The following is a 112491-nucleotide window of genomic DNA, read 5'->3' as shown; positions in this document are numbered from 1 at the left end:
CGCTGAGCCCGATGCGAGTGGTGGAAAGCCTCGCGGGCAACGTCCCGCCGGACGGCCTGATCGGCGTCATGTCGTCGGGGCAGGGCAGCATCGCCGACAACGAGACGGGCCAGCGCGAGGTCTACCGCGGCAGCAAGGCGGCGCTGAACCAGTTGCTGCGCAGCTTCGCGGCGCGGCAGGCCGGCACGCCGCGCGCCCTGCTGGCGATGGCACCCGGCTGGGTGCGCACCGAGCTGGGCGGGCCCGAGGGCCGGCTGACGATCGAGCAGAGCGTGCCGAGCCTGGTCGAAGTGATGCTCGCGAAGCGTGGGCGGCCCGGGCTCGAGTACCTGGACTACCGGGGGCGCACGGTGGCGTGGTGAGGCGGGTGCGCCGCGCTAGGGTTGCGCGCTGCCTTCGTTGAGCCTGCGACGTCCCAGCGGCGTGATGGCGAAGATCACCGCGGGGCGGCCATCCGGCCGTTCCGGACTCGGCAACTGCGCCTTGATCATCCCGGCGGCCTCCAGGACGATGGCGCTGCGGACGTCCTTCTCGTCGGCGATGACCAGCGGGAACGAGGCGTCTTCGATGCGGCGAAGAAGCTCCATGGGCATTTTCAGGTCTCCAAGGCTGTGACACAGACCGAATGCACGAAAAGTGACTCGAGCGTCGCGAAACAGACTTTACGTCTGGATGGCATTCATGCCGTGACTTTTGTCACATGGTGGCGCAATAATACGGGTTCACCATTAATACGCAGGTATCAACAAATGTCGGTTTTTACCTGCTGCCAATGCAGTGTGACCCACCTGAACCGGATCCAGCGCAGTACCTGGATGCGTTTCTTTCCCTGGTTGCGCGCCTACCAGTGCAGCCGCTGCGGCAAGGTTCAGCTGCTGTCGAAGCGGGCGGTCGACGAAGCGCTGGCGGCGCATACCTCGAGGGTTGCGCGCCATTCGGGGGGACGCCCCGTCGATCGAAAATCCCAGGGCCTTGGCGATGCGTCGAAGCGCAGTCCCGACATGAGTTGACGCGCCGGCAGGCGCCAAGGAAAAGCCCCCAAAGAACCCCTCAAAGAAAAAGCCCGCTTGTCCAATGGACAGCGGGCTTTGCTTTGTGTGGTGGCTCTTCACGGACTCGAACCGCGGACCTGTGGATTATGATTCCATCGCTCTAACCGACTGAGCTAAAGAGCCGAGCCTGCGATTATAGCCCAGGCTTTTCGCACAGTTCAACCACCGCGCGAAGCTTGTGCGCCCGGCAGCTTGCCGAGCTCCTCGGACACCAGCCGCACCACCAGCTTGTCGAGCGTCTGCACCGAATAGTTGCCCACGTCGTGCACGGTCTGCGTGCCCGGGCCGCTCGCGGGATCGGCGGCGTTCCGGTAGGTCAGGAACACGAAGCGCCCGCCGGTGTATTGCGCGATCTGGCGCTGGATGTATTCGCCCTGCCTGTCGAGGCCCGAGGCGCCCACGCTCAGCACCTTGATGCCCTTGCCGAGCGCGGCCACCATGCTGTCGTCGTACTGCGGGCCGGGGTAGTCCAGGTGCGGCGGCGCATCGGCCAGCAGTATCACGAGCCGCGTGGTGTCGTCGCCGCGCCAGCTCATGCGCTGCACGGTTTCGTGCAGGGCTTCGTTCATCGCCTCGGGATAGTCGCCGCCGCCCGCGGCCTGCAGCGCGTCGAGCACGCCCTGGAAGGCATCGAGGTCGTTGGTGAAGTCGTGCCGGCGCACCACGAACTCGTCGTGGATGTCTCGGTAGGCGACGAGGCCGAAGCAGGTGTCGGGCCGGCTCGGCAGGCGCGCGACCTGGTCGGCGATGTCGCGCAGCGTGCTGCGCAGGCGGGCGATCTCGTCGCCCATCGAGCCGGTGGCGTCGATCAGGAACACCAGGTCGAGCTGCGCGCGCGCGGGACGGGCGCCGGGGCGCTCGAGCACCACGTCGACCGCGTTCTTCTGGCCGCGGCGCAGGAACGAGCTCGCCTGGCGGCCGTTCTTGCGCACGGTCACTTCGTAGACCGCGCTCGGCTCGGCATCGAAGGCCCTGGGATGCAGCCAGGCGCGTCCGCCCGCATCGGTGCGGGCCCACATCGCGGCGCCGTTCGCGGCCTGCACGGCGACCTCGGCATCGGGCACCACGTTGCCCTGCGCATCGCGCACCTGCAGCAGGTAGCGCTCGCCGACGTCGCGCTCGCGGTGCGCGACCCGGGTGCGCTGGCGGAAGGCCAGGTACTCGCCGAAGTCGGCGTTGTCGTCGACCATGCCAGCCGTGACGGGCTCGTTCGCGGGGCGTGGGGCGACGGCGATCGGGGCCGGGGCGGGCGGCGGCGGGGCTTCCATGGTCGACGGGCTTGCCAGCCCGGCGCTGGTGTCGGCCATGGGCGCCGCCCTGGACGCGAGGGCTTCCATGGCGGGCGCGGACCGCAGCGCCGGCTTGGCGACAGCTCCCACGACGGGCCGGTGCTGCGCGATCCGGCCGGTGCCCGGCGTCTCGCTGGTCTGGATCGGCCGCGCGCAATGCTTCGCCGATGGCGCCTCGAAGTTCGGCATCGCCGGTTCGATGCGGCGCGCCGGGGTCGCCGCTTCGGTCGCCGGCACGGCCGGGGCCGGCCAGCGCGCGGCGGTGGCGCCGTCGTCGCGGCGGATGGGCGCTTCGGTGGCGCCACAGGCGCCCAGGAACAGCGACGCGCACAACAGCGCGACGAGGGGGCGGCGAAGGCGAGAGGCTCGGATCGGGATCATGAAAGCGGCTCCGTGGAGTGATCGGTGCAGGCTGTTACGGCCCGCCGCCGCCAGCGGGGTTAAGCCGTTGCATCTTTTTTCGGGCCGCGCCAACCCCGCGCCGCGCAGCCATGCGTACAAGTCGAGGTGAGAATCCACCGATGTCCGCGCTGCCCCGCGCCCGTTCCGCCACTGCCAGCCCGGCCGCGTCCGATGCGACCGGCCGCGACGCCATGCCCGACGATCAGCTGATGCTGGCCTACGCGCGCGGCGACGCCGCCGCCTTCGACGTGCTCTATGCGCGCCACGAGGGCGGTCTGTTCCGCTTCGTGCGGCGGCTGCTGGGCGCGCGGCTCGCGTCGCAGGCCGACGAGGTGTTCCAGGACACCTGGGTGCGGATCATCACGGCGCGCGAGAGCTTCTCGCCGCAGGGCGCGGCCTGGCGCACCTGGGCCTTCACGATCGCGCACAACCTCGCGATGGATCGGCTGCGCGTGAGCGGGCGCGAAGTCGCGCTCGACGGCCACGCGGGCGAGGACGACGAGGCCATTCCGGCGCTCGAGCGCGGCGTGCACGGTGCTTCGGACGACGTGGCCACCCATCCCTCGGCCGAGGAGCTCGCGTTCTGGCGCGCCGCGGGCCGGCGCCTGCTGGCCTGCCTCGACGAGCTGCCCGCCGAGCAGCGCGCGGCCTTCCTGCTGCACCACGAGGACGGCCTGACGGTGGAGGCGCTGTCCGCCAGCCTGCAGATCGGGTTCGAGACGGTGCGCAGCCGGCTGCGCTACGGGCTGCAGAAGCTGCGTGGCTGCATGGAACGCTACCTCGCGGTGCTGGAGGGCGCGCGATGAGCACGGGATTCGACGACGACGAGCTGCGCGACGCGCGCCTGCGCCGCGCGCTCGAGCATGCGCCGGACGCCGGGGCGCTGCCCGATCCGCGCACGCGCGAGGCGATCCGCAAGATGGCGCACAACCTCGCGGCAGCGACGCCGCCGGCCGCCGCGCCCACGGCACAGCCCTGGTGGCGGCGGCTCTTCGGCGGCGGCGGCCCGCGCGGTCGCATGCCATGGAACGCGGCCTTCGCGACCTTGCTGGTGGTCGGCTTCGTCACCGTGCTGTGGCGGCAGGAGCCGGTGCCCGATGCGCGGCTCGATGGCGAGGCGCGCGTGGGTGGCGCGGCGGCGGAAGCGCCGCCGGCGCCCCCTCCCGCGTCCGCCGCGCCCGCCGAGCCTGCCGCTTCCGTCGCCGCCCCAAGCCCGGCGCCCGAGGCACCGACCGCCGACGCGGTGCGCAAGCAGGCCGAATCGGCCGTGGCGCCTCGGCGTGCGCCGACGCCCTTGCCCGAGAAGCGGCGCGCACCGGACGAGCCGGCGGCCAAGCCGCGCGAACCGGCCGCCGAGACCGCTCCGCTGGCGGCCGAGTCGTTCCGCAAGAGCGAGAGCGAACGCGCCGCCGTCCGTCGCGATGCCGATGACGCGGCCGGCGCCCTCGCGCGGCCCGCGCCTCCGCCGCCCCTGGCGTACGCACCGGCGCCGCAGGCCGAACTCGCTGCGCCTTCGGCGGCGCCGCGAGCACGCCTGGCGGCCGCGCCGAACGCCGCGTCGAGCGCCACGCCTTTTGCCGTGCTGGAGCGCTGGACCACCTGGTCCACGACGGACGACCCCGCCGGCGGCCACGCCCGCGATGCCATCGAGGCCTTCCCCGCGCTGCTGGGCGCGGTCGCGCGTTCGGCCACCGCGCCCGATGCGCCGCTGGCCGCGCCGGTCGAGACGCGCATCGCGCTCCATCGCGGCCGCAGCCTGGTCGCGGTGCTCGAGATCGCGGGCGACCAGGTGCGCTGGTCGCCGCAGCCCGGCGGCGCGGCCTTCGTCGGCACGCCGCCCGCGCAGGCGCTCGCCTCGCTGCGCGCCGCGCTCGAGCGCGCACGCGAAATGCCTTCGACGCCGCGGCGTTGAAGGCGTCGGGTTTCGGGGCAAAAAAAAGCGGGCCGTCCGGCCCGCCCGCCCTCAGGCGTTCTTGAAGTCCGGCTGGCGCTTGGTCAGGAAGGCGTCCATGCCTTCCTTCTGGTCCTGCGTCGCGAACAGCGCATGGAACAGCCGGCGCTCGAACATCACGCCGTCGCTCAGGCCGCTCTCGAAGGCGCGGTTGACCGACTCCTTGGCCGCGATCACCGAGATCTGCGAGAAGCCGCAGATCACCAGCGCGGCGCCCAGCGCCTCGTCGGCCAGCTTCTCGAACGGCACCACGCGGCTCACGAGGCCCGAGCGCTCGGCTTCGGCGGCGTCCATCATGCGGGCGGTCAGCACCATGTCCATGGCCTTGCTCTTGCCCACCGCGCGCGGCAGGCGCTGCGTGCCGCCGGCGCCGGGGATCACGCCGATCTTGATCTCGGGCTGGCCGAACTTGGCGTTGTCGGCCGCGATGATGAAGTCGCACATCATCGCGAGCTCGCAGCCGCCGCCGAGCGCGAAGCCGGCCACGGCGCCGATCACCGGCTTGCGGATCGAGCGGATGGTCTCCCAGTTGCGCGTGATGTAGTCGCCCTTGTAGGTGTCGATGAAGCTGTACTTGGCCATCGCCGCGATGTCGGCGCCGGCCGCGAAGGCGCGCTCGCTGCCGGTGAGGATGATGCAGCCGATGGCGTCGTCGGCGTCGAAGGCCTTCAGGGCCTGGCCCAGCTCGGTCATCAGCGCGTCGTTGAGCGCGTTGAGCGCCTTCGGGCGGTTGAGGGTGATGATGCCGACCTTGCCAGCTTCGGTCCGCACTTCGATGTTCTCGTAGCTCATGGTGTCTCCGGGGAAGGGAAGAAAAACGCGCTTCACTATACCCACCGTGCCGTGCGCCACCGTGGCACAGGGCTGCTGGCCGGTGCCTTCGCCCTTCCTGCTGCATGGCTTTGTTGAGAATTGTTCTCAACTAGAATCCGCGGCCATGGAGTTCCCGATGCAAGAACATGCCGTGTTGCTGCGGGCCTATGCCCGCGTGCAGGAGCGCTGCTCGCAGCTGCTGGCCGAGCAGGCCGCGCTGGTGGAGCGGCTGGAGGCGCAGATCGTGCGCCTGCGTGGCGCGCTGGTGGCGCGCGATTCGGCGATGGCGATGGTGCGCGAGGAGCTGGCCGCGCTCGCGGCCGTCGGCGCGGCCCTGCCCAAGCGGCTGCATGCGCTGCTCGCACCGGGCGCCGCGCGCCGCCTGGCCGTTCCGGTGCAGGCACCGGTGCCCGCCGACCTGCGCGAGAAGTCCGTGCTCTGCGTGGGCGGCGACGAGCGCACGCCGTCTCTCGCGCGCCAGCTGGTCGAGATCGCGGGCGGCCGCTTCCTGCACCTCGAAGGCGCGGACGGCACCGACGATCCCGCGTTCGAGGCCAGCCTGCGCGCGGCCGACCTCGTCATCTGCCAGACCGGCTGCCTGAGCCACGATGCCTGCTGGCGCGTGCAGGACCATTGCCGCCGCACCGGCAAGCCCTGCGTGATGGTGGGCGAGCCGCAGCCCATCCATTTCGTGCGCCGCGAGACGGCCGAGGAGGCCGCGGCCGAACGGGCCTTGCCCGCGGGCTAAGCCTTCGTCGCCGCGATCGCCACCGGCGCCAGCCACTTCGAGACCCGGCCCGTGTCCTGCGCGAGCAGGCGCCAGGTCGTGACCCCCGTGGGCAGCACCAGCGGCAGCTTCACCAGCTTGCGGTCGCGCGCGACCAGCGCGGTGCAGCGCTTGCCCGCGCCGAGGTAGAGCGCGAGATCGTCGAGCCGGCCGATGCGCCAGCCCTGCGCGCTCTTGCGTCCCGCGGCCGGCAGCTCGATGCCGATCCATTCGTCGCCGGCCGCGAAGCCGGCCTTCTCGGCCGCGCCGCCGCGCAGCACCACCTTGACCTGCACGCTGCCGCCGCTTTCCGCCACGCGCAGGCCCAGCGTCTGCGCGGGCTGCGAGGGGTCGTCGAGCGTGGCCACGCCGTGCAGGCGCAGCAGCTCGGACAGCGGCAGCTCGGCGGTCGAGTGCACCCACGCCGCGAGCTCGGCCGCGTACGAGCGGCCGCCCGCGGCCTCGAGCGCGGCCGCGATATCGGCTTCGCTCACCGGCCCGCCGCCGCTCGCGCTCCACAGGTGGCGCATCGCGTCGTCGAGCGAGCCGCGGCCCTCGGCGCGCAGCTTGAGGTCGAGGCACAGCGCGACCAGCGCGCCCTTGGTGTAGTAGCTGACGGTGCCGTTGGGCGTCTGCTCGTCCTGGCGGTAGTACTTGACCCAGGCGTCGAAGCTCGCGTCGGCCACCGACTGCACCTGGCGCCCCGGCGTCTGCTGCACCTGGTTGATGGTCTTGTTGACCAGCCGCAGGTAGGCCGCGTCGTCGATCAGTCCGGCGCGGCGCAGCAGCAGGTCGTCGTAGTAGCTGGTGAAGCCCTCGAAGAACCACAGCAGCTTCGTGTAGTTCTCGCGGCCGTAGTCGTAGCGCGCGAACTCGGCGGGCCGCAGCCGCTTCACGTTCCAGGTGTGGAAGTACTCGTGGCTGATCAGGCCCAGCAGCGTGACGTAGCCGTCTGCGGCCTTCTTCATGCCGAGCTGCGGCAGGTCGCGGCGGTTGCAGATCAGCGCCGTCGAATGGCGGTGCTCGAGGCCGCCGTAGCCGTCGTCGACCGCGTTGAGCATGAACACATAGCGGTCGATCGGCGGCTTCGCTCCGCCGCGCTTGCCGACCTTGTCGCCGTGCCAGAAGCGCATCTCGGCTTCGCAGATGGCCTTCGTATCGGCCAGCAGCCGCTCGCCGTCGAACGAGGCCGCGGCGCCCGCGACCACGAAGCGGTGCGGCACGCCGCCGGCCTCGAACTCGCCGCTCCAGAAGGCGCCGAGCTCGACCGGGCTGTCGGCCAGCTCGTCGTAGTCGGCCGCGAGGTAGCGGCCGAAGCCGTGGCGGTCGGTCTTCAGCGGCGGCAGCGCGGTGGCGCAGGACCAGGGCGCGGCGCCCTCGGGCAGCGCCGAGGCGGCGGGTGCGACGATCTCGAGCGCATGCGGCGCATCGGTCTGGCCCTCGACCCGCAGGCACAGGCTGGTGCCGTTGAAGAAGCCGCGCTCGGCATCGAGCCAGGCGGTGCGCACCGAGTTGTCGTAGGCGCAGACCTTGTAGCGCAGCACCAGCGGCTGGCCGGCCGCGCATTCGACGCGCCAGCTGCACTTGTCGAGCTGCGTCAGCACCGGTGCCTTGCGCCGGCCCTGCGAGGCCTGCAGCCCCTGCAGGTTCTTGGCGAACTCGCGCACGAGGTAGCTGCCCGGGATCCACACCGGCAAGGTCAGCTGCTGCTCGGCCGCGGGGCGATCGATGGTGAGCGTGACCTCGAACAGGCGCGCATGCAGGTCGGCGCATTCCACGCGGTAGTGCACGCCGGGCGCGGCCACGGCCGCGGGCGCCGCGGCCGCGCGCCGCGAGGGGGACTTCGTCGCCATCAGCTGGCGGAGGCGGCGAGTTGCTTCTCGACCTGCTCGGCGGGCACGGCGCCCGGGGTGCGGGTGCCGTTGCTGTAGATCAGGGTCGGCGTGCCGGTGATGTTGTAGCGGCGGCCGAACTCGACGTTGCGCTGCAGCGCGGTCACGTCGCAGCTGCCGGGGGCGGTGGCCGGCCGGGTGCCCGATTCCATCCAGTCGCTCCAGGCCTTGCCCTTGTCCTTGCTGCACCAGATGTCGCGCGACTTGACGGTCGAATCGGGACCCAGCACCGGATAGAGGAACAGGTAGACGGTGACGTTGTCGACCGACTTCATGTCCTTCTCGAAGCGCTTGCAGTAGCCGCAGTTCGGATCCTCGAAGACCGCGAGCTTGCGCTTGCCGTTGCCGCGCACGATCTTGATCGCGTCCTTCACGGGCAGCTTGTCGAAGGCCACCTCCGACAGCTTCGCCACGCGTTCCTCGGTGAGGTTGCGGCGCGCGTTCACGTCGATCATGTTGCCCTCGAGCAGGTAGTTGCCCTGCTCGTCGGTGTAGTAGATCTGCGCGCCGTTGACGCGCACTTCGTAGAGGCCGGGCATCGGCGTCTTGGTGATTTCCTCGATGGCCGGGAACTGCGGGATGCGTTCCTTGAGGTTCTTGCGGATCTCGGCTTCGCCGGCATGGGCGCCGAAGGCCGCGAGGATCGCGAGCGACGCGAAGGCGGCGGGAAGCAGGTGGCGTGCGAGTGTCTTCATGGGTTCGAGGGAGTCGTTGTTCGGATCGTGCGGCGTCAGGCTTTCAGGCCCATGGCCTGCCGCGTGACCCAGTGCTTGACCAGGCGCGTGCGGTCGAAACCGCGCATGCCCCAGTTGCGCAGCGCGGGCAGCGGGCCCAGGCCGTGCGAGAAGAGTTGCTGCAGCCCGTCGGTGGCCAGGCTCATCTGCAGCACCTCGGTGCGGCGCGCGCGTTCGTAGCGGCGCAGCAGGCGCGGATCGCCCACGCTGCGCCAGTAGTCGCGCTCCTTGATGACGGCGGCCAGCGCGGCCGCGTCGGCCAGGCCGAGGTTCAGGCCCTGGCCCGCGAGCGGATGCACGGTGTGGGCCGCGTCGCCGGCCAATGCCCAGGTGCGCGGCGGCTGGCCGCTGGTTTGCGCCGCAGTCTGTGCGGAGGCAGGCAGGGTGCCGGTCCAGCGGTCGGCGATGGCGCGAGCCAGCGGCCAGGCGGCGCGCTCGCTCGCCAGCCGCAGCGCGCCGAAGGCCTGGTGGCTGGCCTCGGTCACGGCGGCATTGAATTCTTCGGCCGATTGCGCGAGCAGCGCCGGCGCGCGCAGCTGGTCGACCGACCACACCAGCGCCAGCCGGCGGCCGTGCACGCCGTCGAGCGGCAGCAGCGCGAACACCTCGCCCTTGTCGTTGAACCACTGGCGCGCCGTGCCCTCGTGCGACTGCTCGGCCTCGAGCCGTGCCGCGATCGCATGCTGCGGATAGCGCGTGACCGCGTAGCTCACGCCGAGCGCTTCGCGCGTGGCGCTGGTCTTGCCTTCGCAGACCACGGTGAGCGGCGCGGTGACCGGTTCGCTCACCACCTCGATCTGGGGCTGGAAGCGCACCGCGTCGGCCAGCTGCTTCTCGAGCGCCGGCACGTCGACGATCCAGGCCAGCGCCTCGACCTTCTGGCGCGCGGCGCTGAACTGCACGCGGCCACCCTCGTCGCCGTCGACCACCATCTCGCGCACCGGCGTGGCGCTGATGCCCTCGGGCCAGGCGCGCAGCGAGGCCAGCAGCTCGCGCGAGGCGGCGTTGAGCGCATAGGCGCGGACGTCTTCCCGCTCGGCGGCGGCGGGCGGCGCCACCAGCGCCACGCGCACGCGTTCGCGCGCGAGCAGCAGGGCCAGCGTGCGGCCGACGATGCCGGCGCCGCGGATACAGACTTCGGGGGGGAGGGCCATCGCGGCATTGTAGGAGGAGGCTCCCGCGGCCGACCCCGTGGGGAAACCGGCCATTGGGGGTATGCCCGGAGCGAGGACAATCGAGCCCCCATCCGAGGAGCCCCCGTGACAGATTTCGATCTCCAGGCCACCATCGCGCGCCTGTTCGTGTACCCCGTCAAGTCCTGCGCCGGCGTCGAGCTGCCCGAAGCGCTGCTGACCGAGACCGGCCTCGAGTTCGACCGGGCCTGGATGGTGGTCGACGAAGAGGGCGAGTTCGTCACGCAGCGGCAGCTGCCGCGCATGGCGCTGATCAAGCCGCAGATGAAGCACACCGAGGTGGTGCTGCGCGCGCCCGGCATGCTGGCGCTGCACCTGGCCTTCGACCGGGTCGAGCAGCCGATGCGGGTGCGGGTCTGGAAGGACGAGGTCGATGCCTACGACATGGGCGATATCGCGGCCCAGTGGTTCAGCGACTTCCTCTCCGAGCCCGGCAAGCCGCGGAAGCTGCGGCTGGTGCGCTTCGATCCCGAGGTCAAGCGGCTGTCGAGCCTCAAGTGGACCGGCGGCATCGAGGCCCAGACCCAGTTCGCCGACGGCTATGCGCTGCTGGTGGCCAGCGAGGGCTCGCTGGCCGAGCTCAACGAGCGGCTGGCGCGCGACGGCCATGGCCCGGTGGGCATCGAGCGCTTCCGGCCCAACATCGTGCTGGCCGGCATCGAGTCGCACGATGAGGACCGCGTCGAGATGCTGCACGTGGCCAGCGGCGCCGACGGTTCGGCGGACGGCGCGCAGCTGCAGCTGGTCAAGCCCTGCTCCCGCTGCCCCATTCCCGACATCGACCCGGCCACCGCGCTCAGCAGCCCCGAGGTCAACGACACGCTGCGCACCTACCGCGCCGACCCGCGCGTCGACGGCGCCATCACCTTCGGCATGAACTGCATCGTGATCCAGGGCGTGGAGCAGATGCTCAAGGTCGGGCAGCCGGTGGGAGCGAACTACAAGTTCGAATGAACGGCTAGAAGGTCACGCCCGCGCACAGGATGATGTTCGCGTAGGGCGTGCATTCGCCCGTGCGTACGACTGCCTTGGCACGCGCGCTCAGGCGTTTCAGCTCCTCGTGCGACACCGTCTCGGGCACGACCGCGAGCTGCCCCGCGCACCATTCGGGCAGTTCGCCCGTGGCGCGGCCCTCGACCGCCTCGCGCGCGAGCAGCGCGCGCTCGACCTGCAGTTCGCTCAGCACCGCCTTCAGCACCTCGGCCACGCGCGGCACGCCGGGCGTGAGCGCGAGGTCGATGCGGCGCGGGCCGTCGGGAATGGGCAGGCCGGCATCGCCGATCACGAGCATGTCGCCATGGCCCATGGTGGCGATGACCTGGGACAGTTCGGAGTGCAGCAGGGCGGTACGTTTCACAGCGGAATCCAGTCGGGAGGCAGGGGGCTGCGCAGCACGGCCTCGCGCTGCGGGATGGAAGGCTGGGCGCCGGGCTGCTGGATGCACAGCGCGGCGGCGCGGATGCCCAGGCGCACGGCCTCGTCGAAGGACTGGCCCTCGCCGAGCGCGGTGGCGAGCGCGCCGAGGAAGGTGTCGCCGGCGGCCGTGGTGTCGACCGCCTGCACCACCAGCGCCGGATGGTGGCGCGCGCCGTCGGCATCGACCGCCACCGCGCCGCGCGCGCCGAGCGTGACCACCACGCGCGCGATGCCGCGCGCGCGCATCGCCTGCCCGGCGGCCGCGGCCTCCTGCGGGCTGTCGGCGCCCAGGCCGCTGAGCGTGCGCGCCTCGATCTCGTTGACCACCAGCGTGTCGATCTTCGGCCACAGGGGCTCGGCGATGGCCTGCACCGGCGAGGGATTGAGCAGCACCTTGCAGCCGGCCTCGTGCGCCACCGCGATCGCGCGCTCGACCTGCGCCATCGGGGTCTCGAACTGGGTCACGAGGAAGGCCGCGCCCGCGAGCCGGGTGCGCAGGTCCGCCGCGTCGAGGTCGACGCCGGCATTCGCGCCCGCGATCATCACGATGCGGTTCTGGCCGCTGTCCTCGACCATGATCAGCGCGGTGCCCGTGGGTTCGGCGGCATCGGTGCGCAGGGCCTCGGTGTCGATGCCGTCGCGTTCGAGCGCCTGGCGCAGCGCGCGGCCGTGGTCGTCGTCGCCCACGCAGCCGATCATGCGCACCTGCGCGCCCTCGCGCGCGCAGCTCACGGCCTGGTTGGCGCCCTTGCCGCCGGGGATGGTGGCGAAGGAGCGGCCCAGCAGGGTCTCGCCCGCGGCGGGCGCATGCGGCACGCGCAGCACCAGGTCCATGTTGAGGCTGCCGAGCACCACGATGCGCGGTGCCGCGGGGCGGGAGGAAGACGTCGGGCTCACGGGGTGCGGGACTTTCGGGTGTCGGCGGAAGAGGGGACGGATACCGGTACAGCCGCGGGCGCTCCGGAATAGCGCGCGGTCGAGGCGCGCACGTGCAGCTCGGGCTGCAGCACCACCTTGCGCGCATCGCGGCGGCGGCCGCCCACGCGCTCGAGCAGCATGTCGACCGCCAGCGCGCCGATGCGCTCCTTGGGCTGGGCCACGGTGGTGAGCGGCGGGCTGGTGTAGGCCGAGAGTTCGATGTCGTCGAAGCCGACGATCGAGAGCTCGTCGGGCACCCGCACGCCGCTCTCGTGCGCAGCGCGCAGCGCGCCGATCGCCATCAGGTCGTTGCAGACGAAGACCGCCGAGGGAATGTCGTTGGTGCCGGCGCGCAGGATGGCGTGCATCGCCTCGTAGCCGCCCTGGCTGGTGAAGCCGCCGCGCCACAGCAGCGCGTCGGCGTCGCCGGTGCCGTGGCCGCTCTCGGCCAGCGCCATGCGCCAGCCCGCGATGCGTTGCTCGCTCGGCGACACGCCCTGCGGCCCGCCGATGCAGGCGATGCGGCGGTGGCCCAGCGACAGCAGATGGCGCACCGCGAGCAGGCCGCCCTGCATGTGGGCGGTCTCGACCAGGTCGCAGTGCGGGTCGGCGATCTCGCGGTCGAGCAGCACGGTCGGCACCTTGAGGCCGTTGAGCTGCCGGGCCAGCGTGTCGTCGTCGCCGGTCGACACCACGATCAGCCCGTCGATGCGACGCTCGGCCAGCACCTGCAGGTACACGCTCTGGCGGTGCGGCTCGTCGTCGGTGTTGCACAGCACCAGCGTGTAGCCGGCGCCGAAGCAGCGGTCCTCGATGATGCGCACGATCTCGGCGAAGTAGGGGTTCGAGCTGTTCGGGATCAGCATCCCGAGCGTCGAGGTGGTGTTGCTCTTGAGGCTGCGCGCCATCGCGTTGGGCACGTAGCCGAGTTCGCGGATCGCGAGCTCGACGCGCTCGCGGCCCTTGGCGCTGACGTGGCGCGTGTCGTTGACCACGTGCGAGACGGTGGTGACCGACACGCCCGCGCGCAGTGCGACGTCCTTGATGGTGGCCATGGCCTGGGTGTTCCTGTTGCGGGGTGCTGCTTCGTGGGGAGGGGAGCGTCAGGCCAGCCGGCGGTCGGCGCGGCGCTGGCGCAGGGTGTCGATGATCACCGCAACCACGATCACCGCGCCGGTGATGATGCGCTTGCTCGGCTCGCTGGCGCCGACCTGCGCCAGGCCGGCCTCGAGCACCGCGATGATCAGCACGCCGAAGAAGGTGTTGACCACCGAGCCGCGCCCGCCCATCAGGCTGGTGCCACCGATCACCACCGCGGCGATCACCTGCAGCTCGATGCCCACGCCCGAGTTCGGGTCGGCCGCCTCGAGGCGCGCCGACTGCATCAGCCCCGCCAGGCCGGCCAGCAGGCCGGTGACCGCGAACACCACGATGCGGATCGGCCGCGGGTCGATGCCCGCGAGGCGCATGGCCTCCTCGTTGGTGCCGATGCCCACCACGTAGCGGCCGAACACGGTGCGCGACAGCACCAGCTGGCCCACGATCACCAGCACCACCGCGAGCACGAAGGCCGCCGAGATGCCGCCGATCCATGGCGCCGCCAGGCCCGAGATGGCGTCGCCCACGTACTGGGTGCGCGAGTCGGTCACCAGGTAGGCGCCGCCGCGCACGGCCTCGAGCATGCCGAGCGAGACGATGAAGCTCGGCAGCCGCCAGGCCACCGACACCGCGCCGGTGATCGCGCCGCAGATCAGGCCGGTGGCCAGGCCCAGCAGCGCGGCCAGCGGCACCGGCAGGTGCCATTGCAGGATGGCGGCGGCGGCCACCGCCGCGCTGAGCGCCAGCACCGAGCCCACCGAGAGGTCGATGCCCGCGATGATCAGCACGAAGGTCATGCCCACGGCCATCACGGCCAGCGCGGGGATCTCGTTGGCGATGGTGACGAAGGTCTCCACCGTGAGGAAGTACTCGCTGAGGCTGCCGAACAGCGCGATCATGCCGAGCAGCACCACGGCCAGGCCGATGTAGGTGCCGAGCTGGCCCTTGAGGGAGCCGGCGCCGGCGGCGGGGGGAGCGGAAGCGGTGGTGGTCGTCATGGGGCGAAGGAGGATGAGGCTCAGGCAGCGGCGAGAGAGGGAGCGGTGTGGGTTGCGGGCGCGGCGCGGCCGGTGTCGCCGAAGGCCGCGGCCAGGATCGACTGCTGGTCCCAGGCGCCGCGCTCGAACACCGCCACCAGGCGGCCGGCGTGCATCACGCCGATGCGGTCGCACATGGCCATGAGTTCGCGCAGGTCGCTCGACACCATCAGCAGCGCCTTGCCGGCCTCGGCCATGCGGTCGAGCTCGGCATAGAGGTCGGCGCGCGCGCCCACGTCGACGCCGCGCGTCGGCTCGTCGAGCAGCAGCACCCTGCATTCGCGGTGCAGCCAGCGCGCGAACACCACCTTCTGCTGGTTGCCGCCGCTGAGCGTGGCCACGCTCTGCTCCTCGCTGCGCGAGCGGATGCGCAGCGTCTGCACCAGCCGGCGCGCGATGCCGCGCTCGGCGGCCGCGCGCAGCCAGCCCAGGCGCGAGACCGCGCCGAGGTCGCTGAGCGTGGCGTTGACGCGGATCGATTGCGTCATCAGCAGGCCCTGCGACTTGCGGTCTTCGGTGACCAGGCCGATGCCGGCACGGATCGCCTGCATCGGCGAGCGCCAGCGGCCCGCGGCCGGTTGCTGCGCGCCGGGCCAGTGGAGTTCGATCGTGCCGCGCTCGGCCTTGTCGGCGCCGAACAGCAGCCGCACGAGCTCGGTGCGGCCCGAGCCCACGAGCCCGGCGATGCCCATCACCTCGCCCGCGCGCAGCTGCAGGTCGACATCGCGCACCGCGCTGCCGCGGCCGATGCCGTGCGCGCTCAGCATCGGCGCGCCGGCCACGCGGCGCGGGCGGCCGTCGTGCTCGTGCACCGCGCGGCCGACCATGCGCTCGACCAGTTCGGATTCGCGCACGCCGGCCATCGGCCGCACGTCGACCAGCCGGCCGTCGCGCAGCACCGCCACGCGGTCGGCGATGCGCTGCAGCTCCTCGAGCCGGTGCGAGACGTAGACGATGCCCACGCCGCGCGCCTTCAGCAGCGCGATCTGCTCGAACAGATGCTCGGTCTCGCGCGGCGTCAACATCGCGGTCGGCTCGTCGAGGATCAGCACGCGGGTGTCGTCGAGCAGGTTGCGCGCGATCTCCACCATCTGCTGCTGGCCGATGCCCAGGCGCGAGACCGGCACGGCCGGATCGATGTGCGAGAGGCCGATCTTGGCCAGTTGCAGCCGCGCGGCCGCGTGCAGCTCGGCGCGCTGCAGCCAGCCCATGCGCTGCGGCAGCCGGTCGAGCAGCAGGTTCTCGGCCACCGTGAGCGTGGGCACCAGCCCGAGTTCCTGCATCACCATGCGCACGCCGTGCGCCTCGGCGTCGCGGCGCGAGCCCGGCTGGAACGGCGCGCCGCCCAGCAGCATCGTGCCGCGCGTCGGCGTGACGAGGCCGCAGACGATCTTGGAGAGGGTGCTCTTGCCGGCACCGTTCTCTCCGGTCAGCGCGAGCACCTCGCCGGCCTCCAGCGTGAGGGTCACGCCGTCGAGCACCGGCGCGGCGTAGTCCTTGCCGATGTCGTGGAGCGCGAAGAGCGGCGTGGCGGGGGTTGCGGACATGGGCGCCGGCAAGGGTGGTTTCTCGAGATGTGTGACAGCGGTGATGGAGGCGTGGTGCTTACTTCTTCGAGTCCTTGGTCACCAGCACCACGTCGGTCTTGATCTCGGCCGGCATGTCGGCCTGGCTCTTCTTGTCGGCGATGGCCTTCAGCGCGGTCTCGATGCCGAACACGGCCTGCTTGTCGGCGAACTGGTCGGCCGTGGCGAGCACGCGGCCGTCGGCCAGCATCGGCTTGATGGCGCCGATGTTGTCGTAGCCCACCACCTGCACCTTGCCGGTCTTGCCCGCGGCCTTCACCGCCGCCACCGCGCCCAGCGCCATGCTGTCGTTGCCGGCCAGCAGGGCCTTGAGGTCGGGGTTCTCGCGCATCATGCCGGCGGCCACCGTGTTGCCCTTGTCGATTTCCCACTGGCCCGACTGCACGCCGGTCACGGTCATGCCGGCGGCCTTCATCGCGTCCTGGTAGCCGAGCGTGCGTTGCTGCGCATTGAAGGTGGTCGACACGCCTTCGATGATCCCGACCTTGTCGCCCGACTTCAGGCTCTTGGCCAGGTAGTCGCCCACCAGCTTGGCACCGGCGCGGTTGTCGGGGCCGACGAAGGGCACCTGGATGTTCTTCTCCTTCAGCGCGGCCGCGTCGAGGCGGTTGTCGATGTTGACCACCAGGATGCCCTTGTCGATGGCGGCCTTGACCACCGGCACCAGCGCCTTCGAATCGGCCGGCGCGATCACCAGCGCATTGACCTTCTGCGCCACCATCTGCTCGACCATCTTGATCTGCGCGGCGGTGTCGGTCTCGTCCTTGATGCCGTTGGTCACCAGCGTGTACTTGCCCGAATTCGCCTTCTGGTGCGCCTTGGCCCCGTCTTCCATGGTGCGGAAGAACTCGTTGGCCAGCGACTTCATCACCAGCGCGACCTTGGGCTTGTCCTGCGCGAGCGCCGGCGAGGCGGCGAAGGTGCCCAGCAGGGCGAGGGCGGCGGCGGTCTGCACGGTGCGGCGGGTGAACTTCATGGTGCGTGTCTCCTGAGGTGTGTTGGAACGAACGATGACCGATCTGGCGGCCCGGCGCCGATGGTACTGGACGAAAACGTTTGCGCAAACGTTTGCTTATGGGGTTTTCATCGGGTTTTACCCTGACCCGCCGGCCCTGTTTAGCCGCCTGCCCGAACCGCCGGGCGGGGCGCCTCGCCTAAAATCGCCGGTTCACCTGAGGACCCCCCATGAGCTTGAAGTGCGGCATCGTCGGCCTGCCCAACGTCGGTAAATCCACCCTTTTCAATGCGCTGACCAAGGCCGGCATCGCAGCGGAAAACTATCCCTTCTGCACCATCGAGCCCAACGTGGGCATCGTCGAGGTGCCCGATCCGCGGCTCGCCCAGCTCGCCGACATCGTCAAGCCCGAGCGCGTGGTGCCCGCGATCGTCGAGTTCGTGGACATCGCGGGCCTCGTGGCCGGCGCCAGCACGGGCGAAGGCCTGGGCAACAAGTTCCTGGCCCACATCCGCGAGACCGACGCCACGGTGAACGTGGTGCGCTGCTTCGACGACGACAACGTGGTGCACGTGGCCGGCAAGGTCGACCCGATCTCCGACATCGAGGTGATCCAGACCGAGCTGTGCCTGGCCGACCTGTCGACGGTCGAGAAGGCGCTGCAGCGCCACACCAAGGTGGCCCGCTCGGGCGACAAGGACGCGCAGAAGCTGGTCGGCCTGCTCGAGCGCTGCCAGGCCGCGCTCAACGAGAACAAGCCCGTGCGCGCGCTCGAGTTCACCAAGGAAGAGCTGCCGCTGGTCAAGAGCTTCACGCTGATCACCGCCAAGCCCGCGATGTTCGTGGGCAACGTGGCGGAGGACGGCTTCGAGAACAACCCCTACCTCGACCGCCTGCGCGAGTACGCCGCCAGGCAGAACGCGCCCGTGGTGGCGATCTGCGCCAAGATCGAGGCCGACCTGTCCGAGATGGACGACGAGGACAAGAAGATGTTCCTGGCCGAGATCGGCCAGGACGAGCCGGGCCTCAACCGCCTGATCCGCGCCGCCTTCAAGCTGCTGGGCCTGCAGACCTACTTCACCGCCGGCGTGAAGGAAGTGCGCGCCTGGACCATCCACGTCGGCGACACCGGCCCGCAGGCGGCCGGCGTGATCCACACCGATTTCGAGAAGGGCTACATCCGCGCCCAGACCATCGGCTTCGACGACTACATCGCCTTCAAGGGTGAGCAGGGCGCGAAGGACGCGGGCAAGATGCGCTCGGAAGGCAAGGAATACGTCGTCAAGGATGGCGACGTGATGAACTTCCTCTTCAGTTCCTGAGAAGAAGCCGCAGCAGCGGCAGCTTCGGCATCGGGGCCGGCCGGCCCCGGTGCCCGCGGGCCGGGATGCCGGGCCGCCGCGTCGCGGGTCCGACCCCGTCGATGCCTCTCCCGCTTCGCGCCTGCCAGCGCATCGGGCCGATTCCCTTCTTGTTGCAAAACCGGTTCGACCGGCGAGCGTGATTTGTTTCTCGGAAATTTGGATGTCTCCGAATTGATCGGGAAATCATGAAATTCCGCTTGTGTATTATTCCGGGCGATTTTTCGTCTTGCCGGATGGATTTCCTTTGAAATCCGTCGATTTCTGATTGAAATCGAAATCAAATTATCCAATTGTTTTTAAATTGGATTGATTTGAAATTCGCGGGGCTCCAGCCAGCGTGGCTGCGAGATTTCCCGCCTGGCAAGCCGGTCGAACAAGCATCCGGGAATAAAAAAGGGGGAATTCAATGAATCGAATCGCCGTGCGGTGGCTGGCCGCATGTCTCATGGCCGCGGGTTTTCAAATGGCCGCCGCGGCGCCGGCGGCGTCGGATGCGGTGTCCGACGAATTGCTCGGCGTCGCGGCCGAAGTGCTTCGGAAAACCGACACCGACCGGGTGAGCGAACTCTGGGATTCGGGCTCCAACGTGCTGAAGGCCCGCATGAACAAGACCGCCTTCATGCAGGCCACGAGAAAGGCGCGGCAGTCGATGGGACCGGTGGCCAGCCGCGACTGGTCGAGCGTGACGCGTCTCAAGTACCGCAAGGACAACGAGGACGGCTTTCCCGCGGGTCTCTATGCCAATGTCGTGTTCTCCACCGAGCTGGACAGCGGCAGGAAGGCCTCCGAAAGAATCAGCTTCGCGATGGAGAACAACCACTGGATCTTCACGGGGTATGCGATCGCGCGCGAGGCGCCGGACATGTACACGATGCCGGCCAAGCCCGCGATCCGGCCATCGCAGCCACCAGTGCCCACCGTACCTTCGGCGCCTTCCATGCCTTCGGCGCCAAGTGCCGCCGTTGCCGAGGTCGAATCCGCCGTGCGCGGCTGGGCCTCGGCCTGGTCGGCCCAGGACATGGATCGCTACCTGGCGGCCTATGCGCCGGAGTTCACGCCGGCCCGCGGCCAGAGCCGCGGCAAATGGGAAGAAGAGCGCCGTGTCCGCATCACCGGCAAGTCGAGCATCGGCGTCACCCTCGAAGACCTGGTGATCAGCATCAACGACCGGACCGCGACGGCCCGGTTCCGGCAGAACTACCGCGCGGACAAGCTCAAGGAAGTGAGCCGCAAGGTGCTGGAGCTGCAACGCTCGGGCAACCAGTGGCTGATCCGCAAGGAAAGCACCGGCGGCTGACATCGGCGCGCACGGCCATGGCCTCGAACTTCAACGACGAGCTCTTCGCCCGGGTCGTGCTTGCCTCGATCCAGGCGAGCGAACGGATCATGCGCAGGGACGGCGTGCTCCCGCCACTGGGCATCGCGTTCCTCGGCGAGGCCGTCGACGGCCAGGTGGTCAATCCGCTCGAAGAGGAGGGGGCGCAAGATCTCGATGGCGAGCGGCTGCGGGAGCGCGTGCATCGGCGTCTTTGCGCCATCGCCGGCCGGCGCGACGATGTCGTCGCCGTCTCGACCCTCCTGTACCGGCGGGACCGGGGATGGGTCCATGTCCAGGTCGAGTTTCCCGGCGCGATGCTGCAGCCGCTGGCCTTTCCCGTGGCGAGGGTGAATGGCGTGTGGACCGTCTCGGACAGCTGGGAGCCGTTCCCTCACCGCATCGCGGCGTCCGTCCTTGCGCGCTGATCTCAGCGCGCCGCCTGCTGCTTGCCCCACACCACTGTGTTGTCCACCGCGTAGGCCGCGCACACCACCTTGCGTTGCGTGCAGCCCTTGAGATGCTCGGTCAGCGCGGCCGAGCTGGTGGCGGTGCCGAAGCGGCTGTCGCTGGTGATCAGGAAGGCGCGCGGCCGCGCCTGCAGCAGGAACTGGCGGTAGGCGACGCGGATCTGCCGCGGATCGGCGCCGACCACCGGCAGCGCGGCTTCGTCGGCGATGTCGGCATGGCCCGAGGGCACGGGCTCGCCGTTCGACTGCAGCACCACGCCCACGGTCTTGAGCAGCTCGCGCCAGGTCTCGCGCTCGGCCATCACGCGCTGCGGCAGTTCCATCACCCATTGCGCCGGATAGGCGAAGCCCAGGTTCGAGCCGCCGGGCGAGACGCGGTCGGTGACGCCGATCAGCCGGCCGTCGGTGTCGAAGAGGCCGCCGCCGCTCGAGCCCGAGGACACGGGCGCCGAGGTCTGGACGATCGGCAACTGCCCCGGCGCGCGCGGCCGCAGCGCCGAGATCAGGCCCTCGCTGAGCGTGCGCTCGAGGCCGTGCGGGCTGCCGATGGCGAACACGCGCTGGCCCACGCGCAGGCTGTCGGCCGGCGCGATCTCGACGGCATGCAATTGCAACGGCGTTTCGGTCATCAGCACGCAGAGGTCGCGCGTCGCATCGGGGTCGCGCAGGATGCTGCCGATCTTGATCGTGGTCTGTCCCTGCATCACGGTCACGGCCGCGGCACCGTCCACCACGTGGCAGGCGGTGGCCAGCGCGGTGGGCGTGACCGCCACGGCACTGCCCACGGTCACCTGGTTGTCGCCGCGGTCGCCCTTGACGGTCCAGACCGCGGGCGAGGCATGCTGGTAGAGCGCCTCGGGATCGAGCGCGGCCTGCGCCGGGCGGTGGGCAACGGCGGCCGCCGCGAAGAGCAGCGCGAACATCGCGCCGCGCCAGCCCCCGTGCATGCGGCGCGGCGGGGGAGGCGTGGTGGTCGGTGTCATGCGGCCAGTGTAGGAAGCGGCTTCGAGCGCGCCTGTAGGCGACCGCGCTGACAGGGCTGCGCTTTGCCGCGCGTCACGCTAGACTGCCGCGCCCCGTCGCCCTCGCTTCATTCCAACCCTCGCCATGCTCACCGTCCACCACCTCAACAACTCGCGTTCGCAGCGCGTGCTCTGGCTGCTCGAAGAACTGGGCCTGCCCTACGAGATCGTCCACTACCAGCGCGATCCGAACACCATGTTGGCGCCCGCTTCGCTGCGCGCGGTGCATCCGCTGGGCAAGTCGCCGGTGGTGACGACCGACGAAGGGCTCGTGCTCGCCGAGTCGGGCGCGATCATCGAGACCGTGATCGAGCGCTACGGCCAGGGCCGCCTCGCGCCCGCGCCGCTCACGCCCGAGGCGCTGCGCTACCGCTACTGGCTGCACTTCGCCGAGGGCACGGCGATGTCGCCGCTCTTGCTCAAGCTGGTGTTCGACCGCATCGAGAGCAGCAAGATGCCCTTCTTCGCCAAGCCGGTGGCCAAGGCCATCGCCGCCAAGGCCAAGTCGGCATTCATCCTGCCGAACATCGCGAGCCATCTCAACTACATGGAAGCCGAGCTCGGCAAGAGCGAATGGTTCGCGGGCGATGCGTTCAGCGGCGCCGACATCCAGATGAGCTTCGTGGTCGAGGCCGCGCATGCGCGCGGCGGGCTCGATGCGAAGCGGCCGAAGCTCATGGACTGGCTCTCGCGCATCCATGCGCGTCCCGCCTACCAGCAGGCGCTGGAGCGCGGCGGCCCGTACGAACTGCTCAACTGAGTTCCTCGTTCAGGACGGAAAGGCGTAGAGCAGCGCCACCGTCATGGTGACGTAGCGCAGGAACTTGCCGATCGCCATGTAGGCCAGGCAGGGCCAGAACGGCAGCCGCAGCCAGCCCGCGACCGCGCACAGCGGATCGCCGACCAGCGGCAGCCAGCTCAGCAGGCAGGCCTTCGGGCCGAGCCGCTCGAGCCAGCCGAGCACGCGCACGTGGTGCTTCGAGTGCGAGTACTTGTCGGCCACCTTGTGCGCGCCGTAGCCCATCCACCAGTCGACCGCGCCGCCGAGCGTGTTGCCCACGGTCGCGACCGCGATCGCGGGCCAGAACAGCTCGGGGTTGAGCTTGAGCAGGCCGAACAGCACGGGTTCCGAGCCCACGGGCAGCAGCGTCGCCGAGATGAAGGCGGCGATGAACAGCGTGGAGAGGCCGTATTGCGGCAGCGCGAGAAGCGCGAGGAGTGCGTCGAGCCAGGCTTGCATAAGGTCGGCGCAGTATAGGCAGCGCGTTCGCGAGGCCGGGTCGGAAAAGGCGCCGCCGCGCATGGGATTTCCACCCGTGTTTACACCCGTACCAGCGGCGCGAATCGGCGCAAATCGTTTCAGTCACTGAAATGGCAGGTGGCTACAATCGTGCCTCATTTTTCAGCAGCCGACGCGCACAGCCTTCCTCCGTCATGACCTTGCAGATCGGCAACCACACGCTGGAGAACCGCCTGTTCGTCGCGCCCATGGCCGGCGTGACGGACCGGCCCTTCCGCATGCTGTGCCGCGCGCTCGGCGCGGGCTACGCGGTCAGCGAGATGGTGACCTCGCGCAAGGACCTCTGGAATTCGCTCAAGACCTCGCGCCGCGCCAACCACGACGGCGAGCCGGGCCCCATCGCGGTGCAGATCGCGGGCACCGACGCGGCCATGATGGCCGAGGCCGCGGTCTACAACATCGAGCGCGGCGCGCAGATCATCGACATCAACATGGGTTGCCCGGCCAAGAAGGTCTGCAACAAGTGGGCCGGTTCGGCGCTGATGCGCGACGAGCCGCTGGCGCTCGAGATCGTGAGCGCGGTGGTCGATGCCGCGCAGCCGCACGGCGTGCCGGTCACGCTCAAGATGCGCACCGGCTGGAGCATGGAGCACCGCAACGCGGTCAAGCTCGCGCGCGATTTCGAATCGGCCGGCGTGCAGATGCTCACGGTGCACGGCCGCACGCGCGAGCAGGGTTACAAGGGCCAGGCCGAGTACGACACCATCGCCGCCGTGAAGGCCGCGGTGCGCGTGCCGGTGGTGGCCAACGGCGACGTGCGTTCGCCCGAGAAGGCGCGCGAGGTGCTCGCGGCCACCGGCGCCGATGCGGTGATGATCGGCCGCGCGGCCCAGGGCCGGCCGTGGATCTTCCGCGAGATCGCGCACTTCCTCGACACCGGCACGCACCGCGCGCCGCCGCTGGTGGCCGAGGTGCGCCGGCTGCTGCTCGACCACCTGGTGGAGCACTACGCGCTGTACGGCGACTACAGCGGCGTGCGCACCGCGCGCAAGCACATCGGCTGGTACGTGCGCGCGCTGCCCGGCGGCGAGGAATTCCGTTCGCGCATGAACGCCATCGAGGACTGCGAGGCGCAGCTGCGCGCGGTCGGCGAGTATTTCGACGGGCTCGCGGACCAGATGGACCGCATCCCGCAGCACCAGGCGGCCGAAGAGCTGTCCGGCGAAGAGGAGGCGGCCTGCGCCGCCGATTGAGAGAAGAGAAGAAAAGCATGAGCAAGAAACACATCGAGGACTGCGTGCGCACCAGTCTGGAGAGCTACTTCCGCGACCTGCGCGGCACCGAACCCGACGGCATGTACGAGATGCTCGTGCGCGTGGTCGAGAAACCCCTGCTCGATGTCGTGATGACGCGCGCCGAGGGCAACCAGTCGAAGGCCGCCCAGTGGCTGGGCCTGAACCGCAACACGCTGCGCAAGAAACTGGTCGAACACAAACTTTTGAAATGAACGAGAACGCACGGCGTAACGACACCATGGCCAAGACCGCACTGATTTCCGTCTCCGACAAGACCGGCATCCTCGAATTCGCGCAGGCGCTGCATGCGCTGGGCATCAAGCTGCTGTCCACCGGCGGCACCGCCAAGCTGCTGGCCGATGCCGGCCTGCCGGTGACCGAGGTGGCCGACCACACCGGCTTTCCCGAGATGCTCGACGGCCGCGTGAAGACGCTGCATCCCAAGATCCACGGCGGCCTGCTCGCGCGGCGCGATCTGCCGGCGCACGTGGCCGCCATCGAGCAGCACGGCATCGACACCATCGACCTGCTGATCGTCAACCTCTATCCGTTCGAGGCCACCGTGGCCAAGCCCGGCTGCTCGCTCGAGGACGCGATCGAGAACATCGACATCGGCGGCCCGGCCATGGTGCGCAGCGCGGCGAAGAACTGGAAGGACGTGGGCGTGCTGACCGACGCCTCGCAGTACGCCGTGGCACTGGCCGAGCTCAAGGCCGACGGCAAGCTCAGCGACAAGACCAAGTTCGCGTTCTCGGTGGCCGCCTTCAATCGCATCGCCGACTACGACGGCGCGATCAGCGACTACCTCTCGGCGATCGACTTCGAGACCAGCCAGGGCCAATCGACGCCCACGCGCTCGCTGTTCCCGGCGCAGAGCAACGGCCGCTTCGTGAAGGTGCAGGACCTGCGCTACGGCGAGAACCCGCACCAGCAGGCCGCGTTCTACCGCGACCTGCATCCGGCGCCCGGTTCGCTGGTGTCGGCCAGGCAGCTGCAGGGCAAGGAGCTCAGCTACAACAACATCGCCGACGCCGATGCGGCGTGGGAATGCGTGAAGAGCTTCGACGTGCCGGCCTGCGTGATCGTCAAGCACGCCAACCCCTGCGGCGTGGCGGTCGGCAAGGACGCGGCCGAGGCCTATGCCAAGGCCTTCAAGACCGACCCGACCTCGGCCTTCGGCGGCATCATCGCCTTCAACCGCACCGTCGACGCCGCCACCGCGCAGGCCGTGGCCAAGCAGTTCGTCGAGGTGCTGATGGCCCCGGGCTACACGCACGAGGCGCTCGAGGTGTTCCAGGCCAGCAAGGCCAAGCTCAACGTGCGCGTGCTCGAGATCGCGTTGCCGCCGGGCGGCGCCACCGACTGGGACAACGGCCGCAACGCGATGGACGTGAAGCGCGTCGGCTCAGGCCTGCTGATCCAGACCGCCGACAACCACGAGCTCGCGCTGTCCGACCTCAAGGTCGTGAGCAGGAAGCAGCCCACGCCGCAGCAGCTGCAGGACCTGCTGTTCGCCTGGAAGGTCGCCAAGTACGTGAAGAGCAACGCGATCGTGTTCTGCGCCGACGGCATGACCATGGGCGTGGGCGCGGGCCAGATGAGCCGTCTCGATTCGGCGCGCATCGCGAGCATCAAGGCCGAGCATGCGGGCCTGTCGCTGCAGGGCACGGCCGTGGCCAGCGATGCCTTCTTCCCGTTCCGCGACGGCCTCGACGTGGTGGTCGACGCGGGCGCCGGTTGCGTGATCCAGCCGGGCGGCTCGATGCGCGACCAGGAAGTGATCGACGCGGCCGACGAGCGCGGCGTGGTGATGGTGCTGTCGGGCGTGCGCCACTTCCGGCACTGAGCCGGGCGCGGTTCCAAAAAACAAAGGCGGCCGATGGCCGCCTTTTTTCATGGGCCCGGGCGACCGCTCATTCGAAGCGGTACTTGAGCTGGAAGCTCAGCGCGCCATAGAGCCGGTTCTTGATCGTCGGCACGTAGGCGATGTTGAGGCCCCAGTTCTTGCCCTCGATCGCCGCGGTGGGGATCAGCGCCGGGAACCAGTTGCCGTTGCGGTAGTTGGGGTAGCCGTCGAAGCCGCCGACCACGGCGCCGAAGCGCACGCCGTGGAATTCGAAGGGCAGCACGTAGAGGCCGAGGTAGTGCGACTGGCGCCGGTCGCTGTTGTGGAAGGTGCCCAGCGTGACGCGGTAGACGTCGTTGAGCGGGTACTCGAAACCCAGGCCGGGGTTCTTGTTCTCGAGGCCCTTGTCGCGGTCGAAGTGGGCCGAGTAGAAGCCGACGTTGATCCAGGTCTTCTGGATCTCGAAGGGCTGGTCGAAGGTCGGCAGCGTGAAGTCCACCGACTGCGCGAGCGCCGGGCCACAGAGAAGGAGAGCGGCACTCAGGACCGGCAACTGGCGCAGGAATTTCATGGCTTGGACGTTCTGGAGATCTCGTGCGGCTCGAGGCTGGCCGCGATGGCTTCTTCCCTGGTGTCGCGCTCCGCGAAGCGCGGGCGCAATATACACGCCGCCGCTGTCATCGCCGTGGCACATGCCCGTGCGCATGCGGGCGGGCCGCCGCTCAGGCCGGCCGCGCCAGGTACTTGCGAAACAGCTCGGCCAGCCGCAGCGCGGCCAGCGACAGCGGCTTGCCGCGCGGCGAGACGATGCCCAGTTCCAGCGGCGGCACCGGCATCGCGAGCGGCACGCGCTCCACCAGCGCGTCATAGGGCGGCATCGTGAGCATGCCGGCCGGCCCCACCATCAGCGCGTCGCTGCGCGTCAAGAGGCCCCAGCTCACGCCGAAGGAGGCGACCTCGATGCGGTGCTCGGGCAGCGGCAGGCCCTGCGCGGCGTACTGCTCGAGCAGGAAGCTGTGCTGGCTGCCCGGTGCCAGGTGCATCAGCCATTCGGCGCCCGCGATCTCCTCCCAGCGCGTGGCATGGCGCAGCGGGTGGCCGCGCCGGCACAGCACGGCCATCTCGATCATGTCGAGCCGCTCGAACGCGAAGTCGGCATCGAGGGCCGAGGCCACCGGCCCCGCCACGGCGAAGTCGACCGCGCCCTCGCGCAGCAGCGGCAGCACCTGCGGGATCAGGCCGTCGAACAGCTTGAGTTGCGCCTGTGGCATGGCCTTGCGGAAGGCGCGCACCACCTCGGGCAGCACGCCGAGGAACACCATCGGCGTCACCGCCACCGCCACGCGGCCGTGCTGGCTGCCCTGCAGGATGCGGATGTCCTGGCGCGCGAGCTCGAGCTGCTGGTGCGCGAGCCGCGCGCGCACCGTGAGCTGGCGACCGGACTCGGTGAACTCGATGCCGCGCGAGCTGCGCAGCACCAGCTGCGCATCGACCTCGGCCTCGAGCTCGCGGATCGCCTTGGTCACCGCCGCCTGGCTCAGGTGCAGGCTGCGCGCGGCGGCGCGGATGCTGCCGGTGTCGGCCAGCCGCAGCCAGGCCTTGAGCTGGTGATCCTTCATGCGGCCGATTCTGCCGCGCGGCCCGGCGCGGGAATCTACCGACAAACGCAGGTTGTCATCGCGACAAGCGATTGTCTTTTGCGGCGCGGGTCCGGTTCCTAGACTTCGGCCACCAGCCGGCTCGTGGTGAACGGCGGGATTCCCCAAGAGGAGATGCTTCGTGCCTGCCCTGTCATTCGCATGGACCCGCCGTGCCGCTGTGGCCGTCCTGGCCACCCTGGCCACGGCCGCGCTGGCCGCCTCGGCCCAGTACCCCGAGCGCCCGGTGAAATTCATCGTGCCCTATGCCGCCGGTTCCGGCGTCGACGTCGCGATGCGCCCGGTGGCCGACGCGATGGCGCGCGAACTGGGGCAGGCCATGATCGTGGACAACCGGCCCAGCGCGGGCGGCATCGTCGGCACGCAGGCCCTGGTGAGCTCGGCGAACGACGGCTACACGGTCGGCTACGGCAACCTCGTGACCCTGAGCATCAACCCGGCCTTCTTCTCGAAGCTGTCTTACGTGCCCGAGAAGGACCTGGTGCCGGTCGGCCTGATCTCGAGCAACGCCTACGTGTTGATCGTGCGCAAGGACCTGCCGGTGCGCAGCCTGCAGGAACTGGTCGCCTACGGCCGCGAACACCCGGGCAAGCTGTCGGTCGGCACGCCCGGCATCGGCAGCGCGGGCCACCTGACCGGCGAACTGCTGAAGACCGAGACCGGGCTCACGATGGTGCAGGTGCCCTACAAGACCGGCACCCAGGCGGTGGCCGACATGGTCAACGGCCAGCTCGACGTGACCATCGAGAACATCTCGGCGGTGCTGCCCTTCGTGCAGCAGGGCCGGGTCAAGGCGATCGCCGTGACCAGCGCGAAGCGCGCCGCGGTGCTGCCCGAGGTGCCGACCGTGGCCGAGAGCGGTGTGCCGGGCTTCGAGGTGGTGGCCTGGGGTGCGCTGATGGCGCCCGCGGGCACCTCGCGCAAGACGGTCGACCGGCTCAACACCGCGCTGCGCGCCGCGCTGGCCGACCCGGCCGTGGTGCGTGCCAATGCCGCGCTGTCGATCGAGGCATTGCCATCGAGCCCCGAGGAGCTCAGCGCGCTGATGAAGCGCGAGAAGCCGCGCTGGGCCGAGGCGGTGCGGCGCGCGGGCGTCAAGGGCGACTGATCCATCCATCTTTTTCGAGGAGACAAGCCATGCATCCCTGGCAACTGGAGGCCGCCGAACTCGCGCGGCGCATCGCGGCACGCGAACTCTCGTGCGTGGAGGCGGTACGCAGCAGCCTGGAACGGCTCGAGGCCGTCAATCCGCGCATCAATGCCGTGGTCGACGGCGGCGCCGAGGAAGCGCTGCAGGCCGCGCGGCAGGCCGACGCCGCGCTGGCCGGCGGCGAGGCCACCGGGCCGCTGCATGGCGTGCCGGTCACCATCAAGGTCAACGTCGACCAGCGCGGGCATGCCACCACCAACGGCGTGGAGGCCTATCGCAAGGTCGTGGCCGCGGAGGACAGCCCGGTGGTCGCGAACCTGCGGCGCGCGGGCGCGATTCCGATCGGCCGCACCAACACGCCCGCGTTCTCGATGCGCTGGTTCACCGACAACGCGGCCCACGGGCGCACCCTCAATCCGCACGACGCGGCGCTGACGCCTGGCGGTTCGAGCGGCGGCGCGGCGGCCGCGGTCGCGGTCGGCATCGGCGCGATCGCGCACGGCAACGACCAGGGCGGCTCGATCCGCTACCCGGCCTATGCCTGCGGCGTCTACGGCCTGCGCCCGAGCTTCGGCCGCGTGCCGGCCTTCAACCCGTCGGGCAGCGGCGAGCGGCCGCCGGTGGTGCAGCTCAGCTCGGTCCAGGGGCCGCTGGCGCGCAGCGTGCGCGACCTGCGGCTGGCCTTCGCCGCGATGGCCGCGCGCGACGTGCGCGACCCGTGGTGGGTGCCCGCGCCGCTCGAGGGCACGCCGCCGGCCGGTCCGCTGCGCGTGGCGCTGTGCACCGCGCTGCCCGGCTACGCCTGCGATTCCGAGGTGGCCGATGCCCTGCAGCGCGCCGCGCGCCGGCTCGAGGGCGCGGGCTACCGCGTCGAGCCGGTGGAGCCGCCGCGGCTGCGCGAGGCGGCCGAACTGTGGCTCGCGCTGACCATGGCCGACAGCCGGCTGCTGGTGGAACCGGCGCTGCTGCGCGACGGCGACCAGACCATCCGCCAGGCCTACCGCGCGATGGACGCGCATGCGCCGTCGTTCGACACCGAGGCCTACATGCGCGCGCTGGCCGCGCGCACGGGGCTGATGCGCGACTGGGCGCTGTTCCTGCAGCGCCATCCGCTGCTGCTGATGCCGGTGTCGTGGCGCCACCCGTTCCCGGTCGATGCCGACCAGCGCGGAGCGGACGCGATGCGCGAGCTGCTCGATGCGCAGAGCCCGCTGCTGGCGACCGCGATCCTGGGGCTGCCGGGGCTGTCGGTGCCGATGGGGCTGCGCCAAGGCCTGCCCACGGGCGTGCAGCTCGTGAGCGATCGCTTCCGCGAAGACCTGTGCCTGGCCGCGGCCGAGGTGCTCGAGGCCGAGGCCGGGCCCATAGCGGCCATCGACCCGGCTTGAGCCTCCCGCTCAGCGCTTGCTGAAGATCTCGCGCGCCGCCTCGACGGTGGCCGCGATGTCCGCGTCGCTGTGCGCGGCGCTCACGAAGCCGGCTTCGTAGAGCGCGGGCGCGATGTACACGCCGCGCTCCAGCAGGCCGTGGAACAGCGCGTTGAACCGCGCGTTGTCGGTGGTCATCACCTTGGCGTAGTTCTGCGGCAGCTCGTTCATCAGGAAGAAGCCGAACATGCCGCCCTCGCTGTCGGCGCTGAAGGGCTGGCCCTCGGCGGCGGCCGCGGCCTTCAGGCCGTCGACCAGCGCGCGGGTCTTGCGGCCCAGTGCCTCGTAGAAGCCGGGCCTGGCGATCTCCTTGAGCGTGGCCAGGCCGCAGGCCGTGGCCACCGGGTTGCCCGAGAGCGTGCCGGCCTGGTAGACCGGGCCCAGCGGCGCGAGCTGTTCCATGATGGCGCGCGGCCCACCGAAGGCCGCCAGCGGCATGCCGCCGCCGATGACCTTGCCGAGCACCGTGAGGTCGGGCTGGATGCCCAGCACGCCCTGCGCGCCGTGCAGGCCGACGCGAAAGCCCGTCATCACCTCGTCGAAGATCAGCAGGGCGCCGTGCTGCGTGCACAGCGCACGGCAGCGCTGGGCGAACTCGGGCGTGGCGCGCACGAAATTCATGTTGCCGGCGATGGCCTCGATCATCAGGCAGGCGATGTCGCCGCCGTGCAGCGCGAAGGCCTCCTCGAGCTGCTCCAGGTTGTTGTACTCGAGCACCAGCGTGTGCTGCACCACCTCGCTCGGCACGCCGGCCGAGGTCGGGTTGCCGAAGGTGGCGAGGCCCGAGCCGGCCTTGACCAGCAGCGCGTCGGCATGGCCGTGGTAGCAGCCCTCGAACTTGACGATGGTCTTGCGGCCGGTGGCGCCGCGCGCCAGCCGCAGCGCGCTCATCGCGGCCTCGGTGCCCGAGCTCACGAGGCGCACCATCTCCATCGACGGCACCAGCGCGAGGATGGCCTCGGCCAGCTCGATCTCGCGCTCGGTCGGCGCGCCGTAAGAGAAGCCCTCGAGCACGGCCTTCTGCACCGCCTCGACCACCGCCGAATGGCCGTGGCCCAGGATCATCGGGCCCCAGGAGCCGATGTAGTCGATGTAGCGCTGGTCGTTGGCATCCCAGAAATAGGCGCCCTGGGCGCGCTGGATGAAGCGGGGCGTGCCGCCGACGGCCTTGAAGGCGCGCACGGGCGAGTTCACGCCGCCGGGAATCACGGCGCGGGCGCGCTCGAAGAGGATGTCGTTGCGATCGGAATTGGGCATCTGGAACGGGGGGAAGTGGAATCAGTGGCGGGTGTCGTGGGGCGGCAGGGCGAAGTCGGGCACGTCGTCGCCGGGCTCGCCATCGTCCTCCTCGGGCTCGGGTTCGGCCCAGAACAGGCGGTCGGGCAGCACGTGGCCCATGCCGGGGCGGAAGCCCGCGTCGAGGCAGCGGTCCATGTAGGCCAGCGCTTCGGTGGTGGCGGCCACCAGGTCGGTGCCGCTGGCCAGCAGCGCGGCCAGCGCGGCCGACAGGGTGTCGCCGGCGCCCGAGAACACGGCCTCGAGGCGCTCGTACTTCTCGCTGGTGAGCACCGACTGCGGCGAGGCCAGCACGTTGTCGATGAACTGGTCGGGCAGCACCAGGCCGGTGACCAGGGTGTAGGGCACGCCGAACTCGCCGGCCGCCATCGCGATGTCGCGCGCGCCGGGCGGGCGCTCGCCGCTCCAGTCGGGCAGCAGCCAGCGCCACAGCGTGCTGTGGTTGCCGACCAGCACCGTGGTCTGGGGCAGCACCAGATCGCGGAAGGCGTCGAGGTAGGCGTCGATCTCGTTCTCGTCCCACCACGAGAGGTTGGGCATGTACGCCACCACCGGCACCTCGGGGTAGTCGGCGGCGGTCTCTGCGATGGTGCTCAGCGCCTCGGGCGTGCCGGCGAAGCCGACCTTGATCAGCTGCACCTCGACGTCCTCGAGGATGGAGCGGGTCTGCTCGGCGATGGCCTCCTCGTCGAAGGCGAAGTGGTCGAAGATCTCGGCCGTGTCGCGGGCGTAGGCACCGGTTACCACCGGCAGCATGTGGGCGCCCACCGATCCCATGGCCAGCCCGTCGCCGGCCAGGCCGCCGGCGCCGCTCGGGTCGCTGGCATTGAACACCAGGACGCAAGGGGGATTCAGGTCCTGATCCGCCAATGCGCCGTCGTCGGGCAGGGGATCGTTAAGATCGCCCGGTTTGTCAACGCTGTCTGCTGGATGTAAGTGGAAGGTCATACGCCGGGCGGAATCCGCTGGATGGTGGCATGGGCGCGACGTTTACAGGGCGCCAGTGAGATACGCATAGATACACTCGTTGCATTTAATGAACAAGGACTTTAAGCTCCGATGAATACGAAAACTTGGATGTGCCTGATTTGTGGGTGGATCTATGACGAAGCGGTAGGTGTACCGGAGGACGGGATTGCGGCAGGCACGGCCTGGGCCGACGTTCCGATGAACTGGACCTGTCCCGAGTGCGGTGCGCGCAAGGAAGACTTCGAAATGGTTGAAATCTGAAAAGCATGGCATAGAGCTACGCGATCTGCGCCGGTGTACGGCGCGGCGGGCATCCAAGTCTCATGAGCAGGAGCTTTTGCAATGGGCCCGAATGGATCAGGTTACAAGGTGCTCGTCATCGACGACAGCAACACCATCCGGCGCAGTGCCGAGATTTTTTTGAAGCAGGGTGGTCACGAGGTTCTCCTCGCCGAAGACGGCTTCGACGCGCTCTCCAAGGTTAACGACCACAAGCCGCACCTGATTTTCTGCGACATCCTGATGCCGCGGCTGGACGGCTACCAGACCTGCGCCATCATCAAGCGCAACGCCCATTTCTCCAAGGTCCCGGTCGTGATGCTGTCGTCGAAGGACGGCGTGTTCGACAAGGCGCGCGGCCGCATGGTCGGATCGCAAGACTACCTGACCAAGCCTTTCACCAAAGACCAGCTGCTGCAGGCCGTGCAGCAGTTCGGCAACGTTTCACAGGAAGTGCAGTAAATGCCCATTCGAAAAATCCTCGTCGTCGACGACTCCAAGACTGAATTGGTGTTCCTGTCCGACCTGCTCCACAAGAACGGCTTCGCCGTGAAGACCGCCGAGAACGCCGAGGACGCCATGCGCCGCCTCGAGGAAGACCAGCCCGACCTGATCCTCATGGACGTGGTCATGCCCGGCCAGAACGGCTTCCAGCTCACGCGCGCGATCGCCCGCGATCCGCAGTACGCCGCGATCCCGATCATCCTGTGCACGAGCAAGAACCAGGAAACCGACCGCGTCTGGGGCATGCGCCAGGGCGCGCGCGACTACATCGTGAAGCCCGTGAACGCGCAGGAGCTGATGTCGAAGATCAGCGCGCTGAACTGAGCGCGGATCTGCCGAGCCCATGGCGAATCGCGACGCACTGAGAGCCTTCCAGTCCCGGCTGGCGAGCCGCCTGCAGGCCGCGCGCACCACCGGCGTGGCCGCGACCTGGCTCGCGGTCGAGGCGGGCGAGGGCAAGTACCTGTTCCCGCTCGGCCATGCCGGCGAAATCTTTCCCTGGACGCCGCCGCAGCCCGTGCCCTACACGGCGCCGTGGTTCCTCGGCGTGGCCAACCTGCGCGGCGGCCTCTACGGCGTGGTGCAGCTGTCGGCCTTCGCTGGCGGCGCGCCCAGCGGTCCGGCCGCCAGCGAAGCGGCCCGCATCCAGTCGCGGCTGGTCGCGCTCAACGAGCTGCTCGACGTCAACTGCGCGCTGCTGGTCGACCGGCTGGCGGGCTTGCGCGGCGTCGAGGCCTTCGCGGCCTCCGAGCCCCCGGGCGCCGATGCGCCGCCCTGGGCCGGGCATCTCTACACCGACGCCGCCGGCGAACGCTGGCAGGAAGTCAACCTGCAGGCGCTGTCGCAGCAGCCCCAGTTTCTGAGTATCGGCGCCTAGCTGTCACAGGCGCCTGTGCACCCGACCACCACCTGAAGGACCGACCGTGAGCTCGATCGCCGACAAGTTCAAGAAATTACTGCCCGCCAGCGGCAACGACAAGGCCCGCGTCGATGGTTCGGGTTCGCTCGCGATCGACAACGTCGACACGGTGCAGGTCCCCGACGAAAAAACCGTGCGCATCGCGCGCGCGCCGGGCGACACGTCGTTCGGCGGCGCGCCGGCGGCCAGCTCGTTCAGCGAGGGCGGTGCCCTGGTCGATGGCGGCGAGGCCGCCAACGAGCCCGGCCGGCCCGATGCCAGCGCCGACCTGCTCGCGGACGACGGCCGCGCCGGCCAGAGCCCCGCGCGTCAGCAGCGCGTGCTCGCGATCCTGCTGGCGGTGGTGGTGCTCGCGCTGCTGCTGGTCGCCGGCCTCGCCATCCTGCGCGCCGAACGGCTCGCGCAGCAGGTGGCGGCCACCGGCCAGTCGCTGATGCAGTCGCAGCGCCTCGCCAAGTCGATCTCGCAGGCCCTGGTGGGCAGCGCGCCGGCCTTCACCGAGGTGAAGGACAGCGCCGACGACCTCACGCGCCGCGTCAACGGCCTGACCAACGGCGACGAGGCGCTGCGCCTCGAGGCCGTGGGCGAGGCCTACGGCGAGGACATGGGCAAGATCAACCCGCTGGTCGCCCGCGCCGACGCGAGCGCCAAGGCCGTGCTGGCCCAGCGCCAGATCCTGACCCAGGTGGGCGCCGCCCTGCGCGACATCAACCAGCAGTCGTCCACGCTGCTCGAGATGACCGAGACCGTCGCCTCGCTCAAGATGCAGCAGAACGCCACGCTGCCCGAGATCTCGGCCGCCGGCCAGCTCGTGATGCTGACGCAGCGCATCGGCAAGTCGACCAACGAGTTCTTCACGGTCGAGGGCGTGAACCCCGATGCCGTGTTCCTGCTCGGCAAGGACCTGAACACCTTCCAGGAAACCACGCGCGGCCTGCTCGACGGCAATGCGCAGCAGCGCTTCCCCGGCTCGAAGGACCCGCAGACGCGCCAGCAGCTCGAAGCCATCCTGAAGACCTACGAGCAGATGCGCACGCAGGCCTCGGCCATTCTGGGCAACCTGCAGGGCCTGGTGGCGGCGCGCGAAGCGCAGGCGTCGATCCTGACCGACAGCGAACCGCTGCGCAAATCGCTGGGCGAGCTGCAGGACAAGCTCTCCGCGCGCACCGGCCTGGGCGCCGGCACCATCGTGCTGCTGTTCGTGCTCTCGCTGGCCGCCCTGGCACTGGCCGGCGCCATCGGCTTCGTGCAGGTGCGCGAAGGCCGCGAACGCGCCGCCAACGCCGAGCGCGAACGTCTCTCGGCCGAGCAGGCCTCGGAGGAGGCCAGCCGCATCAACAACGCCAACCAGGCCGCCATTCTTCGGCTGATGAACGAACTGCAGACGGTGGCCGAGGGCGACCTGACGCAGGAAGCCACCGTGACCGAGGACATCACCGGCGCCATCGCCGACTCGGTGAACTACACGGTGGAAGAACTGCGGCTGCTGGTGGGCAACGTGCAGAACACGGCCACCCGCGTGGCGCTGACCACCTCGCAGGTGGAAAGCACCTCGACCGAGCTGCTGGCGGCCTCGACCGAACAGCTGCGCGAGATCCGCGAAACCGGCCAGTCGGTGCTGACGATGGCGGAGCGAATCAACGGCGTGTCCTCGCAGGCGCAGGAATCCGCCACGGTGGCGCGCCAGTCGCTGCAGGCCGCGTCCTCGGGCCTGCAGGCCGTGCAGAACGCCATCGGCGGCATGAACGCCATCCGCGACCAGATCCAGGAAACCTCCAAGCGGATCAAGCGGCTGGGCGAATCCTCGCAGGAGATCGGCGAAATCACCGAGCTGATCTCGGACATTACCGAACAGACCAACGTGCTGGCACTGAACGCCGCCATCCAGGCCGCGTCGGCCGGTGAAGCCGGTCGCGGCTTCTCGGTGGTGGCGGAAGAAGTGCAGCGGCTGGCCGAACGCTCCGCGGACGCCACGCGCCAGATCTCGGCGCTGGTGAAGGCGATTCAGACCGACACGCAGGACGCGGTGGGCGCCATGGAGCGCTCCACGCAGGGCGTGGTCGAGGGGGCCAAGCTGTCCGACAACGCGGGTACCGCGCTGTCCGAGATCGACCGCGTGTCGCGCCGCCTCGCCGAGCTGATCGAGCAGATCTCGCAGTCCGCGTCTCGCGAGGCCGATTCGGCCAACGTGGTGGCCGCCAACATCCAGCACATCTTCGCCGTGACCGAGCAGACCGGCGAAGGCACGCGGACCACCGCGCAGCAGGTGCGCGAGCTGTCGCAGATGGCCGAGGAACTGCGTCGTTCGGTGGCCCGTTTCAAGATTGCCTGACACAGAAGAACGGCGAGCATCCAAGGTGGCTATCCAATCCCCCGTCGCGGCCCCCCTCGCCGGCAATCCGCCGGCCACCGAAGACCTCGGGCCGCTGGCCTGGGTGCTCGGAGAAATCCAGAAGTCGCTCGAGAACGTCGGCAAGTCGCTGCGCCGCTTCGCGCGCGACGTCGGCAATGCGGCCGAGATCGAGAGCGGCCCGCTGCAGATGGCGCGCCAGCAACTGCACCAGGCCGTCGGCGCGCTGCAGATGGTGGGCCACAACGCGCCCGCGCTGGTGCTCGGCTCGATCGAATTCGCGGTGCAGGGCTTCGTGGCCGAACCGCAGCGCTGCACCGACAGCGCCGCGCTGAAGATCGAGCGCGCCGGCTTCGCCGTCACCGATTTCCTGCAGGCCCTGCTGGCCGGCAAGAACGTGTCCTCGATCGCGCTGTTCCCGCAGTACCGCGAGGTGCTCGAGCTGGTCGGCAACGAGCGCGTGCATCCGGCCGATCTCTGGAGCGCCAGCTGGCGCTGGGTCGAGATCCGTCCCGCGCTCACGCAGGCCTCGCTGGCCTACGACCCCTCGGTGCGCTCGCGGCTCGACCGCGAGGTGCTGCAGCTGGTCAAGACCGGCGACCCGCAGGCCGCGCGCCGCCTGCAGGCGCTGTGCCTGGGGCTCGGCCGCGGCGCGCTGCTGCCGCGCGTGGCCAGCTTCTGGACCCTGGCGGCCGGCTTCTTCGAGGCGCTGGCGCTGGGCCTCGTGCCCGCCGACAGCTATGTCAAGCGCGCCGCCTCGCGCGTGCTGCTGCAGTACGCCACGCTCGCGCGCGGCGACAGCGTGGTGTCCGACCGGCTCGGCCAGGACCTGCTGTTCTTCTGCGCCCAGGCCATGCCCACCGCGCGCGACGAAGCCGCCACCCTGCGCAGCGTGCGCACGGCCTGGGGCATCGCGCACGAGCAGCGCGTCGACTACACGGTCGAGCAGTTCGGCCGCTTCGATCCGCTGGTGCTGGCCCAGGCCCGCAAGCGCATCGAGACCGCCAAGGAGATGTGGTCCGGCCTTTCGGGCGGCGACATCTCGCGCACCCGCCAGGTGGCCGACACCTTCGCCCAGCTCGGCGAATCGCTGCACCGGCTGCATCCGCCGAGCGAGCCGATGGTGCAGGCGCTCGCGCATGCCGTCGATGCCTCGGTGCGCAGCGGCCAGCCGCCCGACACCGAGCTCGCGATGGAAGTCGCGACCTCCGTGCTCTACCTCGAGGCAGCGCTCGAAGACCTCGACCCCAGCGATCCGCAGCTCACCCAGCGCATGCTCAAGCTCGCCGGGCGCATCGAGCGCGTGCGCGCGGGCGGCCACTCCGAGCCGCTCGAGCCCTGGATGGAGGACCTGTACCGCCGCGTCAGCGACCGCCAGACCATGGGCACCGTGGTCGACGAGCTGCGCAGCCACCTGAGCGAACTCGAGAAGTCGCTCGACCAGTATTTCCGCCGTCCCGGCGAAAAGGGCCTGCTGCGCACCGTGCCGAGCCAGCTGCAGCAGATGCGCGGCGTGTTCTCGGTGCTCGGCCTCGACCAGGCCGCGCACACCGTGCAGCGCATGCGCGACGAGGTCGAGGCCATGGTGGGCAGCGCCTCGCCGGCCGACGAGATGGCCGGCTTCGATGCGCTGGGCAACAACCTCGGCGCGCTCGGCTTCCTGATCGACATGCTGGGCTATCAGCCGGCGCTGGCCAAGCGCCTGTTCGTCTTCGACGCCGAGATCGGTGAACTCAAGCCGCTGATGGGCCGCCAGGCCGCCGACGCCGAGGACGCCGAGAACGTGGCCGCGCCGGCCGCCGAGCCGTTGCTGAGCATCGAGGAGGTCGACGCGCAGATCGCTTCCAGGCTGGCCGCGCTGGCCACGCCGGCGCGCAAGACCAAGCCCTCGCCGATCGAGGAATTCAGCAGCAAGGCCGACAGCTGGACCGCCAAGATCGTCGGCCCGGCCGCGCTGCCCGATACCGAGGTCACCGAGCTCGAGGAAGACGACCTGCAGAACATCTTCCTCGACGAGGCGCGCGAGGTGGTGCACAACGGCCAGAACGCGATCGTCGCGCTCGGCGGCCGCCCCGACGACACCGACGCGCTCACGGTCCTGCGCCGCGCCTTCCACACGCTCAAGGGCAGCTCGCGCATGGTCGGCCTCACCGACTTCGGCGATGCCGCCTGGTCGCTCGAGCAGGTGCTCAACACCTGGCTCGCCGACCAGCGCCCCGCCACTCCCGAGCTGCTGGCCGGCACGCAGCAGGCGCTGCGCGACTTCGGCCTGTGGGTCGAGGACATCGCGGCCTCGGCGCCGCACGGCTGGCAGTCGGCCCCGTTCAGCCGCCTGGCCGAGGCCCTGCTGGCCGGCGAACCGGTGCCGACCGCGCCGCCGCGCGTGGCCGATGCCGAGGCACTCGCGATCGCGGCGCGCCAGATTGCCGCCGATCCCGTGCCGACCTCGCCGGCGCCGCTCGAGGAGTTGCCGCCGCAGCTTTCGCTGTCGACCGCCGCCGCGCTCGCGCTGCCCGAGTTGCCGGACCTGCCGGACCTGTCGCTCGAACCGGCCGACGCCACCGACGTCTCCGACGTGCCGCAGGCCGAGGCGCGCACCGCCGGCCCGGAAGACGACGACTTCGTCTCCACCGACTTCCTCGATTTCGAGACCCGCGAGCCTTCGTCCACCGCGCCGGCACCGCTGCCGACCGCGCTCGGCGACGGCATCGACTTCGACTTCCTGGCGCCGATCGGCGCCACCGCCAAGGCGAGCGCGCCGGCCGAGGAGGCCGCGATCGAGGCCGCCGGCCTGTCCGAGCTGCCGTCCTCCGCGCTGTCGATCGACGCCGCGCAAGCCTCGGCCGAAAGTGCCGAAGCCCCCGCGCCGGCGCTGCCCGACCTCGACTGGACGCCCGAGCCGCTGCCGCTGCGCGAAGCCAGCGATGCCGGCACGGCCGTGCCGATGGACTTCCCCGAGATCCGGCTCGAGCCCGTGGAAGCTCCGGCCGAGTTCGCCCAGGCCGCCACGGTCGCGCCCGAGCCGGCCGCGCCCGAGACCGCCGCGCTGGTCGATGTCGCGGCCGAGGCCCTGCCGCTGGAGGCGCCTGCCGAGCCCGAAGAAGCGGGGCAGGCCGAAGCCGAGGCTGCGCCCGTCGCCGAACCCGAACCCGTGGCCGCACCGGCGCAACCGCTGGAAGTGGCCGTGGGCGGCAGCGCCGACGACCAGGTCAAGGTGATCGGTCCGCTGCGCATCGGCATCGCGCTCTACAACGTCTACCTCAACGAGGCCGACGAGTGGTCGCGCCAGCTCGCCACCGAGGTCGGCGAGTGGGCGCTGCAGCCCTACGAACGCGTGGCCGACTCGACCATCGCGCTGGCCCATTCGCTGGCCGGCAGCTCGGCCACGGTCGGCTTCCACAGCCTGTCGGGCATGGCGCGCTATTTCGAGGCCGCGCTGCAGCACCTGCAGATGCAGGGCAGCGGCACGCGCGAGCAGGGCATGGTGCTGGTCGCCGCGGCCGACGAGCTGCGCCGCCTGCTGCACCAGTTCGCGGTCGGCCTGCTGCGCGACCCCTCGCAGCAGACGCTGCAGGCGCTGCGCGACATCGCGGCGTCGCCGATGCCCTCGCCCTACGCCGAGGAACTCGCGCAGGACGAGCCGCGCGCGCCGCTGCAGGTGGTGGTGCCGCCGCAGGGCGGCGCCGACGTCGCGCTCGACGACACCGAGGACGCCATCGATCTGGCCGACGCGGTCGACGTCGACCTGTTCCCGATCTTCGAGGAAGAGGCGGCCGAACTGCTGCCGCAGCTCGGCGAGGCGCTGCGCCAGTGGTCGCACCATCCCGACGACGGCGCGCCGCGCACCTCGGTGCTGCGCACGCTGCACACGCTCAAGGGCAGTGCCCGGCTGGCCGGCGCGATGCGCCTGGGCGAGCGCGCGCACCGCATGGAATCCGAGATCGAGCTGCTGGGCACGCAGGGCCACGTCGACCGTTCCGACATCGAGAAGCTGCTGGTGCGGCTCGACACGCTGCAGTCCACCTTCGATGCGCTGCGCGCGGCCGACGACGCGACCCAGGTCGAACTCGCGCAGCGCGTGGCCGAGGCCACCGCGGCGCCCGTACCCACCGAGCACCCCGAGCCCGCCAACGACGCCATCGCCGCGGTCGATGCCGACGCCGAGCCGGCGTCGGCCGCCACGCCCGCGCCGGTGCGCCCGGCCCCCGCCTCGCTCGCGCCGCTGCGCGCGCCGGTCGGCCAGGCCGTGCGCATCCGCACCCAGCTGCTCGACCGCCTGATGGCGCAGACCGGCGAGGTCATCATCACGCGCTCGCGCCTGGAGGCCGAACTCGGTTCGCTGCGCGGCTCGCTGGCCGACCTCACCGGCAACCTCGACCGCCTGCGCCAGCAGCTGCGCGACATCGAGGTGCAGGCCGAGAGCCAGATGCAGTCGCGGCTGGCCCAGGCCAAGGATTCGCAGCAGGGCTTCGACCCGCTGGAGTTCGACCGCTTCACCCGCGTGCAGGAGCTCACGCGCATGATGGCCGAGTCGGTGAACGACGTGGCGACCGTGCAGCGCACCCTGCAGAAGACGGTGCAGGCGACGGAAGACGACCTCAGCGTGCAGGCGCGCCAGACGCGCGAACTGCAGCGCGGCCTGCTGCGCACGCGCATGGTGGAGTTCGAGGGCATCTCCGACCGCCTCTACCGCGTGGTGCGCCAGGCCACCAAGGACACCGGCAAGCAGGTGCGCCTGGACATCACCGGCGGCTCGATCGAAATGGACCGCGGCGTGCTCGACCGGATGACGCCGGCCTTCGAGCACCTGCTGCGCAACTGCGTGGCCCATGGCATCGAGGACGCCGCGCGGCGCGAGGCCGCGGGCAAGGACGCCAGCGGCCTGATCGTGATCGACCTCGCGCACGAGGGCAACGACGTGTCGGTGAGCTTCCGCGACGACGGCGCCGGCCTCGACCACGAGCGCATCGCCGAGCGGGCCCGCTCGCTGGGCCTGCTCGCGGCCGACCAGGCGCTCACGCCCGAGGAAGCCACCGAGCTGATCTTCCGGCCCGGCTTCTCGACGGCCGGCCAGGTGTCGGAACTCGCGGGCCGCGGCATCGGCATGGACGTGGTGCGCGCGCAGGTCGCCGCGCTCGGCGGCCGCATCGAGACGCGCAGCCAGCCGGGCCAGGGCACCACCTTCAAGCTGGTGCTGCCGCTGACCACCGCGGTGACGCACGTGGTCATGCTGCGCTTCGGCGAGGTGTCGATCGGCGTGCCGTCGAACCTGGTCGAGCTGGTGCAGCGCGTGAACGCCACCGACCTCGAGTCGGCCTACCTGCACGACACCCATCCGTTCGGCAGCGAACAGGTGCCGTTCTACTGGGGCGGCGCGCTGCTGCAGGCCTCGCCGCGCAGCGAGCACATCGCGGGCCGCACCAACACCCTCGTGATCGTGCGCAGCGCCGCGCAGCGCGTGGCGCTGCACGTCGACGAAGTGCTGGGCAACCAGGAAGTGGTGGTCAAGAACCTCGGGCCGCAGCTCGCGCGGCTGCCGGGCCTGGCGGGCATCTCGGTGCTGGCCTCGGGCGCGGTGGCGCTGATCTACAACCCGGTGGCATTGGCCGCGGTGCATGGCGAACAGGCGCGCGCGCGCCAGGCCGCCGCGCTGGCGCAGCCGGCGGTCGCGGCCCCGGTCGCCGAGGCGCGTGGCCCGCACGGCCAGGACCCGGCCGCCGCGCTGGCGCCGGTGGTGCCGCAGATCCCGCTGGTGCTGGTGGTCGACGACTCCATCACCGTGCGCCGCGTCACGCAGCGCCTGCTGCAGCGCGAAGGCTACCGGGTCTCGCTCGCGGCCGACGGCCTGCAGGCGCTCGAGCGGCTGCAGCAGGAGCGCCCGGCGGTCGTGCTGTCCGACATCGAGATGCCGCGCATGGACGGCTTCGACCTCGCGCGCAACATCCGCGGCGACGCGGCGCTGGCCGAGCTGCCGATCATCATGATCACCTCGCGCATCGCCGAGAAGCACCGCGACTATGCGCGCGACCTCGGCGTGAACCACTACCTCGGCAAGCCCTACTCCGAAGAAGAGCTGCTGCGGCTGGTGCGGGCCTACACCAGCGACACGGCGACGCTCGCGGCCGCCTGAGGCGCGCGCCCCACGAAAAAAGCCCGGACGGCGAGGAGCCTCCGGGCTTTCCCCTTGGGGCTGCCGGCGCTACTTCTTCGCCAGCGCCTTGCTGCGCGCCACCGCGTAGCGCTGCAGCGTGCGCTCGCGCGCCTCGGCATGGTCGACCACCGGCACCGGGTAGTTGTCTCCGAGCTTTACGCCCGCGGCTTCCAGCTCCACCGGCGTCGCGGTCCACGGCGCATGGATCGCGCCGTTCGACAGCCCCGCGAGCTGCGGCAGGTAGCGCCGGATGAACTTGCCGTCGGGGTCGAAGCGCTCGCTCTGCGTCACCGGGTTGAAGATGCGGAAGTAGGGCTGCGCGTCGCAGCCGCTCGAGCTGGCCCATTGCCAGCCGCCGTTGTTCGAGGCCAGCTCGAAGTCGTTGAGGTGCAGCGCGAAGTAGGCCTCGCCGCGGCGCCAGTCGAGTCCCAGGTCCTTGCACAGGAAGCTCGCCACCACCATGCGCAGCCGGTTGTGCATGTAGCCGCTCTGGTTGATCTGCAGCATGGCCGCGTCGACCAGCGGATAGCCGGTGCGGCCCTGGCACCAGGCCTCGAACAGCTGGTCGGCATGCTTGCCGTGGTGCCACTGGATCCGGTCGTACTCGGGGCGGAAGCTCTTCGACTCGCCCTTCTCGTGCACGTGCGGGAAGTGGGCCAGGATCTGGAAGTAGAAGTCGCGCCAGATCAGCTCGCTGAGCCAGGTCGCGGCGCCCGCGTCGCCCTGCAGCGAGAGCTGGCGCGCCACGCCCGCCACCTGCCGGATCGACACCGTGCCGAAGCGCAGGTGCACGCCCAGGTAGCTGGGCCCGCGCACCGCCGGATAGTTGCGCGCCGCCTCGTAGCGGTCGATGCGCTCGAAGAAGTCCTCGAACAGGATCGCCGCGCCGCGCGTGCCGGTCGGTATTTCGAGCGTGCCGAGGTTGCTCTTGGCGAAGCCCAGCGCCTCGAGCGAGGGCACGGGCGCGCGCCAGCCCTCGGGCGGCGGCGCCAGGGCGTCGGCATGGCCGCGGCTCGGGTAGGACTTGAGGAAGAAGTCGTCGACCTTGGCCAGCCAGGCCCGCTTGTAGGGCGTGAAGACCGTGTAGGGCTGGCCGGTCTTGGTCATCAGCTCGTCGCGCTCGAAGATCGTCGAGTCCTTGTGGGTGTGGAAGCTCACGCCCGCGTTGGCCAGCGCGCCGAACACGCCGGCGTCGCGCGCCAGCGCCTCGGGCTCGTCGTCGCGGTTGGCGAACACCGCCTGCACCTCGAGCGCGCGCGCCAGCGCCGGAATCTCCTCGGCCGTCGCCGCATGCCGCACGATCAGCCCGCCGCCGAGCGCGCGCAGTTCCTCGTCGAGCTCCAGTAGCGATTCGCGGATGAATTCCACCCGCCGGTCGACCCGCGGCAGGGGGTCGAGGATCGTGCTGTCGAACACGAACACGCAGACCACCTGGCGGCAGCTTCGCAGGGCGTGGTAGAGGGCCGCGTTGTCGTCCACGCGCAGGTCGCGGCGGAACCACATGAGCCCTTTGGGGTAGGTCTTGTCGACGGCCAGTAAAATCGGAGGCATATGGCTTCCGATTCTGCCCCGATGAACCTGACGCATCACTTTTTGATAGCGATGCCGGGCCTGGAAGACAAGACCTTCAACCGCAGCGTCGTCTACCTGTGCGAGCACAGCGAGCGCGGCGCCCTGGGCCTGGTCATCAACAAACCCAGCGACATCAACCTCAAGGTGCTGTTCGAGAAGATCGAGCTGCACCTCGCGCGCCCCGAGATCGGCGAGGCCCCGGTGTTCCAGGGCGGCCCGATGCAGACCGAGCGCGGCTTCGTGCTGCACGAGCCGGTCTTCACCGAGTCCGAGAAACCCGAGGAATCGGTCTACGCCTCGACCATGACCATCCCCGGCGGCCTCGAGATGACCACCTCGAAGGACGTGCTCGAGGCCCTGGCCACGGGCGCCGGCCCGCGCAAGGTGCTGGTCTCGCTGGGCTACGCGGCCTGGGGCGAGGGCCAGCTCGAGTCCGAACTGGCCGAGAACAGCTGGCTCACGGTCGGCGCCGACCCGGCCGTGATCTTCGACACCCCGATCGACCAGCGCTACGACAAGGCGCTGCTGCTGCTGGGCCTGGAGGCCTGGAAGCTCTCGCCCGACGCGGGGCATGCGTGAACGCCACGGCCATGCCCGACGCGCCAGCTTCCAGCCCCGTTCCCCCTCCCGTTCCCGCCCATTTCCAGAGCTTCCTGGCCTTCGATTTCGGCCAGAAGCGCACCGGCGTGGCGAGCGGCAACCGGCTGCTGCGCGGCGCCACGCCGCAGGCCACCATCAAGGCCGAGGGCGCCGATGCCCGCTTCGCCCAGGTCGAGGCGCGCATCCGCGAGTGGCAGCCCGACGCGCTGGTGGTGGGCGTGCCCTTCCATCCCGACGGCGCCGCGCACGAGAACACCCGGCGCGCGCAGAAGTTCGCGCGCCAGCTGCGCGGCCGTTTCAACCTGCAGGTGTTCGAGGTCGACGAGCGCTACAGCACCACCGAGGCGCTCTCCCAGGGCGCGCGCGATGCCGATGCCGCCTCGGCCTGCATCATCCTGGAGCAATTCTTGAGGAGTCTTCCGTGAGTTCCACCCCCGCCATTCCCGACGCCGAGGCGCTCTACACGCAACTGCTGGCCGGCGTCCGCGCGCTGCTGCGCCCCGACACCCGGCTGGTGGGCGTCACCTCGGGCGGCGCCTGGCTGGTCGAGCGGCTGCAGAAGGACCTGGGCCTGGCCGGCGCGCCCGGCGTGATCTCCTCGGCCATGCACCGCGACGACTTCGCGCGCCGCGGCCTCTCGGCCAGCGCGCAGACCGCGCTGCCCTTCGACGTCAACGGCGCCGACGTGCTGCTGCTCGACGACGTGCTCTACACCGGCCGCACCATCCGCGCCGTTCTCAACGAGCTGTTCGACTTCGGCCGCCCGGGCTGCGTGCGCCTGGCCGTGCTGGTCGACCGCGGCGGGCGCGAGCTGCCGGTGGCGGCCGACTTCGCCGCCACCACGCTCGCGCTGCCCCATTCGCAGTCGCTGGCGCTGGCGCGCGCCGACGACGGCGCCTTCAGCCTCCAGGTCGAGGAAAGCAAGTAAGCCATGCTCTACAAGCGCAATCCCCAGCTCAACAAGAACGGCGAGCTCATCCACCTGCTGTCGATCGAGGGCCTGCCCAGGGACATCCTCACCCACATCCTCGACACCGCCGCCAACTTCACGAGCGTGAGCGACCGCGAGGTGAAGAAGGTGCCGCTCCTGCGCGGCAAGAGCGTGTTCAACCTGTTCTTCGAGAACAGCACGCGCACCCGCACCACCTTCGAGATCGCGGCCAAGCGGCTGTCGGCCGACGTCATCAACCTCGACATCGCGCGCTCCTCGGCGAGCAAGGGCGAGTCGCTGCTCGACACCATCGCCAACCTCAGCGCGATGGCGGCCGACCTGTTCGTGGTGCGCCACAGCGAGTCGGGCGCGCCCTACCTGATCGCGCAGCACGTCGCGCCGCACGTGCACGTGGTGAATGCCGGCGACGGCCGCCACGCGCACCCGACGCAGGGGCTGCTCGACATGTACACCATCCGCCACTACAAGAAGGACTTCGCCAACCTCACGGTGGCGATCGTCGGCGACGTGCTGCATTCGCGCGTGGCGCGCTCCGACATCCACGCGCTCACCACGCTGGGCTGCGCCGAGGTGCGCGTGGTCGGCCCCAAGACCCTGGTGCCCGGCGACATGGCCGGCATGGGCGTGCGCGTGTGCCACACGCTCGAGGAGGGCATCAAGGACTGCGACGTGGTCATCATGCTGCGGCTGCAGAACGAGCGCATGAGCGGCGCGCTGCTGCCCTCGTCGCAGGAGTTCTTCAAGACCTACGGCCTCACGCCCGAGAAGCTGCAACTCGCGAAGCCCGACGCCATCGTGATGCACCCGGGCCCGATCAACCGCGGCGTCGAGATCGACTCGGCCGTGGTCGACGGCCGCCAGAGCGTCATCCTCCCGCAGGTCACTTTCGGCATCGCCGTGCGGATGGCCGTGATGAGCATCGTCGCAGGTAACGAAGCATGAACATACTGATCTCCAACGGCCGCGTGGTCGACCCCGCCTCGGGCACCGACAAGCAGGCCGACATCGCCATCGCCGACGGCCGCATCGTCGGCATCGGCGCCATTCCCGCGGGCTTCACCGCCGAGCGCACCATCGACGCCGCGGGCTGCATCGTCGCGCCCGGCCTGGTCGACCTCGCCGCGCGGCTGCGCGAGCCCGGCTACGAGCACGAAGGCATGCTCGGCAGCGAGATGGCCGCGGCCGTGGCCGGCGGCGTCACCAGCCTGGTGTGCCCGCCCGACACCGACCCCGTGCTCGACGAGCCCGGCCTGGTCGAGATGCTGACCTTCCGCGCCGGCAAGCTGCCGGGCGCGCGCCTGTTCCCGCTCGGCGCGCTCACGCGCGGCCTGGCCGGCGGCGTGCTGACCGAGATGGCCGAGCTCACCGAGCGCGGCTGCGTGGGCTTCAGCCAGGCCGATGTGCCGCTGGCCGACACCCAGGTGCTGCAGCGCGCGATGCTCTATGCGAGCACCTTCGGCTACACCGTGTGGCTGCGCCCGCAGGACCGCGACCTCGGCAAGGGCGTGGCCGCCAGCGGCGCGCTCGCAACCCGGCTCGGCCTCTCGGGCGTGCCGGTGGCGGCCGAGACCATCGCCATCTTCACCATCGTCGAGCTGATGCGCAGCACGAAGGCGCGCGTGCACCTGTGCCGCCTCTCGAGCGCCGCCGGGCTCGCGCTGGTGCGCGCCGCCAAGGCCGAGGGCCTGCCGCTGAGCTGCGACGTCAGCATCAATTCGCTGCACCTGGCCGACACCGACATCGGCTACTTCGACAGCCGCGCGCGCCTGAGCCCGCCGCTGCGCCAGCAGGGCGACCGCGACGCGCTCTCGGCCGCGCTGGCCGACGGCACCATCGATGCGCTGGTGTCCGACCACACGCCGGTCGAGGCCGATGCCAAGAACCTGCCGTTCGCCGAGAGCGAGCCCGGCGCCACCGGGCTCGAGCTGCTGCTGCCGCTGGCGCTGCAATGGGGCGAGCGCAGCGGCGCGGGCCTCGCGCGCGCGCTCGAGGCGATCACGAGCGCGCCCGCGCGGCTGCTGCCCGCGACCGAAGCCTGCGCCGGCATCGGCCGCATCGCCGTCGGCGGTCCGGCCGACCTGTGCGTCTTCGATCCGTCCCTCGAATGGCAGGTCACGCCCGAGGCGCTGCGCAGCCAGGGCAAGTACACGCCCTTCGGCGGCTACGCCATGCAGGGCCGCGTGCGCCACACCCTCGTGGCCGGGCGCGTGGTGCACGGCTGAGCCGCCTCACGGCGCGCGACGACGACAACAACAGGAAGAAGGCGGTCGGGCCGATGCTGCATTCACTCAAGGCACTGCGCCGGCTGCTGCATGCGATCGCGCATGCGGTCGCCGGCTGGTGGACCATCCGCTTCACTTTCCCGAGCCTGTCGCAAGCCGAGCGCAACGCGCGCGTGCAGGCCTGGGCCGCGCGCATGCTCGAGATCATGGGCATCACCCTGCGCGTGCAGGGCACGCCGCCCGCGCACGGGCCGGTGCTGCTGATCTGCAACCACCTCTCGTGGCTCGACATCACGGTGATCCACGCGGCGCGCCACGTGCGCTTCGTGTCGAAATCCGACGTCAAGCACTGGCCGCTGATCGGCACGCTGTCGAGCGGCGCCGGCACGCTCTACATCGAGCGCGAACGCCGCCGCGACGCGCTGCGCGTGGTGCACCACATGACCGACGCGCTGCGCAACGGCGACATGATCGCGGTGTTCCCCGAGGGCACCACCAGCGACGGCCGCGGCCTGCTGCCTTTTCATGCCAATCTGCTGCAGGCCGCGATCTCCTCGGGCGCGCCCGTGGTGCCGGCCGCGCTGCGCTTCGCCGATGCCGCCACCGGCGAGACCAGCCAGGCGCCGCGCTACATCGACGACGACAACCTCGCCACCTCGCTGTGGAACACGCTGCGCGCGCCGCCGCTCCTGGCCATCGTGCGCTTCGGCGAGCCGCAGTCCTCGTACAGCCGCGAGCGCCGCACCTGGGCGCAGACGCTGCACGAGGACGTGCAGCAGCTGCGTCGCGACACGCACTGAGCAGGTCTTCCGTCAGCGGGCCTCGCGCAGCTTGCGCGAAACCACGACCGGCGGGGCGTCTTCGCGCCGCTCGCCGGGCACCACCAGCACGTCGGCCGTGGCCCAGCACAGCACGCGCTGCGCGATGCTGCCGAGGAGGAAATCGGCCAGCGCATGGGCGCGGCGCTTGCCGACCACGAGCAGCTCGGCGCGCGCGTGCTGCTGCTGCACCGTGGCCTGCCGCGCCGGGTCGCCGCGGCCGAGGGTCGACAGCACGCGGTTGCGCCGCGCGCTCGACGAATCGGTCAGCGAGAGCAGCCGTTCGCGCGCCTGCCGCTGGCAGTCGTGGCGGTAGGTCCGGATGGCGTGGTCCGAGACCTCGGCATAGCGCAGCCTGCTTTCGTGCAGCGTGTTGAGCGCATGGAACAGCTCCAGCGAAGCGTCGGCGTCGAGGCCATGGGCCAGGCTCACGAGCGCGCGCGACGCGGGCGTGAAGTCCACCGCCACCAGGATGCGGCCATAGCGCTGCCGCGTGGCCAGCCGCGTCACCAGCACCGGGCAGCGCAGCTGCCGCAGCAGGCGCTCCACGGGCTGGCCCGCGAAGAAGGCGCCGGGCGAGCGGTCGCGCCAGTGCCGCAGCACCACGAGGTCGGCGTGGCGCGCCTCGTCCACGATCTGTGCGAGGCCGCCGCCCGCCGCCGCCACCTGCTTGACCAGCACGCCGAAGCGCGCGCCCATGGCCCGGGCCAGGCCCGCGAGCGCGGTGGCCGCTTCGGCATGCGCGAGCGGTGCGAGGTTCGCGGGCGCGTACATGAGCTTGAGCAGCGCGCCATGGTCGGCCGCGAGCCGGGCGGCGCGTTCGACCGCGTGCAGGCTGCGTGTCGACAGATCGGTGACGGCGAGGATGGATTGGAAGAAAGGCGTGCCGGATGCGGTATCGCCGCCGGGACGCACGTGCTCCCGCTGAGCCTGGGGTTGATGCATGACGCACTCCATTCGAAGCGCCCCCTCGATGTGATGGGGGCGCAGTCACGCTGGGCGAGGGCCCGGCGGTCGATGGGTTGCGTTGAAGGTGAAGAGAAAGAGGTGGACCGCCGGGCTCAGGAATGTGCGAGCGTTTGAGGGGGCGCTGCCGTCATCCATGCGCACGCCGGGGCGCAGCCGCCGATACGGGGCGGCGCGGCGTGAAGCGACGGGTGAGCATGCATGCGGCGGAGTCTAGGCCGAATGCGAGCAAAGCCCGTTCAGTACCCGCACGGCCCTTGCCGGATTGAAGGGTGCATCCTCACCAAAAAAAGCGAGCCCCGAGGGACGCGCATCGGTGCGCGAGGCACCGGAGGAGTAGAGGAAGAGCAAACGGAAAAAGGCGAGCGCGCGTCAGAGGATCCCGAAGATCTTGAGGCCGATGATCACGGTGATCGGCACGCCGCAGGCCCAGAGGATGAGGCTTTTCATGAAGGTTCTCCTGTGTAGTGAATGGCTTGCAGATTCACACGCGGCGAGGGCCTCGCATTGCAAGAGAACCGATGCACCGTGCGTGGGCAGGTGCCTACATCTTCAGCCGCGGGAGACGCTGCTCTCGGCCGGCACGTAGCCGAGCCGGCGCGAGATCTCGAGCGCGCAGGCGCGCAGCGGCACCGCCACGCGGCCTTCCCAGTCGCTGTCGAAGGTGGCCTCGGGACCCATCGCGGTGATGCCCAGCACGATGTTGTGCGTGGAGTCGAACACCGGCGCGCAGAAGGCGTCGATGCCCGGGATCGGCTGGCCCAAGGTGCGCGACATGCCGTGCATGCGCGTCTCCACCAGCAGCGCCTCGAGCTGCGACTGCGACAGCTCCTCGGTGCCGCGGCCGCCGGCCGGGCCGCGCAGGCGCGCGAGGTCGTCCACCATCATCTTCTCGACCACCTTGGGCGGCAGGTAGGCCGCGAACAGCCGGCCGGTGGCCGTGTAGGCCAGCGACATCACGGTGCCGGTGCGCAGGTTCACGTGCAGCGGATGGATCGGTTCCTCGAGCCGCACCACGGTCGGCCCGAAGTTGCCCCAGACCGCGACCGCGATGCTCTGCTCGGTTTCCGAGGCCAGCGCCTCGATCAGCGGCGAGGCCTCCTTGATCGGGTCGAGCCGCTGCAGCTTGGCCAGCCCGAGCTGCAGCGCCAGCGGGCCCAGCTCGTAGCGGCCCGCGCTGTCCTGCACCACGAAGCCGACCTTGAGAAAGCTCACGAGGTACGGATGGGCCTTGCCCACCGGCACGCCGGCGGCCTTGCCGAGGTCGCGCAAGGCCATGGGCGCGACATGCCGCCCGAGGGCGACGAGCAGCTGGGTTCCTATTTCGACGGATTGGATGCCACGTCTCGGCTTTTCCATGGGGCGCCCGGCGTGGGGGTTGAGAGTGGGGGCGAGTATAGCCATCAGGGTTTCTACTGATATTGTCGTGATCAATCGACGATGACTGATCATCTGATAGTAACTAAACGACTTGACCATATCAACGTCGCTGCCTACACTCCGCCGCAACTTAAGTCCTACAGAAACAAGGCAGACAGGCAGAGATGGAACAGAACACGTTGGAATGCGATGTGCTCGTCGTCGGCAGCGGCGCCTCGGGCATGGCGACCGCGATCACCGCGGCGTCGCAGGGTTTGAAGGTGCTGGTGGTCGAGAAGGAGCCGCGCTTCGGCGGCACCACCGCGCGCTCGGGCGGCTGGCTGTGGATCCCGGGCACGCGCCTGGCCACGGAGCAGGGCATCCACGAGCCGGCGGGCGCCGCGCTCGCGTACATGAAGCACGAGACCACCACCCACTTCGACGCGGCGCGCGTGAGCGCCTTCCTCGAGATGGGCCCGAAGGCGATCGACTTCTTCACGCGCAACACCTGCGTGCAGTTCGACATGCCGGCGGTGTTTCCCGACTACCACGCCGAAGCGCCCGGCGGCCAGCAGGGCGGCCGCTCGATGGTCACGCGGCCGTTCGATGGCCGCGAACTCGGCAAGCGCGTGAAGCTGCTGGCGCCGCCGCTGCCCGAGCTCACCGTGTTCGGGATGATGTTGGGCTCGGGCCCCGAGATCAAACACTTCATGCGGGCCTTCAAGTCGCCGACTTCGTTCTGGTACGTGACCAAGCGGCTGACCCGCCACTTCCTCGACGTGCTGGGCCACGGGCGCGGCATGACGCTGACCAACGGCAATGCGCTGGCCGGCCGCCTGGCCAAGGCCGCGATGGACCTGGACATTCCCGTGTGGCTGTCGTCGCCCGTGAAGAAACTCGTGGTCGAGTACGACGGCGTTTCCGGCGCGGTGGTGCAGCACGAAGGCAAGAGCATGCGCGTGGTGGCCAAGCGCGGCGTGGTGCTGGCCTGCGGTGGTTTTCCTTATGACGTGGAGCGCCGCAAGCAACTGTTTCCGCATGCGCCCACCGGCAAGGAGCACTACTCGCCATCGCCTTCCACCAACACCGGCGACGGCCTGCGCCTGGCCGAAGCCGTGGGCGGCCGCGTCGACGGCACCATTCCGCACGCGGCGGCCTGGGTGCCCGCATCGGTCACCACGCGCCCCGACGGCACCAAGGGCGTGATGCCCCACTTCATCGACCGCGCCAAGCCCGGTGTGATCGCGGTCACGCCCAAGGGCCGGCGCTTCGCCAACGAAGGCAACTCGTACCACGACTTCGTGCAGGCCATGGTCAAGGCCTGCGCCGGCGAGCCCGAGGTCACGGCCTGGCTGCTGTGCGACCACAAGGCCTTGCGCGACTACGGCCTGGGCTGCGTGGCACCGGCGCCATTGCCGATCGGCCGCCACCTGAAGAGCGGCTACCTCAAGCAGGGCGCCAGCATCGGCGAGCTCGCGAAGCAGATCGGCATCGCGCCCGAGGTGCTCGAGGCCACGGTGAAGGAATTCAACGACGGCGCGCGCACCGGCGACGACCCGCTGTTCGGCAAGGGCAGCAAGGCCTACAACCGCTACCAGGGCGACGCCAACGTCACGCCCAATCCCTGCGTGGCGCCGCTGGAGCACGGCCCCTACTACGCGATCAAGCTGGTGATCGGCGACATCGGCACCTTCGCCGGCCTGGTGGTCGACGAGAAGACCCGCGTGCTCGACGCCAACCGCCAGCCGATCAAGGGCCTCTACGCGGTCGGCAACGACGCGGCCAGCGTGATGGGCGGCAACTACCCGGGCGCCGGCATCACGCTCGGCCCGGCACTGACCTTCGGCTACGTCGCGGGCCTGCAGGTGGCGCAGGGCACCACGGCGGCCGCCACGCTGCAGGTGGAGCAACGCGAAGCAGTGCCCGTGCGCCGCACCGCCTGAGTCCTCTTCCCTTCAACCACGCATTCATCACAGAAGGAACCTTCCCGATGGCCTTTCCTCCCCACGTCGCGCCGCGCCTGCTCGAAGGCCGCCTCGCGCTGATCACCGGCGCCGGCCAGGGCAACGGCCGCGCGCTCGCGCTGGGCCTGGCGCAGGCCGGCGCGCGCGTCGTCGTCACCGACATGAACGAGGCCACCGTGAGCGAGACCGCGCAACTGGTGCGCGACGAAGGCGGCCAGGCCTGGTCCTTCGTGCTCGACGTGACCTCGCCCGAGGCCTGCCATGCGCTCGCGTTGCGCGTGGGCGAGGAGATCGGCGCCATCGACCTGCTGGTGAACAACGCCGGCATCATCATCCGCGAAGGCACCGCCAGCCCCAACGCCGCGGCCAACTGGAAGAAGACGCTCGACGTCAACGTGCACGGCACCTTCAACGTCACCCACGCCTGGCTCGGCGCGATCAAGGCCACGAAGGGCGCGGTGATCAACATCGCTTCCATCGCCGCCTACGCGGGGCAGGGCGCGAGCCTCGGCTATTCGCCCTCCAAGGGCGCGATCAAGATGTTCACCCAGTCGCTCGCGCAGGAGCTCGCGCCCTTCGGCGTGCGCGTCAACGCGCTCGCGCCCGGCGTGATCGAGACGCCGATGACCGCCGCCACGCGCGAGAACCCGCAGCGCCTCGAGTCCTTCATGACGCGCATCCCGATGGGCCGCGTCGGCCAGACCGAGGACCTCGTGGGCCCGGTGATCTTCCTCGCGAGCGACATGTCGCGCTACGTCACCGGCATCACCCTGCCGGTGGACGGCGGCTTCCTCGCGGTCTGAGTCCGCCTTCGCTTTTCGCTTTCCCGACCGTCAATCCTCCAGGAGACAAAGAATGAAGACCTTCCGTCTGTACAAGACCCTGCTCGCGAGCGCCGCCTTCTGCGCCTTCGCCGCCGGCGCCTCGGCGCAGGACATCAAGCTCGGCTACAACGGCGACCTCTCGGCCTCGCCCTCGGCGCAGAGCGGCCAGGCCGCGGTGCTCGGCATGGAGGCCGCGATCGCCGACCTCAACGCCGCCGGCGGCGTGCTCGGCCGCAAGTTCACGCTGGTCACGCGCGACGACGTGTCGGCGCCGCCCAAGTCGATCCAGAACATGAGTGACCTGATCGACAACGAGAAGGTGGTGGCGGTGTTCGGCCCGACCAACTCGGGCAACGCCATGGCGTGGAAGCACATCGCCAACCAGAAGAAGATCCCGGTGCTGGGCAACGTGGGCTCGGGCACCGACATCACCAAGCCGATGAGCGCGGGCGCCGACAACTACATGTTCCGCGTCTCGATGGTCGACCGCGAGCAGGTCGCCGCGCTGATGGCCTACGTGAAGAAGAACACCGCCGCCTCGAAGGTGGTGGGCCTGATGGCCGAGACCACCGGCTACGGCCAGGGCGGCCTCAAGGACATGGAGGAGATCGCCAAGCTGCAGGACATCAGGATCGCGGCCACCGAGCGCTTCGGCGTCGGCGACACCGACATGACCTCGCAGCTGTCGAAGATGAAGGCCGCCAACGTCGACACCGTGGTGGTGTGGGCGCAGGGAACGCCGATCGCGCAGCTGGTGCGCAGCATGGAGAAGATCAACTACTTCCCGCTGACGCTGACCTCCTGGGCCGCCGACAACATCACCTTCTACGACGCGGCCGGCAAGGCGCTGGCCGAGAAGCCGATCTTCATGCGCACCGTGAGCGAGACCCGCACGCCCGCGCAGCAGAAGCTCTTCGACCGCATCGGCAGCAAGCTCAAGGCGCCGGGTTCGTTCTCGTTCGCGCTGCATGGCTACGACTCGGTGCTGCTGCTGGCGCAGGCGATGAAGCAGGCCAACGGCACCGACGGCGCCGCCGTGCGCGCCGCGCTGGAAGACCTCAAGACCCCGGTGCAGGGCGTGCTCAAGACCTACGAGAAGCCCTTCAGCAAGACCAACCACGAGGCGCTGACCGCCAAGGACCTGGTCTGGATCCGCTGGAAGGACGGCAAGCTGCTGCCCTACAGCGACGCGCTGATCCAGGGCCTGAAGCCGGCCGACTTCAAGCAGTAAGAGCAAAAAGGAAGCGAGGCCGACGCGCCCGCGCGGCGCCCGGCCTCGCCTCGCAACGGAGATACACACATGGTTGAAGCGCTCCTGCAGGCGCTCATCAGCGGGCTCGCCGTCGGCGGTGCCTATGCGCTGGTGGCACTGGGATTCAGCATCACGTTCACGACCACCAAGACGCTGAACTTCTCGCACGGCGAGTTCGTCTCGGCCGGCGCCTTCATCGGCATGAGCGCCCTGTTCCTGGTCCTGGGCAAGCCGCTGGCCTCCACCACCTTCGGCGACGCCGTGCCCGGCGCCGGCGCGCAGCTGTTCGCGCTGCTGGCGGCGCTCGGCGTGATGGGCCTGCTGGGCTGGCTGCTCTACGTGCTCGGCGTGCGCCCGTTCGCGGGCCGCCCCGGCATGGCCTGGGTGATGAGCACGCTGGGTTTCGGCGTGATCCTGCAGAGCGTGGGGCTCGCGATCTGGGGCCCGAAGCCGGTGGTGGTGCCCGCGCCCGTGGGCGACACCGTGATCCGCATGTTCGGCGTCGGCGTGCGGCCGCAGGAACTGCTGACCCTGGGCGTGGCCGTGGTCGTGATGTTCGGCTTCGACCGCGTGATGAACCGCACCATGGTCGGCAAGGCCATGCGCGCGGTGGCGCAGAACGGCAACGTGGCGAGCCTCATGGGCATCAACACCAACGCCATGATGATCGGCGCCTTCGTCGTCAGCTCGGCGCTGGCGGGCCTGTCGGGCTTCCTGCTCGCGCCGATCGCGCAGGCCTCGCTGTTCATGGGCCTCACCGTCGGCCTCAAGGGCTTCTCGGGCGCGATGATCGGCGGCCTCAGCAATCCGCGCGGCTGCGTCATCGGCGGCTTCCTGCTCGGCGTGCTCGAGTCGATGGTCAATCTCTGGCAGGCGCAGTGGCGCGAGGTGGCGGTGTTCGCGCTCGTGATCCTGGTGCTGGCCTTCCGGCCCACGGGCCTGTTCGGCAGCCGCGCGGTGGAGAAGGTATGAAGCGCCTGGTCCATCCCCTGGCCGTGGTGGCGGTCGCCGCGGCGCTGATCGGCATCGTCTCGCTGCTCGGCAACGACTACTACCTGCGCATCGCCTTCATGATGTGCGTCTACTACCTGTGCGCGGCCGGCATGAACGTGCTGGTCGGCTACGCGGGGCAGAAGTCGCTGGGCCAGGCCGGCCTGTTCGCGGCCGGCGCCTACGGCGTCGCGCTCCTGACCTCGCGCACCGACATGGACCCCTGGCTCGCGCTGCTGCTCGCGGCCGTGATCTCGGGCCTGTGCGGCGTGCTGATCGCGCTGCCCTCGCTGCGCGTGAAGGGCCCCTACCTCGCGATGGTCACGCTGGCCTTCGGCATCGTGGTCGAGAAGCTGGTCGGCGAATGGACCGACGTGTTCGGCGGCGCGCAGGGCATCTACGGCATCCGCCCGCTGACCTGGAATGGCGCGCCGCTCGACACCACGCAGTGGGTGGTGCTGGGCATCGTGCTGAGCGCCGCGCTGCACCTGCTCTTGCGCAACCTGCTGCAGGGCCGCTTCGGCCGCGCGCTGCTGTCGCTGCAGGCCGACGAGATCGCCTCCTCGTCGGTGGGCGTGCGCGTCTACCGCGCCAAGGTCATGGCCTTCGTGGTCGCGGCCGTCACCTGCGGCATCGCGGGTGCGCTGGTGGCGCAGCAGAACCAGTACATCAATTCCGACTTCATCACCTTCCACCTGTCGATCTTCATCCTGCTGCTGGTGCTGTTCGGCGGCGCGGGCTCGATGTACGGCCCGATCGTGGGCGCGGTGCTGCTCACGCTGACCGACGCGCTGCTCGCGCGCTGGCCCTCGGCGCAGCATTTCCTCTACGGCTTCCTGCTGCTGTTCGCGCTCTACGTGATGCCCGGCGGCGTGGTGGGGCTGGTCGACAAGTGGGTGAGCCGCTCGCGCCACCGCGGCGAAGGCGCCGGCGGCCAGGGCGTGCCGGGGCAGATCGGCCCGGGCGGCGAGGGCGAGCTGCTGGTGGTGCAGGGCGTGACCAAGTCCTACGGCGGCGTGAAGCCCGCGCAGGACGTGTCGTTCAGCCTGCAGCGCGGCCACATCCATGCGCTGATCGGGCCCAACGGCGCGGGCAAGAGCACCATGATCAACATGCTCACCGGCGTGATCCAGCCCGATGCCGGCGCGATCCGCTTCCTCGGCGAGAACATCGTGGGCCGGGCGGCGCACGCGATCTGCTGCCTCGGCATGGGCCGCACCTTCCAGAACCTGCGGCTGTTCGCCGACCTCTCGGTGCTCGACAACGTGATGCTGGGCCGGCACAGCCGCATGAGCAACGGCTTCCTGTCGTCGCTCGTGGCCTGGCCCACGGCCGGCAAGCAGGAGCGCGAGACGCGCGAGCGCGCGCTGCAGCTGCTCGACCTGGTCGGCCTCGGCCACCTCGCTCACTGGCCCGCGGGCAGCCTGCCCTACGGCCTGCAGCGGCGCGTGGAGCTGGCGCGCGCGCTGGCCACCGAGCCGCAATTGCTGCTGCTCGACGAACCGGCCGCCGGCCTCAATCCGCAGGAGACCGCCGAGCTCGGCGAGCTGCTGCTGCGCATCGGCAAGTGCGGCGTCTCGATCCTGATGGTCGAGCACCACATGGACCTGGTGATGTCGATCTCGGACCACGTCATCGTGCTCGACTACGGCATCAAGATCGCCGAGGGCCGGCCGGCCGAGGTGCAGGCCAATCCGCGCGTGGTCGAGGCCTACCTGGGCGTCGACGACGAGGCCGACGCCGCGCCGCACGGCCTGCAGCCCCAGCCCGCCTGAGCGAAAGGACCCCCACCATCATGTTGAAGATCGAAGCGGTGAAGGTCTCCTACGGCGCCATCGAGGCCGTCAAGGGCGTGAGCCTCGAAGTGCGCGCGGGCGAGGTCGTCACCATCATCGGCGCCAACGGCGCCGGCAAGAGCACCCTGCTCAAGAGCATCGTCGGCCTCGAGCCCGTGGCCCAGGGCCGCGTGCTGATCGACGGCAAGGACTGCACGCAGGTGCCTTCGCACCAGCGCGTGGGCCTGGGCGTGGCGCTGTCGCCCGAGGGCCGCGGCGTGTTCCCCGACCAGACCGTGCGCGAGAACCTGATGCTCGGCGCCTACTCGCGCCGCGCCGACAAGGCCTTCGTCGAGCGCGGCATCGAGCGCGAGTTCGCGCGCTTCCCGCGCCTGAAGGAACGCCAGCACCAGCCCTCGGGCACCCTGTCGGGCGGCGAGCAGCAGATGCTCGCGATCGCGCGCGCGCTCATGAGCGAGCCGCGGCTGCTGCTGCTCGACGAGCCCTCGCTGGGCCTCGCGCCGCTGATCATCCGGGACATCTTCGATGCCATCCGCCAGCTGCGCAGCTCGGGCCTCACCATCCTGCTGGTGGAGCAGATGGCCAAGCAGGCGCTCGGCGTGGCCGACCGCGCCTACGTGCTCGAGACCGGCTGCATCACGCTCGAGGGCTCCGGCCGCGAGCTGCTCGACAACCCCAAGGTGAAGTCGGCCTACCTCGGCACGCACTGACCCCAACGTCCAACCCTTCCCAAGGAAAACCAATGACCGCACCCGCCACCAAGAAATTCGCCAGCCAGGCCGACCTCGAGGAGAAGAAGGTCTCGTTCACGCGCCTGTCGGAGAACGCCTATGCCTACACGGCCGAGGGCGACCCGAACACCGGCATCTTCATCGGCGACGAGGCCGTGATGGTGGTCGACACCCAGGCCACGCCCGCGATGGCGCAGGACGTGATCCGCCGCATCCGCGAGGTCACACCGCTGCCGATCAAGTACGTGCTGCTGTCGCACTACCACGCGGTGCGCGTGCTCGGCGCCTCGGCCTATTTCAAGGAAGGCGCCGAGCAGATCATCGCCAGCCGCGACACCTACGACCTCATCGTCGAGCGCGGCGAGCAGGACAAGGCCAGCGAGATCGGCCGCTTCCCGCGCCTGTTCCGCAACGTCGAGTCGGTGCCGCCGGGCCTGACCTGGCCCACCATGACCTTCGACGGCACCATGAGCGTGTGGCTCGGCAAGAAGCTCGAGGTGAAGATCGCCCAGGTCGGCCGCGGCCACACCAAGGGCGACACCATCGCCTACCTGGAAGACCAGAAGATCTGCTTCGCGGGCGACCTGGTCGAATACCAGAGCACCGCCTACGCGGGCGACTGCTACTTCCGCGACTGGCCCACCACGCTCGACCGCCTGGCCGGCTTCGGCTTCGAGAAGCTGGTGCCGGGCCGCGGCGCCGCGCTCGAGAACGCCACCGACGTGCGCAAGGCCATCGCCTCCACGCGCGCCTTCATCTCCGACGTCTACACGCTGGTCAACAACGGCGTGGCGCAAGGCAAGACGCTCAACGTGATCTACAAGGAGACCGTGGCCGCGCTGCGCCCGACCTATGGCCACTGGGTGATCTTCGACCACTGCATGCCCTTCGACGTGACGCGTGCCTACGACGAGGCCACCGGCCACGTGCATCCGCGCATCTGGACCGCGGAGCGCGACATCGAGATGTGGAACGCGCTGGAAAGCTGAGGTGAACCGCAGCGCGGCCGCGCCGGTCGCCACGCCGGCCTCGGTGCAGGGCTGGATGCTGCTGGCCATGGTGCTGTGGGGCGTCAACGTCTCGGCCGTGAAGGCGCTCACCGCCTCCTTCGAGGCGCTGCCGCTGGCGGCGCTGCGCATGGCGGTGGCCTGCGTCGCGCTCAGCGCCGTCGTGCTGTGGCGGCGCGGCGGGCTGCCGCTGCTCGGGGCGCGCCAGCTGGCCGCGATGGCCGGCTGCGCCTTCCTCATGGTGTACGCCAACCAGATCCTGTTCGCGCACGGGCTGCAGCGCTCCACCGCCACCAACGGCGCGCTGATCATGGCGCTGAGCCCGCTGGTGTCGGCGCTGATGGCCGCGCTGGTGTTCCGCGAGCCGCTCACGCCGCGCCGCCTGCTCGGCGTGGCGCTGGGCTTCGCGGGCGTGGCGGCCGTGGTGCTGAGCCATCCGGGCGCCACGCTCTCGCATGCCGGCCTCGGCGACCTGATGCTCGCGCTGTCGGTCATCAGCTTCGCGGTCGGCGGCGTCGGCGTGCAGCGGCTCGCGCGGCAGCTCGATCCGCTGTCGATGAGCTGGGTCATCTACCTGATCGGCACCGCGATGCTGATCGTGCATGCCGCGCTCGGGCCTTCGCCGCTGGGCGCGGCCCAGCTCTTTCCGGGTGCGTGGCCGTGGGTGCTGGTGCTGTTCTCGGGCGTGGCCGCCACCGCGGCCGGCAACCTGATCTGGAACCGCTCCATCTCCGTCATCGGCATTGCGCGCACCGCCGTGTTCCTCTACTGGGTGCCGGTGTTCGGCGTCGGCTTCGCGGCGCTGCTGCTGGGCGAGACGCTGACCGTCTGGCACCTGTTCGGCTTCGCCGCCGTGATGGGCGGCACCTGGCTCGGCACGCGGCCGGCCAGGTCCTCTTCCTGATTCATCCATGTCCGATCCTCTTCCCCTGCTGTTCCAGCCGCTGCGCCTGCGCGGGCTCGAGCTTTCCAACCGCGTCGTCATCTCGCCCATGTGCCAGCACGCGGCCGAGCGCGGCCATGCCACGCCCTGGCACCTGGTGCACCTGGGCAAGTTCGCGCTCGGCGGCGCCGGGCTGATCCTCACCGAGAGCACCGCGGTCGATCCGCGCGGGCGCATCGGCACCGCCGACCTCGGCCTGTGGAAGGACAGCCAGGTCGCGCCGCTGAAGGCCGTGGTCGATTTCGTGCACGCGCAGGGCGGCGCCATCGGCGTGCAGCTCGCGCACGCGGGCCGCAAGTCGGGCAGCGAGCCGCTGTGGGAAGGCGGCGCGGCATTGAGCGCGCAGACCATGGCGGCCGACGAGGAGCCCTGGGAGCGCCTGGGCCCGAGCGCGCTCGCGGCCGGCCCGGGCTGGTCGGCGCCGCGCGCGCTCGGCCTCGACGAGATCGAGGCCGTGGTGCAGCGCTTCGTCGATGCCGCGCGGCGCGCCGACGAAGCGGGCTTCGACGTGGTCGAGCTGCATTTCGGCCATGGCTACCTGGTCGCGAGCTTCCTCTCGCCCAATGCCAACCGGCGCGACGATGCCTATGGCGGCAGCCGCGACAAGCGCATGGCGCTCGCGCTCGAGATCGCGCGCCGCGTGCGCGCCGCCTGGCCCGAGCACAAGCCGCTGTTCTGCCGGCTCTCGGCGGTCGACGGCACGCTCGACGGCTGGAGTCTCGACGACTCGGTGGTGCTGTCGCGCGCGCTCGGTGACTGCGGCGTCGACGTCATCGACTGCTCCTCGGGCGGCCTCACCGAGGAGACGCGGGCCCTGCCCGTGCCGCGCGGCCTGGGCTTCCAGGTGCCGTTCTCGGCACGCATCCGGCGCGAGGCCGGCGTGGTCACGCAGGCCGTCGGCATGATCGTCGACGCGCGCCAGGCCGAGGCCGTGCTCGCCGCCGGCGATGCCGACCTGGTCGCGCTGGGCCGCGAGGCACTGTTCGATCCCTACTGGGCCCACCACGCCGCCGCCGAGCTCGGCGTCGATCCCGCCTACCGCCGCTGGCCCGTGCGCCACGGCGTGTGGCTCGCCAAGCGCGCGCCGGGCCTCGCGCGGGCGCGCGCCGAGGCGGCCGCCGCATCCAACGACAAGGAGACCTCCACACCATGACCGACGCCACCATCCCCCTGCGCATGGGCCTGATCCGCAAGAAGCCCGACTGGACCGACGAAGCCTTCCGCAGCCACTGGCGCCACAGCCATGGCCCGCTGGTGGCGACGCTGCCCGGGCTGCGAAGCTACCGCCAGAACCTCGTGACCGACCGGCTGCAGCGCGGCATCGATTTCGCGCGCGGCCCGTGGGACTTCGACGGCTTCTCGCAACTCGGTTTCGATGCCGCGGCGCAGGCGAATGCCGCCTTCACCGACGGCGAGCTCGCCGCGCGCATCCGCGAGGACGAGCGGCACTTCCTCGGCGGCCTGCATATCGTGAGCGTCGCGCAGAGCACCGTCATCGCGCCGCCGGCCGAACCACACCGCCTGCTCAAGCGCATCTCGACACTGCGCCGCCGCACCGACATCTCCGAAGACGACTTCCGCCGCGAGTGGAAGGTGCATGCCGACCATGTGCGCCAGATGCCCGGCGTGGGCGGCTACCGCCAGAACGTCGTGATTGCGCGCGAGTTCGACAAGGGCACGCCCTGCGGCTACGAGACGCTGCCGATCGACGGCATCGTCGAGCTGTGGTTCGAGAACACGGACACCTTGAACGCCGCCTTCGGCTCGGTGCAGGGGCAGCGCACGATGGCGCATGCGAAGAGCTTCCTGGCGGAGATCACGGCCTTCGTCGTGGAGGAATACACGGTGGCCTGAGTTCGTCGCGCCCGGGTCCTCCTTCCGATGGAGGGGCCATGACTTTAGGCACTGGTTCCCTCGACGGGCCTTCGTTAACTTCGCGCGCTCTGGCGAAAGCCGGGATCGCTTGTTAACGAAGGGAGAGAACGCGATGAAGACGAAATTTCTGTGGGCCGCGGTGGCATTGGCGAGCCTGGCCGCGTGCGGTGGCGGAGGAGGCGGTGGCGGCGTCGCGCTGCCGTTCACCGCCACGCCGCTTCCCGGGCAGCAGCCCAATCCGGAACCGAACCCCGAGCCCAATCCTCCCGAGCCGAACCCGGAACCCAATCCCGCGAACAGCTCGGCCGCCTGCTTCAACGAGGCCGACCTGCGCGAAGGCACGAAGCTGGTGGTGGAGCAGACCATCACTTCCGGCGACCAGACCCAGAAGCAGCGCGTGACCCGCCTGACCCGCGGCCGCGAGGTTTTCCGCGATGCGAACGCGGTGGAGCAGTTGCGCACCGTCTTCAACTACTTCAACAGCAGCGAGGCGCAGGACCGGCTGTACCTGGACTTCGTCGACGGCAACATCGTGCGCTACGGCACCCGCAACGGCGGCACGGGCACGAGCGCCTATGCCTACAACGATCCGACGATCCGCACACCCGTGATGACGCCGGGCCAGACCATCGACGAGAACTACGTGGTCTGGAGCGTGGAGGGCGAGATCCGCAACGAACAGCGGGTCTCCGGCACGCGGACCTACGTCGGGCGCGAGAGCCTCGAGACGGCTGTGGGGACTTTCCAGACGTGCAAGTTCTCGGCCACCGTGCGCTTCCGGCAGATCGACGGCTCGGAGCTCACGCAGGTCCAGGAGAACTGGATCGCGGCCGAAGGCCCCTATCGCGGCCAGGACCTCAAGCTCGCGGTGCGTACCGGCGACGTCCTCGCGACCTTCGCGCCGACGCAGATCACCTACGAGCCCAAGTGAGCGGGGACCGCGGCGCGCCGCCCAGGTGCCGGCCGAGCGCCGCCGTCGGCAGCTCCACCGTGCGATGGATCGCCCAGGCGAGCCCGATCGCCAGCGCGAGCGCGAGCAGCGTCGCGGCGGCCGACCCTGCGCCGTGGGCCATCAGCCAGCGGATCGCAACGTAGCCCACCAGCGAATGCAGGACGTAGAGCGGATAGGAGATGTCGGCGAAGAAGTCCAGCAGGCGTCGGGGCCGGAAGCGGTCCCTGAGCAGATAGGCCGCCGCGAAGATCAGGAGCGCGTAGCTGTAGTTCGAGACCGCGCTCGCATGCTGCTCGAAGCGCGGGGTCTTCTTCCAGGTCTCCAGGAACACGTACATCACCACGATGGCCGACACCACCAGCGCGCGCGCCGGGATCCGGCGCACGAACGCGAAGTGGAACAGCGTGCCGATCAGCATGAACGGCAGGAACATGAGGTCCGCGCTCATGCCCGCGACGAAGAGCTGCCAATGCCCGATCGGCACCACGTTCCAACCCTTGGGCACGCTGCGCAGCGCGATGTACAGCAGCACCGCGAAGGCGGCGATGGTCCAGGTCGGCCAGCGCCGCAGCAGTGGCCACAGCAGCATCGCCACCAGGTAGAACTTGAGTTCGACGGCGAGCGTCCAGTTGACGAGGTCGGTCGTCAGGTGTCCGGTCTGGCCCTGCACCAGCAGCAGGTTCGCGAGCAGCTGGGCCGGATCCACGTGGAAGGCGAGCCCCCAGTGGAGGCTGGAGAGCCACACCGCGAGCAGCGAGACGGCACTGGCCGCCCAGTAGGTCGGGAAGATGCGCAGCAGCCGCGCGATCACGAAGCGCGCGCGGCCGAGCTTGTGCAGCGAGAACGGGATCACGAAGCCGCTGACGAGGAAGAACAGGGCCACGCCCAGCGGCCCGAGGCTCAGCGTGGGAATCGAGAGCCATCGCTGCGATGCGGGCATGGGGCCCGTGGCTGGTGGCGCGAAGATGTACTGCGCGACCAGGTCGCGCTCGGTCCAGTAGGCCAGCGCATAGTGGCTGGCGATCACCAGCAGGACGGCCAGGCCGCGCAACTGGTTGGCGAAGGCGATCTTTCCCTGCGCGGGCGTCGTCATTGGATGGCTCGGGCCCCGGCGCGCTTCGCATGCCGGCCGGGTGCCTTCGCGAGACCTTGTCGTTTCGTGGGGTCGGCGCGATTCTAGTGTCGGGTCCTGTCGCTTCGCGGGCACAAGCGTCGCATGGGATGGAGATGCCTCATGCCCGATGCATGCGCGCGCAGGTTCGTGGACAACCGCGCCGGCCTCGTTCCGACCCGAGCGGCGCCGTCCGCGCTCAGCGCCGGTCGAGCGCCGACAGGCGCGGATCCGCGGGATCGAACCCCCAGTCGCGCAAGGCCTCGTCGCCACCGCCGCGCGTCTCGGCCGGCGCACGGCCGGCGACGCTCGCGGTGCGCGAGAAGCGCGGCGCCGGCGCGGGCTGGTCCACGCCGCCGACTGGCACGAAGCTCGCGCGAGCCTTGTGGTGCGCATGGCCCGGCACTTCGCCGAGCGACAGAACGGGCGTCACGCAAGCCTCGGTGCCGTCGAAGACCGCGCACCACGCATCGCGCGTGCGCGTGGCGAAGAGGGCGGCGAACCGGCGCCGCGTCTCGGGCCAGGCCCCGCGGTCGTGCTGCGGCGGCAGCGCATCGGGCGCCAGGCCCAGTCCCGCGAGCAGCGCGGCATAGAACGCGGGTTCGATGGCACCGACCGCCAGGTGCCGGCCGTCGCTGGTCTCGTACACGCCGTAGAAGGGGGCGCCGCCGTCGAGCAGGTTGGCCTCGCGGCGGTCCAGCCATTCGCCCGTGGCCACGCGACCCAGGATCGGCGCCATCAGCAGCAGCGACCCGTCGACCATCGCCGCGTCGACGACCTGCCCCTGGCCGCTGGTGCGCGCCTCCAGCACGGCCGCCATCACGCCGAGCGCCAACAGCATCGCACCGCCGCCGAAGTCGCCGACGAGGTTGAGCGGCGGCACCGGCCTGTCGGCCGTGCCGGTGGCATGCAGCGCGCCCGTGAGGCCGATGTAGTTGATGTCGTGGCCCACGGCCCGCGCGAGCGGCCCGTGCTGGCCCCAGCCCGTCATGCGCCCGTAGACCAGCGCGGGCGATGCCGCCAGGCAGGCCTCGGGCCCGAGGCCCAACCGTTCCATCACGCCGGGGCGGTGGCCTTCGAGCAGCACGTGCGCGTTGCGCGCCAGCGCGAGCACGGCATCGCGCGCGGCCGGGTCCTTGAGGTCGGCCGTCACGCCGCGCCGGCCGCGCAACACCGTCTCGTGCCGCGCGTCGCGCGCGATGCCCATGCCGGCCGGCGCGGGCCGTGCGATGCGCAGCACGTCGGCGCCCATGTCCGCGAGCATCATCGCGGCCCAGGGCACCGGGCCGATGGCGTCGAACTCCAGCACGCGAAGGCCGTGCAGCGGTCCCATGGCCGAAGTCCTTCAGCGCGAGAAATCGACGAGCACGCGGCCCGAGCTCGCGCCATCGAGCTGCCGTGCGCTGTGCTCCATCAACGCGCCCAGCGGGATGTGCCGCACATGCGGCAGCACGGCCGCCATGTCGGGTTTCCATTCGGCCGCGAGCTTTGCCCACAGGCGCCGCCGCTGCTCCACGGGCGCATTCGCCACGATGCCGAACAGTTGCGCGCGCCGCATGATGAAGGGCAGCACGCTGCCCTCGTAGCTGTTGCCGGCCGCGTTGCCCACCGATGCCACGGCGCCGCCGTCGGCCAGCGAGCGCAGCAGCCATGACAGCATCGGCCCGCCGACGTTGTCGATGGCGGCCGCGAAGCGCGGCTTCTCCAGCGGGCGCTGCGGTGCATCGAGCACGGCGGCGTCGATCACCTCGTGCGCGCCGATGGCGCGCAGCCGCACCTCCTGCGCCATGCGGCGCGTGATGGCCGCCACGCGATAGCCGGCGCGCGCGAAGAGGGCCGTGCCCAGCAGGCCGACCGCGCCGCCCGCGCCGCTCATCGCCACGCTGCCCGCGTCGGGGGCGATGCCGAGTTCGATGAAGCGCTCGAGCGCCATCGCGGCCGTGAAGCCGGGCACGCCGATGACGGCGGCCTCGTGCGGCGTGAGTCCCTGCGGCACAACCTGCACGTGCGCGGCGGGCACGCGCACGCAGGCGGAGAAGCCGCCGTCGAACGCGATGCCGGTTTGGAAGCCGTGCACGAGCACGGCCTGGCCGGGCTCGAAGGCCGCCACCGATGACGCGAGCACCTCGCCGACCAGCTCGATGCCCGCCACGCGCGGGTACGACGCGATGATCTTCGCGCGGCCGTGCAGCGAGAGGCAGTCCTTGTAGTTCACGCCCGCGTAGCGGGTGCGCACCACGACCTCGCCGGCCGACAGGTCGTCGAGCCGCAGGGTCTCCAGCCGGCTCCGGACCTGGCCCTCGGCGGTCTGGTGCGTGCGAAGGGCTTCGAATGTCTGGGGTATGGGCATGGGGCCATCTGACCAGCCGCGGACCGCATCCGCAAGCCGGTGTTTCGCCTGTCGAAACACGACTCGACCGCGCGCGCCGCGCGGCGCCACCATGCAGGCCCCCCGACTGGAGACCCACCCGATGACGACAGGCACACATGCCGCCCGACTGTTCGGCGATCACTTTCTCGAACGCCTGCAACCCGACGAGCAGGCTACCGTCCGACGCGTGCGCGACCTGTGCCGCGACACGCTCGGGCCGCGGGCCGACGCCGTCTCGCGCGAGGACCTGTTCGCCTGGGACACCTTCCGCACGCTCGCGCGCGAAGGCGTGATCGCCACCGCATTCCCGCGCGAGTACGGCGGCACCGATGCGCGCCAGGCGCTGCGCATCCGCCTCATCGAGGAGCTGGGCCGCGTGTGCAGCACCTCGGCCTCGATGATCACGGGTACCGACCTGTCGAGCCGCGCCATCGTCGCGGGCGCGAGCGAGGCGCTGCGCCGCGAGATCGTGCCGCGGCTGTGCACCGGCGAGCTGCAGGCGGCCTTCGCGCTGACTGAGCCCGGCGCGGGCTCCGACGTGCGCGGCCTCGCGACCACGATTCGCCGCGAGGGCGAGCGCTACCTCGTCACGGGCCGCAAGAAGTTCATCACGCGCGCGAGCACGGCCGACTGGTTCGCGGTGGTGGGCCGCGCCGAGGACGATCCCTCGGTGTTCATCGCGGTGCTGATGCCGCGCGACGCCCGGGGCTTCCGCATCGGCGCGGAGGCCGGCAAGCTGGGCTGGTTCGGCGTGCCGATCTCCTCGCTCGAATTCGACGCGGTCGAGGTGCCCGCCTCGCACCGCCTCGGCGCGGAGGGCGATGGTTTCTCGCTCGCGCAGGACGCGTTGCTGCGCGCGCGCATCGGGCATGCCGCGATGGCGCTGGGCCGCGCCATCGGCGCGGTCGAGATCGCGAGCCGCTATGCGAGCGAACGCACCGTGTTCGGCAGGCGCGAGGGCGAGCACCAGGGCGTGCAGTGGATGCTGGCCGACATGGTCACGCAGATCGAGGCCAGCCGCGCGCTGCTCGCGCTCACGGCCTACAAGTACGACGCGGGCGCGAGCGACGTGTCGATCTTCGCGTCCATGGCCAAGCTGCAGGCCACCGACCTGTGCATGAAGGTCGTGACCGATGCGCTGCAGCTCACGGGCGGGCGCGGCTACCTGCGCGACTTTCCGCTCGAGCGCTTCTTCCGCGACGCCAAGCTCAACCAGATCGGGGAGGGCGCGAGCGAGGTGCACAAGACCGTCATCGGCCGCGATGTGATGCGCCGCGCGCCGCTGGCCGAGCGCAACCCCTGCCTGCGCGACGGGCCGCTCATCGACTACTGAAGGCTCAGATCACCTTTTCCGCACGCAGCGCGGCCAGCGCCGCGGCGTCGAGGCCGAACTCGCCATAGACCTCGGCGTTGTGCTCCCCGGTGTCGGGCCCCGTGCGCGGGATCGGCAGTTCGCGGCCCGGCACGCGCGGCACCACGCAGGGTGCGGGCAGGCTGCCGTAGTCGGGGTCGGGCAGCCGGATGATCGCCTCGCGCGCGCGGTAGTGCGGGTCCTGCTCGATGTCGGCGATGGTGAAGATCTTGCTGAAGGGAATGCCGGCCTCCTCGAGCCTGCGCTCGACGGTGTCGTAGTCGTGCGCGGCGAACCACTGGCCGAGCCCTTCGTCGAGTGCCACGAGGTTCAGTACGCGCGCGGGGTTGGTGGCGAAGCGCGGGTCGCCCGCCCACTCGGGCTTTCCGACGGCCGCGCACAGGCGCTGGAAGATCGGGTCCGACGACGCGACCACCGAGAAGTAGATGCCGTCGCGGCTGCGGTACATGTTCGAGGGCGCGGTGTAGCTCGCGCAGTTGCCCGCGGGCATGCGGACCGTGCCGAGCTGCTCGTGCTCCACGGGCAGCGGGTCGAGCAGGCGGAACAGCGCCTCGGTGGCGGCCAGGTCCACTTCGCAGCCGAGCGCCTGCGGGTCGCCGCGCAGGCGCGCCATTTCCGAGGCGATCGAGAACGCGCAGAACAGCCCCGCCACCGCATCGCCTACCGGGAAATTGCTGTGCAGCGGCGAGCCGCCGGCTTCGCCCGTGAGGTTGGTGAAGCCGCTCATGGCCTCGAAGATGCGCGCGAAGCCCGGCCGCGACTTGTAGGGGCCGGTCTGGCCGAAGCCCGTGAGCCGCACCACCACGAGCCGCGGGTTGGCGCGGTGCAGCGTGGCCAGGTCTAGGCCCCAGCGGTCGAGCGTGCCGGTGCGGAAGTTCTCCACCAGCACGTCGAACTGCGTCACAAGCCGGAGCAGCAGCGCGCGGCCGGCGGGTTGGCGCACGTCGAGCGTGATGCCGCGCTTGCCGCGGTTGGCGATCTTCCACCACAGCGCCTTGCCGTCCTTCACGGGTTGCAGGCCGCGCAATGCATCGCCGCCGCCGGGCAGCTCGAGCTTCACCACCTCGGCACCCTGGTCGGCGCACAGCGTGGCGCCCAGCGGCGCGGCCAGCACGGTGGCCATGTCGAGGATGCGCACGCCCGAAAGGGCGCCGCGCGCGGGTCGTCGTTGGGTGTCGTCGGGGGAATGCAAACGTGGCTCCAAGGCCGGGGCGAAGGGCTCCGGGTTCGAGCCGGTTTTGCCAGACGCCACGCGGGCCAACAATCGCTGTTTCGCACAGCGAAACACCCTCCGCGTTTCATTGACGCCCCATTTCGAACGGCCAATCATGCCCACACCAACGCGCACCACTTCACGCATGACAAGCATCGCGCTCCCGGGTCTCGTCGACCCGCACGACCTCACCGCCGACCGCCAGTTCTCGATGAACCTGGCGCGCGGCATGGAAGTGCTGCGCGTGTTCACCAGCGCCGACCCGGTGCTCGGCAACCGCGAGATCTCGGACCGCAGCGGCCTGCCCAAGCCCACGGTCTCGCGCATCACCTACACGCTCACCTTGCTGGGCTACCTGAGCCGCGACGGCGCCACGCAGAAATACAAACTCGGGCCCGGCGTGCTGTCGCTGGGCTACCCGCTGCTGGCCAGCATGCAGGTGCGCCAGGTCGCGCGGCCCATCATGGAAAGGCTGGCGCGCGAGACCGGCTGCTCGGTGAACCTGGGCATGCGCGACCGTTCGGACGTGGTCTACGTCGACACCATCCGCACCGACAACACCAACACCCACATGCCCGACATCGGCAGCACGCGCCCGCTGCTGGCCGCCGCGATCGGCCGTGCGCTGATGCTGGCCTGCACCGCGCCGGAACGCTCGGCCATCCTCAACCGGCTGCGGCTGCAGGACTCGGCCCTGTTCCAGCAGTTGCGCCCCGCGTGGGAAGCCGACCAGAAGCTCTTTGCCGCGCGCGGCTTCTGCCACTCGCGCGGCGACTGGAAGAAGGGCATCCATGCCGTCGCCGTGCCCGTGCGCGTGCCGCCGCGCGAAACGCCGCTGGCGATGAACTGCACGCTCGCCACCTACCGCTCGCCCGGCGAGCGCATGGAGCGCAAGGTCGCGCCGCTGCTGCTCGACGCCGTGCGCCAGCTCGAAACCGCGCAGGGCCTGCGCTGAACCAGAAACCGGAACCTCGAACCCATGATCCGCAGCCCCGACAAGTTCAATGCCCTGCTCGCCGAAGTCCGCGACTTCATCCGCAACGAATGCATGCCCATCGAGGCCGAGGTCGATCGCGACGACCTGATCCCCGAGCCCGTGGTCGAGCGCATGCGCGCGCTGGGCCTGTTCGGCCACAGCATTCCCGAGCAGTACGGCGGCGCGGGTCTCACGAGCGAGGAGCTGTCGCTGGTGAACATGGAGGTCTCGCAGGCTGCCACCACCTTCCGCGCGCGCTTCGGCGGCAACACGGGCATCGCGTCCGAGTCGCTGGTGGTCGACGGCACGCCCGAGCAGAAGCAGCGCTGGCTGCCCGAACTGGCCAGCGGCCGTCTCACGGGCTGCTTCGCGCTCACCGAGCCCGAGGCCGGCTCCGACGCCACCGCGCAGCGGACCGTGGCGGTGCGCGACGGCGAGCACTACCGCATCACGGGCCGCAAGTGCTTCATCACCAATGCGCCCATCGCCGGCCTGTTCACCGTGTTCGCGCGCACCGATCCGCAGGCCAGGGGCGCGGCCGGCATCACGGCCTTCCTGGTCGAGCGCGACACGCCCGGCCTCTCGGCGCCCGCGGGCTATCGCAAGATGGGACAGCACGGCTCGCCGGTCGGCGAGGTGATCCTCGAGGGCTGCCGCGTGCACGAGTCGGCCATCGTCGGCGGCGTGCCGGGCCTGGGCTTCAAGACGGCGATGAAGGCGCTGAACAAGCAGCGCATCAACCTCGCGGGGCTGTGCATCGGCCCGGCCATCCGGCTGGTCGACGAGATGGTGGCGCGCGCCGCCTCGCGCCGGCAGTTCGGCCAGGCCATCGGCGAATTCCAGCTGGTGCAGCAGATGATCGCCGAGAGCAACACCGAAGTGCATGCCGCGCGCGCGCTGCTGCTGGAGACGGCGCGCAAGCGCGACGACGGCGCCGACGTGACCATGGAGGCCTCGATGTGCAAGCTGTTCGCCTCCGAGATGTGCGGCCGCGTGGCCGACCGCGCGGTGCAGGTCTTCGGCGGCGGCGGCTACATCAACGACAACGTGGCCGAGCGCTTCTACCGCGACGTGCGGCTGTTCCGCCTCTACGAAGGCACGAGCCAGATCCACCTCACCAACATCGCGCGCCGCACCATGGCACGAGCCGGGCACCAGACCTGACAAGGTGTGAGCCGGCGGCGCGCGCCAGCCATCATCAACGGAGACAACCCATGACCCTCAAAGGCACCTTGCTGGCCGCGCTCCTCGCCGTCCAGTCGCTGGCAATGACCGCACCCGCGTTCGCGCAGGGCGACTACCCGAGCAAGCCGATCCGCATCATCGTGCCGTTCACCGCCGGGGGCGTGGTCGATTCGATCGCGCGGCTGGTGGGCGAACGGCTGTCGTCCAAGTACGGCCAGCCCGTCATCGTCGAGAACCGGACCGGTGCCGGCGGCTCGATCGGCACCGACTACGTGGCCAAGGCCGCGCCCGACGGCTACACGCTGCTGTGCGTGAGCCCCGGCCATGCGGTCACGCCGAGCCTGATCAAGGGCGTGGCGTGGAATCCCGTGCGCGACTTCCGCGCCATCGAGGGCTTCGGCGTGATCCCCAACGTGTTCGTGGTGCCGGCCGAGGTGCCCGCGAAGACCATGGCGGAACTGGTCGCGATGGCGAAGAAGGCCAATCCGCCGCTGACCTATGCGACGGCCGGCGTGGGCACGTCCAATCACCTGTCGGGCGAACTGCTGGCGCAGAGCGCGGAGCTCAAGCTCACGCACGTGCCCTATCGCGGCCAGCCCGATGCGCTCGGCGATCTGCTCGCGGGTCGCGTGACGATGATGCCGCTCACCGTGGCGCTGGCCGTGCCGCACATCAAGACCGGCAAGCTGCGGCCGCTGGCCGTGACCACGAGCAAGCGTTCCGCCGCCTTGCCCGACACGCCCACGGTGGCGGAGTCCACGGGGCTGAAGGGCTACGACGTGGGCACGTGGTTCGGCTTCGTCGCGCCGGTGAAGACACCCGATGCCATCGTCGCCAGGCTGTCCGCCGACGTGGCCGAGATCCTGGCCGATCCCGCGATGAAGCCCAAGCTCGACCTGCTCGGCCTCGAGGTGGCGCCGCAGGGCCCGAAACAGTTCGACGCCTTCATCGCGAGCGAGTACGACAAGTGGAGCAAGGTCATCAAGACGGCGGGCATCGAGGCGCAATGAGCGCCGCGAGCCCTTCGCCCCTGCGGCCGCCGCTGTGCGAGCGGCTGGGCATCCGCCATCCGATCTTCGGCTTCTCGCACTCGGTGGACGTGTGCGTGGCCATCGCGCGGGCGGGCGGCTTCCCGGTGCTGGGACTCGCGCGCGAGCTGCCGCACGAGATCCCGCACATCCTGGCCGAGGCGAGCGAGCGCATGGCGGGCCTGCCGTACGGCATCGACCTGATGCTGCCCTCGCAGGTGCCCGACGAGGCCGCGAGCATCGAGAGCGTGCGCGCGCAATTGCCCGAACGGCACCTGGCTTTCGTCGACGGTCTGCGCGACCGCTTCCAGGTGAAGCCGCCACGGCGGCCCAGCTTCTTCACGAGCCAGGTGCGCACCCGGGCGCTGTTCGACGCGCAGATCGAGGCCGTGCTCGACTCCGACGCGCGCGGCGTGGCCACGGCCATCGGCCTGCGCGCCGACCTCATCGAACGCGCGAAGGCGCGCGGCAAGCTCACCTTCTCGCTGGTCGGCTCGGTGCGGCATGCGCGCAAGGCGCTCGACATGGGCGTGGAGGTGCTGGTGGCGCAGGGCTACGACGCGGGCGGCCACACGGGCACGGTCGGCACCTTGTCGCTGCTGCCGCAGGTCATCGCCGAAGCCGGCGAGGTGCCGGTACTGGCGGCCGGCGGTATCGCCACCGGCGCGCAGGTGCTGGGCGTGCTGGGCATGGGCGCGCAGGGCGCGTGGCTCGGCACCTTGTGGATGGGCGCGAAGGAGAACCACACGCCGCCCGCGCTGCTGCGGCGGCTCATCGCCAGCGGCAGCGAGGACACCCTGATCACGCGGGCCCACAGCGGCAAGCCCTGCCGCGTGGTGCGCAGCGACTGGATCGATGCCTGGAACGAACCCGGCGCGCCCGCGCCGCTGGGCATGCCGCAGCAGCAGGCGCTCACGGGCGACGTGTTCGCCTCGATGCACGAGTTCGATGACGCGCGGCTGATCTACGAGGCGGCCGGCCAGAGCGTGTTCGGCATCGAGCGGGAGACCACGGTGGGGGAGCAGATGGATGCGCTGGTTGACGGCATGCGGGGGGCGTGGGAGCGCATGCGGGGCTGGGACGCCCGATAGGGGCCGGCAGCGCGCGGGGCGGGCTGTTTTGTCCCACGTTTGTCCCGGTCGAAAAAAAGCCGTTGAAGATCAACGGCTTGGTGGTGCCTTCGACAGGAATCGAACCTGTATCTGAGTCTTAGGAGGACCCCGTTCTATCCATTGAACTACGAAGACGCTGGGCGGCTGGACTTTACCAGTTCGGCCGCTCCTTCCCGTGACGGCGGGACTTGGTTCAGCGCAGGCCCACGCGCGAGGCATGCCAGCGCAACGCGGCGGCGCGGGCCGGGTCGGTGGCCTCGATGCGGTCGGCGCGGCGTTGCAGGGCGCGCATCTGCTCGACCTCGGCGATCACCTTGTTCGGGCTCAGCAGGGTGCCCAGCAGCATGTCGGCCTCGTAGGCCAGCCTCCTGAGCACGACCGTGGCGCGACGCAGCAGCTTCGCGGGGACGGACGATCGGTCGAGGCTGGGCATGGCGGGAAGCTCCTGGGAAGAGAGGCACGGTGGACGGGGGTGTCGATTTTATAGGGTTAACCCGAGGCCTCCCGCGGAGGTCGGGCCCGGCCCTCGCGGCGCGCCTCGTGCCGGTGCCGCGACCGCTCGCGGGGTGGGCTTACCCCGATACGCAATCTTCAAAAAATTGACCGCGATCAAGCCGGCGCGTTTCGCGCACGCGCACCATCGGCGCTGTTCGGATCCGGCTCAGACTCACTACAAAAGAGAGCGCACCTCTACAGCAGGAGACAACAGATGAAGCATTTCATTGCGCGCTTCGGCGCGTGTCGCGCACGAGTCCTGGCCACCGTCGCCGCCGCCGCGGTCATGGCCATCGCCACCCCCGCACAGGCCTGGGAACCGGCCAAGCCCGTCGAGTTCGTGATCCCCGCCGGCACCGGCGGCGGCGCCGACCAGATGGGCCGGCTGCTGCAGGGCATCGTCATCAAGTACAAGCTGATGAAGGAGCCGCTGATCGTCGTCAACAAGTCGGGCGGCGCGGGCGCCGAAGGCTTTCTCTCAGTGAAGGAGGCCAAGGGCGATCCGCACAAGATCATCATCTCGCTGTCGAACCTCTTCACCACGCCGATGGCCACGGGCGTGCCCTTCAACTGGAAGGACATGACGCCGGTGGCGATGCTGGCGCTCGACCAGTTCGTGCTGTGGACCAACGCCGAGCAGCCCTACAAGACGGCCGGCGAGTACATCGCCGCGGTGAAGGCGGCGGGCCCGAACAAGTTCAAGATGGCCGGCACCGGCTCGAAGCAGGAAGACCAGATCATCACGGTCGCGCTCGAGAAGGCCACGGGCACCAAGTTCATCTACGTGCCCTTCAAGGGCGGCGGCGAAGTCGCGGTGCAACTGGTGGGCGGCCACGTGAACTCCACCGTGAACAACCCGATCGAGGCGGTGGCCCAATGGCGCGCGGGCAAGCTGCGCCCGCTGTGCGTGTTCGACGACGAGCGCATGCCCTTCAAGGCCAAGGTCACCGACACGCAGTCGTGGAACGACGTGCCCACCTGCAAGGAAGCGGGCGTGCCGGCCAAGTACACGATGCTGCGCGGCATCTTCATGGCGCCGGGCGTCAAGCCCGAGCAGCTGGCCTTCTACAAGGACCTGCTGACCAAGGTGGCCGCCACGCCCGAGTGGAAGGAATACATGGAGAAGGGCGCCTTCAACCCGACCTTCATGACCGGCCCCGACTTCGAGAAGTGGCTCGCCAGCGCGGAGATCACGCACAAGACGCTGATGACCGAGGCCGGCTTCCTGGCCGCCAGCAAGTAGGCCAGCGGGCAGCGGCGGCCGGGCGCGCCGCCGCGATGCCTCGTTCGACGTGTGCATGCGCCCGCGCGGGCGCGTGCCGTCGCGCCCGGTTCTTTCTCTCTGTCCAGACAACAACACGATGGGGGCTCCATGGAGCACGACGACAACGTATCCGACCCGGCCGCGCGCACGGGCGTGGCCACGAACAAGGTCGAGGCGGTGGTGGCATTGCTGCTGCTGGTGGCCGGCCTGGTGGTGGTCTTCGAAAGCCGCCGGCTCGGCGCGGGCTGGACCAGCGACGGTCCGGGCGCCGGCTATTTCCCGTTCTTCATCGGCCTGATCATCACGATCTCGGGCATCGGCATCCTCTACCAGTCGCTGCTGGGCAAGAACCGCAACACCGAGGTCTTCGTCGACCGCGAGCAGCTCAAGCGCGTGCTCTCGGTGCTGCTGCCGGCCCTGGTCTACGTGCTGGGCATCGCGCTGCTCGGGCTGTATGTGGCCTCGGCGGTCTACATCGCGCTGTTCATGGTGATCCTGGGCAAGTACTCCTGGGTCAAGGCCGCGCTCGCGGCGCTGGCCGTGAACACGCTGTTCTTCTTCATGTTCGAGGTCTGGTTCAAGGTGCCGCTGTTCAAGGGCGCCCTGGATCCGCTCTCGTTCCTCGGCTACTGACACCTCACGGAGCACAAGCGAAATGGAAGAAATCGGTGCCCTGATGCAGGGCTTCTCGGTGATCCTGACGCCGACCAACATCGGCCTGATGTTCGTCGGGATCATCCTGGGCGTGCTGATCGGCGTGCTGCCCGGACTGGGCGGCGCCAACGGCGTCGCGATCCTGCTGCCGCTCACGTTCACGATGTCGCCGACCTCGGCGATCATCATGCTGTCGTGCATCTACTGGGGGGCGCTGTTCGGCGGCGCCATCACCTCGGTGCTGTTCAACATCCCGGGCGAGCCGTGGTCGGTGGCCACCACCTTCGACGGCTACCCGATGGCGCAGCAGGGCCGCGCGGGCGCCGCGCTCACCACGGCCTTCACCTCGTCGTTCGTGGGCGCCTTCCTCGCGGTGGTGATGATCACCTTCCTCGCGCCGCTGGTCGCCAAGTTCGCGCTGAAGTTCGGCTCGCCCGAGTTCTTCGCGGTCTACCTGCTGACCTTCTGCAGCTTCGTGGGCATGGGCAAGGGCTCGCCGTTCAAGATCCTGGCCTCGATGGCGCTGGGCTTCGCGCTCGCCAGCGTGGGCATGGACACGGTCACGGGCCAGCTGCGCCTGACCTTCGGCCAGCCCGAGCTGATGCGCGGCTTCGACTTCCTGATCGCGGTGATCGGCCTGTTCGGCATCGGCGAGATCCTGCTGTCGATGGAAGAAGGCCTGAAGTTCTCGGGCAAGAGCGCGAAGATCGATCCGAAGGTGGTGCTGCAGACCTGGAAGCAGCTGCCGCAGTACTGGATGACCTCGCTGCGCAGCTCGCTGATCGGCATCTGGATGGGCATCACGCCGGGCGGCGCCACGCCGGCCTCGTTCATGGCCTACGGCCTGGCCAAGAAGATGTCCAAGCGCGGCTCGAAGTTCGGCACCGGCGAGGCCGAGGGCGTGGTCGCGCCCGAGACCGCGGCGCACGCGGCCGGCACCAGCGCGCTGCTGCCGATGCTGGCGCTCGGCATCCCGGGCTCGCCGACCGCGGCGGTGCTGCTGGGCGGCCTGCTGATCTGGGGCCTGCAGCCCGGGCCGCTGCTGTTCGTGGAACAGAAGGACTTCGTCTGGGGCCTGATCGCCAGCATGTACCTGGGCAACATCGTCGGCCTGATCGTGGTGCTGAGCACGGTGCCGCTGTTCGCCTCGATCCTGCGCATCCCGTTCTCGATCATCGCGCCGGTGATCATCGTGATCTGCGCGATCGGTGCCTACACCGTGCACAACGCGATGCTCGACATCTGGTTCATGCTGGGTTTCGGCATCATCGGCTACCTGTTCAAGAAGCTCGACTTCCCGCTCGCGCCGCTGGTGCTGGCGCTGGTGCTTGGCGACAAGGCCGAGGACTCGTTCCGCCAGGCCATGCTGGTGTCGCAGGGCGACGTGATGATCATGTTCTCGAACCCGCTGGTCGGCGGCATCACCACCCTGGCGCTCACGCTGTTGTTCTGGCCGCTGATCGCCAAGCTGCTGGCGCTCTTCAAGCCGAAGAAGCCCGACGAGTTCGCCGTCGAGCGGCCGGTCGATTGAGCACGGAGGCCACGCCATGCCCGTCATCGCACTGACCCAGGAAATGGGCTCGCTCGCCAAGGACGTGTCGGTTCAGCTCGCCGAGGAGATGGGGCTGGAGCTGATGCGCCACGAGGTCATCGAGCGCGTCGCCGACCGCATGCAGGTCTCGACCAGCCTGATCGGCCGCCTGCGCGGCGGCAAGGCCGGTTTCGTCGAGCGGCTCACCGCCGACCGGCGCAGCCTCGCGCTCTACACGGCCGAGGAACTGTTCGCGCTGGCCGACCGCGGCAACGTGGTGCTGCGCGGCTGGGGCGCCACCTGCCTGCTGCGGCCGGTGCCGCACGTGGTGTGCGTGCGCATCACGCGCTCGCTCAAGAAGCGCATCGACTGGCTGATGACGCACCTGGAGACCGATGACGCCGAGTTCGCCGAGGCCGAGATCCGGCGCAGCGACGAGGCGCATGCCGCGCGCATGCATGCGCAGTTCGGCGTGAGTTGGGGCGACCCGGTGCTCTACGACCTGGTGTTGAACACCGACCGCCTCACGGTCGACAGCTGCGTGGCGCAGATCCGCGCGCTGGCGGCGCGGCCCGAGTTCGCCGAGACCGCGCGTTCGCGCGCGCTGCTGGCCAACATGGCGCTGGCGGCACGCGTGAAGGCGGCGCTCAAGGACGGCGCGGCCACGGCCGACATTCGCGTCACGGTGGAGGCCGACCATGGCCGCGTGAGCCTGCGCGGCATCGTGCTCGACGCGGACGAGCGCGCGCAGACCGAGGCCGTGACGGCCGCGGTGGAGGGCGTGGGCGCGGTGGACAACCAGCTGCGGCTGATGGCGACGACCCGGCGCTTCGCGTCGGCGAAGCAGACCTAAGGGCCTGGCGCGACCTCAGATCTTCCCGCGCTTGCGCAGCCGGCTCAGGGTTTCCGCGGAGAGATTGAGGTAGGACGCGAGCTCCTTGCTCGGGATGCGGTCCACGAGCTCGGGGTGCTTGCGCAGGAAACGGTGCACCCGGCCCGGCGCGTCCAGCAGGTGCAGCGTGATGGTGTGCGCCATGATCTCGCTCATGCCGCGCATCACGAGGAACTCGAACAGTTCCTTGGTCTGGGGATGGTGCGCCAGGAAGGTGGTCCATTCCTTCAGCGGCAGGCTCGCCACGCGGGCCTTGGTGACGCAGACGATGCCGTAGGGCGTGGGCGTGCCCAGGCGCATGGCCGCGTAGCTGGTCTCCATGTCGTTCTCGTCGGCGAAGCGCAGGATCATCTCCTTGCCCTCCGGGTTGCTCACCACCCGCTTGAGGATGCCGTCGAGGATGAAGTACTGCTCCATCTCCCGCACCCCCTGGTGCAGCAGGAAATCGCCCTTGTTGCCGTCGACGATCACCAGGTGGGCTTCGAGCTCGGCGCGCTCGCCCTCGTTCAGGTCCTTGAGCAGGATGTTCTGCCGGAGCTGGGCGCGAATGATGTTCTTCTCCGGGTGGTTTTCCAACAACGTCATGGTCACCGTCTTGCTCGATTTCGTCGCCTGCGGCGCCGCTTCATCGGGGGTCGGCGCCGTTTTCGGGAAAGTTGACCGAGGTCAACGGCCGAAAGGATGGCCCGAATCATAGTCGCGGCTCGGGCCTCGGCCATTCACCCCAGCAGAAGGAGAGACATGTCTTCAGTTAGCACAGCCAAAGAGGCGGCCACGACGCTCGACGAGGCGATCAAGCCCAAGAGCCGGCCAGCCAACGGCGCCGCCGACGACCAGCAACTCGTCGCGCGCGCCCTCCAGCAGATGACGCAGGAAGCGCCGGAAGCGGAAACCACCGATGGTTTCCACCTGGTGATCGACGCGCTGAAGCTGAACGACATCGACACCATCTTCGCGCTGCCGGGCATCCCGATCACCGACCTGACCCGCATGGCGCAGGCCGAGGGCATGCGCGTGATCTCGTTCCGCCACGAGCAGCACGCCGGCAATGCCGCCGCTGCCGCCGGCTTCCTCACGCAGAAGCCCGGCATCTGCCTCACGGTGTCGGCGCCCGGCTTCCTCAACGGCCTGACCGCGCTGGCCAACGCCACCACCAACTGCTTCCCGATGATCCTGATCAGCGGCTCCAGCGAGCGCGAGATCGTCGACCTGCAGCAGGGCGACTACGAGGAGATGGACCAGCTGGCGATCGCCAAGCCGCTGTGCAAGGCCGCGTTCCGCGTGCTGCACGCCGAGGACATCGGCGTGGGCATCGCGCGCGCCATCCGCTCGGCCGTCTCGGGCCGCCCCGGCGGCGTGTACCTCGACCTGCCGGCCAAGCTGTTCGCGCAGACGATGGACGCCATCAAGGGCAGGAACTCGCTGATCAAGGTCATCGACCCCGCGCCGCGCCAGATCCCGGCCGCCGATGCCGTGCAGCGCGCGCTCGACCTGCTCAAGGGCGCGAAACGGCCGCTGATCCTGCTGGGCAAGGGCGCCGCCTACGCCCAGGCCGATGCCGACATCCGCGCGCTGGTCGAGAAGACCGGCATCCCCTACCTGCCGATGTCGATGGCCAAGGGCCTGTTGCCCGACACGCATGCGCAGTCGGCCGCCGCCGCGCGCTCCTACGTGCTGCAGGAAGCCGACGTGGTGCTGCTGGTGGGCGCGCGCCTGAACTGGCTGCTCTCGCACGGCAAGGGCAAGACCTGGGGTCAGGACAAGGGCGCCAAGCAGTTCATCCAGATCGACATCGCGCCGACCGAGATCGACAGCAACGTGGCGATCGCCGCGCCGGTGATCGGCGATATCGGCTCCTGCGTGGCCGCGCTGCTCGCGGGCATCGACGCCAAGTGGGCCAAGCCGCCGACCGAGTGGACCGGCGCCATCGCCGAGCGCAAGGACAAGAACCTGTCGAAGATGGCCGCCACGCTCGCCGCGCGTCCCTCGCCGATGAACTTCCAGAGCGCGCTCAGCGTGATCCGCGACCAGGTCAAGGCCCGGCCCGATGCGATCGTCGTCAACGAAGGCGCCAACACGCTGGACTTCGCGCGCAGCATCGTCGACATGTACGAGCCGCGCAAGCGCCTCGACGTCGGCACCTGGGGGATCATGGGCATCGGCATGGGCTTCGCGGTGGCCGCGGCCGTGGTCACGGGCAAGCCGGTGATCGCGATCGAGGGCGACAGCGCCTTCGGCTTCAGCGGCATGGAGGTCGAGACCATCTGCCGCTACAACCTGCCGATCTGCGTGATCGTGTTCAACAACAACGGCGTCTACCGCGGCACCGACGTGAACCCCAGCGGCACGCCCGACGTGGCGCCCACGGTGTTCGTGAAGAACGCGCGCTACGACAAGCTGATGGAAGCCTTCGGCGGCGTGGGCGTGCACGCGACCACCGCCGACGAGCTGCAGAAGGCCCTGACCGAGGCCGTCGCCACCGGCCGCCCGACCCTGATCAATGCCGTCATCGACGAGACCGCGGGCACCGAGAGCGGCCGCATCACCAGCCTCAACCCGGCCACGGCCAAGAAGAAGTGATTTCTTTCATTCCAGGAGATTCGACATGAGCAACAAACCTCTCAACGGCATCAAGATCATCGACTTCACGCACGTGCAGGCCGGCCCCGCCTGCACCCAGCTGCTGGCCTGGTTCGGCGCCGACGTGATCAAGGTCGAGCGCCCCGGCGCCGGCGACGTCACTCGCTCCCAGCTGCGCGACATCCCCGACGTGGACGCGCTGTACTTCACCATGCTCAACAGCAACAAGCGCTCGCTGACGCTGGACACCAAGCAGCCCGAGGGCAAGGTGGTGCTCGAGAAGCTGATCAAGGAATCGGACGTGCTGGTCGAGAACTTCGGCCCCGGTGCGCTCGACCGCATGGGCTTCAGCTGGGAACGCATCCAGGAACTGAACCCGAAGATGATCGTCGCCTCGGTCAAGGGCTTCAGCGACGGCCACCACTACGACGACCTGAAGGTCTACGAGAACGTCGCGCAGTGCGCGGGCGGCGCCGCCTCCACCACCGGCTTCTGGGACGGCCCGCCGACCGTGAGCGCCGCGGCGCTGGGCGACAGCAACACCGGCATGCACCTGGCGATCGGCATCCTCACGGCCATCATCGGCCGCGAGCAGACCGGCAAGGGCCAGCGCGTGGCCTGCTCGATGCAGGACGCCGTGCTCAACCTGTGCCGCGTGAAGATGCGCGACCAGCAGCGCCTCGATCGCCTGGGCTACCTCGAGGAATACCCGCAGTACCCGCACGGCACCTTCAGCGACGTGGTGCCGCGCGGCGGCAATGCCGGCGGCGGCGGCCAGCCGGGCTGGGTGCTCAAGTGCAAGGGCTGGGAGACCGACCCGAACGCCTACATCTACTTCACCGTGCAGGGCCATGCCTGGGCCCCGATCTGCGACGCCATCGGCAAGCCCGAGTGGAAGACCGATCCCGACTACATGACCGCCAAGGCGCGCCAGCCGCACATCACCGACATCTTCGCGACCATCGAGGGCTGGCTGGCCGACAAGACCAAGTTCGAGGCGGTCGACATCCTGCGCAAGTTCGACATCCCGTGCGCGCCGGTGCTGACGATGAAGGAACTGCTCAACGACGAATCGCTGCGCAAGAGCGGCTCGATCGTGGAAGTGCCGCACAAGGAGCGCGGCACCTACTTCACCGTGGGCAGCCCGATCAAGTTCTCGGACCTCAAGCCCGAGATCACCGGTTCGCCGCTGCTGGGCGAACACACCGACGACGTGCTGGCCGAGCTCGGCTACAGCCAACAGCAGATCGCCGCGCTGCACGAAGCGAAGGCAGTCTGAGCCAGGCGTTCCCCCGGGGCTTTTCCAGTCCACGAAGCGCCGGGGGGCGCGGTATTTCGGATGCGTCGAGGCGGGAGGCCAGCATGCAAGCTTCAGTGGATTTCAGGCAGCTCGTCGAAGGGGCGGGCGATGCCATCATGGTGTGCGATGCGGCCGGGGCCATCGTTCTGTGGAACCCCGCAGCCGAACGCATCTTCGGCTTCACCGAAGCCGAGGCGCTGGGTCGCTCGCTCGACCTCATCATTCCCGAGCGCCAGCGGCAGCGCCACTGGGACGGCTACCACAAGACCATGGACACCGGCATCACCAAATACGGTGCCGATCTGCTGCGCGTGCCGGCCCTGCACAAGGACGGCCGCACCTTGTCGATCGCCTTCACGGTGTCGATGCTGTTTTCGCCGCAACGCGAGGTCTCGGGCATCGTCGCCATCGTCCGCGACGAGACAGCCCGATTCGCGGAAGAGCGCAAACTGCGCGCTCGTCTGCTAGAAGCGGAAACCACGATCAAAGAAGGAGACAGTCGATGAGTCAAGCGCTGGAGGGTGTCCGCATCCTCGATTTCACCCACGTGCAATCCGGCCCCACCTGCACGCAGCTGCTGGCCTGGTTCGGCGCCGACGTCATCAAGGTCGAGCGCGCCGGAGAAGGCGATGCCACGCGCGGCCAGCTGCGCGACATTCCCGGTGTGGACAGCCTCTACTTCACGATGCTGAACCACAACAAGCGCTCGATCACGCTCGACACCAAGAACCCCAAGGGGCGCCAGGTGCTCGACGAGCTGATCAAGACCTGCGACGTGCTGGTCGAGAACTTCGCGCCCGGCGCGCTCGACCGCATGGGCATCACCTGGGAACACATCCAGAAGCTCAACCCGCGCATGATCGTGGCCTCGGTCAAGGGCTTCGGCCCCGGAAAGTACGCCGATTGCAAGGTCTACGAGAACGTGGCGCAGTGCGCCGGCGGCGCGGCGTCGACCACCGGCTTCGAGGACGGCCCGCCGATGGTGACCGGCGCCCAGATCGGCGACAGCGGTACCGGACTGCACCTGGCGCTCGGCATCCTGGCGGCGCTGTTCCAGCGCAACAGCACCGGCCGCGGCCAGAAGGTGCTGGCGCCGATGCAGGACGCGGTGCTCAACCTGTGCCGCGTGAAGATGCGCGACCAGCAGCGGCTGGAACGCACGGGGACCATGCACGAATACCCGCAGTACCCCGACGGCAAGTTCGGCGACGCGGTGCCGCGCGCGGGCAACGCCTCGGGCGGTGGCCAGCCCGGCTCGATCCTCAAGTGCAAGGGCTGGGAGACCGACCCCAACGCCTACATCTACTTCATCACGCAGGCGGCCGTGTGGCCGGCGGTGTGCAAGGTGATCGGGGAGGAAGGCTGGATCACCGACGAGGCCTACGCCACGCCGGCCGCGCGCCTCTTGCACCTGAAGCCGATCTTCGCGCGCATCGAGCAATGGACCATGACCAAGGACAAGTTCGAGGCCATGGACATCCTGAACCAGTACGACATTCCGTGCGGGCCGATCCTCTCGATGAAGGAGATCGCCGCCGACGAATCGCTGCGCGAGACCGGGACCATCGTCGAGGTCGACCATCCCACGCGCGGCAAGTACCTGACGGTGGGCAATCCGATCAAGCTGTCGGACAGCCCCACCGAGGTGAAGCGCTCGCCGCTCCTGGGCGAGCACACCGAGGAAGTGCTGATGCAGCTGGGCTACGGCCTGGAAGACGTGGCGGCGCTGCGCGCCGAACGCGTGATCTGACGACGAAGAACGCGGCGCGGTAATTCCGCGCCAATTCGAACGAATCCGCAATCGATTCGCCAATGGCATGGCCGGCGGCGAAGGGATTCGTTCGTCTTGTTTTCTTGAGTTGAATTGGAGCCATGCATAACTCCAAATGAATGCTCTCAATAAAATAGTTTGACTGTTATTTATCGTTCTGCACTTCTACAGTTTGAACATGCCGGCAAGTCATTCAATTCACCGCGCGGCAGTCATTCGAAAGGAGCAGACCATGCAGAACCTCACGCCCGTCCAATACTGGCTCGACGAGACCGAACGCAATGCCTACAACGCCGCCTTCTACGAATTGGGGCTGCGCTGGCACTGGGACCGGCAAACTTATTGCGACCTGATGGGCACGGCGCAGGAACCCGAAAAGCGCATCGGACATTATCTCGAGACCAATCATCCGCATCTGCTGCGCGCCTACGACGCCGCATTCCTGGCCGATGCGATCGAGCAGAAGAAGGAAGCCTACAAGCGCCGCGAAGGCGAAGGTTCCGCCCCGTTGTCGAAGCGTTATTTCAATTGGGCCGAATGCCGCGGTGCCGAACTCGGCGCCTGAATTGAAATTGAATCAATAAATCAACGGCGAATTCGATGAACATCCACGAATACCAGGGCAAGGAAGTGCTGCGCCGCCATGGCGTGGCGACGCCGCGCGGTTTCGTCTGCCGCACGAGCGACGAGGCGGCCGAAGCCGCGGCCCGGCTCGGCGGGCGTTCGTGGGTGGTGAAGGCGCAGATCCATGCGGGTGGCCGCGGCAAGGGCGGCGGCGTGAAGCTGGCCTGGTCGGGCGCGGAGGTGCGCCGCCATGCACAAGCGCTGCTCGGCATGACGCTGCGCACGCACCAGACGGGGCCCGAGGGCCGGGTGGTGAAGCAGCTGCTGATCGAGGAGGGGGTGGAGATCGACCAGGAGTTCTACCTCGGCATGGTGGTCGACCGCGGTGCGCGGCGCGTGGCGCTGATGGCGTCGAGCGAAGGCGGGATGGACATCGAGGAGGTGGCCGCGCGCTCGCCCGAGAAGATCCACACGCTGTTCATTGACCCCGAGACGGGGATCAAGGCGACCGAGGCCGATGCGCTCGCACGTTCGATCGGCCTCGCGGGCCGCGACGTGGTGCAGGCGCGCGAGTTCATGCAGAAGCTCTACCAGGCCTTCGATGCGAGCGACGCCTCGCTGGCCGAGATCAACCCGCTGGTGCGCACGCGCGACGGCCGGCTGATGGCGCTCGACGCCAAGCTCAGCTTCGATCCGAACGCGCTGTTCCGCCAGCCCGAGATCGCCGCGATGCGCGACCTCGACGAGGAGGATCCGACGGAGATCGAAGCCTCGAAGTTCGACCTGTCGTACATCTCGCTCGACGGCGACATCGGCTGCCTGGTCAATGGCGCGGGCCTCGCGATGGCGACGATGGACGCGATCAAGCTCTATGGCGGATCGCCGGCCAACTTCCTCGACGTGGGCGGCGGCGCGAGCGTGGAGAAGGTCACCGCGGCCTTCCAGCTGATGCTGCGCAACCCGCGCCTGAAGGCGGTGCTGGTCAACATCTTCGGCGGCATCATGCGCTGCGACGTGATCGCCCACGGCATCGTCGCCGCGGCACGCGAGACGGCTCTGTCGGTGCCGCTGGTGGTGCGCATGAAGGGCACGAACGAGGATCTGGGGCGGACCATCCTCGCGCAGTCGGACCTTCAGATCATCGGGGCCGAGGACATCGGCGAGGCGGCTCGGCAGGCGGTTGTCGTGGCTCGGGTTCCCAAGGGGCAGCGATGAATTGCTGCTGCTTTTTTCAACGGGCTTTTTGTCGTTCGTTGCGGGCTCGCGGAGGGAAGTACCCGCTGTCCTGTGCACGCGCCCCGAACAGCAGTTCCAGCAAAACAAGAACAGGCCCCCCAGAGCGGTAAAGGAAAAAGATGTCGATCCTCATCAACCGCCACACCCGCGTCATCACGCAGGGCATCACCGGCAAGACCGGCCAGTTCCACACCCAGGCCTGCCTCGAGTACGGCCACGGTCGCCACTGCTTCGTCGCCGGCGTCAATCCCATGAAGGCCGGGCAGGCCATGGCCGGCATTCCCATCTACGGCACCGTCAAGGAAGCCAAGGCCCGCACCGGCGCCACCGTCTCGGTCATCTATGTGCCCCCGGCCTTCGCCGCCGCCGCCATCGATGAAGCCGTGGATGCCGAGCTCGACCTCGTGATCTGCATCACCGAGGGCATTCCGGTGCGCGACATGATCCGCACCCGCCGCCGCATGGAAGGGCGCAAGACCCTGCTGCTGGGGCCCAACTGCCCCGGCCTCATCGTGCCCGACGAGATCAAGATCGGCATCATGCCGGGCCACATCCACCAGCGCGGCCGCATCGGCGTGGTCTCGCGCTCGGGCACCCTGACCTACGAGGCCGCGAGCCAGCTCGGGCGCTTCGGCATCGGCCAGTCGACCGTGGTCGGCATCGGTGGCGATCCGGTCGGCGGGCTGCGGCACATCGACGTGCTGAAGATGTTCAACGACGACCCGCGCACCGACGCCGTCATCATGGTCGGCGAGATCGGCGGCGATGCCGAGGAAGAGTGCGCGCGCTGGATCCACGCCCACATGCGCAAGCCCGTGGTCGGCTTCATCGCCGGCGCCAGCGCGCCGCCCGGCAAGCGCATGGGCCATGCGGGCGCCATCATTTCCGGCGGCAAGGGCACGGCGCACGAGAAGCTCGCCGTCATGAGGGCCTGCGGCATCCACGTGACCGACAACCCGGCCGACATGGGGAAGCTGCTGGCCTCGCTGGTCGTCCCCGACTACCTGCCGTTCGACTAGGCCCCGCATTCGCAGCGCCCGTCCTCCCACCCGCATTCACAGCATCAAAAGAAAGCACAACATGCCACAACGTTGGGTCCGTTTCGAACACGCCGGAGAAGCCGCCTTCGGCACCCTGGAGGACGACGCCGTGCGCGAGTACCGCGGCGACATGTACGTCACGCCCGAGCCCACCGGCCGCGTGTTCGCGCTGGCCGGCCTGCGCCTCTTGTCGCCGAGCGAGCCGACCAAGGTCATCGCGCTGTGGAACAACTTCCACGCCCTCGGCGAGAAGCTCAAGCTCGCCGTGCCCGAGGAGCCGCTCTACCTGCTGAAGGCGCCGAACTCCTTCTCGGCCCACGAGGCGCCGATCCGCAAGCCGCTGTGCGACGGCAAGGTCGTGTTCGAGGGCGAGCTCGGCATCGTCATCGGCAAGACCGCCACCGCCGTCTCCGAGGAGCGCGCGCTCGAGCACGTGTTCGGCTACACCTGCGCCAACGACGTCACCGTGGCCGACATCCTCAACCGCGATGCCTCGTTCGCGCAGTGGGTGCGCGCCAAGGGCTTCGACACCTTCTGCCCCATGGGCCCGGCCATCGCCACCGGCCTCGATCCCGCCACGCTGGTGGTGCGCACCGTGCTCAACGGCGAGGAGCGGCAGAACTATCCGATCAGCGACATGCGCTTCTCGGTGCAGCGGCTGGTCAGCCTCATCTCGCAGGACATGAGCCTGCATCCCGGCGACGTGATCCTGTGCGGCACGTCCGTGGGCGTGGGCTCGATGAAGCCCGGCAGCCTGGTCGAAGTGGAGATCGACGGCATTGGCCGCCTCTCGAATCGCTTCGGCTGACGCGAAGAATTTCAACTCTTGGGGATCGACATGAAGATAGCAATCATCGGCGCGGGGGCCATCGGCGGCCTGGTGGGCGCCAAACTCGCGCTGGCCGGGGAGGACGTGACCTTCATCGTGCGCGGCGCCAACCTCCAGGCCATCGGCGCCAACGGCATCAAGCTGGTGTCGGCCGAGGGCGAGGAGCAGGTGGCGCGCAACGTGCGGGCCACCGACCGCTACGACGAGGCGGGGCCGCAGGACCTCGTGATCCTCGCGATGAAGGCGCACCAGGTCGAGGCCGTGGTCGACGACGTGGCCAAGCTCTTCGGGCCCGAGACCGCGGTCGTGACCATGCAGAACGGCATTCCCTACTGGTACTTCCAGAAGCACGGCGGCGTGCTCGAGGGCACCACCGTGCGCAGCGTCGATCCGCAGGGCGTGCTCAACGCCAAGATCCCGCCGCGGCGCGTGATCGGCTGCGTGGTCTATCCGGCCTCCGAGCTGATCGCGCCCGGCGTCATCAAGCACATCGAGGGCGACCGCTTCCCGGTCGGCGAACTCGACGGCGCGACCACCGAGCGCGTCGAGCGCATCGCGGCCTGCTTCGCCAACGCGGGCTTCAAGGCACCGGTGCTCGACAACATCCGCGCCGAGATCTGGCTCAAGCTCTGGGGCAACCTGACCTTCAACCCGATCAGCAGCCTCTCGCACTCGACCCTGGTCGACATCTGCCAGTACCCGCCCTCGCGCGAACTCGCGGCCGCGATGATGCGCGAGGCCCAGGCCGTGGCGCACAAGCTCGGCATCGAGTTCCGCGTGACGCTCGAGAAGCGCATCGCCGGCGCCGAGAAGGTCGGCAAGCACAAGACCTCGATGCTGCAGGACGTGGAAGCCGGCCGCGCGCCCGAGATCGACGCGCTGGTCGGCGCGGTGGTCGAGCTCGCGCGGCTCACCGAGACCTCGACCCCGCACATCGACACCGTGTATTCGCTCGTGAAGCTTCTCGCGCGAACCATGGAAGAACAGCGCGGCCAGGTCCGGCTGCGCGAACTCGCCTGAGGACACCGACACCATGCGACGCCTTCGCAGCGCCAAGATCGTGGCCACGCTCGGTCCCGCCACTTCCGACGAGCCCGCGATCCGCGCGCTGTTCGAGCGTGGCGTGGACGTGTTCCGCCTCAACTTCAGCCACGGCACGCAGCACGACCATGCGCGCCGCCTCGAGACCATCCGCCGGCTCGAGAAGGAATTCGGCCGGCCGATCGGCGTGCTGCTCGACCTGCAGGGGCCGAAGCTGCGGCTGGGCACCTTCGAGGGCGGCCGTGCGCAGCTCGAGGCGCTCGCGCGCTTCCGGCTCGACATGGACCGCGCGAGCGGCAACGGCCGCCGCGCGCCCCTGCCGCATCCCGAGATCTTCGCCGCGCTGCAGGAAGGCACCGAGCTGCTGCTCGACGACGGCAAGCTGCGGCTGCGCGTCGACCGCCACGGCGCCGACTTCGCCGAGACCACCGTGCTGGTGGGCGGCCCCATCTCCGACCGCAAGGGCGTCAACGTGCCCAGCGTGCTGCTGCCGATCTCGCCGCTGACGCCGAAGGACCGCGACGACCTCGACGTCGGCCTCGCGATGGGCGTGGACTGGGTGGCGCTCTCGTTCGTGCAGCGGCCCGAGGACATCGACGAGGCGCGCGAGATCATCGGCACGCGCGCGGCCATCATGGCCAAGCTCGAGAAACCCGCGGCCATCGAGCATCTCGATGCCATCGTCGAGCGCTGCGACGGCATCATGGTCGCGCGCGGCGACCTCGGCGTCGAGCTGCCGCCCGAGCGCGTGCCCGAGCTGCAGCGCCAGATCGTGCGCGCCTGCCGGCTGCGCGGCAAGCCGGTGGTGGTGGCCACGCAGATGCTCGAGTCGATGATCGCCGCGCCGGTGCCCACGCGCGCCGAGGTGTCGGACGTGGCGACCGCGGTCTACGACGGCGTCGACGCGGTGATGCTCTCGGCCGAGTCGGCCTCGGGCAAGTACCCGCTCGAGGCGGTGGCGATGATGGACCGCATCGTCGCGCGCGTGGAGGCCGATCCCTCGTACCGCACCGGCATCGACGCCACGCACGAGAGCGCGCAGTCGACCACCGCAGACGCGGTCTGCACCTCGATGCGCCAGGTGGCCGCGCTGCTCGCGCCGGCCGCCACCGTGACCTACACCTCCTCGGGCTTCACCAGCCTGCGCGCGGCGCGCGAGCGGCCCGCGGTGCCGATCCTGAGCCTCACGCCCGACATGGCGACCGCGCGCCGCATGGCGATGGTGTGGGGCGTGCATGCGGTGCTGGTGGACGACGTGCACGACGTGGGCGAGATGATCGAGTGCGCCTGCCGCACCGCGCATGCCGAGGGCTTCGCGCAGCCCGGCCAGAAGGTGGTGGTGGTGGCGGGCCTGCCCTTCGGCCAGTCGGGCACCACCAACCTGCTGCACGTCGCGCGTATTCCAAACCATTCCTGATCGCGAATACTTGACCGCGGTCATGCGGCCCGCGCGCCGCCGGCCATAGCATGGGACTTCCGAACGAAGCAGTTCTCCAGGAATCCCCATGAAGCACGCGACCCTGCGCCAGTTGAAGGTTTTCGAGGCGGTGGCGCGGCTCCTGAGCTTTTCGCGCGCGGCCGAGGAGCTGCACCTCACGCAGCCCGCGGTGTCGACGCAGGTGCGCAAGCTCGAGGACCACGCCGGCAACACGCTGTTCGAGCAGTTCGGCAAGAAGGTCTATCTCACGGCCGCGGGCACCGAGCTGCTGCAGCTCAGCCGCGCGATCATCCAGCAGTTCGAGGCGGCCGAGAACGCGATGCTGCAGTTCAAGGGCATCTCGGGCGGCAAGCTCAACGTGGGCGTGATCAGCGCGGGCGACTACTTCTTTCCGCGCCTGCTGGTGGAGTTCGCGGGCCGGCACCGCGGCGTGACCCTGAACTTCACCGTGCACAACCGCGAGGGCCTGCTCACGCACATCGCCGAGAACCTCACCGACCTCGCGATCATGGTGCGGCCGCCCACCGACCTCGACACGCTGAACCAGCCCTTCGCGCCGCACCCTTACGTGATCATCGCGGCGCCCACGCATCCGCTGGTGGGCGTGAAGGGCGTGCCGCTCAAGCGGCTGATCCGCGAGCCCTTCGTGGTGCGCGAGCGCGCGTCCGACACCTGGCATTCGATGGAGGAGGGCTTCGGCGCCGCGCTGAGCGAGATCAACATCGCGATGGAGATCCGCAGCACCGAGACCATCAAGCAGGCGGTGATCGCGGGCATGGGCGTGAGCTTCGTGTCGGCCCACACCATCAGCCAGGAGCTGCGCGCGGGCAGCGTGCGGGTGCTCGACGTGCAGGGCTTTCCGCTGATGCTCAACTGGTACGTGGTGCACCGCCGCGGCAAGCGGCTGCCGCCGGTGGCGCAGGCCTTCAAGGACTTCCTGCTGCACGACGGCACCGCGCTGATCTCGCAGATCGTGCCCTTCGATCCGGCGATCTGAAGGCGAAAAAAAAGAGCGCTCTCGGCGCTCTTTTTTTTGGAGGTGGAGCCTCGAGGGCTCCGGCTCTCAACGCTGTTGCAGCGCGGCGCGCACGGCCTTGGCGAAGATCACGATCGGCAGCGCGGCGATCAGGTCGCGCAGCACGCCGTTCGAGGCGAAGGAGGGGGCCTTGAGGGCGGTGGAATTCAGTGCGGTGTTGTTCATGGATGTGCTCCGAATGCGGGTGAGTGACGGGGTGGGTGGGAATGCGAACCTCCGAATTATAGGGTTTACCCTGGATTAGGGCAAACCACGAGTGACATGCCCATTTCGCGAGCAGGGCACGCGGAGGCACTCCAGAGTGGGCTGCGATGCGGTCGACCTGATCGCGAGGGGCATGCCGAAGACGCCACCGACTTGCATCAAGCGACGCGATCTCATCGCGCGCTAAGACACCCATGCTAGGGAATTCACGGGGGTCCCGAGCGGGCTCCCTTCGAGGGAACTTGACGAGGGTCAAGAGTTTTTGGGTCGCTCCATCCGACAGTCATCCGCACGCAGGAGGCTGCGGGTCGAAGGTGCCGCGAAGCGGGGCCGACGGGACCGGAGGATCAGCCGAAGCGTGTCGATTGCGCGATGCGACGCCGTACTTGTTCGCATCTCCGCTTCGGGGACCGGTGACTCGAAACGAAACCGGCGGCGCCTCGATGCGATCCGCCGGACTTCAACTCAAACACAAAGATGAAGGACATTCAATGACTCGGCAAACGACCACGATCGCGGGTGCGAACCCCGCGATCTACTCCCCCTCGGGACACCATGGCGCCGCGGCGGCGCAGCGCTCGCAGAGCTACCGATGGGGGCAGCTCCTGATCGGCATCGTGTGCATGGCGATGATCGCCAACCTCCAATACGGCTGGACCCTGTTCGTCAACCCGATCGCGGAGAAACACGGCTGGAGCCGCGCCGCGATCCAGGTGGCCTTCACCATCTTCGTGCTCACCGAGACCTGGCTGGTGCCGATCGAGGGCTACCTGGTCGACCGCTTCGGCCCGCGTCCCGTGGTGCTGGTGGGCGGCGTGCTCTGCGGCATCGGCTGGGTGATGAACTCCTTCGCGGCCTCGCTGCCGGTGCTCTACATCGCGGCGGCCATCGGCGGCATCGGCGCGGGCGCGGTCTACGGCACCTGCGTGGGCAATGCGCTCAAGTGGTTCCCTGACCGGCGCGGCCTCGCGGCGGGCATGACCGCGGCCGGCTTCGGCGCGGGCTCGGCGCTCACCATCATCCCGATCTCGGCCATGATCAAGAACAGCGGCTACGAGGCCGCCTTCCTGTACTTTGGGATCGGGCAGGGACTGATCGTGTTCCTGCTCGCATGGATGCTGACGCGCGCGCCCGAGCATGCCAAGGCCGTGAACACCCGCAACGTGCAGCAGTCGCGCCGCGACTACGCGCCCTCCGAGGTGCTGCGCTCGCCCGTGTTCTGGGTGATGTACGCGATGTTCGTGATGGTGGCCGCCGGCGGCCTGATGGCGACCGCGCAGCTCGCGCCGATCGCCAAGGACTTCAAGATCATCGACGTGCCGGTGAACATCATGGGCCTGGTGCTGCCCGCGCTGACCTTCGCGCTGGCGATCGACCGCGTGCTCAACGGCCTGACGCGGCCGTTCTTCGGCTGGGTGTCGGACAAGATCGGCCGCGAGCAGACCATGTTCATCGCCTTCGCGATCGAGGCGGTCGGCATCCTGATGCTCTACAAGTACGGCCACAACCCGCTGCTGTTCGTGGTGCTGACCGGCATGGTGTTCTTCGCCTGGGGCGAGATCTACAGCCTGTTCCCCTCGACCTGCGCCGACACCTTCGGCGGCAAGTACGCGGCCTCGAATGCCGGCATGCTCTACACCGCCAAGGGCACGGCCTCGCTGCTGGTGCCGCTGTCGAGTGTGCTGGCCGCGAGCACCGGCAGCTGGGAGGCGGTGTTCTTCGTCGCGAGCGGCGTCAATGCCGTTGCCGCGCTGATGGCCTGGTTCGTGCTGCGGCCCATGCGCCGCAAGCACATCGAACGCAGCGAACTCCCGCACTGAGCGCCGACGGGTCGCGAGCCGCTACCATCGACGCCTTTGTCCAGGAGAACGGCGTGACCCTCTACAGACTCGACGAGCATGAACCGTCCATCGACGCCAGCGCGCGCGTGGCGGACACGGCGAGCGTGATCGGCCAGGTCGTGCTCGGCGCGCGCAGCAGCATCGGGCCGCGCTGCGTGCTGCGCGGCGACAACGAGCCCATCACCGTGGGCGCGGGCAGCCACCTCGAGGACGGCGTGATGCTGCATGCCGACCCCGGCTTCCCGATGACCATCGGCGCCGACGTGACGGTCGAGCGGCACGTGATGCTGCACGGCTGCACCATCGGCGACGGTTCGGTGGTCGGCGAGGACACCGTGGCGCTCAACGGCGCGGTGGTGGGGCGCGAATGCATCGTCGCCACCGGCGCGCTGCTGACCGAGGGCAAGGTCTTTCCAGACCGCTCGCTGATCTCGGGCCGCCCGGCCAAGGTCACGGGCCAGGTCGACGATGCCGAGGCCGCGCGCCTCGTGCAGCGCGCGCGCGAACTGGCCGCGCGCTGATCCGCGCGGGGGCGCCGGCGCGAACGGCCCCGCGTTCTTCTCCTTCCGTTCCCGCGCACCGCGATGGATTCGCGCGCGGAATACCTCGGTGTTGCGAACGGTTCGCACGCATCCCCGAAAGGCCCCCGGATATTCCGGCCGCGGCCCAGCGAAAGAGGCCTTTTCACAGGGCTCGCTCGCATTGACACCACCCCTGTTTCGATGGAAATTGACCTGCGTCAAGGTCATCCGCGCGCGATTCATCGACAGTGAATCCCGAGGCAGATGACCGCGCGCGGCTTCCGGTCCCCGCACAGGGAGGCGAGCGCGAATCGACGCCACGATGACAACGGATCCGCCGGCAGGCAGACAGCGGCGGACCGGTAACGGCACCAGATCGGACGGGACCATGACAACAGAAGCGCTGAACGCGTACGTAGCACGGCAGCCGGCCATCCGCGCATCGCGCGTGGAGGCTGGCCAATGAGCGAGGCCCTGCGACTTTCCGCGGCCGACGAACTGGCCGAGGTGCGCCGCGTGCTCGCCGCGCATGCGGACGAACAGGGCGCGTTGCTGCCGATCCTGCACGAGGTGCAGGACACGCTGGGCTACGTGCCCTCGCATGCGGTGCAGACCATCGCCGACGCGCAGAACCTCTCGCGCGCCGAGGTGCATGGCGTGATCACCTACTACCACCACTTCCGCGCCGAGCCGCCGGGCCGGCACGTGATCCAGATCTGCCGCGCCGAGGCCTGCCAGTCGATGGGCGCCGATGCGCTGCTCGCGCATGCCGAGAAGCACCTGGGCTGCGCGGTGCACGGCACCACCAAGGACGGCGCCTTCACGCTCGAGCCGGCGTTCTGCCTCGGCCTGTGCGCCTCCTCGCCCGCGATGACGCTCGACGACGAGCCGCATGCACGCGTCACGCCGATCCGTTTCGAAACGCTGGTCGCACAGGCAGGAGATTGCGCATGAACGCCGCCGTGAAGATCTACGTGCCGCGCGATTCCGCGGCGCTCGCGGTCGGCGCCAACGCCGTGGCCCAGCGCATCGCGCAGGAGGCCGCCGCGCGCGGCCTCGCGATCGAGCTGGTGCGCAACGGCTCGCGCGGCATGCTGTGGCTCGAGCCGCTGGTCGAGGTCGAGACGCCCGCGGGCCGCATGGCCTACGGACCGGTCACGGTCGAGGAGGTGCCGGCGCTGTTCGATGCCGGCCTGGGCACGGGCGCGCGTTCGCATCCCTTGTCGCTCGGCCCCACCGACGAGATCCCCTACCTCAAGAAGCAGGAGCGCCTGACCTTCGCGCGCGTCGGCATCACCGACCCCGTGTCGCTGACCGACTACCAGGCGCACGAGGGCTATGCGGGCCTGCGCGCCGCGCTCGCGATGGCGCCGGCCGACATCGTGCAGCAGGTGCTCGACTCGGGCCTGCGCGGCCGCGGCGGCGCGGCCTTTCCGGCCGGCATCAAGTGGAAGACGGTGCTCAACACGCCGTCCGAACAGAAGTACATCGTCTGCAATGCCGACGAGGGCGACTCGGGCACCTTCTCCGACCGCATGACGATGGAGGGCGACCCCTTCGTGCTGATCGAGGGCATGACCATCGCGGGCATCGCCACCGGCGCGACGCAGGGCTACATCTACGTGCGCTCCGAGTATCCGCACGCGATCGCCGCGCTCAACGAGGCGATCCGCCATGCGGAGGCCGCGGGCTTCCTCGGCGACAACGTGCTGCGCTCGGGCAAGCGCTTCCGGCTCGCGGTGCGCAAGGGCGCCGGCTCCTATGTCTGCGGCGAGGAAACGGCGCTGCTCGAGAGCCTCGAGGGCAAGCGCGGCATCGTGCGCGCCAAGCCGCCGTTGCCGGCCATCGAAGGCCTGTTCGGCCAGCCCACGCTGATCAACAACGTGATCACGCTGGCCAGCGTGCCGATCATCCTGGCGCGCGGTGCCACCTTCTACCGCGACTACGGCGTGGGCCGCTCGCGCGGCACCCTGCCGATGCAGCTGGCCGGCAACATCAAGCACGGCGGGCTGGTCGAGAAGGCCTTCGGCGTCACCCTGCGCGAACTGCTCTACGACTACGGCGGCGGCTCGGCCTCGGGCCGGCCGATCAAGGCGGTGCAGGTCGGCGGCCCGCTGGGCGCCTACCTGCCCGAGTCGCAGTGGGACCTGCCGCTGGACTACGAGGCCTACGCGGCCGTCGGCGGCACCGTGGGCCACGGCGGCATCGTGGTGCACGACGACACGGCCGACCTGTCGAAGCTCGCGCGCTACGCGATGGAGTTCTGCGCGCTCGAGTCGTGCGGCAAGTGCACGCCCTGCCGCATCGGCTCGACGCGCGGCGTCGAGGTCATCGACAAGATCCGCGGCAACCAGAACCGGCCGCAGCAGGTGATCCTGCTGCGCGACCTGTGCAACACCATGGTCCATGGCTCGCTGTGCGCGATGGGCGGCATGACGCCGTTCCCGGTGCTCTCCGCGCTCGACCACTTCCCGCAGGACTTCGGTATCGAAGTTCCCGATCGCAAGGCTGCTTGAAATGAAACACCAACAGCCGGACGCAGAGGACGCGAAGGATTCGCGAAGAACGCGAAAGAGAAATTCAAAATTTTTCTTGTATTCCTTTTGCGTTCTTCGCGTCACCTTCGCGTCCTCCGCGTCCGGAAATCCGCTCCCGAATTCGGTCCAGTGAAAGCCCCAAACATGTTGAACCATCTCAAGGAAACCGACTACGGCACGCCCAAGCGCGAATCCGAGCGCGAGGTCACGCTGGAGATCGACGGCACCGAGGTCACGGTGCCGGCCGGCACCTCGCTGATGCGCGCGGCCGTCGACGCCGGCATCCAGGTGCCCAAGCTGTGCGCCACCGACAGCCTCGAGCCCTTCGGCTCGTGCCGGCTGTGCCTGGTCGAGATCGAGGGCCGCCGCGGCTTCCCGGCCTCGTGCACCACGCCGGTCGAAGCCGGCATGAAGGTGCGCACCCAGACGCCGAAGCTGCAGGACCTGCGCAAGGGCGTGATGGAGCTCTACATCTCCGACCATCCGCTCGACTGCCTGACCTGCTCGGCCAACGGCAACTGCGAGCTGCAGGACATGGCGGGCGTGACCGGCCTGCGCAACGTGCGCTACGGCTTCGACGGCGCCAACCACATCAAGAGTGAGAAGGACGAGTCGAACCCGTACTTCACCTACGACCCCTCCAAGTGCATCGTGTGCAACCGCTGCGTGCGCGCCTGCGAGGAAACCCAGGGCACCTTCGCGCTGACCATCAGCGGCCGCGGCTTCGAGTCGCGCGTGTCGCCGGGCCAGGACCAGCCCTTCATGGAATCGGAGTGCGTGAGCTGCGGCGCCTGCGTCGAGGCCTGCCCCACCGCCACCCTGCAGGAGAAGTCGGTGATCTGGCTCGGCCAGCCCGAGCACAGCGTGATCACCACCTGCGCCTACTGCGGCGTGGGCTGCGCCTTCAAGGCCGAGATGAAGGGCAACGAGGTGGTGCGCATGGTGCCGTGGAAGGACGGCAAGGCCAACGACGGCCACTCCTGCGTGAAGGGCCGCTTCGCCTGGGGCTATGCCTCGCACCAGGACCGCATGCTCAAGCCCATGATCCGCCAGAAGATCACCGACCCGTGGCAGGAAGTGAGCTGGGACGAGGCCATCAACTACGCGGCCGGCGAGTTCAAGCGCCTGCAGCAGAAGTACGGCCGCAATGCCATCGGCGGCATCACCTCCTCGCGCTGCACCAACGAGGAAACCTACCTGGTGCAGAAGCTGGTGCGCGCGGGCTTCGGCAACAACAACGTCGACACCTGCGCCCGCGTGTGCCATTCGCCCACGGGCTACGGCCTGAAGCAGACGCTGGGCGAATCGGCGGGCACGCAGACCTTCCAGTCGGTCGAGAAGTCCGACGTGATCATGGTCATCGGCGCCAACCCGACCGACGGCCACCCGGTGTTTGCCTCGCGCATGAAGAAGCGGCTGCGCCAGGGCGCGAAGCTGATCGTGGTCGACCCGCGCCGCATCGACATCGTGAAGTCGCCGCACATCCGCGCCGCGCATCACCTGCAATTGCGTCCCGGCACCAACGTGGCGGTGGTCACGGCGCTGGCGCACGTGATCGTCACCGAAGGCCTGATGGCCGACGCGTTCGTGGCCGAGCGCTGCGACATGGCCTCGTTCGCCGAGTGGAAGGCCTACGTCGAGCGCCCCGAGCAGTCGCCCGAGGCCACGGAAGCCTTCACCGGCGTGCCGGCCGCCGAGATGCGCGCCGCCGCGCGGCTGTTCGCCACCGCCGGCAACGGCGCCATCTACTACGGCCTGGGCGTGACCGAGCACAGCCAGGGCTCGACCACCGTGATGGGCATCGCCAACCTCGCGATGGTCACCGGCAACGTGGGCCGCGAGGGCGTGGGCGTGAACCCGCTGCGCGGCCAGAACAACGTGCAGGGGTCGTGCGACATGGGCTCGTTCCCGCACGAGCTGCCGGGCTACCGCCATGTGTCGGACAGCACCACGCGCGGTTCCTTCGAGGCCGCCTGGGGCGTGCAGCTCGATCCCGAGCCGGGCCTGCGCATTCCCAACATGTTCGACGCCGCGATCGGCGGCAGCTTCAAGGGCCTGTACTGCGAGGGCGAGGACATCGTGCAGTCCGACCCCAACACCCAGCACGTGGCCGCCGCCATGATGGCGATGGAATGCGTGGTGGTGCAGGACATCTTCCTCAACGAGACCGCCAAGTACGCGCACGTGTTCCTGCCGGGTTCCTCGTTCCTCGAGAAGGACGGCACCTTCACCAACGCCGAGCGCCGCATCTCGCGCGTGCGCAAGGTGATGCCGCCGAAGGCTGGCCTGGCCGACTGGGAAGTCACGGTGAAGCTGGCGAACGCGCTCGGCTATCCGATGAACTACAAGAACCCCGAGGCGATCATGGACGAGATCGCCGCGCTGACGCCGAGCTTCCACGGCGTGAGCTACAAGCGCATCGACGAGCTCGGCAGCATCCAGTGGCCCTGCAACGACGCGGCGCCCGAAGGCACGCCGACCATGCACATCGACAAGTTCGTGCGCGGCAAGGGGCGCTTCATCGTCACGCAGTACGTGCCGACCGACGAGAAGGTCACGCGCCGCTTCCCGCTGCTGCTGACCACCGGGCGCATCCTGTCGCAGTACAACGTGGGCGCGCAGACGCGGCGCACCGACAACAACATGTGGCACGGCGAGGACCGGCTCGAGCTGCATCCGCACGACGCCGAGGAGCGTGGCGTGAAGGACGGCGACTGGGTCGGCATCCAGAGCCGCGCGGGCGAGACGGTGCTGCGCGCGACGGTGTCCGAGCGCATGCAGCCGGGCGTGGTCTACACCACCTTCCACTTCCCCGAGTCGGGCGCCAACGTGATCACCACCGACAACTCCGACTGGGCCACCAACTGCCCCGAGTACAAGGTGACGGCGGTGCAGGTGATGCCGGTGATGCAGCCTTCGGCCTGGCAACAGGAGTACAGCCGCTTCAACCGGGTGCAGAACGAGCTGCTCAATGCGGCCTCGGCGCCCTCGCCCTCGAACGAGACGGTGCCCGCGAAGTAGGGCAGGAGAGCGCAGCGCCATGAACATCGCCACCTTGCCGCTCGCGAGCGCCGACACGGCCGCCTTCTGCGAAGGCGCGCGGCTCTTGCCGGTGCGCGGTGTGCGCGGCGGCCAGCCGTTCGCGGTGCAGGACTGGGTGGCCGAGGAAGTGCCGGTGGCGCTCGAATACAACGGCATCTCGCACGCGGTGATGCTGGCCACGCCGCTCGACCTGGAGGACTTCGCGCTCGGCTTCTCGCTGAGCGAGGGGATCCTCGATGCGGCGCACGAGCTCTACGGCAGCGAGGTCGAGAGCGCCGAGCGCGGCATCACGGTGCGGCTCGAGGTCTCGGCGGCCGCGTTCGCGCGGCTCAAGCAGCGGCGCCGCTCGCTGGCCGGGCGCACCGGCTGCGGCCTGTGCGGCACCGAGAGCCTGGCGCAGGTGGCGCGCGAGCTGCCGGTGCTGGCCGCGGGGCCGTCGTTCGAGCGCGCCGCGATCGGTCGCGCGATGGCGCAGTTCCAGTCGCTGCAGACCCTGCAGGAAGCCACGGGCGCGGTGCATGCCGCGGCCTGGTGCTCGGCCGACGGGGAGGTGGCGTGGCTGCGCGAGGACGTGGGCCGCCACAACGCGCTCGACAAGCTGGTGGGCGCGCTCGCGGCCAACGAGGTCGATGCCGCGGCGGGCTTCATCGCCGTGACCAGCCGCGCGAGCTTCGAGATGGTGCAGAAGGCCGCGATGGCCGGCGTCTCGCTGCTGGCGGCGGTGTCGGCGCCGACCTCCTTCGCGGTCGAGACCGCGCAGCGCGCCGGGCTCACGCTGGTGGGTTTCGCGCGGCGCGAGGACCTGGTGGTCTACTGCCATCCGCAGCGCCTGCCGGCCGACACGGTGCCGGCTGCGGCGAACGGGCAGCGCCCGCATTGATGACGAACAACCTCACGACGACAACGAGCGGAGACACAGCGCATGCATGACCAGTCGGTGCAATTGATCAAGATGGCCAACCAGATCGGCACCTTCTTCGAGGCCCAGACCCCGTCGGACGCCGGCGCGGCCACGCAGGCCATCGCGGCGCACCTCAAGTCCTTCTGGGCGCCGAGCATGCGGCTGGCGCTGGTGGAGAGCTTCGACCAGGGCAAAGCGCAGGCGATGCTGCCGATCGTGGCCACGGCCGTGCGCGACCACCGCGCCAAGCTGATGCCCGATGGCGGGCACATGGTGGCGGAGGCGAAGCTGCTCTATCCGCAGGGCGGCGGCGACGCCGGTTGAAACCCCGCTAAACCGCCGCGTGCGACAAGGCCTTCGCCTCGCGCCGCTCGGCATTGCGCGCGCGGCGCCGCTCATGCGCCTGCAGCAGCGCTTCGTAATAGAGGCCCAGCGGCATCGCCACGAACACCATGCCCGCGACGTAGATCACGAGGCTGGCGATGGGGAAGCTGTCGCCGCCCCAGTGGGGAACGGAGGCCGCCGCGGCGATGGCCGCGACGACCGCGATCGCGGCGCGGAAAGCGCCGCGCAACCAGGCGATGCGGGTTTCGTCACCCTGCGGTGCATCGTCTGCCGGACGGTCTGATGCCGTGTTCCTCCCGCCTTTGTCTCCGTGCTCGTTCATCGTCGGCTCCTTGGAAGGCGTCTTCGATGATTCTTATCACGCGCCATCGCGGGGTCAAGATCGAAGTCCCGTACGAAACGCGGCTTCGCGCATGACGCGCGCGCCGCATGCGAACCTCAGTCGTACTTCACGGTGTAGATCAGGTCGAGGCCGCTGGTCTGCCCGGCCTGGCCGCGCAAGGTGAGGCGCTGCGTGAGGTCGTAGAAGATGAACAGCGTGCCGAAGGTGCCGCCGATGCTGCGCTCGTAGGTGACGTAGAAGTCCTTCGACAGCCGCTTGCCGAAGGTGACGGCCGAATCGCGCACGTCGCCGCCGCTGCCCGGGCCCTTGAAGCCCAGTTCGTCGAGGCCGAAGCGGCTGGCCAGGCTGCCGCCGCTGGCGCCCTTGCTGATGCGCCCGAGCAGCGAGAGCGCGGCCTGCTGCAGCAGCGCCGATTCGCCGCCGCTGGTGGCCGAGGCGCGGCCCAGCACCACCCACGACAGCGTCTCGGCGTCGGACAGCGCGGGCTCCGAATAGAGCTTCACGCGCGGCGACTGCGCGCTGCCGCTGATCTGCACGCCGGCGCGCTGCGTGATGTTGGGCCGGATCGCGAGGATGTCGAGCTGCGGGTTGTCGTAGGGGCCGTTGAAGCGCGCGATGCCGGTCTCCACGTCGAGCTGCTGGCCGTAGGCGCGGTACTGGCCCTTCACGGTCTTCACCTCGCCGGTGATGCGCGGCGGCGCGTCGAGCCGCGTGCTGCGGATGTCGAGCTGGCCCTCGAGCCGGGTCGTGATGCCGCGGCCCTGCACCGCGAAGTCGTCGCCGAGGTCGAACTCGACCGAGATGTCGGGCGGCTTCGCGGTCTGCGGCTTCGCGGCCTGGGCCGCCTGCGCATCGCTGCGCGCGGCCTCGCGCTCGCGCGCCTCGGCCGCCTCGCGGTCCTTGGCGGCCGAGCGCACGACCACGTCGCTGCCGAGGCTGGGCGCGGTCTCGTCGGGCAGGATGATCACGGCGCGGTCGGTCTTGAGCTTGCCGCGCACGATGAACTGCCGGTTCTCGAGCCGCGCCTGCAGGTCGCCCGACAGCGTGACCTGGCGGTCGGTGCGCACCAGCACGCGCAGCGCGCGCAGCTCGGCCTGCAGCGCCATGCGGATGCCGGGCGCGCCGGCAGTGGTGCCCGCGCCCGACCAGTTGAGCTCGCCGCGCGCGCTCAGCGTGCCGCCATCGGCGCCGGCCTCGCTGGCCGCGGTGCTGCGGTTGCCGCTCTGGCCCGCGATGCGCGCCGTGCTGCCGGCGCCGCCCTTGAGCGTGAACTCGGCGATCTCGACGCGGTCGCCCGACAGGTTGGCGCGCAGCCGGCCGTCGCGCAGGTCCAGGCCCTCGACCGGCGCGCGCAGCGCCAGCTTGTCGGCGCCCAGCGTGCCGTTCCAGCGCGGCGCCGCGCGGCTGCCCGAGAGCGTGGCGTTGGCATCGAGCGTGCCCGCCACGCGCCAGCCCGGCGGCGCGAGCATCGACCACACGCCGAGGTTCGGCAGCCTGGCGGCGACGCGGCCCGTGAGCGGCGCATCGGGCGCCCACTGCCAGCCGCCGGCGCGCTGCTGGAAGCGCGTGCCGGCCTCGGCATCGATCTGGCCCGCGCGTTCGCTGTCCCAGGCCAGCGTGGCGCGCACCGCCTCGCCCTGGGCGTCGAGCCGCAGCTCGGCGCGGCGCAGCCCGGCCGGCGTGCTGGGGCTCAGGCCGGCCTCGCTGGAATTCATCTTGCGTTCGCTCGCGGTGCCGGTACCGCGGCTCTCGATGCGCGTGATCAGCGCGGCCTCGCCGGCCTGCACGCGGATGTCGCCGCTCTGGCGCGCGAGCCGGGCCTGGGCGCGCAGCGTGTCGCCGGCATCGATGTCCCAGTCGCCGTCGAAGACCAGGTCGCCGCTGATGCCGAGCTCGCCGAAGGTGGTGCTGGCGCCGAAGGCCTCGGCCCAGGACATCGGCAGGCCCTTGAGCTCGCCCTTCGACTGCACGCGGAACACGCGGTTGGCGGCGGCGCCGCTCTGGCTGAAGCGCAGCGGCTGCCAGTCGATGCGCACCGTGCCGGGCACGGGCCCGCGCAGGGCGGCGCCGGCGGCCGAGGCCTCGACCTCGAGGCGGTCGCCGCCGGTGCGCACCGTGGCCGTGACCTCGCGGCCGAGCTCGAGCACCCAGGGCGATTTCTGCGTGGCGGGCTGGGCGCTGTCCTGCGCCTGCAGCCGCAGGCTCGCGAGCGCGGCGCGCCATTGGCCGGCGCCCGCGAGGCCGCCGCTGGCGCGGGTGTCGAGCACCAGCTTCTGCGTGCCGGTCGCGGCTTCGCCCTGCAGCGACAGCGTGGCCTGCGCGATGCTGCCCGCGAGCTCGGCGCGCAGCGCGCTCAATTGCACCTGGGTTGCGGCGGCGCCGGCCTGTGCCGCGGGCAGCTGCAGGTCGAGCCTGGGCACCGTGAGGCTGGCCTTCAGGCTCGGCTCGGCGTTGCCGCGCGCGAGCGGCGCGGCGGGGTTCTGCAGCCGGCGCTGGAAGTTCTGCCAGCCGCCCTGCCAGCTCGCGTCGAGCCGGGCCGAGCCCTTCGCGGCGCGGCCCGCGAACAGGCCCGCCATCTCGGGCAGGCTCTCGATCCAGCGCTGCACGGCCTCGGTGTCGTCGATGCGGGCCTTGAGTTCGCCCGTGCCCTGCGCGGGCGCCATGCGGGCGTCGACCTGCGCCTCGGCGCCGGGCATCGCGAGCTTGAGGTTGCCGCTGCCGGCCTGCTCGGCCACGCGCACCTGCAGCTTGCCTTCGACGCTGGCGCGCTGCGCATCGATGCGCAGCGTGCGCAGGTCCAGCACCTGGTCCTTCCACTGGCCCTGGGCCAGCACGCGGTCGAGCCCGAAGCCCGGCAGCGCCTTGCTGCCGGCGCCGCCCTCGGCGCGCAGCGCGAGGTCGAAGCCGATGCCGCCGTTGTCGCCGTCGCGCTGCTGCGCGGTGACGCGGCCGCTGATCGGCGCGCCCGAGAGTTCGCTGTACAGCGCGCCCAGCCGCACGCCCTGCACGTCGGCGCGCGCCTGCCAGGGCGCGGGCGCGGGGCTCCAGCGGCCCGCGGCGTCGATGCGGCCGCCGCCCGCGCGCAGCGTGGCCTGCGGGATGTCCCAGTGGGTGCCGTCGTAGCCGACCTGGGCCTGCAGCTGCTCGAGCGGCAGCTTGCCCTGGTCCCACGGGCCGGGCCGCGCGTTGCGCAGGTCGGCCTGGGCCTTCCAGGCGGCGGGGCCGGTGGCGGCATCGGGTTCGAGCGCGACGCTGCCGGTGAGCAGCGTCTGCGGCGCGCCGGGCCACAGGCTCGACGCATCGACGTTGCGCAGGTCGGCCTTGGCCGCGATCACGGGCTGCGGCTGCCAGGGCGCGAGGGTGGCCGCGAGCTTGGCCTCCATCGGGGCGTCGGCATCGGGCTCGGCCGGCGCGAGTTCGGCCTGGACGTTCAGGCGCGCGTCGGCGCCCGCGAGCGTGCCCTGGATGCCGGCCTTGGCCAGCACCTCGAGGCTGCGTTCCTCGGGCAGCGGCGCCTTCACGCGGCCGTCGAGCGTCGCCTCGATGGCCATCGGCGCCGCGCCCTGCAGCTTCACGCGCGCGCTGTAGTGGCCCTCGGCGATGTCGACGCCGTCGACGTCGAGCTTGTGTTCGCCGCCGGTGTAGCGGTAGTGGCCCGCGAGCTGCTGCGCCTGCAGCGCGGGCGGGCCGGCCCAGCGCAGGTCGTCGATGCGGAACGGCAGGTCGACCTCGACCGGCAGCACGATCTTCTCGAGCGGCTCGGCGGGCTTGTCGCTCGGTGGGCCGCGGCGTTCGATCAGCAACTGCGCCGCATGCACCTCGCCGAGCTGCACCTTGCGCTCGAACAGCGGCGCGAGCTGCCAGCCGATCTTCGCCTCGCGCACCTCGACCGCGAGGCTCTCGCTCTGCCAGCGCAGCCAGCCGATGCGTCCGCCGGTGCGCAGCGAGCCCGTGACCTCGCGGCTCTCGAGCGTCTGGCCGGCCGGCAGGTAGGCCGCGGCCTTGGCGAGCGCGAAGGCCAGCGACTGGTTCGAGCCCAGCCACCACCAGGCGGCGCCGAGCACCAGCAGCAGCGCGACGAACAGGCCGGCGATGGTCCAGGCCAGCGCGCGCAGGGCGCGGCGGGTGCGCGAGCGCCGGGCCGGCGGCGTCGGTGGAGTGGGGGTCTCGGTCGCTGCGCTCGCCATCGTGCTCAGAAGGTGAAGCCCAGCCGCACGTGCAGCCGGAACTTGCGCGTGTCCACGCCATAGGCCAGGTCGGCCTGCACCGGGCCGACCGGGCTGCGCCAGCGCGTGCCCACGCCCACGCCGACCTTGGGCTTGAGCTCGCTGGGCTTGTCGGCCACCGCGCCGGCGTCGACGAACACCACGCTCTCGAAGTCGGTGAGCTTGTCCTTGTAGACGAAGGGGCGCTGCCACTCGAGGCTCAGCACGCCGAGGTAGCGGCCCGCCACGGTCTGGCCGTCGGTGCGCACGGTGCCGATGTCGCGATAGCCGTAGCCGCGCACGGTGGTGTCGCCGCCGGTCAGGAACATCAGGGTGGAGGGGATCTGCGCCGACTCCTTGCCGACCACCGCGCCGGCCTCGGCGCGCAGCTGCAGCCGGCTGCGGCGCGCCAGCGTGGCGGCGTCCTTGTCGTCGGCCCGGCCGATCGGCACGATGCCGAGCCAGCGCGCGTAGGTGCGCGTGAACGGCGACTGCTGGCCGGTCAGCGTGTAGCCCGCGGCCAGCTCGAGCGCGAGGGCCCAGCCGCGCCGCGGCGAGCCGTTGTCGTCGAAGTAGCGTCCGGTCCAGCCCCAGTTGGCGGTCACGGCCGAGGCCGAGGGCGGGGCGTCGGTGCCGCGGTTGGTCGCGTAGTCGTACTGCAGGAAGTAGCTGCGGTCGATGTGGTCGCTGGTCTTGTTGCGCCCGCCGCGCAGCCGGCCGCTGTCGACCACGTAGCTGCCCGACTGCTCGCTCTTGAGCTCGGCGCCCGAGAACCAGCGCCAGCCGTCGTCGCCGGGGATCGCCTTCCACTCGGTGCCCAGCGACTGGATGTCGCGGTCCACCGACAGCCGCGACACCGCGCGCCAGCCCAGCAGCGGCAGCTGGTTGTGGATGTGGTCGATCGACAGCCGCGGCCCGTTGTCGGTGGTGAAGCCCACGCCCAGCACCACCTTCTGCAGCGGTGCCTCGCGCAGCTGCGCGATCACGGGCGCGGCCAGCGGCGTGCCGCTTTCGGTGTCGAGCGTGAGGAACACCGAGTCGAAGTAGCCGCTGCTGGCCAGGCGCTGCTGGGCATCGAGCAGCTTCTGCTGGTCGTAGTCGGCCCCGCTGGGCAGTTGCGCGATGCGGCGGATGCCGTCGGCGCCGTAGCGCTGGTTGCCGCGCAGGAGCAGCGGGCCGAACTTGTAGGCCGGGCCCGACTGGTAGGTGGCGCTCAGGCGCGCCTCGTGGCGGTCGGCGTCGACCTCGGCGCGGCTGATCTCGATGTTGCCGGTGGGAAAGCGCTTGGCCGTGAGGCTGCGCAGCGCGACGCCCTTGGCATCGTCCCAGGCCTGCTGGGTGAAGGGCTGGCCGGCGCGCAGCGCCCAGGCGGTGCGGATGGTGTCGCGTTGCGACTCGGCGGCCGGGTCGTCGGCGATCGGGCCGGCATAGCTGATCTGCACGTTGCTCACGGTCGTGATCTCGCCGGGCTCGACGGTGACCACGATCTCGCGCGGCGCCTTGTCGCTCGCGGGCGTCTCGTGCAGCTCGAGCGTGAGCGCGGGCGTGAAGTAGCCCAGCGTGGCGAGCAGCTCGCGCGCATTGGCCTCGGCCGCGACCATCAGGCGCGAGATCTCGGTCGCGCCGAGATCGTCGAGCGTCTTGTAGCGCTGGATCTCGAGATGCAGCGAGAGGTACTCGCGCACGCTGTCGGGGCCGCGCACGTCGACCGAGAAGGCATCGCGGCGCTTGCCGTCCTTGCCCTCCCTCTCGCTGTCCGTGGACGCGCTGGCCGCGCGGTCGCCGCCGTCGCTGACCAGCGCGGGGGTGGACGCGGCCGAGTCGCCCGCGTCCTTTTTCGGCAGCAGGCTGCAGCCTTGCAGAAGCAGGACCCCGGAAAAAAGCAATGCCGGCCAAAACGCCGGCAAGACGACACGAACCACCCTGACCATGGGCGACGATTCTGACAGCATGACCCGGCGCATCCATGTCGGACGCGTTCGGATACATGGATGTGCGGGCCGAGGAGCCCGCGCGGCCGGGGCTCGGGGGCCGTCAAGGCCCGGTATGCCGGCAGGTCTTTTCGGCTACTTGGAGAGCAGCCGCATCGCCTCTTCGAGGCCGCGCAGGGTCAGCGGATACATGCGGTTGGACATCAGCTGCTGCATCACCGAGATGCTCTGGCGGTACTGCCACACGCCCTGGGGCTCGGGATTGATCCAGGCGAACTTGGGGAAGGCATGCGTGAGGCGCTGGATCCACTCGGCGCCGGCTTCCTCGTTGTTGTATTCGACGCTGCCGCCGGGCTGCAGGATCTCGTAGGGGCTCATGGTCGCGTCGCCCACGAAGATCAGCTTGTAGTCCTTGTTGTACTTGCGCAGGATGTCCCAGGTCGCGAACTTCTCCGAGAAGCGGCGCCGGTTGTTCTTCCACATGAAGTCGTAGACGCAGTTGTGGAAGTAGTAGAACTCCAGGTGCTTGAACTCGGTCTTCACGGCCGAGAACAGCTCCTCCACGCGCTGGATGTGCTCGTCCATCGTGCCGCCCACGTCCATCAGCAGCAGCACCTTGACGTTGTTGTGGCGCTCGGGCCGCATCTTGATGTCGAGGAAGCCGGCGTTGGCCGCGGTCGAGTGGATGGTGTCGTCGAGGTCCAGCTCTTCCTCGTGGCCCTCGCGCGCGAACTTGCGCAGCCGGCGCAGCGCGACCTTGATGTTGCGCGTGCCGAGCTCCTGCGTGTCGTCGTAGTCCTTGTAGGCGCGCTGGTCCCAGACCTTGACCGCGCTCTTGTTCTTGCCGGCGCCGCCGATGCGGATGCCCTGCGGGTTGTAGCCGCCGTGGCCGAAGGGCGAGGTGCCGCCCGTGCCGATCCACTTGCTGCCGCCCTCGTGGCGCTCCTTCTGCTCCTCGAAGCGCTTCTTGAGCGTCTCCATGAGCTCGTCCCAGCCCATCTTCTCGATCTTGGCCTTCTCCTCGGCCGAGAACTCGCGCTCCAGCGTCTTGCGCAGCCAGTCGAGCGGCACTTCCTTGGTGAAGTCGGTCAGCATCTCCACGCCCTTGAAGTAGGCGGCGAAGGCGCGGTCGAACTTGTCGTAGTGCTTCTCGTCCTTCACGAGCGCGGTGCGCGAGAGGTAGTAGAAGTCGTCGAGGCCATAGGCGTCGTCGGAATTCGGGCCCACCACGTCGGCCTGCAGCGCCTCGAGCAGGGTCAGGTATTCCTTGACGGAGACCGGCAGCTTGGCCGAGCGCAGGGTGTAGAAGAAATCGATGAGCATGGGACGCTCCTTGGGGGTTTCAGTCGCGCGGCTTGTCCAGCAGGTAGAGCAGCTGCGCCTTGACCTCGGGCCACTCGCCCGCGCGCAGGCTGTACATCACGGTGTCGCGGATGGTGCCGTCGCGGCGCATCGCGTGGCCGCGGATCACGCCGTCCTTCTTCGCGCCCAGGCGCTCGATCGCGCGCTGCGAGGCGTGGTTGAAGTTGTCGGTGCGCCAGCCCACCACGTTGCAGCCCAGGGTGTCGAAGGCATGCGTGAGCATCAGCAGCTTGCAGGTGGTGTTGACGTGGGTGCGCTGGCAGCGTTTCGCGTACCAGGTGTAGCCGATCTCCACGCGCTTCACGGCCGGCAGGATGTCGTGGAAGCTGGTGCTGCCGAGCACGGTGCCGGTGGCTTCCTCGGTCACGGCGAAGGCGAAGCGGTCGGCGGTCTTGAGCGCGGTCTCGATGTAGGCGCGCGTGTCCTGCGGCTCGGGCACCGAGGTCACGCGCAGCTTCCAGAGCTCGCCATCGGCGGCCGCGGCGCGCAGGCCGTCCTCGTGCGCGAGCGCGAGCGGCACCAGCGCGAGGCCGCGCGACTTCAGGGTGACGGGTTCGACGAAAGCCATGGTTGCGCGGTGTCTCGTGTCGTTCAGGGGGCCGGCTTGCCGTAGCGCCGGTCGTACCAGGCGCGCGCGAGCTGCACGCCCGCGCCGCCGCCGAGGCCGATCAGCAGGATGCCGAAGATCTCGCGGTTGCCGTAGCCATTGGGGCCGAAGGCATCGAGGCCGAAGTACAGGCCGACCCAGCGGCCGAGCAGCGCCCCGGCGACGAACAGCACGGCCTGGGCCACGCCCAGCACCAGCAGCTGGCCGACGGGAGGCGATGGCCGCACAGGCATGACCGGCGCCGCCTCAGCGGTTGTTGCGCTGCATGAAGACCAGCTTCTCGAACAGGGTCACGTCCTGCTCGTTCTTGAGCAGCGCGCCCACCAGCGGCGGCACGGCGACCTTGTCGTCCTTGCTCTGCAGCGCCTCGAGCGGGATGTCCTCGGCCACCAGCAGCTTGAGCCAGTCGAGCAGCTCGGAGGTCGAGGGCTTCTTCTTCAGGCCGGGCAGGTTGCGCACGTCGTAGAAGGTCTTCATGGCCGCGGCCAGCAGTTCCTGCTTGAGGCCGGGGAAGTGCACGTCGACGATGCTGCGCATGGTCTCGGCATCGGGGAACTTGATGTAGTGGAAGAAGCAGCGGCGCAGGAAGGCGTCGGGCAGTTCCTTCTCGTTGTTCGAGGTGATGAAGACCAGCGGACGGTGCTTGGCCCGGATCAGCTCGCGCGTCTCGTAGCAATAGAACTCCATGCGGTCGAGTTCGCGCAGCAGGTCGTTCGGGAATTCGATGTCGGCCTTGTCGATCTCGTCGATCAGCAGCGCCACCGGCTGCTCGGCCGTGAAGGCCTGCCACAGCACGCCCTTGACGATGTAGTTGTGGATGTCGCGCACGCGCTCGCCGCCATCCAGGTCCTTGAGCTGCGAGTCGCGCAGGCGGCTCACCGCGTCATACTCGTACAGGCCCTGCTGCGCCTTGGTGGTCGACTTGATGTGCCACTGCAGCAGCGGCAGGTTCAGCGCCTGGGCCACTTCCTCGGCCAGCATGGTCTTGCCGGTGCCGGGTTCGCCCTTGACGAGCAGCGGGCGCTTGAGGGTGATGGCGGCATTGACCGCGAGCATCAGGTCCTGTGTCGCGACGTAGTTGTCTGAGCCCTTGAATTTCATGCGTGAACGGGAGGCAGTGGTGGAGAAAAGAACACACTCGATCGGCAAGGTGCGTCGTTCGGGTCGGCCCGCACCGGCTCCCGCGAGAGCCTTGCATATAATCGAAAGTTGGTTCGAAAAACGGTATCTCCACGAGATTGTGCGCGCAAAATGAACAAGTTGTTGACCACGATGTTTGCCCTTGCTGTCGCTTGCGGGACGGTGTCGGTACAAGCCCAGCAAGTCACTGGCAAGCCCCAGGACGGCGCCAAGAAGGTCCAGATGTGCGTGGGTTGCCACGGCATCATCGGCTACCAGGCCAGCTTCCCTGAGATCCACAAGGTGCCGATGATCGCGGGCCAGAGCGCCACGTACATCACGGCGGCGCTCACCGCCTACAAGGGCGGCGACCGCAAGCACCCGACCATGCGCGCGATCGCCGACACGCTCACCGAGCAGGACATCGCCGACCTCGCCGCCTACTACAGCCAGCTCGGCGTGAAGGAAGGCGACGCTCCCCCGGCCGCGCTGGCCAAGCCGATGCCCGAGAACATCCAGGCGCTGATCAAGAAGAACGGCGAGGACAACAGCTGCACCAAGTGCCACGGCGCCAACTTCAACACCCCGAACGACGGCACCGTGCCCAAGCTGGCCGGCCAGCATGCCGACTACCTGTTCGTGGCGCTGAAGTCCTACCGCGTGAAGAACAACGTCCACCTCGGCCGCTCGAACGCCGTGATGGCCGGCCAGGTCGAGCCGAAGAAGTTCAGCAACGCCGAGCTCAAGACCCTCGCGAGCTACATCGCCTCGGTGCCGGGCGAGCTCAAGACGGTGCCCGAGTCGCGCATCCACCACGCCGAGAAGTAACAGCGGGCGAGCCGGCTCGCCGGCCCTGCGCAAGAAGCAAAAGCCCGCGGACGCGGGCTTTTTGCTGTCCGGGAGGCGGGCGTGCTCAGTGCCCGGCCACCGCCCCGGCGCCCCGGCCGGCGTCCGCCGCATGCGGGTGCACCACCTGCTTGACCAGCAGCGCCACGGCCGCGATCAGCGCCGGCACCGCCAGCACCGCGAAGATCTGGGCGAAGCCCAGCTGCCGGCTGGCCAGCTCGGCCACCAGGAACGAACCCGCGATGCCGCCGAAACGGCCCAGGCCCAGCATCCAGGCGATGCCGGTGGCGCGGCCCTGCGTCGGGTAGAAGGCCGCGGCCAGCGCCGGCATCGAGGACTGCGCGGTGTTCATCAGCGTGCCGCCCAGCAGCACCGTCAGCACCAGCGCCGCGAGGCTGCCGAGCGACTGGCCGATCAGGTAGACGCTGACGGCGGTCAGCGCATAGCCGGTGGCGATCACCAGGTTGGCGTTGAAGCGGTCCATCAGCCAGCCGAAGAAGATGGCGCCCACGCCGCCGAGCGCGAACAGCGCCGAGATCACGGTCGCGGTCTGCGGCGGCACGCTGGCCTCGCGGAACAGGATCGGCATCCAGTTGATCATGGCGTAGAAGATCACCAGCCCCATGAAGTAGGCGATCCACAGCATGGCCGAGCCCACGAGGTAGCGCGGCGAGAGCACCAGCGCGAGGCCGCCGCCGCTGCCGTCCACGGGCGCCGGGCCGGCCTCGGTCAGGGTGAAGGCGCGCGCCTGCGCGGCGCTCTCCGAGATGCGGCGCAGCACGGCGCGGATGCGCTCGGCGGCGTACTTCTTCGCGACCATGTAGCGCGCCGACTCGGGCAGCAGCACCGCCATCAGCAGCACCAGCAGCAGCGGCGCGATGCCGCCGAGCACCAGCACGCTGCGCCAGCCCAGATGCGGAATCATCCAGGCCGCGAGGAAGCCGCCGAGCGCCGCGCCCAGCGGAAAGCCGCAGAACATGGTGTTGGTGATGGTGGCGCGCCGGTGGCTCGGGCAGTACTCGCTCATCAGCGTCACCGCGTTGGGCATGGCCGCGCCCAGGCCGAGCCCGGTGACGAAGCGCAGCCCCACCAGCTGCGGCATGTTCTGCGAGAAGGCCGAGGCCAGGCAGCCCAGGCCGAACACCAGCACCGCCCCGACCAGCACGCGCTTGCGGCCGAGCCGGTCGGCCAGCGGGCCGGCCAGCAGCGCGCCGGCCGCGAGCCCGAACAGCGCCGCGCTGAGCACCGGCGCAAGCGCCATCTTGCTGGCGCCCCATTCGCTCGCGAGCGAGGGTGCGATGTAGCCGATGGCCGAGGTGTCGAAGCCGTCGAGCAGCACCACGAGGAAGCTCAGCGCGAAGATGCGCCACTGGAAGGCCGAGAAGGGATGCCGGTCTAGGGCCTGTTAACACGATGCAAGGGGTCGCGAAGCTCGCCAAAGCCCGCCCATCAAGGCGCGCGACGACGC

General features: G+C 69.8%; 102 protein-coding genes and 2 tRNA genes (1 of these 104 only partly in view). 66 read left to right on the top strand and 38 right to left on the bottom strand.

Annotated elements, in window-relative coordinates:
* Window positions 1-362 carry the 3' portion of an SDR family NAD(P)-dependent oxidoreductase gene (locus tag ACODT0_RS07150; RefSeq protein WP_057596914.1) on the top strand. Its footprint begins 340 nt before the window's first position, so the window shows 362 of its 702 coding nt (coding positions 341-702); its start codon lies beyond the left edge, outside the window; it ends in the stop codon at window positions 360-362.
* Between the two features lie 15 nt (window positions 363-377).
* Here ACODT0_RS07150 and ACODT0_RS07145 read toward each other — a convergent pair whose 3' ends face one another.
* The gene (locus ACODT0_RS07145; protein WP_057596915.1) at window positions 378-593 is read right to left on the bottom strand and encodes a hypothetical protein; all 216 of its coding nucleotides are present in this window, start codon (window positions 591-593) and stop codon (window positions 378-380) included.
* Window positions 594-611: 18 nt separating this feature from the next.
* On the opposite strand from ACODT0_RS07145, the gene ACODT0_RS07140 reads away from it, so the two are divergent.
* Entirely contained in the window at window positions 612-1010 is a 399-nt protein-coding gene (locus tag ACODT0_RS07140; RefSeq protein ID WP_172705263.1) for a hypothetical protein, read from the top strand.
* A gap of 88 nt (window positions 1011-1098) precedes the next feature.
* Here the strand turns inward: ACODT0_RS07140 and ACODT0_RS07135 are convergent.
* Window positions 1099-1175 (bottom strand) — tRNA-Met (locus tag ACODT0_RS07135).
* 35 nt (window positions 1176-1210) lie between these two features.
* Entirely contained in the window at window positions 1211-2722 is a 1512-nt protein-coding gene (locus ACODT0_RS07130; RefSeq protein WP_489040948.1) for a vWA domain-containing protein, read from the bottom strand.
* A 140-nt stretch (window positions 2723-2862) separates the two neighbouring features.
* Between ACODT0_RS07130 and ACODT0_RS07125 the strand changes: the two genes are divergently transcribed.
* Together ACODT0_RS07125 and ACODT0_RS07120 are read left to right on the top strand one after the other, a co-directional pair.
* Window positions 2863-3549, top strand: a complete 687-nt coding sequence (locus tag ACODT0_RS07125) for a sigma-70 family RNA polymerase sigma factor (protein WP_296735276.1) — start codon at window positions 2863-2865, stop codon at window positions 3547-3549.
* Window positions 3546-4655 (top strand): hypothetical protein, encoded by a 1110-nt coding sequence (locus ACODT0_RS07120; RefSeq protein ID WP_489040947.1) that lies wholly within the window; start codon window positions 3546-3548, stop codon window positions 4653-4655. The genes ACODT0_RS07125 and ACODT0_RS07120 overlap by 4 nt, the downstream gene beginning before the upstream one ends.
* Before the next feature lie 51 nt (window positions 4656-4706).
* Here the strand turns inward: ACODT0_RS07120 and ACODT0_RS07115 are convergent, their stop codons facing one another.
* Window positions 4707-5486 (bottom strand): enoyl-CoA hydratase, encoded by a 780-nt coding sequence (locus tag ACODT0_RS07115; RefSeq protein WP_489040946.1) that lies wholly within the window; start codon window positions 5484-5486, stop codon window positions 4707-4709.
* 157 nt (window positions 5487-5643) lie between these two features.
* On the opposite strand from ACODT0_RS07115, the gene ACODT0_RS07110 reads away from it, so the two are divergent.
* On the top strand, window positions 5644-6255 hold the full coding sequence (locus ACODT0_RS07110; RefSeq protein WP_489040945.1) for a DUF2325 domain-containing protein: 612 nt from the start codon (window positions 5644-5646) through the stop codon (window positions 6253-6255).
* Here ACODT0_RS07110 and ACODT0_RS07105 read toward each other — a convergent pair.
* Genes ACODT0_RS07105 through ACODT0_RS07095 form a run of 3 tightly spaced genes read right to left on the bottom strand, consistent with a single transcriptional unit; the run spans window position 6252 to window position 10053 of the window.
* Window positions 6252-8126, bottom strand: coding sequence for a M61 family metallopeptidase (locus tag ACODT0_RS07105; RefSeq protein WP_413762292.1), 1875 nt, complete (start codon window positions 8124-8126; stop codon window positions 6252-6254). The two genes, ACODT0_RS07110 and ACODT0_RS07105, sit on opposite strands and share 4 nt — an antisense overlap.
* The gene (locus tag ACODT0_RS07100; RefSeq protein ID WP_261211534.1) at window positions 8126-8860 is read right to left on the bottom strand and encodes a DsbC family protein; all 735 of its coding nucleotides are present in this window, start codon (window positions 8858-8860) and stop codon (window positions 8126-8128) included. The genes ACODT0_RS07105 and ACODT0_RS07100 overlap by 1 nt, the downstream gene beginning before the upstream one ends.
* Window positions 8861-8895: 35 nt before the next feature.
* Window positions 8896-10053 (bottom strand): FAD-dependent monooxygenase, encoded by a 1158-nt coding sequence (locus tag ACODT0_RS07095; RefSeq protein ID WP_489040944.1) that lies wholly within the window; start codon window positions 10051-10053, stop codon window positions 8896-8898.
* Window positions 10054-10158: 105 nt separating this feature from the next.
* Here ACODT0_RS07095 and ACODT0_RS07090 point away from each other — a divergent pair, with 105 nt between their 5' ends.
* Window positions 10159-11046: an MOSC domain-containing protein gene (locus ACODT0_RS07090; protein ID WP_489040943.1), complete on the top strand. Its 888-nt coding sequence runs from the start codon at window positions 10159-10161 to the stop codon at window positions 11044-11046.
* A gap of 4 nt (window positions 11047-11050) precedes the next feature.
* Here the strand turns inward: ACODT0_RS07090 and rbsD are convergent, their stop codons facing one another.
* Genes rbsD through ACODT0_RS07060 form a run of 6 tightly spaced genes read right to left on the bottom strand, consistent with a single transcriptional unit; the run spans window position 11051 to window position 17123 of the window.
* Window positions 11051-11449, bottom strand: coding sequence for a D-ribose pyranase (gene rbsD, locus ACODT0_RS07085; protein WP_209543692.1), 399 nt, complete (start codon window positions 11447-11449; stop codon window positions 11051-11053).
* A complete protein-coding gene (gene rbsK / locus ACODT0_RS07080) occupies window positions 11446-12405 on the bottom strand; it encodes a ribokinase (protein ID WP_261211528.1) in 960 nt (319 codons plus the stop codon). The genes rbsD and rbsK overlap by 4 nt, the downstream gene beginning before the upstream one ends.
* Window positions 12402-13481 carry a LacI family DNA-binding transcriptional regulator gene (locus ACODT0_RS07075; RefSeq protein WP_413762294.1) on the bottom strand — a complete coding sequence of 360 codons (1080 nt, stop codon included), beginning with the start codon at window positions 13479-13481 and terminating at the stop codon, window positions 12402-12404. The genes rbsK and ACODT0_RS07075 overlap by 4 nt, the downstream gene beginning before the upstream one ends.
* A gap of 48 nt (window positions 13482-13529) precedes the next feature.
* Window positions 13530-14522: an ABC transporter permease gene (locus tag ACODT0_RS07070; RefSeq protein WP_296735296.1), complete on the bottom strand. Its 993-nt coding sequence runs from the start codon at window positions 14520-14522 to the stop codon at window positions 13530-13532.
* Between the two features lie 20 nt (window positions 14523-14542).
* Entirely contained in the window at window positions 14543-16108 is a 1566-nt protein-coding gene (locus tag ACODT0_RS07065; RefSeq protein ID WP_489040942.1) for a sugar ABC transporter ATP-binding protein, read from the bottom strand.
* 58 nt (window positions 16109-16166) lie between these two features.
* Entirely contained in the window at window positions 16167-17123 is a 957-nt protein-coding gene (locus ACODT0_RS07060) for a sugar ABC transporter substrate-binding protein (RefSeq protein ID WP_057590804.1), read from the bottom strand.
* A gap of 209 nt (window positions 17124-17332) precedes the next feature.
* Between ACODT0_RS07060 and ychF the strand changes: the two genes are divergently transcribed.
* The 3 genes from ychF (at window position 17333) to ACODT0_RS07045 (ending at window position 20209) form a co-directional block, all read left to right on the top strand.
* Window positions 17333-18424, top strand: coding sequence for a redox-regulated ATPase YchF (ychF, locus tag ACODT0_RS07055; RefSeq protein ID WP_057590805.1), 1092 nt, complete (start codon window positions 17333-17335; stop codon window positions 18422-18424).
* Between the two features lie 448 nt (window positions 18425-18872).
* The gene (locus ACODT0_RS07050; RefSeq protein ID WP_489040941.1) at window positions 18873-19763 is read left to right on the top strand and encodes a DUF4019 domain-containing protein; all 891 of its coding nucleotides are present in this window, start codon (window positions 18873-18875) and stop codon (window positions 19761-19763) included.
* A gap of 17 nt (window positions 19764-19780) precedes the next feature.
* Entirely contained in the window at window positions 19781-20209 is a 429-nt protein-coding gene (locus ACODT0_RS07045; RefSeq protein WP_489040940.1) for a hypothetical protein, read from the top strand.
* 2 nt (window positions 20210-20211) lie between these two features.
* On the opposite strand, the gene ACODT0_RS07040 is transcribed toward ACODT0_RS07045, so the two are convergent.
* Window positions 20212-21234 carry a trypsin-like peptidase domain-containing protein gene (locus ACODT0_RS07040; RefSeq protein ID WP_489040939.1) on the bottom strand — a complete coding sequence of 341 codons (1023 nt, stop codon included), beginning with the start codon at window positions 21232-21234 and terminating at the stop codon, window positions 20212-20214.
* Window positions 21235-21358: 124 nt separating this feature from the next.
* Between ACODT0_RS07040 and ACODT0_RS07035 the strand changes: the two genes are divergently transcribed.
* On the top strand, window positions 21359-22033 hold the full coding sequence (locus tag ACODT0_RS07035) for a glutathione S-transferase family protein (RefSeq protein ID WP_489040938.1): 675 nt from the start codon (window positions 21359-21361) through the stop codon (window positions 22031-22033).
* A gap of 9 nt (window positions 22034-22042) precedes the next feature.
* On the opposite strand, the gene ACODT0_RS07030 is transcribed toward ACODT0_RS07035, so the two are convergent.
* Complete coding sequence (locus ACODT0_RS07030) at window positions 22043-22513, bottom strand: YqaA family protein (RefSeq protein ID WP_489040937.1); 471 nt, start codon at window positions 22511-22513, stop codon at window positions 22043-22045.
* 194 nt (window positions 22514-22707) lie between these two features.
* Between ACODT0_RS07030 and dusB the strand changes: the two genes are divergently transcribed.
* The 3 genes from dusB to purH are packed head-to-tail and all read left to right on the top strand — an operon-like array spanning window position 22708 to window position 25654.
* A complete protein-coding gene (gene dusB / locus ACODT0_RS07025) occupies window positions 22708-23766 on the top strand; it encodes a tRNA dihydrouridine synthase DusB (protein ID WP_093347929.1) in 1059 nt (352 codons plus the stop codon).
* Window positions 23767-23783: 17 nt separating this feature from the next.
* Complete coding sequence (locus tag ACODT0_RS07020; protein WP_057590811.1) at window positions 23784-24020, top strand: Fis family transcriptional regulator; 237 nt, start codon at window positions 23784-23786, stop codon at window positions 24018-24020.
* A gap of 26 nt (window positions 24021-24046) precedes the next feature.
* Window positions 24047-25654: a bifunctional phosphoribosylaminoimidazolecarboxamide formyltransferase/IMP cyclohydrolase gene (gene purH / locus ACODT0_RS07015; protein WP_057590890.1), complete on the top strand. Its 1608-nt coding sequence runs from the start codon at window positions 24047-24049 to the stop codon at window positions 25652-25654.
* Between the two features lie 67 nt (window positions 25655-25721).
* Here the strand turns inward: purH and ACODT0_RS07010 are convergent, their stop codons facing one another.
* Both ACODT0_RS07010 and ACODT0_RS07005 read right to left on the bottom strand, forming a co-directional pair.
* A complete protein-coding gene (locus ACODT0_RS07010; protein ID WP_057590812.1) occupies window positions 25722-26225 on the bottom strand; it encodes a hypothetical protein in 504 nt (167 codons plus the stop codon).
* 151 nt (window positions 26226-26376) lie between these two features.
* Window positions 26377-27273, bottom strand: a complete 897-nt coding sequence (locus tag ACODT0_RS07005) for a LysR substrate-binding domain-containing protein (protein ID WP_093347924.1) — start codon at window positions 27271-27273, stop codon at window positions 26377-26379.
* A gap of 160 nt (window positions 27274-27433) precedes the next feature.
* Between ACODT0_RS07005 and ACODT0_RS07000 the strand changes: the two genes are divergently transcribed.
* Both ACODT0_RS07000 and ACODT0_RS06995 read left to right on the top strand, forming a co-directional pair.
* On the top strand, window positions 27434-28420 hold the full coding sequence (locus tag ACODT0_RS07000) for a Bug family tripartite tricarboxylate transporter substrate binding protein (RefSeq protein ID WP_489040936.1): 987 nt from the start codon (window positions 27434-27436) through the stop codon (window positions 28418-28420).
* 29 nt (window positions 28421-28449) lie between these two features.
* A complete protein-coding gene (locus tag ACODT0_RS06995) occupies window positions 28450-29850 on the top strand; it encodes an amidase family protein (protein ID WP_489040935.1) in 1401 nt (466 codons plus the stop codon).
* 9 nt (window positions 29851-29859) lie between these two features.
* Here the strand turns inward: ACODT0_RS06995 and hemL are convergent, their stop codons facing one another.
* The gene (gene hemL, locus ACODT0_RS06990; RefSeq protein WP_489040934.1) at window positions 29860-31146 is read right to left on the bottom strand and encodes a glutamate-1-semialdehyde 2,1-aminomutase; all 1287 of its coding nucleotides are present in this window, start codon (window positions 31144-31146) and stop codon (window positions 29860-29862) included.
* Window positions 31147-31167: 21 nt separating this feature from the next.
* On the bottom strand, window positions 31168-32133 hold the full coding sequence (thiD, locus tag ACODT0_RS06985) for a bifunctional hydroxymethylpyrimidine kinase/phosphomethylpyrimidine kinase (RefSeq protein ID WP_057590816.1): 966 nt from the start codon (window positions 32131-32133) through the stop codon (window positions 31168-31170).
* A 111-nt stretch (window positions 32134-32244) separates the two neighbouring features.
* On the opposite strand from thiD, the gene ACODT0_RS06980 reads away from it, so the two are divergent.
* The 6 genes from ACODT0_RS06980 (at window position 32245) to ACODT0_RS06955 (ending at window position 42336) form a co-directional block, all read left to right on the top strand.
* Entirely contained in the window at window positions 32245-32415 is a 171-nt protein-coding gene (locus tag ACODT0_RS06980) for a rubredoxin (protein WP_007838397.1), read from the top strand.
* Window positions 32416-32496: 81 nt separating this feature from the next.
* Window positions 32497-32895, top strand: coding sequence for a response regulator (locus ACODT0_RS06975; protein ID WP_057590817.1), 399 nt, complete (start codon window positions 32497-32499; stop codon window positions 32893-32895).
* Window positions 32896-33261, top strand: coding sequence for a response regulator (locus ACODT0_RS06970; protein ID WP_057590818.1), 366 nt, complete (start codon window positions 32896-32898; stop codon window positions 33259-33261).
* 19 nt (window positions 33262-33280) lie between these two features.
* Window positions 33281-33814 (top strand): chemotaxis protein CheW, encoded by a 534-nt coding sequence (locus ACODT0_RS06965; protein WP_057598084.1) that lies wholly within the window; start codon window positions 33281-33283, stop codon window positions 33812-33814.
* Window positions 33815-33860: 46 nt separating this feature from the next.
* Complete coding sequence (locus ACODT0_RS06960) at window positions 33861-36188, top strand: methyl-accepting chemotaxis protein (protein ID WP_057590820.1); 2328 nt, start codon at window positions 33861-33863, stop codon at window positions 36186-36188.
* Window positions 36189-36213: 25 nt separating this feature from the next.
* Window positions 36214-42336 (top strand): hybrid sensor histidine kinase/response regulator, encoded by a 6123-nt coding sequence (locus tag ACODT0_RS06955; protein WP_489040933.1) that lies wholly within the window; start codon window positions 36214-36216, stop codon window positions 42334-42336.
* Between the two features lie 69 nt (window positions 42337-42405).
* Here ACODT0_RS06955 and ACODT0_RS06950 read toward each other — a convergent pair whose 3' ends face one another.
* The gene (locus tag ACODT0_RS06950; protein WP_489040932.1) at window positions 42406-43908 is read right to left on the bottom strand and encodes a cryptochrome/photolyase family protein; all 1503 of its coding nucleotides are present in this window, start codon (window positions 43906-43908) and stop codon (window positions 42406-42408) included.
* On the opposite strand from ACODT0_RS06950, the gene ACODT0_RS06945 reads away from it, so the two are divergent.
* Genes ACODT0_RS06945 through ACODT0_RS06920 form a run of 6 tightly spaced genes read left to right on the top strand, consistent with a single transcriptional unit; the run spans window position 43909 to window position 48503 of the window.
* The gene (locus ACODT0_RS06945) at window positions 43909-44508 is read left to right on the top strand and encodes a YqgE/AlgH family protein (protein WP_057590823.1); all 600 of its coding nucleotides are present in this window, start codon (window positions 43909-43911) and stop codon (window positions 44506-44508) included.
* Window positions 44509-44519: 11 nt separating this feature from the next.
* The gene (ruvX, locus tag ACODT0_RS06940) at window positions 44520-44954 is read left to right on the top strand and encodes a Holliday junction resolvase RuvX (protein WP_057590892.1); all 435 of its coding nucleotides are present in this window, start codon (window positions 44520-44522) and stop codon (window positions 44952-44954) included.
* The gene (gene pyrR, locus ACODT0_RS06935) at window positions 44951-45457 is read left to right on the top strand and encodes a bifunctional pyr operon transcriptional regulator/uracil phosphoribosyltransferase PyrR (protein ID WP_057590824.1); all 507 of its coding nucleotides are present in this window, start codon (window positions 44951-44953) and stop codon (window positions 45455-45457) included. The genes ruvX and pyrR overlap by 4 nt, the downstream gene beginning before the upstream one ends.
* Window positions 45458-45460: 3 nt before the next feature.
* Complete coding sequence (locus tag ACODT0_RS06930) at window positions 45461-46423, top strand: aspartate carbamoyltransferase catalytic subunit (RefSeq protein WP_057590825.1); 963 nt, start codon at window positions 45461-45463, stop codon at window positions 46421-46423.
* A complete protein-coding gene (locus ACODT0_RS06925) occupies window positions 46420-47703 on the top strand; it encodes a dihydroorotase (RefSeq protein ID WP_413762306.1) in 1284 nt (427 codons plus the stop codon). The genes ACODT0_RS06930 and ACODT0_RS06925 overlap by 4 nt, the downstream gene beginning before the upstream one ends.
* Window positions 47704-47756: 53 nt before the next feature.
* Window positions 47757-48503, top strand: coding sequence for a lysophospholipid acyltransferase family protein (locus tag ACODT0_RS06920; protein WP_057590827.1), 747 nt, complete (start codon window positions 47757-47759; stop codon window positions 48501-48503).
* 12 nt (window positions 48504-48515) lie between these two features.
* On the opposite strand, the gene ACODT0_RS06915 is transcribed toward ACODT0_RS06920, so the two are convergent.
* Both ACODT0_RS06915 and ACODT0_RS06910 read right to left on the bottom strand, forming a co-directional pair.
* Window positions 48516-49466, bottom strand: coding sequence for a universal stress protein (locus ACODT0_RS06915; RefSeq protein ID WP_489040931.1), 951 nt, complete (start codon window positions 49464-49466; stop codon window positions 48516-48518).
* Window positions 49467-50039: 573 nt separating this feature from the next.
* Window positions 50040-50846, bottom strand: coding sequence for an IclR family transcriptional regulator (locus ACODT0_RS06910; protein WP_057590830.1), 807 nt, complete (start codon window positions 50844-50846; stop codon window positions 50040-50042).
* Between the two features lie 185 nt (window positions 50847-51031).
* Between ACODT0_RS06910 and ACODT0_RS06905 the strand changes: the two genes are divergently transcribed.
* The 11 genes from ACODT0_RS06905 (at window position 51032) to ACODT0_RS06855 (ending at window position 63159) form a co-directional block, all read left to right on the top strand.
* On the top strand, window positions 51032-52789 hold the full coding sequence (locus ACODT0_RS06905) for an FAD-dependent oxidoreductase (protein WP_489040930.1): 1758 nt from the start codon (window positions 51032-51034) through the stop codon (window positions 52787-52789).
* A 47-nt stretch (window positions 52790-52836) separates the two neighbouring features.
* A complete protein-coding gene (locus tag ACODT0_RS06900) occupies window positions 52837-53613 on the top strand; it encodes an SDR family NAD(P)-dependent oxidoreductase (protein ID WP_489040929.1) in 777 nt (258 codons plus the stop codon).
* A gap of 52 nt (window positions 53614-53665) precedes the next feature.
* Window positions 53666-54865, top strand: a complete 1200-nt coding sequence (locus tag ACODT0_RS06895) for an ABC transporter substrate-binding protein (protein ID WP_261211496.1) — start codon at window positions 53666-53668, stop codon at window positions 54863-54865.
* A 69-nt stretch (window positions 54866-54934) separates the two neighbouring features.
* The gene (locus ACODT0_RS06890) at window positions 54935-55858 is read left to right on the top strand and encodes a branched-chain amino acid ABC transporter permease (RefSeq protein ID WP_057590834.1); all 924 of its coding nucleotides are present in this window, start codon (window positions 54935-54937) and stop codon (window positions 55856-55858) included.
* Window positions 55855-57651 carry a branched-chain amino acid ABC transporter ATP-binding protein/permease gene (locus ACODT0_RS06885; protein WP_489040928.1) on the top strand — a complete coding sequence of 599 codons (1797 nt, stop codon included), beginning with the start codon at window positions 55855-55857 and terminating at the stop codon, window positions 57649-57651. Before ACODT0_RS06890 ends, ACODT0_RS06885 begins: the two co-directional genes overlap by 4 nt.
* Before the next feature lie 20 nt (window positions 57652-57671).
* Window positions 57672-58382, top strand: a complete 711-nt coding sequence (locus ACODT0_RS06880; RefSeq protein WP_489040927.1) for an ABC transporter ATP-binding protein — start codon at window positions 57672-57674, stop codon at window positions 58380-58382.
* Between the two features lie 32 nt (window positions 58383-58414).
* Window positions 58415-59392 (top strand): MBL fold metallo-hydrolase, encoded by a 978-nt coding sequence (locus tag ACODT0_RS06875; protein WP_203202902.1) that lies wholly within the window; start codon window positions 58415-58417, stop codon window positions 59390-59392.
* Window position 59393: 1 nt separating this feature from the next.
* Window positions 59394-60314 carry a DMT family transporter gene (locus tag ACODT0_RS06870; protein ID WP_479670857.1) on the top strand — a complete coding sequence of 307 codons (921 nt, stop codon included), beginning with the start codon at window positions 59394-59396 and terminating at the stop codon, window positions 60312-60314.
* 7 nt (window positions 60315-60321) lie between these two features.
* Window positions 60322-61506, top strand: a complete 1185-nt coding sequence (locus ACODT0_RS06865) for an NADH:flavin oxidoreductase/NADH oxidase (protein ID WP_057590838.1) — start codon at window positions 60322-60324, stop codon at window positions 61504-61506.
* Window positions 61503-62207, top strand: a complete 705-nt coding sequence (locus ACODT0_RS06860) for an EthD domain-containing protein (protein WP_489040926.1) — start codon at window positions 61503-61505, stop codon at window positions 62205-62207. Before ACODT0_RS06865 ends, ACODT0_RS06860 begins: the two co-directional genes overlap by 4 nt.
* 133 nt (window positions 62208-62340) lie before the next feature.
* The gene (locus tag ACODT0_RS06855; protein WP_489040925.1) at window positions 62341-63159 is read left to right on the top strand and encodes a hypothetical protein; all 819 of its coding nucleotides are present in this window, start codon (window positions 62341-62343) and stop codon (window positions 63157-63159) included.
* On the opposite strand, the gene ACODT0_RS06850 is transcribed toward ACODT0_RS06855, so the two are convergent.
* The 3 genes from ACODT0_RS06850 to ACODT0_RS06840 all read right to left on the bottom strand — a co-directional run bounded on the left by ACODT0_RS06850 (window position 63140) and on the right by ACODT0_RS06840 (window position 66641).
* A complete protein-coding gene (locus ACODT0_RS06850) occupies window positions 63140-64273 on the bottom strand; it encodes an acyltransferase family protein (RefSeq protein ID WP_489040924.1) in 1134 nt (377 codons plus the stop codon). The two genes, ACODT0_RS06855 and ACODT0_RS06850, sit on opposite strands and share 20 nt — an antisense overlap.
* 217 nt (window positions 64274-64490) lie before the next feature.
* Window positions 64491-65624 (bottom strand): CaiB/BaiF CoA transferase family protein, encoded by a 1134-nt coding sequence (locus tag ACODT0_RS06845; protein ID WP_489040923.1) that lies wholly within the window; start codon window positions 65622-65624, stop codon window positions 64491-64493.
* A gap of 12 nt (window positions 65625-65636) precedes the next feature.
* Window positions 65637-66641, bottom strand: a complete 1005-nt coding sequence (locus tag ACODT0_RS06840; RefSeq protein ID WP_489040922.1) for a YhdH/YhfP family quinone oxidoreductase — start codon at window positions 66639-66641, stop codon at window positions 65637-65639.
* 121 nt (window positions 66642-66762) lie between these two features.
* On the opposite strand from ACODT0_RS06840, the gene ACODT0_RS06835 reads away from it, so the two are divergent.
* Window positions 66763-67995 carry an acyl-CoA dehydrogenase family protein gene (locus tag ACODT0_RS06835; protein WP_489040921.1) on the top strand — a complete coding sequence of 411 codons (1233 nt, stop codon included), beginning with the start codon at window positions 66763-66765 and terminating at the stop codon, window positions 67993-67995.
* Between the two features lie 4 nt (window positions 67996-67999).
* Here the strand turns inward: ACODT0_RS06835 and ACODT0_RS06830 are convergent, their stop codons facing one another.
* On the bottom strand, window positions 68000-69157 hold the full coding sequence (locus tag ACODT0_RS06830; RefSeq protein ID WP_489041006.1) for a CaiB/BaiF CoA transferase family protein: 1158 nt from the start codon (window positions 69155-69157) through the stop codon (window positions 68000-68002).
* A gap of 235 nt (window positions 69158-69392) precedes the next feature.
* On the opposite strand from ACODT0_RS06830, the gene ACODT0_RS06825 reads away from it, so the two are divergent.
* Genes ACODT0_RS06825 through ACODT0_RS06810 form a run of 4 tightly spaced genes read left to right on the top strand, consistent with a single transcriptional unit; the run spans window position 69393 to window position 73527 of the window.
* On the top strand, window positions 69393-70202 hold the full coding sequence (locus ACODT0_RS06825; RefSeq protein ID WP_489040920.1) for an IclR family transcriptional regulator: 810 nt from the start codon (window positions 69393-69395) through the stop codon (window positions 70200-70202).
* A gap of 24 nt (window positions 70203-70226) precedes the next feature.
* Window positions 70227-71387 carry an acyl-CoA dehydrogenase family protein gene (locus ACODT0_RS06820; protein ID WP_489040919.1) on the top strand — a complete coding sequence of 387 codons (1161 nt, stop codon included), beginning with the start codon at window positions 70227-70229 and terminating at the stop codon, window positions 71385-71387.
* A 50-nt stretch (window positions 71388-71437) separates the two neighbouring features.
* Window positions 71438-72418: a Bug family tripartite tricarboxylate transporter substrate binding protein gene (locus ACODT0_RS06815; protein WP_057590848.1), complete on the top strand. Its 981-nt coding sequence runs from the start codon at window positions 71438-71440 to the stop codon at window positions 72416-72418.
* Complete coding sequence (locus ACODT0_RS06810) at window positions 72415-73527, top strand: NAD(P)H-dependent flavin oxidoreductase (RefSeq protein WP_489040918.1); 1113 nt, start codon at window positions 72415-72417, stop codon at window positions 73525-73527. Before ACODT0_RS06815 ends, ACODT0_RS06810 begins: the two co-directional genes overlap by 4 nt.
* Before the next feature lie 81 nt (window positions 73528-73608).
* On the opposite strand, the gene ACODT0_RS06805 is transcribed toward ACODT0_RS06810, so the two are convergent.
* Together ACODT0_RS06805 and ACODT0_RS06800 are read right to left on the bottom strand one after the other, a co-directional pair.
* Window positions 73609-73683: transfer RNA gene (locus ACODT0_RS06805), tRNA-Arg, on the bottom strand.
* Between the two features lie 58 nt (window positions 73684-73741).
* A complete protein-coding gene (locus ACODT0_RS06800; RefSeq protein ID WP_172705324.1) occupies window positions 73742-73981 on the bottom strand; it encodes a hypothetical protein in 240 nt (79 codons plus the stop codon).
* 276 nt (window positions 73982-74257) lie between these two features.
* Between ACODT0_RS06800 and ACODT0_RS06795 the strand changes: the two genes are divergently transcribed.
* From ACODT0_RS06795 to ACODT0_RS06780, 4 genes are all read left to right on the top strand, one after another.
* Window positions 74258-75286, top strand: coding sequence for a Bug family tripartite tricarboxylate transporter substrate binding protein (locus tag ACODT0_RS06795; protein ID WP_082321838.1), 1029 nt, complete (start codon window positions 74258-74260; stop codon window positions 75284-75286).
* A 129-nt stretch (window positions 75287-75415) separates the two neighbouring features.
* Complete coding sequence (locus tag ACODT0_RS06790; RefSeq protein ID WP_057590850.1) at window positions 75416-75940, top strand: tripartite tricarboxylate transporter TctB family protein; 525 nt, start codon at window positions 75416-75418, stop codon at window positions 75938-75940.
* 22 nt (window positions 75941-75962) lie between these two features.
* Window positions 75963-77492 (top strand): tripartite tricarboxylate transporter permease, encoded by a 1530-nt coding sequence (locus ACODT0_RS06785; protein ID WP_261211472.1) that lies wholly within the window; start codon window positions 75963-75965, stop codon window positions 77490-77492.
* Between the two features lie 16 nt (window positions 77493-77508).
* Window positions 77509-78345, top strand: coding sequence for a cytidylate kinase family protein (locus ACODT0_RS06780; protein WP_057590852.1), 837 nt, complete (start codon window positions 77509-77511; stop codon window positions 78343-78345).
* A gap of 15 nt (window positions 78346-78360) precedes the next feature.
* On the opposite strand, the gene ACODT0_RS06775 is transcribed toward ACODT0_RS06780, so the two are convergent.
* Entirely contained in the window at window positions 78361-78969 is a 609-nt protein-coding gene (locus ACODT0_RS06775) for a Crp/Fnr family transcriptional regulator (protein ID WP_057590853.1), read from the bottom strand.
* 156 nt (window positions 78970-79125) lie between these two features.
* On the opposite strand from ACODT0_RS06775, the gene oxc reads away from it, so the two are divergent.
* The 11 genes from oxc (at window position 79126) to ACODT0_RS06720 (ending at window position 91180) form a co-directional block, all read left to right on the top strand.
* Window positions 79126-80964 (top strand): oxalyl-CoA decarboxylase, encoded by a 1839-nt coding sequence (gene oxc, locus ACODT0_RS06770; protein ID WP_057590854.1) that lies wholly within the window; start codon window positions 79126-79128, stop codon window positions 80962-80964.
* Window positions 80965-80989: 25 nt separating this feature from the next.
* Window positions 80990-82243 (top strand): formyl-CoA transferase, encoded by a 1254-nt coding sequence (gene frc / locus ACODT0_RS06765; RefSeq protein WP_057590855.1) that lies wholly within the window; start codon window positions 80990-80992, stop codon window positions 82241-82243.
* Between the two features lie 83 nt (window positions 82244-82326).
* Entirely contained in the window at window positions 82327-82770 is a 444-nt protein-coding gene (locus ACODT0_RS06760; protein WP_203202883.1) for a PAS domain S-box protein, read from the top strand.
* Complete coding sequence (frc, locus tag ACODT0_RS06755; protein WP_057590857.1) at window positions 82767-84014, top strand: formyl-CoA transferase; 1248 nt, start codon at window positions 82767-82769, stop codon at window positions 84012-84014. Before ACODT0_RS06760 ends, frc (ACODT0_RS06755) begins: the two co-directional genes overlap by 4 nt.
* 253 nt (window positions 84015-84267) lie before the next feature.
* A complete protein-coding gene (locus ACODT0_RS06750) occupies window positions 84268-84600 on the top strand; it encodes an HAD family hydrolase (RefSeq protein ID WP_489040917.1) in 333 nt (110 codons plus the stop codon).
* A 35-nt stretch (window positions 84601-84635) separates the two neighbouring features.
* A complete protein-coding gene (sucC, locus tag ACODT0_RS06745; protein WP_489040916.1) occupies window positions 84636-85814 on the top strand; it encodes an ADP-forming succinate--CoA ligase subunit beta in 1179 nt (392 codons plus the stop codon).
* Window positions 85815-85954: 140 nt separating this feature from the next.
* The gene (gene sucD / locus ACODT0_RS06740) at window positions 85955-86854 is read left to right on the top strand and encodes a succinate--CoA ligase subunit alpha (protein WP_489040915.1); all 900 of its coding nucleotides are present in this window, start codon (window positions 85955-85957) and stop codon (window positions 86852-86854) included.
* A gap of 61 nt (window positions 86855-86915) precedes the next feature.
* Window positions 86916-87683, top strand: coding sequence for a fumarylacetoacetate hydrolase family protein (locus tag ACODT0_RS06735; protein ID WP_479670846.1), 768 nt, complete (start codon window positions 86916-86918; stop codon window positions 87681-87683).
* Window positions 87684-87713: 30 nt separating this feature from the next.
* Window positions 87714-88724, top strand: a complete 1011-nt coding sequence (locus tag ACODT0_RS06730; RefSeq protein ID WP_489040914.1) for a 2-dehydropantoate 2-reductase — start codon at window positions 87714-87716, stop codon at window positions 88722-88724.
* 13 nt (window positions 88725-88737) lie between these two features.
* A complete protein-coding gene (gene pyk / locus ACODT0_RS06725; protein WP_057590863.1) occupies window positions 88738-90162 on the top strand; it encodes a pyruvate kinase in 1425 nt (474 codons plus the stop codon).
* Window positions 90163-90250: 88 nt separating this feature from the next.
* Window positions 90251-91180, top strand: coding sequence for a LysR family transcriptional regulator (locus tag ACODT0_RS06720; protein WP_261217699.1), 930 nt, complete (start codon window positions 90251-90253; stop codon window positions 91178-91180).
* Window positions 91181-91246: 66 nt separating this feature from the next.
* Here the strand turns inward: ACODT0_RS06720 and ACODT0_RS06715 are convergent, their stop codons facing one another.
* Window positions 91247-91384 (bottom strand): hypothetical protein, encoded by a 138-nt coding sequence (locus ACODT0_RS06715; protein ID WP_172705325.1) that lies wholly within the window; start codon window positions 91382-91384, stop codon window positions 91247-91249.
* Between the two features lie 530 nt (window positions 91385-91914).
* Here ACODT0_RS06715 and oxlT point away from each other — a divergent pair.
* The 7 genes from oxlT (at window position 91915) to ACODT0_RS06680 (ending at window position 100589) form a co-directional block, all read left to right on the top strand.
* Window positions 91915-93243, top strand: coding sequence for an oxalate/formate MFS antiporter (gene oxlT / locus ACODT0_RS06710; protein WP_489040913.1), 1329 nt, complete (start codon window positions 91915-91917; stop codon window positions 93241-93243).
* Between the two features lie 53 nt (window positions 93244-93296).
* Window positions 93297-93785, top strand: a complete 489-nt coding sequence (locus ACODT0_RS06705; RefSeq protein WP_093347789.1) for a gamma carbonic anhydrase family protein — start codon at window positions 93297-93299, stop codon at window positions 93783-93785.
* Between the two features lie 462 nt (window positions 93786-94247).
* The gene (locus tag ACODT0_RS06700; RefSeq protein WP_261217693.1) at window positions 94248-94739 is read left to right on the top strand and encodes a formate dehydrogenase subunit gamma; all 492 of its coding nucleotides are present in this window, start codon (window positions 94248-94250) and stop codon (window positions 94737-94739) included.
* Complete coding sequence (locus ACODT0_RS06695) at window positions 94736-96301, top strand: formate dehydrogenase beta subunit (protein WP_489040912.1); 1566 nt, start codon at window positions 94736-94738, stop codon at window positions 96299-96301. Before ACODT0_RS06700 ends, ACODT0_RS06695 begins: the two co-directional genes overlap by 4 nt.
* A gap of 165 nt (window positions 96302-96466) precedes the next feature.
* Window positions 96467-99343 carry a formate dehydrogenase subunit alpha gene (gene fdhF / locus ACODT0_RS06690; protein WP_489040911.1) on the top strand — a complete coding sequence of 959 codons (2877 nt, stop codon included), beginning with the start codon at window positions 96467-96469 and terminating at the stop codon, window positions 99341-99343.
* Window positions 99344-99362: 19 nt separating this feature from the next.
* Entirely contained in the window at window positions 99363-100244 is an 882-nt protein-coding gene (gene fdhD / locus ACODT0_RS06685; RefSeq protein ID WP_489040910.1) for a formate dehydrogenase accessory sulfurtransferase FdhD, read from the top strand.
* A gap of 42 nt (window positions 100245-100286) precedes the next feature.
* Complete coding sequence (locus ACODT0_RS06680; RefSeq protein WP_261217677.1) at window positions 100287-100589, top strand: formate dehydrogenase subunit delta; 303 nt, start codon at window positions 100287-100289, stop codon at window positions 100587-100589.
* A 7-nt stretch (window positions 100590-100596) separates the two neighbouring features.
* On the opposite strand, the gene ACODT0_RS06675 is transcribed toward ACODT0_RS06680, so the two are convergent.
* The 7 genes from ACODT0_RS06675 to ACODT0_RS06645 form a co-directional block, all read right to left on the bottom strand.
* Window positions 100597-100932 carry a hypothetical protein gene (locus ACODT0_RS06675; protein ID WP_057590872.1) on the bottom strand — a complete coding sequence of 112 codons (336 nt, stop codon included), beginning with the start codon at window positions 100930-100932 and terminating at the stop codon, window positions 100597-100599.
* A 116-nt stretch (window positions 100933-101048) separates the two neighbouring features.
* Entirely contained in the window at window positions 101049-105140 is a 4092-nt protein-coding gene (locus tag ACODT0_RS06670) for a translocation/assembly module TamB domain-containing protein (protein WP_489040909.1), read from the bottom strand.
* Between the two features lie 5 nt (window positions 105141-105145).
* On the bottom strand, window positions 105146-107089 hold the full coding sequence (locus ACODT0_RS06665) for an autotransporter assembly complex protein TamA (protein WP_057590874.1): 1944 nt from the start codon (window positions 107087-107089) through the stop codon (window positions 105146-105148).
* Window positions 107090-107224: 135 nt separating this feature from the next.
* Complete coding sequence (locus ACODT0_RS06660) at window positions 107225-108412, bottom strand: vWA domain-containing protein (protein WP_057590875.1); 1188 nt, start codon at window positions 108410-108412, stop codon at window positions 107225-107227.
* A gap of 19 nt (window positions 108413-108431) precedes the next feature.
* The gene (locus ACODT0_RS06655; protein WP_057590876.1) at window positions 108432-109019 is read right to left on the bottom strand and encodes a GNAT family N-acetyltransferase; all 588 of its coding nucleotides are present in this window, start codon (window positions 109017-109019) and stop codon (window positions 108432-108434) included.
* 23 nt (window positions 109020-109042) lie between these two features.
* Window positions 109043-109291, bottom strand: a complete 249-nt coding sequence (locus tag ACODT0_RS06650; protein ID WP_261217665.1) for a hypothetical protein — start codon at window positions 109289-109291, stop codon at window positions 109043-109045.
* Between the two features lie 13 nt (window positions 109292-109304).
* Entirely contained in the window at window positions 109305-110159 is an 855-nt protein-coding gene (locus ACODT0_RS06645; protein WP_057590878.1) for an AAA family ATPase, read from the bottom strand.
* Window positions 110160-110309: 150 nt separating this feature from the next.
* Here ACODT0_RS06645 and ACODT0_RS06640 point away from each other — a divergent pair, with 150 nt between their 5' ends.
* Complete coding sequence (locus ACODT0_RS06640) at window positions 110310-111005, top strand: c-type cytochrome (protein WP_057590879.1); 696 nt, start codon at window positions 110310-110312, stop codon at window positions 111003-111005.
* 85 nt (window positions 111006-111090) lie between these two features.
* Here ACODT0_RS06640 and ACODT0_RS06635 read toward each other — a convergent pair whose 3' ends face one another.
* Window positions 111091-112365 carry an MFS transporter gene (locus ACODT0_RS06635; RefSeq protein WP_479670839.1) on the bottom strand — a complete coding sequence of 425 codons (1275 nt, stop codon included), beginning with the start codon at window positions 112363-112365 and terminating at the stop codon, window positions 111091-111093.
* Window positions 112366-112491 lie beyond the last annotated feature (126 nt).

It is taken from the genome of Variovorax sp. FG153 (assembly GCF_057809595.1).
The sequence above is the reverse complement of the archived record's forward strand: the minus strand, read 5'-3'. Positions and strand labels throughout refer to the sequence as shown.

Bases quoted from the DNA above. Each gene is read 5' to 3' on its own strand.
- ACODT0_RS06670 (WP_489040909.1), bottom strand. From the start codon at position 105,140: ATGGCGAGCGCAGCGACCGAGACCCCCACTCCACCGACGCCGCCGGCC.
- ACODT0_RS06665 (WP_057590874.1), bottom strand. From the start codon at position 107,089: ATGGTCAGGGTGGTTCGTGTCGTCTTGCCGGCGTTTTGGCCGGCATTG.
- ACODT0_RS06880 (WP_489040927.1), top strand. From the start codon at position 57,672: ATGTTGAAGATCGAAGCGGTGAAGGTCTCCTACGGCGCCATCGAGGCC.
- ACODT0_RS07075 (WP_413762294.1), bottom strand. From the start codon at position 13,481: ATGGCCACCATCAAGGACGTCGCACTGCGCGCGGGCGTGTCGGTCACC.
- hemL (WP_489040934.1), bottom strand. From the start codon at position 31,146: ATGCCCAATTCCGATCGCAACGACATCCTCTTCGAGCGCGCCCGCGCC.
- ACODT0_RS07005 (WP_093347924.1), bottom strand. From the start codon at position 27,273: ATGAAGGATCACCAGCTCAAGGCCTGGCTGCGGCTGGCCGACACCGGC.
- ACODT0_RS06900 (WP_489040929.1), top strand. From the start codon at position 52,837: ATGGCCTTTCCTCCCCACGTCGCGCCGCGCCTGCTCGAAGGCCGCCTC.
- ACODT0_RS06720 (WP_261217699.1), top strand. From the start codon at position 90,251: ATGAAGCACGCGACCCTGCGCCAGTTGAAGGTTTTCGAGGCGGTGGCG.
- thiD (WP_057590816.1), bottom strand. From the start codon at position 32,133: ATGACCTTCCACTTACATCCAGCAGACAGCGTTGACAAACCGGGCGAT.
- oxlT (WP_489040913.1), top strand. From the start codon at position 91,915: ATGACTCGGCAAACGACCACGATCGCGGGTGCGAACCCCGCGATCTAC.
- ACODT0_RS06875 (WP_203202902.1), top strand. From the start codon at position 58,415: ATGACCGCACCCGCCACCAAGAAATTCGCCAGCCAGGCCGACCTCGAG.
- dusB (WP_093347929.1), top strand. From the start codon at position 22,708: ATGACCTTGCAGATCGGCAACCACACGCTGGAGAACCGCCTGTTCGTC.
- ACODT0_RS06680 (WP_261217677.1), top strand. From the start codon at position 100,287: ATGCATGACCAGTCGGTGCAATTGATCAAGATGGCCAACCAGATCGGC.
- ACODT0_RS06735 (WP_479670846.1), top strand. From the start codon at position 86,916: ATGCCACAACGTTGGGTCCGTTTCGAACACGCCGGAGAAGCCGCCTTC.
- ACODT0_RS06970 (WP_057590818.1), top strand. From the start codon at position 32,896: ATGCCCATTCGAAAAATCCTCGTCGTCGACGACTCCAAGACTGAATTG.
- ACODT0_RS06825 (WP_489040920.1), top strand. From the start codon at position 69,393: ATGACAAGCATCGCGCTCCCGGGTCTCGTCGACCCGCACGACCTCACC.
- purH (WP_057590890.1), top strand. From the start codon at position 24,047: ATGGCCAAGACCGCACTGATTTCCGTCTCCGACAAGACCGGCATCCTC.
- ACODT0_RS07115 (WP_489040946.1), bottom strand. From the start codon at position 5,486: ATGAGCTACGAGAACATCGAAGTGCGGACCGAAGCTGGCAAGGTCGGC.
- ACODT0_RS07010 (WP_057590812.1), bottom strand. From the start codon at position 26,225: ATGAAATTCCTGCGCCAGTTGCCGGTCCTGAGTGCCGCTCTCCTTCTC.
- ACODT0_RS07050 (WP_489040941.1), top strand. From the start codon at position 18,873: ATGAATCGAATCGCCGTGCGGTGGCTGGCCGCATGTCTCATGGCCGCG.
- ACODT0_RS06920 (WP_057590827.1), top strand. From the start codon at position 47,757: ATGCTGCATTCACTCAAGGCACTGCGCCGGCTGCTGCATGCGATCGCG.
- ACODT0_RS07145 (WP_057596915.1), bottom strand. From the start codon at position 593: ATGCCCATGGAGCTTCTTCGCCGCATCGAAGACGCCTCGTTCCCGCTG.
- ACODT0_RS07020 (WP_057590811.1), top strand. From the start codon at position 23,784: ATGAGCAAGAAACACATCGAGGACTGCGTGCGCACCAGTCTGGAGAGC.
- ACODT0_RS06845 (WP_489040923.1), bottom strand. From the start codon at position 65,624: ATGGGACCGCTGCACGGCCTTCGCGTGCTGGAGTTCGACGCCATCGGC.
- ACODT0_RS07040 (WP_489040939.1), bottom strand. From the start codon at position 21,234: ATGACACCGACCACCACGCCTCCCCCGCCGCGCCGCATGCACGGGGGC.
- ACODT0_RS06910 (WP_057590830.1), bottom strand. From the start codon at position 50,846: ATGGAAAAGCCGAGACGTGGCATCCAATCCGTCGAAATAGGAACCCAG.
- ACODT0_RS07045 (WP_489040940.1), top strand. From the start codon at position 19,781: ATGGCCTCGAACTTCAACGACGAGCTCTTCGCCCGGGTCGTGCTTGCC.
- ACODT0_RS06965 (WP_057598084.1), top strand. From the start codon at position 33,281: ATGGCGAATCGCGACGCACTGAGAGCCTTCCAGTCCCGGCTGGCGAGC.
- ACODT0_RS07120 (WP_489040947.1), top strand. From the start codon at position 3,546: ATGAGCACGGGATTCGACGACGACGAGCTGCGCGACGCGCGCCTGCGC.
- ACODT0_RS07110 (WP_489040945.1), top strand. From the start codon at position 5,644: ATGCAAGAACATGCCGTGTTGCTGCGGGCCTATGCCCGCGTGCAGGAG.
- ACODT0_RS06785 (WP_261211472.1), top strand. From the start codon at position 75,963: ATGGAAGAAATCGGTGCCCTGATGCAGGGCTTCTCGGTGATCCTGACG.
- ACODT0_RS06860 (WP_489040926.1), top strand. From the start codon at position 61,503: ATGACCGACGCCACCATCCCCCTGCGCATGGGCCTGATCCGCAAGAAG.
- ACODT0_RS06830 (WP_489041006.1), bottom strand. From the start codon at position 69,157: ATGGCCACCGTGCTGGCCGCGCCGCTGGGCGCCACGCTGTGCGCCGAC.
- fdhF (WP_489040911.1), top strand. From the start codon at position 96,467: ATGTTGAACCATCTCAAGGAAACCGACTACGGCACGCCCAAGCGCGAA.
- ACODT0_RS06980 (WP_007838397.1), top strand. From the start codon at position 32,245: ATGAATACGAAAACTTGGATGTGCCTGATTTGTGGGTGGATCTATGAC.
- ACODT0_RS06890 (WP_057590834.1), top strand. From the start codon at position 54,935: ATGGTTGAAGCGCTCCTGCAGGCGCTCATCAGCGGGCTCGCCGTCGGC.
- ACODT0_RS06815 (WP_057590848.1), top strand. From the start codon at position 71,438: ATGACCCTCAAAGGCACCTTGCTGGCCGCGCTCCTCGCCGTCCAGTCG.
- ACODT0_RS06925 (WP_413762306.1), top strand. From the start codon at position 46,420: ATGAACATACTGATCTCCAACGGCCGCGTGGTCGACCCCGCCTCGGGC.
- ACODT0_RS06715 (WP_172705325.1), bottom strand. From the start codon at position 91,384: ATGAACAACACCGCACTGAATTCCACCGCCCTCAAGGCCCCCTCCTTC.
- frc (WP_057590855.1), top strand. From the start codon at position 80,990: ATGAGCAACAAACCTCTCAACGGCATCAAGATCATCGACTTCACGCAC.
- ACODT0_RS06850 (WP_489040924.1), bottom strand. From the start codon at position 64,273: ATGACGACGCCCGCGCAGGGAAAGATCGCCTTCGCCAACCAGTTGCGC.
- ACODT0_RS06835 (WP_489040921.1), top strand. From the start codon at position 66,763: ATGACGACAGGCACACATGCCGCCCGACTGTTCGGCGATCACTTTCTC.
- ACODT0_RS07065 (WP_489040942.1), bottom strand. From the start codon at position 16,108: ATGTCCGCAACCCCCGCCACGCCGCTCTTCGCGCTCCACGACATCGGC.
- sucC (WP_489040916.1), top strand. From the start codon at position 84,636: ATGAACATCCACGAATACCAGGGCAAGGAAGTGCTGCGCCGCCATGGC.
- ACODT0_RS06750 (WP_489040917.1), top strand. From the start codon at position 84,268: ATGCAGAACCTCACGCCCGTCCAATACTGGCTCGACGAGACCGAACGC.
- ACODT0_RS07105 (WP_413762292.1), bottom strand. From the start codon at position 8,126: ATGGCGACGAAGTCCCCCTCGCGGCGCGCGGCCGCGGCGCCCGCGGCC.
- ACODT0_RS07100 (WP_261211534.1), bottom strand. From the start codon at position 8,860: ATGAAGACACTCGCACGCCACCTGCTTCCCGCCGCCTTCGCGTCGCTC.
- ACODT0_RS06650 (WP_261217665.1), bottom strand. From the start codon at position 109,291: ATGCCTGTGCGGCCATCGCCTCCCGTCGGCCAGCTGCTGGTGCTGGGC.
- ychF (WP_057590805.1), top strand. From the start codon at position 17,333: ATGAGCTTGAAGTGCGGCATCGTCGGCCTGCCCAACGTCGGTAAATCC.
- ruvX (WP_057590892.1), top strand. From the start codon at position 44,520: ATGCCCGACGCGCCAGCTTCCAGCCCCGTTCCCCCTCCCGTTCCCGCC.
- ACODT0_RS06895 (WP_261211496.1), top strand. From the start codon at position 53,666: ATGAAGACCTTCCGTCTGTACAAGACCCTGCTCGCGAGCGCCGCCTTC.
- ACODT0_RS07030 (WP_489040937.1), bottom strand. From the start codon at position 22,513: ATGCAAGCCTGGCTCGACGCACTCCTCGCGCTTCTCGCGCTGCCGCAA.
- ACODT0_RS06795 (WP_082321838.1), top strand. From the start codon at position 74,258: ATGAAGCATTTCATTGCGCGCTTCGGCGCGTGTCGCGCACGAGTCCTG.
- fdhD (WP_489040910.1), top strand. From the start codon at position 99,363: ATGAACATCGCCACCTTGCCGCTCGCGAGCGCCGACACGGCCGCCTTC.
- ACODT0_RS07125 (WP_296735276.1), top strand. From the start codon at position 2,863: ATGTCCGCGCTGCCCCGCGCCCGTTCCGCCACTGCCAGCCCGGCCGCG.
- ACODT0_RS06865 (WP_057590838.1), top strand. From the start codon at position 60,322: ATGTCCGATCCTCTTCCCCTGCTGTTCCAGCCGCTGCGCCTGCGCGGG.
- frc (WP_057590857.1), top strand. From the start codon at position 82,767: ATGAGTCAAGCGCTGGAGGGTGTCCGCATCCTCGATTTCACCCACGTG.
- ACODT0_RS06930 (WP_057590825.1), top strand. From the start codon at position 45,461: ATGCTCTACAAGCGCAATCCCCAGCTCAACAAGAACGGCGAGCTCATC.
- ACODT0_RS06775 (WP_057590853.1), bottom strand. From the start codon at position 78,969: ATGACGTTGTTGGAAAACCACCCGGAGAAGAACATCATTCGCGCCCAG.
- ACODT0_RS06655 (WP_057590876.1), bottom strand. From the start codon at position 109,019: ATGGCTTTCGTCGAACCCGTCACCCTGAAGTCGCGCGGCCTCGCGCTG.
- ACODT0_RS06855 (WP_489040925.1), top strand. From the start codon at position 62,341: ATGAAGACGAAATTTCTGTGGGCCGCGGTGGCATTGGCGAGCCTGGCC.
- ACODT0_RS06840 (WP_489040922.1), bottom strand. From the start codon at position 66,641: ATGCCCATACCCCAGACATTCGAAGCCCTTCGCACGCACCAGACCGCC.
- ACODT0_RS07095 (WP_489040944.1), bottom strand. From the start codon at position 10,053: ATGGCCCTCCCCCCCGAAGTCTGTATCCGCGGCGCCGGCATCGTCGGC.
- ACODT0_RS06730 (WP_489040914.1), top strand. From the start codon at position 87,714: ATGAAGATAGCAATCATCGGCGCGGGGGCCATCGGCGGCCTGGTGGGC.
- ACODT0_RS06675 (WP_057590872.1), bottom strand. From the start codon at position 100,932: ATGAACGAGCACGGAGACAAAGGCGGGAGGAACACGGCATCAGACCGT.
- ACODT0_RS06820 (WP_489040919.1), top strand. From the start codon at position 70,227: ATGATCCGCAGCCCCGACAAGTTCAATGCCCTGCTCGCCGAAGTCCGC.
- ACODT0_RS06800 (WP_172705324.1), bottom strand. From the start codon at position 73,981: ATGCCCAGCCTCGACCGATCGTCCGTCCCCGCGAAGCTGCTGCGTCGC.
- ACODT0_RS07070 (WP_296735296.1), bottom strand. From the start codon at position 14,522: ATGACGACCACCACCGCTTCCGCTCCCCCCGCCGCCGGCGCCGGCTCC.
- pyk (WP_057590863.1), top strand. From the start codon at position 88,738: ATGCGACGCCTTCGCAGCGCCAAGATCGTGGCCACGCTCGGTCCCGCC.
- oxc (WP_057590854.1), top strand. From the start codon at position 79,126: ATGTCTTCAGTTAGCACAGCCAAAGAGGCGGCCACGACGCTCGACGAG.
- ACODT0_RS07130 (WP_489040948.1), bottom strand. From the start codon at position 2,722: ATGATCCCGATCCGAGCCTCTCGCCTTCGCCGCCCCCTCGTCGCGCTG.
- ACODT0_RS06640 (WP_057590879.1), top strand. From the start codon at position 110,310: ATGAACAAGTTGTTGACCACGATGTTTGCCCTTGCTGTCGCTTGCGGG.
- ACODT0_RS06885 (WP_489040928.1), top strand. From the start codon at position 55,855: ATGAAGCGCCTGGTCCATCCCCTGGCCGTGGTGGCGGTCGCCGCGGCG.
- ACODT0_RS06700 (WP_261217693.1), top strand. From the start codon at position 94,248: ATGAGCGAGGCCCTGCGACTTTCCGCGGCCGACGAACTGGCCGAGGTG.
- sucD (WP_489040915.1), top strand. From the start codon at position 85,955: ATGTCGATCCTCATCAACCGCCACACCCGCGTCATCACGCAGGGCATC.
- ACODT0_RS07060 (WP_057590804.1), bottom strand. From the start codon at position 17,123: ATGAAGTTCACCCGCCGCACCGTGCAGACCGCCGCCGCCCTCGCCCTG.
- ACODT0_RS06915 (WP_489040931.1), bottom strand. From the start codon at position 49,466: ATGCATCAACCCCAGGCTCAGCGGGAGCACGTGCGTCCCGGCGGCGAT.
- ACODT0_RS06810 (WP_489040918.1), top strand. From the start codon at position 72,415: ATGAGCGCCGCGAGCCCTTCGCCCCTGCGGCCGCCGCTGTGCGAGCGG.
- ACODT0_RS06695 (WP_489040912.1), top strand. From the start codon at position 94,736: ATGAACGCCGCCGTGAAGATCTACGTGCCGCGCGATTCCGCGGCGCTC.
- ACODT0_RS06905 (WP_489040930.1), top strand. From the start codon at position 51,032: ATGGAACAGAACACGTTGGAATGCGATGTGCTCGTCGTCGGCAGCGGC.
- ACODT0_RS06975 (WP_057590817.1), top strand. From the start codon at position 32,497: ATGGGCCCGAATGGATCAGGTTACAAGGTGCTCGTCATCGACGACAGC.
- ACODT0_RS06790 (WP_057590850.1), top strand. From the start codon at position 75,416: ATGGAGCACGACGACAACGTATCCGACCCGGCCGCGCGCACGGGCGTG.
- ACODT0_RS06995 (WP_489040935.1), top strand. From the start codon at position 28,450: ATGCATCCCTGGCAACTGGAGGCCGCCGAACTCGCGCGGCGCATCGCG.
- ACODT0_RS06945 (WP_057590823.1), top strand. From the start codon at position 43,909: ATGGCTTCCGATTCTGCCCCGATGAACCTGACGCATCACTTTTTGATA.
- ACODT0_RS06950 (WP_489040932.1), bottom strand. From the start codon at position 43,908: ATGCCTCCGATTTTACTGGCCGTCGACAAGACCTACCCCAAAGGGCTC.
- ACODT0_RS06760 (WP_203202883.1), top strand. From the start codon at position 82,327: ATGCAAGCTTCAGTGGATTTCAGGCAGCTCGTCGAAGGGGCGGGCGAT.
- ACODT0_RS06660 (WP_057590875.1), bottom strand. From the start codon at position 108,412: ATGCTCATCGATTTCTTCTACACCCTGCGCTCGGCCAAGCTGCCGGTC.
- ACODT0_RS06645 (WP_057590878.1), bottom strand. From the start codon at position 110,159: ATGAAATTCAAGGGCTCAGACAACTACGTCGCGACACAGGACCTGATG.
- ACODT0_RS07035 (WP_489040938.1), top strand. From the start codon at position 21,359: ATGCTCACCGTCCACCACCTCAACAACTCGCGTTCGCAGCGCGTGCTC.
- ACODT0_RS06780 (WP_057590852.1), top strand. From the start codon at position 77,509: ATGCCCGTCATCGCACTGACCCAGGAAATGGGCTCGCTCGCCAAGGAC.